We start from the raw sequence: 115343 nt of genomic DNA on the forward strand, positions 1-115343 counted from the left end.
AGGTCCAGGCCGGTGCCGTCGTCGTCGGGGGTCTGCCGGGCGAGCCGGTCGTAGAACAGGTCGCCGGTGACGCTGCCGGACACGTAGCGGTCCCAGTCGAACTCGCCGACGATCCGCTGGGTGCGGGGCCTGCCCCACAGCCGGGCCAGGGTGTCCAGGGCGCGGGTCGGGGAGAAGAAGCGGACGCCGCTGCGTTCGATCTCCTGGCTGAGGTGCTCCTCCAGCCGGGCGGACATGCCGACCCGGGCCCAGGCGCCCCAGTTGACCGAGAGGCCGGGCACCCCGCGCCGGCCGCGCCACTCGGCGAGGGCGTCGAGTCCGGCGCTGGCGGCGGCGTAGTGGCCCTGGGTGGCGCCGCCGAGGACGGAGGCGATGGAGGAGTAGGTGACGAAGAAGTCCAGCTCGGGGAAGCCCTCCTCGGCGGCCTCGTGCAGGAGCCAGCCGCCGTAGGCCTTCGCGGCGAGCTGGGCGTCCACGGACTCCCACGTCAGTTCGGAGATCAGTTTCTTGTCGTAGGAGCCGGCGGCGTGCACGATCCCGCCGACCGGGTACGGTCCGTCCGCGAGCTGCCGCACCAGGCGCCGGACGTCCTCCGCGCGGGAGACGTCGGCGCGTACGACGGCGATCTCGGCGTCGGCGGCGAGGTCGGCGAGGACCGGTGCGGCCTCCTCGGTGGGCCGGCCGCTGCGGCTGACCAGGGTGAGGTGGCGGGCGCCGAGGGCGACCAGCTTGCGGGCGGTGACCAGGCCGAGGCCGCCGAGGCCGCCGGTGACCAGGTAGGTGCGGTCGGCGCGCAGGCCCACCGGGCCGTCGTCCTCGGGGGTCCGTTCCTCGGCCGGGTCCTCGGGCAGGGTCACCCAGGCGCGTCCGGCGGGGTCGGAGAGGGCGGTGCGCAGCGCTTCGCCGGTCTCGTCGAGCCGGAAGTGCGGGGCCGTGTCGTCGGAACCGGTGGCGTGGACGACGGCGACGGCGGGCACGGTGAGCGTGGAGCGGAACGTGCCGTCGTGGCGGACGAGGACCTCGTCGCCGGGCGCGAATCCGGTGCCGTCGGCGGCGGCGAGGACGGTGCCGCGGGCGGACTGGCCGAGCAGCGGCGGCGGTTCCTCCTCGGCGCCGTCCTCCTCGGCGCGTTCGGCGCGGCCGGTGTCGAGGGCGGTGCGGGCGTCCTCGGCGGTGAGGCCGACGGTGTGCACGCGGACCTGGACCTCGTCCGTCCCCGGTGCGCGTCCAGCGGCCGGGGCGAGGGCGAGGTCGGAGAGGTCGCCGGAGTCGGCGGCACGCAGCTCGAAACCTCCGGTCCAGGTGAGGGGGGCGTCACCGGCGAGCAGCCGGCGCACGTAGCGGCGGCCGGGCCGGTGGGCGACCTGGTACTCGCCGGCCGGTTCGGTGCGCCATTCCTCGGCGAGGGGCGCGAGCCCGCTGCCGGGGGCGAGGTCGACGAGGGTGGCCCGCAGCTGCGGGTACTCGGTGAGCAGGACGCGGCCGAAGCCCCACAGGGTGGCGGCGGCGAGGTGGCCGCCGTCGCCGGCCGGGTCGCCGGGGAGCCACTGGGCGCCCTCGGTGACCAGCCAGAGCCGGGGCGGCCGGGCACTGTCCAGGGCGTCCAACGCGGCTGTCAGGGCGAGGAGTTCGCGGTAGTTGTCCTCGCACTCGGCGCGCAGCCGGTCGGCGGACATCGGTTCGGGATGCTGCCGCCAGACGCGGCACACGTCGGTGACGGTGGGGTCCTCCAGGGCGGACTTGAGGTCGGTGAGGTCGGGCAGCCAGGTGACCTTCAGGCCGGGTTCGCCGGCGAGTTCGGCGGCGCGGACGGCGGCCGGGTCGAGGAGGACGACGTGCCGGGCCGGCGCGGCGTCCTTCGCCGGGAGGGCGCGGCGCACCCATTCGGGGCGGTGCAGGAACTGGCGGCGGCCGGTGCGGCCCTCGGGCCGGGCCATGCGCACGCCGAGCAGCTCGGCGACGGGGTCGCCGTTCTCCAGCAGGAGCACGTCGGCGAGGCGGGCGTCCAGGTCGCCGCGGACCCGGGCGAGCACGCGGAGGTTCTCGCCGCGCGGCTTGCGGAAGTGCCGTACGGCGGCGATCTCGCGCGGTACGAACACCGGGCCCTCGGGGTCGAGGACGACCAGCGCCTGCACGGCGGCCTCCAGCAGCTCGGCCGGCACGTGCTCGACGGCGGTGGCGTCACGGCCGGAGAGTTCACCGGTGACCAGCGCCGCGGCAGGCAGCGTTTGCCCTTCAAGGAGCGGCGTCCGGTGCGTGCTCTCGGCGTGCCGGCCGGAAGCCCTCGTACTGGACGTACTTGGGGTTACGGCCGGTGCGGCGAGTGGGGGCACCCCCGGCCGAAGGCTGGGGGAGCGTGCCGGGCGTCGTGACGGGGCGGACGTTGCCTGCTGCGGCGCTGCGTCGGCGTGGCGGGCGGCGTGGAGCAGGAGGCGCATCCGGGGGCCGTGGGCGCGGCCGACGGAGGCGAGGTCGGTGTAGATGTCCTCGTCGTCGATCTGCTGTCCGGCCGGGGCGAGCGTGGCGTCCAGTTCGGCCAGCTCGCTGACGGGGACGAGGGGTTCGGGGTCGGCGGCGACGACGGCGGTGGCGTGCAGGTTCTCCTCCCCGCCGACGACGGTGAACACCTCGACGTCGGCGCCGCCCGCGCGGCGCGGCCGCCAGCGGGTGGTCAGCGCGGTCGTGGTCTCGGGAGCCAGGTCGAGAGGGGCGAGGAGCCTGAGGTCGCGGACGGCGTTGCGGGCGTGGCCCTGCACGGCGTCCTGCGCGGCGAGCAGCAGGTCGACGTAGGCGCCGGCCGGGAGGGTGGTGCGGCCGCCGTCGGTGAGGTCGGCGAGGGCGCCGAGTTCCTCGGTGGTGAACTCGGCGTTGAACTCCCGTACGCCGCTGGCGAACCGCTCCTCCACGCCGAGCAGCAGGTGCCGCGCGGTGCCGTTCGCGGTGGAGCGGCGGGGGGTGACGGCGGGCAGCCAGTAGCGCTTGCGCTGGAAGGCGTACGTCGGCAGGTCGACGCGGGCGGGCACCGGCTGTCCGGCGTGGTAGCCGTCCCAGGAGACGGGCAGTCCGGCCGCGTAGTAGTCGGCGAGCGCGGTGAGGGTGGTGGCCGTCGTGGTGTCGCGGCGGCGCAGGCTGGCCAGCCACACGTGGTCCTCGACGGTGACGCCCCGGCGGGCGAGGGCGGTGAGTCCGGCCTGGGGGCCGATCTCGATGAGGGCGTGCCGGCCGCGCTTGGCGACGGCTCGGATGCCGTCGAGGAAGCGGACGGGTTCACCGATGTGCCGCACCCAGTAGTCGGGGGTGCCGATCTCGCGGAACCGGGCGAGGCGCCCGGTGACGTTGGAGATCAGGCTGATCTTCGGCTCGTGGAAGGTGATGCCGTCCAGGGCGGCGCGGAAGTCGTCGTAGACCTCGGCCATCAGGGGCGAGTGGAAGGCGTGGGAGACCTTGAGCCGGTCGACGCGGACGCCCCGCCCGTCGAGGACGGCGAGGACCTCCTCCAGCGCGGCGGTGGCGCCGGAGATCACGGTCTGGTCGGGGGCGTTGATCCCGGCGAGGGCGAGGTCGTCGTGACCGGCGAGCAGGGGTTCGACGTCCTCGACGGGCGCGGCGACGGCGGCCATCCCGCCCTCGGTGCTGACGGCCTGCATCAGCCGGGCGCGGGCGGCGACGAGGGTGACCGCGTCGGGCAGGCTGAACAGGCCGGCCACGGCGGCGGCGACGACCTCGCCGATGCTGTGCCCGATGAGCACGTTGGGCTTGGCGCCCCAGGCCAGCCACTGCTGGGCGAGGGCGTACTCCAGGGTGAACAGGGCGGGCTGGGTGTACTCGGTGCGGTCGATCGCCTCGGGGGCGGCGGCAGTGCCGAGGAGCAGCTCGCGCACGGAGCGGCCGAGGTGGGGGGCGAACAGGCGGTCGCACGCGTCGACGTGCTCGCGGAAGACGGGGAGGGCCGCGTAGAGGGCGGCGCCCATGCCGGCGTACTGGGAGCCCTGGCCGGTGAACATGAAGGCGGTCTTGCGGATGCCGGTGGGGCCCTCGTGCTCGGCCTCGGCGGCGCGGTCGAGGAGCTTGGTGAGCGCGGCGCGGTCGGCGACGGGGGCGGCGATCCGGTAGGGGTGGTGGCCGCGGGTGGTGTTGGCACTGTGGCAGAGCGCGGGCACGGACACGTCGGGGCGCTCGTCCAGCAACGACCGGTAATCGTCGGCGAGTTCGCGCAGGGCGGCGGCGTTCTTGGCGGACAGGGTGAACAGGGGGGCGGCGCCCGACTCCTCCGGCTGCCGCGTCCCCTGGTCCCGGGTGGGCGCCTGCTCCAGCACCACCGCGCCGATGGTCCCGGCGAACCCGAAGCTGTTGACGACGGCACGGCGGACCTCGGCGTCCCACGGCTCGCAGGCGGTCGGCACCCGCACCGGGTACAGGTCCCAGGGGATGCGCCCGGAGGGGGTGTTGAGGTTGACGTGCGGGTAGATCGTGCCGGAGCGCAGCTGGAGCACGGTCTTGATGACGCCGACGATGCCGGAGGCGGGCTCCATGTGGCCGAGGTTCGTCTTCACCGAACCGACCAGCACCGGGCGGTCCTTGGTGTGGGAGTCGATGAACACGTCCCCGATGGCGCCGAATTCGATGGGGTCGCCGAGCGGGGTGCCGGTGCCGTGCGCCTCGACGTAGCTGATGTCCTCGGGCGCCAGGTGGGCGGCGGCGAGCGCGCTGCGGATGACCTTCTCCTGCGCGGGCCCGTTGGGCACCGTGAGGCCGGCGCTGTCGCCGTCCTGGCCGACGGCGGTGCCGCGCACGAGGGCGAGGATCCGGTCGCCGTCGCGTTCGGCGTCGGAGAGGCGCTTGAGAACGACGATGCCGCAGCCCTCGGCGCGCGCGTAGCCGTCGGCGGCCTCGTCGAACGTCTTGCAGTGGCCGTCGGGGGCGAGCATCTGGGCGTTGGAGAACATCACCGGGATGCGCGGGTGGTGCAGGGCGTTGACGCCGCCGCACAGCGCGATGTCGCTCTCGCCGGCGCGCAGGGCCTGCACGGCCAGGTGCAGGGCGACCAGCGAGGAGGAGCAGGCGGTGTCGACGCTCATGCTGGGCCCGCGCCAGCCGAGGAAGTAGGAGAGCCGGCCGGACAGCGGGAACATGGTGATGCCGGACGCCAGGTGGCCGTCGAGTTCCTCGTAGGGCAGCGCGTCCAGTTCGAGGGCGTAGTCGATGGAGCTGGCGCCGATGTAGACGCCGCCGTTGCCGCGGCGCAGCGGCGCCGGGTCGATGCCGGCGTGCTCCAGGGCCTGCCAGGCGGTCTCCAGCAGCAGCCGCTGCTGGGGGTCCATGTAGCGGGCTTCCTTCGGGGAGATGTTGAAGAAGCCGGCGTCGAACAGGTCGATGCGGTCGAGGAATCCGCCGGCGGAGGCGCGGATCTTGCCCTTGTCGTCGTCTCCGTCGGGGGTGAACGCCTCGACGTCCCAGCGGTCCGTGGGCAGCGGGCTGATGCCGCTGCGGCCCTCCTTGAGGAAGGTGTCGAACTCGTCGGGTGAGCCGCTGCCGCCGGGGAACCGCAGACCGATTCCGACGATCGCGACCGGCTCGGGCGCCTGCTCTGATTCCGTGCGCGGCATGGAGCGACTCCTTCTAGGCGTTCTGGCTCTGGTCGGTGATGGCCTGCGTCAGGTGGTCCACGAGGTGACCGATCGTCGGCTCGTTGAAGAGCACGCTGACGTTGATCGACAGGTCCAGGAGCTGCTCCAGGCTCTGCCGTATCTCGGTCAGCCGCAGCGAGGTGAGGCCGAGATCGAAATAGCTGACGTCGAGGGGGAGATCCTCGGACTCGTCCATGAGGAGCACGGCCCGGAATTTCTCCAGGGCGATTGTCTCGATCTCTTCGGCGAGTTCGGGGCGCGGCAGCTCGCGCAACCGCTGGATCGTGCTGTCGACAGGTGGCATGCGCCTCATGCAAGCAGCGCCGGCTGACGCCCCGCTGACGGCTCCTGACCGGCCCGTTGGCTGAATCAGTCCGGTGTCAGCGCGGGGTCAGATTCCGCTGTCAGGCTCGCATTGCTTCAAGAAATCCACTCGCCATATCGGAAAGGCTGAAGATGCTTCGCGAAGCAGCGCAGGAGGAGAGTGCCGAGGCACCTTCCGGATTCAAGAGCTACGACCTCTACATCGCGGGCAAGGACGTCGCCGGTGACGGGTGGGTGTACACCGTCAGCGGGCGTTCCCTGCTGGAAGACGTTTTCACGAGCGTCAGCCTGAAGCGCACCCTCGAACAGGACCCGGAGTCCGAGGCGGCCCGGCACCCGTACGTGGTCGGGCGCTGCGCGATCGCGGACGACTCCGCCATCGACCTGGCCTCGCAGGCGGCCGCAGCGGCGGCCCCGGACTGGGCGGCCGTACCGCTGGAGCGGCGGATGCGGCTGGGCACCCGGTTCCGCGAGGAACTGATCAAGCACCAGGACGAGTTCCTGCGGATGCTGGTCGCCGAGTCGCACCCGGTGAAGCTGGCCCGCTGGGAACTGAGCTGCCTGCTGCAGATCTACGCCCCCGGGTCGCTGCGCTGGTACCTGAAGCAGATGCGGGTGGAGAAGGAGTACAACGGCCGCAAGCTGATCCTGCACCGCCAGCCGGACGGGGTCGTCGCGTTCAACCCGCCGCAGAACGCCCCGCTGCCGTCGGCCGCGCTGTGCGTGCTGGCGCTGATGGCCGGCAACGCGGTGGTGGTGCGGGCGCCGCGCTCCATCGCGCTGTCCACGATGTGGCTGCTGCGGGAGATCGTCGCGCCGCTGCTGGAAGAGGCCGACGCGCCGGCCGGCGTGCTGAACGCGGTGTGCTCCAACCCGAAGCAGACGATGGACCGCTGGATCGCGGACCCGCTGATCAACGACATCTTCTACATCGGCGGCAGCCAGGAGGGCCTGCGCTTCGAGCAGAGTTGCGTCTCCCACGGCAAGAAGCCGATCCTCGAACTGGCCGGCAACGACGGCATCGTGGTGTGGAAGGACGCCGACGTGAAGTGGGCGGCCGAGGCCATCACGGAGGCGTTCTACGGCTCCGGGCAGATCTGCATGGTGCCCAACTACGTCCTCGTTCACCCCGAGATCGCCGAGGCGCTGATCGCGGAGGTCCGCGAGCAGGTCAAGGGCATCCGGCCGGGCCTGCCCGAGGAGGAGGACGTGCTGCTGTCGCCGGTCCGGCGCAGCGAGCGGTTCTTCCGGCTGCTGCGGCAGGCCCTGGACAACGGCGCCGAGCTGGTCACCGGCGGCAACCGCACCGAGCTGGACGGCACCGTGTCGGAGACGGGTGTGTTCCTGCAGCCGACGGTGGTCCGCGTCGACGGTCTCGACCGGGCGCGCACGTACGACGTGGTCCGCGAGGAGACGTTCTTCCCGCTGGTCCCGATCGTGGTCGCCGAACGCGACAACGACGACGCCCTGCTGGAGGCGTTCCTGCAGTTCGTCAACAGCAACGACTACGGGCTGCGCAACTCGCTGTGGTCGCGCTCCGACCACGTCATCGAGACCTTCGTGCGGCGCACGGTCAACGGCGGCCTGCTGAAGGTCAACGACTCCCACATCGGCTTCCTGCCGTACCTGCCGAGCCACGGCGGCACCGGCCGCACCGGCGGCGCCTTCGGCGAGGCCAACTACCCGATGCTCAAGACGTCCCACGTGCAGGGAGTCAGCATCGCCCGCGACGTGAGCCCGTACGACGCCGTGTTCGGCGCCTGAACCCCGCTCTCGAAGTCTTCCGGAGGTTTCCCGTGCGTTCCCTCGATGCTGCCCGGACCGTCTGCGAGCGGTTCCATCCCGGACTCCTCAAGGAGCTGGACCAGATCCCGTACGTCCAGCGGGAGCGGCCCGGCAGCCCGGTGATCGACCTGTTCCGCATCCACGGCGGGGTGGGCCTGCTGATACCCGAGGTCTACGGCGGCCACGGCGCCGCCCCGCTGGAGGCGCTGCACGTGCAGCTGGCGCTCGGCGCGGTGTCACCGTCGCTGGTCGCCGCCGTGTCCATGCACCACTTCACCGCCGCCATGCTGTACTCGCTGGCGGTCAAGTCGGGCCGGCTCACCGGCGGGCAGACCGCCCTGCTGCACCGGATCGTGCCGGAGCAGATGGTGATGGCGTCCGGCTGGGCGGAGGGCCGTACCGCGCAGAACGTGCTGAAGCCGGCCGTGACCGCGCGCCCGGTCGAGGGCGGGTTCCTGCTGTCCGGCGCGAAGAAGCCGTGCAGCCTGTCCCGTTCGATGAGCCTGCTGACCGCGTCCATCGCGATCCACGGCGAGGACGGCGGCGAGCCGGAACTGGCGCTCGCCCTGGTCCCCTCCGACGCGCCCGGCCTGACCGTGCACCCGTTCTGGGGCAACGACCTGCTGGCCGGCGCGGAGAGCGACGAGGTCCGCCTGGAGGACGTGTTCGTGCCGGCCGAGATGGTCGTGCGGGCCGGCGCGGACGACCCCACCCGCCTGGACGATCTGCAGTCGGCCGGGTTCGTCTGGTTCGAGATGCTGATCTCCGCCGGGTACGCCGGCGGGGCCGCCGCGCTCGTGGAGCACGTGCTGGAGCGCCAGCGGGGCAGCGCGGAGGAGCGGGCCGCGCTCGCCGTCGACATGGAGGCCGCGCTGGCCCTGCTGGAGGGCGTGGCCCGCGGGACGGGGCCGGAGCCGGGCGACGAGGCGTCGGTGGCGCGGGTGCTGGTCGCGCGTTATGCGGTGCAGAACGCGCTGCCGGACATCGTGGCCCGGTCGCTGGAGTTGCTGGGCGGGCTGGACTTCATTCAGAGCAGTGCGAGTACGCAGGTCGCTGCGGCTGTGCGTGCGCTGGCCTTTCATCCGCCTTCTCGGATTGCCGCGGCTGAGCCTTTGCTGACTTATTTCGGCGGGGGGCCGTTGGTTCTCGCCTAGCGCCGTGCCGACGGGGCTGTCGGGCGGCTGCGGGCCCGTTGTGGCTTGTCGCGCCCACGCGGCGGCAGCCGCAAATCGACACGGCCCCGCGCCCCTTTCGGGGCGCTGCACGCGCCGGAGTCTTCATCATCCACCTTCTTGGAGTGAGCTACACGTGACCGTCATTCAGGATGCCCCGGCGGCGCTTGGCGCCGATAGTGAGGCGGAGATTCTCGGGTTGTACCGGGCCCATCTGAGCAAGGGCCGGGCCACGCTCGCCGAGTTGTTCGGCAGTCATATGGAGACGGCGTCGGAGGGCGCCTGGCTCACCACGAGTGATGGTGAGCGGTTCCTGAACGCGGGTGGTTACGGGGTGTTCATCATGGGCGCCCGGCACCCGATCGTGATGGAGGAGGTGGAGCGCCAGCTGCGCACCCACCCCACGGCGACCCGGATCCTGCTGGAGCCGACGGTGGCGCGGGCGGCGGAGGCGCTGGTGTCGGTGCTGCCGGCCGGGCTCGACCGGGTGCACTTCGCACTGTCGGGTGCGGAGGCGGTGGAGACGGGACTGAAGCTGGCCCGCGCCAACGGGTACAAGCGGACGGTCTCGATGCGCGGCGGCTACCACGGCAAGACGCTGGGGGCGCTGTCGGCGACCGCGAAGGACGTGTACCAGGCGCCGTTCCGGCCGCTCGTCCCGGACTTCCTGCATCTGCCGTTCGGTGACGCGGATGCCCTGGAGGCCGAGCTGCGGGCCCACCCCGGCGAGGTCTGCGTGATCCTGGAGCCGGTGCAGGGCGAGGGCGGTGTGATCATCCCGCCCAAGGGCTATCTGAAGCGGGTCGAGGAACTGGTCCGCGAGTACGACGGGTTCCTGATCCTCGACGAGGTGCAGTCCGGGTTCGGCCGGCTCGGCGAGTGGTGGGGCGCCGACGTGGAAGGCGTCGTACCGGACGTCCTGCTCGCCGGGAAGGCGCTCGGCGGCGGGGTGATGCCGGTGTCGGCGGCCGTCGCCACCCGCAAGGCGTTCCGCCCCTTCGACAAGGACCCCTACGTCCACACCGCCACGTTCTCCGGGCAGCCGGTGCTGATGGCCGCGGTGCAGGGCGCGGTGCGGGCCGTCAAGGAGGAACGCCTGGTCACCCGGGCGATGGACCTCGGTGCGCGGCTGCTGCCGCGGATCGCGGAGGTCGCCCACCGCAACATCCCCGAGCTGGTCGTGGAGGTGCGCGGCCGGGGCCTGCTCATCGGGGTGGAGCTGGTCGAGGCGGGCCTCGCCGGCGAGCTGCTGATCGAGCTGTTCAACCACGGCGTGGTCGCCAACCACTCCATGAACGGCAGCTCGGTGGTGCGGTTCACGCCGCCCGCCGTGCTGACCGACACCGACGTGGACTTCCTCGTCAACTCCTTCGACCTGGCCACCCGCGACCTGATCAAGGGTGCGGCCACAATGCCGGAAGGCGGTAACTGATCGTGCGGCACGTCGAACTCGATGCCCTGATACCCGCGGAGCAGGCGGAAACGGTCCTGCACGCCGTACGGCGCTGGGAGCGCTACCCGGAGCTGGCGCCCCACGTCAACGCGACCACCGTGCACGCCTCCTACCCCGACCCGAAGGCCTCCTCCAGCTGGGAGCTGCACTTCCGCAGCGGTCTGCTGCGCTGGACCGAGGACGACACGGTGGACCCGGAGGCGGGCGAGATCCGCTTCGAGCAGTCCGACGGCGACTTCGACTCCTTCGAGGGGACCTGGTCGATCCGGCAGGACGGCGCCGACGTGGCCGTCCGCTTCGACGCCGACTTCGACTTCGGCATCCCGAGCCTGGAGGGCATCCTCGACCCGATCGCCGAGCGGGTCATCAAGGAGACCGTCGCCTGGGCGCTGACCGGCCTGTACCCGGCGGTGCGCGTCCACGGCGGCATCGAACTGGGCCGGCCCGCCGCGGTCGGCGCCTAGGACCGGGGCGAGGAGCTGACCCATGGACCAGGCGAACCCGTTCGAGACACCCCGCACCTACTCGCTGCACCGCGCCGAGTACCTGGTGGGCCTCGCCGTCACCACCGGACTGATCGTCTACCACTTCGGCGACATCCGCTGGCTGCCCGCGCTCGGACTGTTCCTGTACATCGACCTGATCGGCTACATCCCGGGCGCGATCGCGTTCCGCAGGAGCGGCGGCCGGCCGATCCCCAAGGCGTACTACGTCCTCTACAACGTCATGCACAGCCTGATCACGCAGGGCGCGGTCGCCGCGCTGTGGTGCTGGCTGGTCAGGCCGGAGTGGGCGCTGCTGGTGCTGCCGTTCCACCTGTTCGGCGACCGGGGCCTGTTCGGCAACTTCATGAAGTCGTTCGCGCTGCCCTTCGAGCCGGTGCGTCAGGAGGGCTACCTGCGGCTGCTGGACGACCTGGGCCTGCCGCACCCCAAGCCGGTCGGGCACGCGACGGAGCCGGTGCCGGTCGGGCACGTCCCGGCGCGTACGGCCGTACCGCAGCCGGTGCGGGAGACGGAGGCCGTGCGATGACCACGGCGACCGGCGTACGGCGTCCCGTGCGGCAGGACCCGGCCGAGCGGCGGCGGGCGCTGTACCACCTGGCGTCCCCGGTGTCGGTGCTGACCACGGGCCCCGAGGAGCGGATGCACGGCACCACCGCGAGCACCGTCACCCTGGTCTCGCGCGAGCCGCTGCTGGTCGGGGTGGTGCTGCGGGCCGGCTCGTCGTTCGCCCGGCTGGCCGCCGCCGAGGGCCGCTTCGCGATCAACGTGCTCGGCGCCGAACAGGCCGACGTGGCACGGCACTTCGCCGACAGCTCCCGGCCCGACGGGGACGCGGCGTTCGCGGGCCTCGCCTGGACGGCGGACCGGTACGCGCACGCCCCGCTCATCGCGGGCGCGCTCGCCCACTACGTCTGCCGCTTCCAGTCCGCGCAGGCGGCGGGCGACAGCGAACTGCTGCTCGGTCACGTCGTACGCGCCACGGCGGACCCGGGGCTGCCGCTGTTCAGTTACGCCGGCGGGCTGTACGCCGGCTCCCTGCGTCCGGCTAAGGAGGCCGTCGCATCATGACCGCACCCGTGGCACCCGAGGCGGACTGGGACAAGGCACCCGGTCTGCTGGACGGCGCGAAGGAACTCACCCTCGGCCCCGAGGAGTGCGACCTCGCCTACTGGATCACCTCGGTCGCCCAGGGCACCCTGCGCGACCGCGGGGTGACCGGCCACCACGAGAACGCGCTCACCCCGGACTTCCTGAAGGCCCCCGGCCCGCTGCGCGAGGCCCTGGTGCTGGAGTTCGGCTTCCGGGCGCTGGCGGAGGAGCTGGCCACCCGGCTGCTCGGCCACTACGTGTCGATCGCGCCCGGCATCCCCGAGATGGAGTTCTACGCCACCCAGCTGATCGACGAGGCCCGGCACGCCCGGGTCTTCCGGCAGCACCTGGTGGACCTGGGCATCCCCTCGGACACGCTGCTCAAGGGCATCGAGGAGATGGCCCGGGACTACCGCGAGCGGGTCCTGGACCCGGTGGTGGACTTCACCCTGGACATCGTCCGCGACCAGGCCGACTTCCCCGGCGGGGTAGCCGTGTTCGCCATCATCATCGAGGGCGTGCTCGCCCCGGCCGCCGAACTGAGCGAGCGCAAGTGGACCCCGCTCTCCGCGGCGACCGGTGAGATCTCCCGCGGCACCGCCATCGACGAGATCCGCCACCTCACCGTGGCCAGCACCATCCTGCGCGACCACGTGATCAAGCACCCTGAGTACAAGCCGCGGCTGCTTCAGATCCTGCGCTCCGGCGTGAAGCTGTGGGACGAGATCCCGGACCGGGAGTTCGTCATCCACCGCGAGGAGCTGTTCCAGCAGGGCATGGCCGAACACGCGGACAGGATCGGGGACTACGAGATCTGGCCGGGCGTGCGGATGCTCGACACCACCGCCGAGCAGCGCTACGACATGGCCGAGCGGTGGACCGACGAGATGGCCGAGGTCCGCATGGCCTACATGGGCCTCCCCGTGGAGGTCCTGGCCTCGGAGGCCGGCGCATGAGCGGCGGGCGGGCCGCGGTGGTCACCGGCGTCGGGTCGTACGTCCCGCCGAACGTGGTGACCAACGACGACCTGTCCCGGCGGCTCGACACCTCCGACGCCTGGATCCGGTCGCGGACCGGGATCGCCGAGCGGTGCTACATCACGCCCGGCACATCCACCGGCGACCTCGCCGTCGAGGCGGGCCTCAGGGCGCTGAAGTCGGCGGGCACCGAGCAGGTCGGCGCGGTGGTGCTCGCCACCACCACCCCGGACCAGCCCTGCCCTGCGACCGCACCGCAGGTCGCGGCCCGGCTGGGGCTCGGGCAGGTGCCCGCCTTCGACGTGGCGGCCGTCTGCTCAGGGTTCCTGTACGGCCTGGCCTCGGCCGCCGGACTGATCGCGGCGGGGATCGCGGACGACGTGCTGTTGATCGCCGCCGACGCCTTCACCACGATCATCAACCCGGAGGACCGCACCACCGCGGTGATCTTCGCGGACGGCGCGGGCGCGGTCGTGCTGCGCGCCGGCTCGGCCGGCGAGCCCGGCGCGATCGGCCCGCTGGTGCTCGGCAGCGACGGCGAACTGAGCCACCTCATCGAGGTGCCGGCGGGCGGCTCCCGGCAGCGGTCCGCGGATCGGCCCGTCGACCCGGAGGAGCGGTACTTCCAGATGGTCGGCCGGGAGACCTACCGGCACGCGGTGGAACGCATGACCGCCGCGTCCGCGGAGGCCGCCGAGCGGGCCGGCTGGCGTCTCGACGACGTCGACCGGTTCGCCGCCCACCAGGCCAACGCCCGCATCCTGGACGCCGTCTCGGACCGGCTCGGCATCCCCGCCGAGCGCCGCCTGAGCAACATCGACCGGGTCGGCAACACCGGCGCCGCCTCCATTCCGCTGCTGCTCGCCGAAGCCACCGGCGAAGGGCGGCTCGCCGCCGGCCACCGGGTGCTGCTCACCGCGTTCGGCGGAGGCCTGTCCTGGGGCGCCGCCACCCTCGTCTGGCCGGAGCTGCAGATCACCTGACCGGTCCCGATGCGCCATCAGCCACTCATATCGATTCAGCGGTACGCGGGGCGCGTACATCTTCGAAAGGAACCGACATGCTGGAGCAGCTCAAGGAAATCCTGTCCAACAAACTCAAGGTGTCGCCCGAGTCCATCACCCCGGACGCCACCCGCGAGGACATCGAGCTGGACTCGCTCGCCGTCGTGGAGCTGTCGCTGCTGCTGAAGTCCGAGCTGGACCTGGACATCAGCGACGACGACCTCCTGGAGGCCGAGACCGTGGCCGACATGGTCCGGCTCATGGAGGAGCGGAGCGCGAAGGTCTGATGGCCGGCATGGACATCGCCGTCACCGGGCTCGGTCTCGTCACCCCCGGCGGGATCGGGGTCGGACCGAGCTGGGCGGCGGTCTGCGACGGCAGGCCGGCCGCCGCCCTCGATCCGGTGCTGGCGGACAACACGGTACAGATCTCCTGCCGGGTTCCCGGCTTCGATCCCGAGTCGCTGCTGAGTGCGCGCAGGGCGCACCGCCTGGACCGGTTCGTGCAGTTCGCGCTGGTCGCCGCGCACGAGGCGGTGGCCGACGCGGGCCTCGACCCGCAGACCTGGGACGGTGCGCGGGTGGGTGTGGTGCTGGGCTGCGCCGACGGCGGGCCGGGCACGGTCGAGGAGCAGCACCATGTGCTCCGCGACCGGGGCGCCGGCCAGGTGTCGCCGCTGCTGCTGCCCATGCAACTGCCGAACATGCTGGCCGGACAGACGGCCATCGAGTTCGGGGCGACCGGACCCAACCTGGTGGTGGCCACCGCCTGCGCCTCGGGGGCGACCGCCATCGGCACCGCCCGGGACCTGCTGGCCCTCGGCCGCTGCGACGTCGTGCTCGCGGGCGGCAGCGAGGCCATGATCACCCCACTGGTCATGGCCGGCTTCGCCCAGATGGGCGCGCTGTCGAAACGGCACGACGATCCGGCGTCCGCGTCCCGCCCGTTCGACGCCGACCGGGACGGGTTCGTCGCCGGGGAAGGCGCCGGGATCCTCGTGATGGAGCGGGTCTCCGACGCGCGGGCCCGGGGTGCGCATGTGCACGGGCGCATCGTCGGGTACGGCGCGACGGCCGACGCGCACCACATGACGTCGCCGCATCCCGACGGGGCGGGCATCGAGGCGGCCGTGCGGGCGGCGCTCGCCGACGCGGGCGCCGATCCCGATGACGTCCAGCACGTCAACGCGCACGGTACGTCGACGCCGCTGAACGATCTGTCCGAGGCGCGGATGATTCAGCGGACGCTGCGGGGGGATCCGTTGGTGACGTCCACGAAGGGGGTCACCGGGCATCTGCTGGGCGCGGCGGGCGCGGTCGAGGCCGCGTTCGCTGTGCTGAGTGTGGAGCACGAGGTGGTGCCGCCTGTGGCCAACCTGGTCATTCCTGATCCTCGGATGGAGATCAAGTTGGCTCAAGGGGTTACTTCTATGCCGATTGATTTGGCGTTGAGCAACTCCCTGGGTTTTGGCGGTCAGAATACTGCGCTCGCCATCGCACCTGCGTAGTTCGGGTTGTTGCGCGGGTGCGGGTAGTTCGTGGTTGATCGCGCAGTTCCCCGCGCCCCTTTGGGGGCGCTCAAGCAGCCGTCCGCTGAGAAGTTCGGTGGGCGGCTGCTCCCCGTTCCCTCTCCCCTCTTCTGGAGTTCGTATGTCCACCAGTGGTTCTCCGCCCTCGGCTGGGCGGCTCGGTACCGGGCATATTCTGTTTCTTATCGTGGCCGCCGCCGCGCCGTTGTCGGCGATGGTGGGTACGGTGCCGCTCGCTTTCGCGTTCGGGGACGGGGCCGGGGTGCCGGCCGCGTTTCTGTTCGCCGGGGTGACTCTGCTGTGTTTCTCGGTGGGGTATGCCGTCAGTGCGCGGCGTACCGGGGGCTCGGGCGGGTTCTACGCGTCCGTGGCCGACGGGCTGGGGCGGCCGCCCGCCGTCGCCGCCGGGTACGTGGCGCTGCTGTCCTACAACTGCGCGACCGTCGGACTGGCCGGTGCCCTCGGGTATTTCACGCAACTGGTGCTCGCGGCCCATGGGCTGACGGTGTCCTGGGAGTGGTGCGCGGCCGTCGGGCTGGTGCTGACGGCCGTGCTCGGCTACCGGGAGATCGCGCTGAGCGCGCGGGTGCTGGCGCTTCTGATGCTCGGTGAGATCGGGGTGCTGGCCGCGCTGGACGTGGCGATCCTGGTCCGGCACGGGCTGCACGCGCTGCCCACCCAGTCCTTCTCGCCGCACACGGCGGCCGGGCACGGCGTCGGTGTCTCGCTGATGTTCGCGTTCGTGTCGTTCATCGGCTTCGAGTCGGCCGCCCTGTACGGCAAGGAGGCGCGGGACCCGAAGCGCAGTGTGCCCCGGGCCACGTACGCGGCGGTCGTGCTGATCGCCGGGTTCTACGCCCTCACCAGCTGGCTGGCGGTCGGCGCGATCGGCGGCGACCGGGTGCGCGAGGTGGCGGGCAAGCAGATGGGTGACCTGTTCTTCGTGCTCGGCGACGACTTCCTCGGCACGGTGGGCAGCACCGGGCTGCAGATCCTGCTGTGCACCAGCCTGTTCGCGGCGACGCTGGCCCTGCACAGCGCGGCCAACCGCTACGCCCAGGTCCTCGGCGAGGACGGGCTGCTGCCGGCCGGGCTGGCCGCCGAGCACCCCCGGTACCGCTCCCCGCACCGGGCGAGCCTCGCGCAGAGCGCGCTGACCGCGGTGGTGCTCGCCGGGTTCGCGCTCGCCGGGCTGGACCCGTACGCCGATCTCACCACCAGCATGCTCGGCCTCGGCACGCTGGGCATCGTCGGCCTCCAGGCGCTGGCCGCGCTGTCCGTGCTGGGGCTGCGGCTGCGCGGCGCCGGGAGCCATGGCCGCTGGTGGCGGGAGGTCGTCGCACCCCTGCTGGGCTTCCTGGGGCTGGCCGCGTCCGTGTGGCTGGTGGTCGGCAACTTCGACATGCTCACCGGCTCCCCGTCGAAGGTGATCGCCGAACTGCCCTGGCTGCTGCCGCTGGTCGCGCTCGGCGGACTGGCGTACGCGGCCCGGCTGCGCACGGCCGACCCGGCGCGCTACCGGCAGCTCGGCGCCCGCCACACCGCCACCGCCGTTCCCGAACCCCGCACCGCACCGGCCGCCCTGTCAGGAGACCGCCATGCATGACGCCAACGAGCTGATCGAGGCAGGCCCCGAGGCCGTACGGCGGCTCGCCCGCCGCCGCCACACCCTCGACCTGGACGCCCTGACCGCCGCCCTGCGCGCCCGCTCGGCCACGCAGGGGGAGGTCACCCGGCTGCGTACCGAGCTGAACCGGGTCTCCAAGGCGCGCCGCTCCGGGCCGCCCTCGGAGGCGGAGAAGGAGGCGGCGCGGGCGCTGCGCGCCGAGGTGCAGCAGGCGGAGGGCGCCGCCCGGACGGCGGCCGCCGAACTGACGAGTGCACTGCTCGGCATCCCCAACCTGCCGCTGGACTCGGTCCCCGACGGTGACTCGGAGAAGGAGGCGGTGGAGATACGGCGCGGGGGTCCCGCCCCGCGGCCGGCGGCCGGCGCCCGTCACCACGCGGAGATCGGCGAGGCCCTCGGCATCCTCGACTCCCCCGCCGCCGCCCGGCTGTCCGGCGCCCGGTTCAGCGTCGCGCACGGCGCGGGCGCCCGGCTGGAGCGGGCCCTCGGCGACTTCTTCCTCGACCTGCACACCCGCGAGCACGGCTACACCGAGCAGTCGGTGCCGTTCCTGGTCGGCCGGGACACGATGACCGGCACGGGGCAGCTCCCCAAGTTCGAGGAGGACCTGTTCCGCACGCAGGTCGGCGACCGGGAGCTGTTCCTGATCCCGACCGCGGAGGTGCCGCTGACCAACCTGGTGGCCGGACAGCTCCTGGACGCGCGCACACTGCCGTACGCCTTCACCGCCCGCACCCCCTGCTTCCGCGCGGAGGCCGGGGCGTACGGCCGCGACACCCGGGGTGTGCTCAGGCTGCACCAGTTCGAGAAGGTGGAGCTGGTGCGGATCTGCGCGCCGGACGAGGCGCAGGAGCAGCTGGAGCTGATGGTCTCGCACGCCGAGGAGTGCCTGACCAGGCTCGAACTCGCCTTCCGCACCGTGCTGCTGCCCGCGGGCGACATGGGGTTCTCGGCGCGGATGACGTACGACATCGAGGTGTGGCTGCCGGGCGGTGACGCCTACCGGGAGATCTCCTCGGTGTCCGACTGCGGCACCTTCCAGGCCCGCCGCGCGGACATCCGGGTGAAGGGCGCCGACGGGCGCAAGCGTCCCGCGGCCACCCTGAACGGCTCGGCGCTGCCCATCGGCCGGACCGTGGCGGCCCTGCTGGAGCAGGGCGTCCGGGACGACGGTTCGGTGGTGCTGCCCGAGGCACTGGTGCCGTACACCGGCTTCCGGCGGATCCTGCCGGGCGGCGCGACCGAGTGACGGACGCACGCGAAGGGGGCGGGAGTCCGACTCCCGCCCCCTTTCCGTGTGGGTGTCACGCGCCCGTCATGTGCACCCCGCCGTCCACGTGGACGATCTCGCCGGTGGTGCGCGGGAAGAAGTCCGACAGCAGGGCGACGACCGCGCGGGCCGCCGGGTCCGGGTCGGTGAGGTCCCAGCCGGCCGGTGCCCGGTGGGTGGTCCAGACGTCGGCCAGGTCGGCGAAGCCGGAGATGGACTTGGCCGCCATCGAGCGCAGCGGGCCGGCGGCGACCAGGTTGCAGCGGATACCGCGGTCGCCGAGGTCGCGGGCGAGGTAGCGGCTGGTGGACTCCAGGGCGGCCTTGGCGACGCCCATCCAGTCGTAGTGCGGCCAGGCGACGGCCGCGTCGAAGGTGAGGCCGACGACCGAGCCGCCGCGCCGCTCCAGGAACGGCAGGCAGGCCGTGGTGAGCGATTTCAGGGAGTACGCCGAGACGTGCACGGCGGTGGAGACGTCGTCCCAGGTGCCGTCGAGGAAGGAGAAGGCGCCCTGGGGGCCGTAGGCGATGGAGTGCACGACACCGTCGAGGGTGTCGGTGTGCTCGCCGATCCGGTCGGCGAGGGAGTCCAGGTGGTCCTGGTCGGTGACGTCCAGCTCGATCACCGGGGCCGGTTTCGGCAGCTTGCCCGCGAACCGCTCGATCAGGGAGAGCCGGCCGAAGCCGGTGAGGAGGACCTCGGCGCCCTCCTCCTGGGCGATGCGCGCGGTGTGGAAGGCGATGGAGGCGTCGGTGACCATGCCGGTCACCAGGATCCGCTTGCCGGCGAGGATGCCGCTCATCCGACCGACACCCCCTGCGGCACCGCGTTCACCAGCGGCGAGTCGTGGTCCTGGGGGCCCAGCGAGCTGCCCCCGCCGGGCGAGCCGAGGCCGGCGAAGAACGCGGCGTTGGAGGCCGCGTGGTCGCCGCCCCACTCCTCGGGCGTGTCGTCCTCGAAGTAGATCGCGTCGACCGGGCACACCGGTTCGCAGGCGCCGCAGTCCACGCATTCCTCGGGATGGATGTACAGGGCGCGGCGGCCCTCGTAGATGCAGTCCACGGGGCACTCGTCGATGCAGGAGCGGTCCTTGACGTCGACGCAGGGCAGGCCGATGACGTAGGCCATGCTCAACTCCTCTGAAGGTCTTGTGGGTTCACTTGACCGGCACGCCGGTGGTGCGCTCGCCCAGGGTCAGCACGGTGACCGCGAGCAGGCCCATGGCGGCGGCGATGACGGCGAACAGGGCGCCCGCGCCGTGCGCGTCCAGGACCGGGATCAGGGCGAACGGCAGGGCGGCGGCGCTGAGTTTGGACAGCGAGTAGGCGGCACCGGAGGCGGTGGCGCGGATCGCGGTGGGGTACTGCTCGGACAGGTAGACGTGGGAGACGCTGGAGAACACGTTGCTGAACAGGGTGTAGGCGAAGCCGCAGACGACGATCAGGGCGGCCGAGTCCGCGTAGCCGAAGCTGAGCCCGGCCAGCAGCATCGCGGTGGCCGACAGCGCGACCAGGGTGCGCCGTTCGACGCGGTCCACGACGGGCAGGGCGAGGGCGGAGCCGACCGGGTAGCCGAGGAAGGACAGCGCGGTGAAGCCGAGGCCCGCGACGATGCCGTAGCCCTTGGCGGCGACGATCTGCGGGGCGAGCGCGCCGAAGCCGTAGTAGCCGACGACCGACAGCACGCAGAACAGCCACAGCACGAGGGTCCGGCGCAGCATGCCCGGGCCGAAGACGTCCCGCAGCCGGGAGTCCGGGACCGGTTGCTCGGCGGCCGGCCGCTCCAGCGGCAGCCCGCGGCCGGCGGCCTCGGCCTCCATCCGCTCGACCAGCCGCTCCGCCTCCGCGGTCCGGCCTGCGGTGGCCAGCCAGCGCGGCGACTCGATCAGCTGCCGGCGCAGGATCCACACCACGGCCGAGCCGAGCGCGCCGAGCACGAACAGCCAGCGCCAGCCGGCCACGCCCAGCGGGCTGAGCGGCACCAGCCACAGCGCGGCGAAGCCGACCGCGGGCACCCCGCAGAAGGCGAGCGTGTACGCCCACGCGATGAACCGGCCGCGCTTCCTCGCCGGCAGCACGTCGGCCAGGTAGCAGTCGGACAGGGCCTGTTCGGCGCCGATCCCGACACCGGCGAGGAACCGGGCCACGATCAGCCAGGCGGCGCTCGGGGAGACGGCGCCGAGCAGCGAACACACCGAGTAGATACCGAGGTTGATCAGAAAGGCCCGCCGCCGGCCGAACCGGTCGGCGATCCGGCCGAGCGTCAGCGACCCGACGAACTGACCGACGAACGCGGACGCCAGCACCAGCTTGAGCGAGGTCGTCCCGAACGCGAAGTCGCTCTGCAGCACCTTGCCGATGGTGCCGGACAGGTTGTTCTCGAAGGTGTCGAAGAACAGCCCCACCCCGATGACCGCGGTCAGCCTGCGATGCAACGGCGTGATCGGCATCCGATCCAACCGGGCCCCAACAGACCCGGGAACGGTGACACCGCCCACGGAGGCGGTGATCTGAGACATGGGGAGCAGCTCCTTGAGGGCGACAAAGGGGAGTTGGGGATCTCTATGACCAACGGCACGACGGCGCGCCCCAAAGGGGCGCGGGGAACTGCGCGACCAGCCACGACGCACCGGCAGCCGACAGCCAACCCGCACCCCAACGGCGCGAAAACATCAGCCCACTTCCACGGCCCGTCGAGCGATCTGCTCCTCGACATCGCCCCGCCGCACAGGCGCACTCACCTCGTGCAAGAACGAGGCAACCTCGCGGTACGACGCCCAGAACCCCACCTCGTGGTAAGGAACCCCCCGCTCCGCGCAGTACCGCATCGTCAACTCCCGGGCCCGCGGCAGCGACTTCTGCGGCATGGCCGGGAACAGATGGTGCTCGACCTGGTAGTTGAGGCCGCCGTAGAGGAAGTCGACCAGCCGGTTCGGCCGGATGTTGCGGGAGGTGAGGACCTGCCGCTCCAGCCAGTCCAGCGTCTCCTCCTCCCCGTCGCGGATCTGCATCCCCTTGTGGTTGGGGGCGAAGATCATGCCGAAGTAGACGCCGAGGGCGGCGTGCTGGACGAGGACGAAGGCGACCGCGAGGGCCGGAGACAGGAACGTGAAGACGAGGCCGAGGTAGACGCCGGCGCGCAGCAGGATCAGGAACGTCTCCAGCGCGGGCCGCTTGGTCTTGCCCTGGGCGATGGACAGCACCGCCGTCTTCAGCATCTTGAAGCCCTCCAGCACCAGCAGCACGAAGAACAGCACGCTCTGGTAGCGGACGACGAACTTCTGGGTGCCCTTGCGGGTGGGGTACTGCTTGATGTCGAAGATGGCAGTGCGCCGGCCGATGTCCGGGTCCATGTCCAGGTGGTTGGGGTTGCTGTGGTGCCGGTTGTGGTGGTTGACCCACCAGCCGTAGCTGACCCCGTTGACCAGGTTGGCGTGGATGTAGCCGACCGCGGAGGCGGCCTTCTTGCTGCGGAACATCGCCTTGTGGCCGGCGTCGTGCCACATGAACGCCGACTGGCCGCCGCACAGGCCCATCCACAGGGCGGTCAGCAGCTGCCACCAGGAGTCGCCCAGCTCGAAGAACGCGGCGAACCCGACCAGCAGCAGGACGGTGTTCAGCGCGAGGCGGCCGACGTAGTAGCGGGGGTCGAGGTCGAGGAGGCCCTCGGCCTTGACGCGTTTGAGCAGTTCGGCGAAGGTCGCCGAGGCACCGGGGCGTGTTCCCGCGTCGGCGGCCACGGCACCGGCCTGTTGTATGTGCGGACGCTGCATGCGTTGCTCTCCTTGGGAGAAGTGCCCGGATCGGGCGGCGGCGCCGCTGCCCCGCAGACCTGCGGGCGCCGCGAGTCGACGTCGGCTCCCGTCCGCGGTCACCGTCACGGGCAGGGGACGCCCGGCGGTTCCGGGTCGGGAGCACAGTGCGGGGTCCGCCCGCCGGACCCGGGTGGGGGCGGAAGCACCGTGCGGTGCTCCCGAGCCCGGGCCGCCGGGCGGACGCGTCCAGCGTTCCCTGGGACGCTGATGTGCCACTGATGCCGGTCTGATCCAGCCAGGGGCGCGCTCAGGCCGCGGCCTCGGCGGTCATCCGCTCGTCCAGGGCGCGGACGACCGCGTCGGCGGCCTCGGCGACGGACTCGTCGTCGGGGGCGCCGATGACGGCCATGAGCTGCTCGACCATGGCGTGCTGGAGTTCTTCGGTGGACTGGCTCATCTCGGGTTCTCCTGTCGGGTGCGGTGTTGCCGATGGGGACTCAGAAGGCGTTGCAGGCACGGAAGATGTGCGCGAAGGCGGGCAGCGAGGCCTGCGGGCCGTCGAAGGCCACGTACTCGGGGATGAGCACGTCCGGGGCCCACTTCTGCTTGTACGACAGCTGCGTCTGCGCCGGGTACAGGGCGGCACCCTCGGCCCACAGGGCGTGCATCAGCCACTGGAACGCGGGGCTGTGGCCGTCGAGTTCATGGCTCGCGTCGAGGCCGGTGAACGGGGTGAAGCCGAAGTGCAGCCAGGCGACGCCCTCGGCGCGGAACACCTCGATGGCGTGCGCGTTGATGGCCTCCATCAGGCCAGGGGAGCCGTCGGGGATGCGCCGGCTGAGGTCGTGCATCCAGCCGGTCCGGCTGCCGTAGACCGGCGAGTACGAGATGTAGGCGACGGGGGCGCCGTCGATGGTGCCGAGGAAGAGCCGGCGGTGGGCCTGGACCGGGCCGCCGATCTGGCCGACGAGGAACTCCAGTTGGTGGGCGCCGCCCTTGGAGCCGAGCCACGCCTCGTCGATGGTGGCGATGGCGTCCTGCCACTCGGTGGCGTCGACCTCCTGGATCCGCAGGCCGTTGCGGTGGGCGCGGGAGATCTTGTTGCGCAGTTGCATGAACTTGGTGCCGCTCAGGGTGAAGTCGGCGAGGCTCACCGCCCAGGACGCGCCGACCTGGTTGACGGTGCAGCCGCGTGCGGCGTAGCGCTCGGCGTCGGCGCGCTGGAGCTGGACGCCGACGAGGCTCAGGCCCTCCTCGCGGACGTACCGGCGGAAGCCGTCGAGGAGGGTGTCGTAGTCCGCTTCGGCGGCGAACGGGCCGCCGAACTGCACGGCGTAGCGGCCGGTGCGGCGGTAGACGACGACACCGTCCGCGCCGGGGACGGTGAACGTACTGTTTCCGCTGTTGAGCGCCAGGAACGAACTCGGGTTCTCACTGGCCGTGTGGGTGCGTACGGCGTCGAGAACCGGGTTGCCCTGGACGGTTTCGGTGGTGGTCGCGGTCATTCCCGTTCCCCTTTCGGGAGCGTGTGCATTCGAGAGTTCCGTCGAGGCGAGTACAGCACCGTCAGGACGTCCGGGAAAAGGGCAGTTGGCAATTCATTACCGGCGTCAGAAGCGTGTCAGCATTCCGTCAGCGGGCGCTGCCAATGTGGTGGTTGTGAACGGCACGGAAATCCCGGAGCCGGGATCGGGGAGAGGTGCCCGGAGTGGCTTATCGGGGACCTTGAGCACGCCTCCAGGTCGGGCCCCTACGGGGCCCACGCAGGTTCGAATCCTGCCCTCTCCGCCTACTCGGTCGGGAATTTCGACCGGTCGCCCAGGAACCGCCGGCCGCCCCCCGTCCCGGCGGAGCAAACCGCCCCGGCGGGCCGTCCAGGAGTCGTGGCCCGCCGGGGCGCGGCACGTTCCGGGAAACGTTGTCTTTGTCTTTGTCTTTCCACGCGGCACCACCCAGACGAACCACCCGAAGAATCGCACCCCAGGAAGAATCACCTCGCCAAGAATTGTCATAAGGGGGAGACATGCTGAGGTTCTCCGTTCTCGGGGCCCTGCAGATACGTACCGCGTCCGGCCCGGCGGAGATTTCCGGCGATCTGCAGCGCACGCTGGTGCAGACGCTGCTGGTCAGTGAGGGTCAGCCGGTGTCCGGGGAGGCCCTGGTCGAGGAGATGTGGGGGGAGAGCGGGCCCGGTCACCAGGCCAACGCCCTGCAGGCCCATGTGAGCCGGTTACGCCGCCGGCTCCGCGAGCTGGAGCCGGACCGGCTGGCGTCCAGGGTGACGATCCACCCGTCCGGCTACCGGCTCGGGGTGGGCGAGGGCGAGCTGGACGCCGCGGAGTTCATCCGCGCGGTGCGGCAGGCGGAGTCGTCCGGTCCGCACGACGCGGCGGACACGGCCCGGCTGCTGGGTGGGGCGCTGGCTCTGTGGCGCGGTCCGGTCTTCGGCGGTTTCCCCGGCGGGACCCTGTGCCAGCTGGCGGGCGCCCGCTACGAGGAGTACCGGATGCGGGCGATGGAGCTGCGGTTCGACGCCGAGCTGCGGCTCGGCCACCATTCCTCCGTGCTCGCGGAGTTGAGCGACGCGCACACCAGTCATCCGCTGCGGGAGCGGTTCTGCGAGCAGCTGATGATCGCGCTGTACGGGTCGGGCCGGCAGGCGGACGCGCTGGACGTGTTCCGCCGGATGCGCCGCCATCTCGACGACGAGCTGGGCATCCAGCCCTCCCCCGCGCTGCGCAAGGTGGAGAACGCGATCCTCTCCCACGACCCGGCCCTGACCGGCGACACCCGTATCCCCTCGCTCCTCCAACCCGCCTGATGACCGGCGAGGTTGACGCGCGTAAGCGGTCCGTCAGCTCTCGGTCAGCCCCCGTTGCCACGATCGTCGGGTCCGACGGGCACCCGCCGGTGACAGCGGAACCAGTCCCCTCGCCCCAGGGAGAGACATGAGGCCCCACGTCGCGGAACTGGCCGGACTACGCGAACGCGTGCTCGCCGGCCCCAGTGAGAAGGCGACCGCCGCCCAGAAGGCCAAGGGCAAGCTCACCGTCCGCGAACGGATCGGTCTGCTGCTCGACGAGGGTTCCTTCCAGGAGGTCGAGCAGCTGCGCCGGCACCGGGCGACCGGGTTCGGTCTTGAGGCGAAGAAGCCGTACACCGACGGTGTCGTCACCGGCTGGGGCACGGTCGAGGGCCGTACCGTCTTCGTGTACGCGCACGACTTCCGGATCTTCGGCGGGGCGCTGGGCGAGGCCCACGCCACCAAGATCCACAAGATCATGGACATGGCCATCGCGGCGGGCGCGCCGCTGGTCTCCCTGAACGACGGCGCCGGCGCCCGCATCCAGGAGGGGGTGACCGCGCTCGCCGGGTACGGCGGCATCTTCCGGCGCAACACGGCCGCGTCCGGGGTGATCCCGCAGATCAGCGTGATGCTCGGCCCGTGCGCGGGCGGCGCGGCCTACAGCCCCGCCCTCACCGACTTCGTGTTCATGGTCCGCGAGACCTCGCAGATGTTCATCACCGGCCCGGACGTCGTCAAGGCGGTCACCGGCGAGGAGATCACGCAGAACGGGCTCGGCGGCGCCGACGTCCACGCGGAGACCTCGGGCGTCTGCCACTTCGCGTACGACGACGAGGAGACCTGCCTGGAGGAGGTGCGGTACCTGCTCTCGCTGCTCCCCCGCAACAACCGGGAGAACCCGCCCCAGGTGCCCTGCGACGACCCGGCCGACCGGCGCTGCGAGGCGCTGGCCGACCTGGTGCCGGCCGACGGCAACCGGCCGTACGACATGGCGAAGGTCGTCGAGGAGATCGTCGACGACGGCGAGTACCTGGAGGTGCACCAGCGCTGGGCGCGGAACGTCATCTGCGCGCTGGCCCGGCTCGACGGACAGGTCGTCGGCATCGTCGCCAACCAGCCGCAGACGCTGGCCGGAGTGCTGGACATCGAGGCCAGCGAGAAGGCCGCGCGGTTCGTGCAGATGTGCGACGCGTTCAGCATCCCGCTGGTCACGCTGCTCGACGTGCCCGGGTTCCTGCCGGGCGTCGGCCAGGAGCACGGCGGCATCATCCGGCACGGCGCGAAGCTGCTCTACGCCTACTGCGACGCGACCGTCCCGCGGATCTCGCTGATCCTGCGCAAGGCGTACGGCGGCGCGTACATCGTCATGGACTCCCAGTCGATCGGCGCCGACCTGACCTACGCGTGGCCGACCAACGAGATCGCCGTGATGGGCGCCGAGGGCGCCGCGAACGTCATCTTCCGGCGGCAGATCGCGGAGGCCGACGATCCCGAGGCCAGGCGGGCCGAGCTGGTCAAGGAGTACAAGGCCGAGCTGATGCATCCGTACTACGCGGCCGAGCGCGGTCTGGTCGACGACGTGATCGACCCGGCCGAGACGCGGTCCGTCCTCATCGGCGCGCTGGCGATGCTGCGCACGAAGCACGCCGAGCGCCCGGCCCGCAAGCACGGCAATCCCCCGCAGTGACCGATCGCGAGCACGGCGGTCCCCCCGCAGTGACCGAGCACGAGCACGGCAGTTCCGCAGTGATCCATGTGACGGAGGTCCCCATGTCGTCCCTGTCCCTCACCGCCCCGATCCGTGTCGAGAAGGGCGAGGTTACCGAGGAGGAGCTGGCCGCCCTGGCGGTGCTGCTCCTCAGCCGCAGCGCGATGGCCGGACCCGAGCCGTCCACCCCGGGCACCACGTCCTGGCGTCCGCACGGCTTCCACGCCCCGCACAGCTGGCAGCGGGCCTGACCGACGCGGCGCAGGACGCGGAGCGGCCCGGCACCCGTAGGGTGTGCCGGGCCGCGCGCGGGTTCACTTGCCGGCGAGGGTGACGTCCTGCTCCTCGACCGCGTGGAACACCGGCAGCGGCACGAGTCCCGCGGGGCGCATCTCCAGGATGGTGGCCTCCACGTGGGCGGCGCCCGCCTTGAGGTCGTCGGCGGAGACCACGCTGGAGTTCTGCCACGTGTGCTTCGCGCCGTCGCAGGTGGCGCTGGTGCCGCCGATGCCGTACCGGATGCGGGGGTCGCTCTGGCTGACCGCGGAGCTGATGTACACCGGGCCGCTGCTGTCGGTGCACCGGTAGGTGCCGGACAGGATGACGGTGCCGTCGGCGCCGATCCGGCCGGTGTGGTCGACGGTCACGCTCTCCTTCTCCTTCGGGGCCTTCGGGCCGGCGATCGCCGGTGCGGTGGCCGCGCCGCAGAGCAGCGCGGCGCCGAGGGCCGTGACGAGGGCGGGGCGTACGGGCATGGGGTGCCTCCCGGAATACTGACAGTGGGGGCCTCCACTGGTACCGGGTGGGCGGGCCGACGGGCGTGACCGTCACCCCATCGGTGGCGCGTCACGCGCGGCCGGCGCCCTGGCCTGCCCCGTCCGGCACGCCCTACGGCAGGACGGCGAAGCCGTCGAGTTCCACCAGCGCCGTGTCGTCCCAGAGCCGTACGACCTGCACGACGGCCATCGCCGGATAGTCGCGGCCAGCCAACGTGCGCCACAGACGGCCGAGTTCGGGCGCGTGGGCGCGGTAGTCGGCGATGTCGGTGGCGTAGACGGTGACGCGGGCGAGGTCGGCGGGGGTGCCGCCGGCCGCGCTCAGGGCGGTGAGGAGGTTGGTGAGCGCCTTCTCGAACTGCTCGGGGAGCGTGCCGCCGGTGATCTTGCCGTCGGTGTCGAGGGCGGTCTGTCCGGCGAGGAAGACCACGCGGGTGCCGGCCGCGACGACGGCGTGCGAGAAGCCGGTGGGCGGGGACAGGTCGGGCGGGTTGACGCGCTCGGTCGTCACCGGGCCGCTCCTTCGGAGGTGGTGGCGTGACGGGTGGGGGCGGAACGGGTGGCGGCGGGACGGGTGGTGGCGTACAACTCCTTGGCGATGATGCCGCGTTGGACCTCGCTCGCGCCCTCGTAGATCCGTGGGGCTCGCACCTCGCGGTAGAGGTGTTCGAGGAGGTGGCCGTGCTGGAGGGCGCGGGCGCCGTGCAGTTGGACGGCGGCATCGACGACGTACTGCGCGGTCTCGGTGGCGAGCAGCTTCGCCATCGCGGCCCGCTTGGGGACGTCGGCGGCGCCCTCGTCGTGGGCGGTGGCGGCCGCGTAGACCATGAGGCGGGCGGCCTCGGTGCGCAGGGCCATCTCGGCGACCTGGTGGGAGACCGTCTGGAGCCGGCTGAGGGGGCCGCCGAAGGCCTCGCGGGCGCGCGTGTGGGCGAGGGTGGCGTCGAGGGCGGCCTGGGCCATGCCTACCGCGAAGGCGCCGACGCTGGGCCGGAAGAGGTTGAGGGTGCCCATGGCGACGGCGAAGCCCCGGTCGGCCTCGCCGAGCAGGTCGTCCCGGGTGACGGGGACGCCGTCGAAGTCGAGGGCGCCGATCGGGTGCGGGGAGATCATCTCCAGCGCGCCGCCGGTGAGGCCGGGCCGGTCGGCGGGGACGAGGAAGGCGGTCACGCCCCGGGCCCCGGCGTCCGGGGTGGTGCGGGCGAACACGGTGTAGAAGTCGGCCTCGGGTGCGTTGGAGATCCACCGTTTGGCGCCGGTGAGCCGCCAGCCGCCGGTGCCGTCGGGCTCGGCGGCGAGGGCCAGGGCCGCCGCGTCCGATCCGGCGTCCGGCTCGCTCAGCGCGAACGCGGCCACCGCGCTGCCGTCGGCCACCCGGGGCAGCCAGTGCTCGCTCTGGGCGGGGCTGCCGTGGGCGTGCACCGGATGGGCGCCCAGGCCCTGCAGGGCGAGGGCGGTCTCGGCCTCGGTGCAGGCCTGGGCGAGGGACTCCCGCATCAGGCACAGCTCCAGCGCGCCGGAGCTGAACAGCCGGGCGAGCAGGCCGAGCCGGCCGAGTTCGGCGAGGAGCGGCCGGTTGACGCGGCCCGGTTCCCCCTTGTCGGCGAGCGGGGCCAGCCGGTCGGCGGCCAGTGCGCGCAGTTCGGCACACCAGGCGGCCTGCTCCGGTTCGAGTGAGAATGCGGGCACGGCCGGTCCTCCCTCCGAGGCGGACCCGGCGGTCCCCTCACCGCAACCTTATCGCGCACCGTTGACTGCCGTCACGAACACGATACGCTCGATGCGCGAGCCCGCCAGAGCCCGTCGTCAGGACGCCCGTTTCTACGCCGTAACGGCAAGGGGGCGAACCGCCATGCACGTCTCGGCCCACGTCGACACCTTCGCGCGGGACCATCTGCCCCCGCCGGAGGAATGGCCCCGGCTGCTCTTCGAGCTGCCGGAGCTGCACTACCCCGAGCGGCTGAACTGCGCCGCGGAACTCCTCGACGGCGGCGAGCCGGACCGCCCGGTGTTCCGCACCGCGTCCGGGCCCGCCTGGACGTACGGCGAGCTGCGCGCCCGGGTGGACCGCATCGCCCACGTCCTGACCGGCGATCTCGGCGTGGTCCCGGGGAACCGGGTCCTGCTGCGCGGCCCCACCAGCCCCTGGCTCGCGGCCTGCTGGCTGGCGGTGCTGAAGGCGGGCGCGGTCGCGGTCACCGTGCTGGACCGGCAGCGCCCGCACGAGCTGGCCACGATGTGCGAGATCGCCCGGGTCCGGCACGCGCTGTGCGACATCCGGGCCGTCGACGACCTGGTGAAGGCCGAGGTGCCGGGGCTCGTCCTGACGACGTACGGCGGTGACGCGCCGGACGACCTGCTGCGCCGCCCGGCACCCGCCGCCCCGTTCCCGGCCGTCTCCACCGCCGCCGACGACGTCGCCCTGATCGCGTTCACCTCCGGCACGACGGGCCGCCCGAAGGGGTGCATGCACTTCCACCGGGACGTCCTCGCCATCGCCGACACCTTCTCCCGGCACGTCCTGCGCCCGCGCGCGGACGACGTCTTCGCCGGCAGCCCCCCGCTCGGCTTCACCTTCGGCCTCGGCGGGCTGGTCGTCTTCCCGATGCGGGCCGGCGCGAGCGCCCTGCTGCTGGAGCAGTCCGGCCCGAAGCAACTGCTGCCGGCGATCGCCGAACACCGGGCGTCGGTGCTGTTCACCGCGCCGACCGCCTACCGCGCGATGCTCGACGAACTGGACGGGTACGACACCTCGTCCCTGCGGCGCTGCGTCTCGGCCGGCGAGAACCTGCCCGCGGCCACCTGGCACGCCTGGCGCGAGCGCACCGGACTGCGCGTCATCAACGGCATCGGCGCCACCGAACTGCTGCACATCTTCGTCTCCGCCGCCGACGACGACATCAGACCCGGCGCGACCGGCGTGCCCGTGCCGGGCTGGCAGGCCCGCGTCCAGGACGCGCACGGCGAGCCGGTACCCGACGGCGAGCCGGGCCTGCTGGCCGTCCGCGGCCCGGTCGGCTGCCGCTACCTCGCCGACCCCCGCCAGCGCGTGTACGTACGCGACGGCTGGAACATCACCGGCGACACCTACGTCCGCGACGCCGACGGCTACTTCCACTACGTGGCCCGCGCCGACGACATGATCATCTCCTCCGGGTACAACATCGCCGGACCGGAGGTCGAGGACGCGCTGCTGCGCCACCCGGACGTGGTCGAGACGGCCGTCGTCGGCCGCCCCGACGAGGCCCGCGGCCAGATCGTCGTCGCCTACACGGTCCTCCGGGACGGCGCGCCGCGGGACACCGAGGGCCTGCGCGCGTTCCTCAAGGCCGAGCTGGCCCCGTACAAGTGCCCGCGCGAGTTCGTCTTCCTGGACGCCCTGCCCCGCACGGCGACCGGCAAGCTGCAGCGGTTCCGGCTGCGGACCGCGGGTGATCAGCAGTGACGCCGACGACCTAAAATGATCAACGTGACCGACCAGCACGCCCCCAGGTCCCTCATCGTCACGCTCTACGGCGCGTACGGCCGCTTCATGCCCGGCCCGGTACCCGTCGCCGAGCTGATCCGGCTGCTGGCCGCGGTCGGTGTGGACGCGCCCTCCGTGCGCTCCTCGGTGTCCCGGCTCAAACGCCGCGGCCTGCTGCGGCCCGCCCGCACCGCCGAGGGCGCCGCCGGGTACGAACTCTCCACCGAGGCCCGCCAGTTGCTCCAGGACGGCGACCGCCGCATCTACGCCACCGCGCCCGTCGAGGACGAGGGCTGGGTGCTCGCGGTGTTCTCCGTCCCGGAGTCGGAGCGGCAGAAGCGGCACGTGCTGCGCTCCCGGCTGTCCGGTCTGGGCTTCGGCACGGCGGCCCCCGGCGTGTGGATCGCCCCGGCCCGCCTGTACGAGGAGACCCGGCACACGTTGCGCCGGCTGGGCCTGGACCCGTACGTCGACTTCTTCCGCGGCGACCACCTGGGCTTCGCGCCCACCCCCGAGGCGGTCACCCGCTGGTGGGACCTGGCCGCGATCGCCAAGGAGCACGAACGCTTCCTGGACGCGCACGCGCCGGTCCTGCACGCCTGGCGGCAGCGCCCGGACACCCCGCCCGAGGAGGCCTACCGGGACTATCTCCTGGCCCTCGACTCCTGGCGCCACCTGCCCTACACCGACCCCGGGCTCCCGGCCGGCCTCCTCCCGGCCGACTGGCCGGGCACCCGCTCGGCAGCGGTGTTCCACGAGCTGCACGAGCGGCTGCGGGCGGCCGGGGCGGAGTTCGTGGGACCGGCGGGAGCCTCACAGGTCCAGTGACAGCCGGGGCTTGGGGGCGTCGGTGCGGCCCGTCTGCGGGCGGCGGCTGCCCGCCCGGTAGGGCGCCGGCCAGACGACGCCGGGGCCGTCGTAGCCCTGTTCGGCGGCGGCGTGCAGGGTCCAGTTCGGGTCGTACAGGTGCGGCCGGGCCAGCGCGCACAGGTCGGTCCGCCCGGCCAGGATCAGGGAGTTGACGTCGTCCCAGGAGGAGATCGCGCCGACGGCGATCACCGGGACGCCCGCCTCCTGCCGGATCCGGTCGGCGAACGGCGTCTGGTACGACCGCCCGAACTCCGGGCGCTCCTCCGCCACCACCTGCCCGGTGGACACGTCGATCGCGTCGGCGCCGTGCGCGGCGAAGGCGCGGGCGATCTCCACGGCGTCCTCGGCGCCGGTGCCGCCCTCGGCCCAGTCAGTGGCGGAGATCCGTACCGTCATGGGCCGCTCGGCCGGCCACACCTCGCGTACGGCGTCGAAGACCTCCAGCGGGAACCGCAGCCGCTTCTCCAGGGAGCCGCCGTAGGCGTCGGTGCGCCGGTTGGTCAGCGGGGAGAGGAAGCCGGAGAGCAGGTAGCCGTGCGCGCAGTGCAGTTCGAGCAGGTCGAAGCCGGCCCGCGCGGCGCGCCCGGCGGCCGACGCGAACTGCTCCCGGAGGTCCGTCAGTTGGGCACGGGTCAGTTCGCGCGGGGTCTGACCGCCCGGCTTGTACGGCAGCGGGGAGGCGGCCACCAGCGGCCAGTTGCCCTCGGGCAGCGGTTCGTCCATGCCCTCCCACATGAGCCGCGTCGACCCCTTGCGGCCGGAGTGCCCGAGCTGCACCCCGATCGCCGTGCCCGGCGCCTGCGCGTGCACGAAGTCGGTGATCCGCCGCCAGGCCTCGCCCTGCCGGCCGGTGTAGAGGCCGGTGCAGCCGGGGGTGATCCGGCCCTCCTCGCTCACGCACACCATCTCGGTCATGACGAGACCGGCGCCGCCGAGGGCACGGGCGCCCAGGTGGACGAGGTGGAAGTCGCCGGGCATGCCGTCGGTCGCGGAGTACATGTCCATCGGGGAGACGACGACCCGGTTGCGCAGGGTCAGGCCGCGCAGCCGGAACGGGGTGAACATCGGGGGCGTGCCCGGCGGACAGCCGAACTCGCGCTCCACGCTCTCGGTGAAGCGGGCGTCACGCAGCCGGAGGTTGTCGTGCGTGACGCGGCGGCTGCGGGTGAGCAGGTTGAACGCGAACTGGCGGGGCGGCTGGCCGAGATACAGGCCGAGGTTCTCGAACCACTCCAGGCTCGCGCGGGCGGCCCGCTGCGTGGAGGCGACGACGGGTTTGCGCTCCGCCTCGTATGCCGTGAGCGCGTCCGCCGTGCTCGGCTGTTCCTCCAGGCAGGCGGCGAGCGCGAGGGCGTCCTCGACGGCGAGTTTGGTACCGGAGCCGATGGAGAAGTGCGCGGTGTGCGCCGCGTCGCCGAGGAGGACGACATTGCCGTGCGACCAGCGTTCGTTGACCACCGTACGGAACGTGGTCCAGGCGGAGTTGTTGGAACGCAGGGGGCGACCGCGGAGCGCCTCGGCGAAGATCTTGGCGCAGTGGTCGATGGACTGCTGGGTGCTCAGCTCGTCGAATCCCGCCGCCCGCCAGACCTCTTCGCGCATCTCGACGATGACGGTGGAGGCGTCGGGTGCGTAGGGGTAGGCGTGGAGCTGCATCACGCCGTGCTCGGTCTCGGCGATCTCGAAGCGGAAGGCGTCGAACGCGAAGTCGGTGGCCAGCCAGATGTAGCGGCAGCGGTGTTCGGTGACGTGGGGGCGGAAGACGTCGGCGTAGGCCTCCCGGGTGGCGCTGCGGACGCCGTCGGCCGCGACGACGAGGTCGTGGGTCGCCGCGAGGTCGCCGGGCGGCGGTGCCTCGGTGGAGAAGTTCAGCTGGACGCCGAGGTCTTGGCAGCGGGCGTGCAGGATCTTCAGGAGGCGACGGCGGCCGAGGGCGGCGAAGCCGTGTCCTCCGGAGGTTTGGCGGGTGTCTCCGTGGACGATGTCGATGTCGTCCCAGCGGGTGAAGTGATTTTGGAGGGCCGTGTAGACCTGTGGGTCGGCGTGTTCGATGCCGCCGAGGGTTTCGTCGGAGAGGACGACCCCGAAGCCGAAGGTTTTGTCGGGGGGGTTGCGTTCCCACACGGTGATGTCTCTGGCCGGGTTGAGGCGTTTCAGCAGCGCGGCGGTGTAGAGGCCGCCTGGGCCACCGCCGAGGACCGCTATGCGTGGGGGGTGGTTCTGATTCATCGGCGGGTGCGGGTGCGTTGTGGTTGCTCGCGCCCCGCGGCGGAGCCGCATATCGACACTGCCCCGCGCCCCTGAGGTGGGTCGAGCTGAGGTTGGCATCAGCTACCTCCCGCTCCACTTCGGCGTGCGCTTCTCTGTGAAGGAGACGTGGAATTCCTTGTAGTCCTCGCCTGTCATCAGGAGTGCCTGGGTGGAGGCGTCCAGTTCGATGGAGGCGGCCAGGGGCATGTCGAGTTCGGAGGTGAGGAGGGCCTTGGTCTGGGCGTGGGCCAGGGCGGGGCCGTCGGCGAGGCGGCGGGCCAGGGCCGAGGCGGCCTCGTCGGCGCGGCCCTCCTCGGTGAGTTCGCTGATCAGGCCGATGCGCTCGGCCTCGGGGGCGCGGACCTGGTCGCCGAGCATCAGGAGGCGCGTGGCGTGGCCGAGGCCGACGACTCGGGGCAGCAGGTAGGCGGCGCCCATGTCGCCGCCGGAGAGGCCGACGCGGGTGAAGAGGAACGCGAAGCGGGTGCTCGGGTCGGCCACCCGGAAGTCGGAGGCGAGGGCGAGGACGGCACCGGCGCCGGCCGCGACGCCGTGGAGGGCGGCGATCACCGGGAACGGGCACTCGCGGACCGCCCGGACGACCTGGCCGGTCATCCGGTTGAAGTCGAGCAGCTGCGCGGTGTCCATGGACAGGGTGGCGCCGATGATCTCGTCGACGTCGCCGCCCGAGCAGAAGCCGCGGCCCTCGCCGGCCAGCACCAGGGCGCGCACGGACCGCTCGCGGGACAATTCGGCGAGCAGGTCGCGCAGGTCGGCGTAGGCGCCGAAGGTGAGGGCGTTGAGCTTGTCGGGGCGGGCGAGGGTGACGGTGGCGACGCCGTCGTCGAGCTTGACCCGCAGGTGCTCCCAGTCGGGGGTGCGGGCGGCGGAGCCGGTGAAGGGACTCATGACGTGCGGCCTCCCGGGCGGCGGTGCGTCACGTGCAGGGGGGGTGGTGCCTCACGGTGCTCTACCCCACGAAGTTATCACTTGTTTGTGACTGTCGTCATGATGGCGCGACAAGCAGGCCTCGCGCGGAGTGTGCCGGTGCGGCCGGTTCCGGTCACGGGCGTCACTGATCGTCGACAGCGCCGTAACAGTGGGGCCGGGCGGGCGAGGCGGGGCGTTCACGCGGGTAAGCCGCCCGGTACCGGGGTCGGAGGGCCTCGGTACGGTGCCCGGGCGACGGACTGTGCGGGCGGGCCCGTACCATTTCCACAGTCGAAAGCAGGACAGCCTGCTCCATGAACGGACTCGCCTTGCACGAACGCCCCACCGAACCGGCCTCCTGGCGCATCGCGCTGCCGCACACCACAGCGGCCGTACCGACGGCGCGTGCCCTGGTGCGGACGGCCCTCTCGGAGGGTGAGCACGCGGCCGACAGCGACACGGCGGAGCTGCTGACGGCGGAACTCGTGGCCAACGCGGTGGAGCACACCGCCGGGCGCGGCCCGATAGAGCTGGTGGTCCAGCTGCGGTCGGGCGGCTGCCAGGTCGAGGTGCACGACCCGGACCCGGCGCCGCCCGGTCATCTCACCCGCCCGGTGATCGAGGAGCCGGACGTGTGGGCCGAAGGCGGGCGCGGTCTGCTGCTGATCCGCGCCCTCAGCTCGTCGTGCGGTCACCGCCCCACCCCGCGGGGCAAGGCGGTGTGGTTCACACTGCCTGCGGTTCCCGCTCAGCGGCGTCCGCTGTGACCTCGGGGTCCGGCGTCCGGGCCAGGGTGGAGTGCCGGCGCCCGTAGGCGGCGTAGACGAGCAGGCCGGCCGCGAGGAAGCCCGCGAACTGGATCCAGGTGCGCCAGCCGGTCTCGTACATCAGGTACAGGCAGAAGCCGACGCCGAGCAGCGGCACGACCGGGTACAGCGGTACCCGGAAGCTGCGGGCGAGGCCCGGCTCCCGGCGGCGCAGCGCGAGCACGGCGATGTTGACCACGGCCATGATGGCGAGCGTTCCGATGGTGCACAGGTTCATCACGGCGTCCAGCGAGGCGAAGGCCGCGGGGAGCGCGAAGACGACCGCGACGATCAGCGTGCCGGCCACCGGGGTGGAGGTCCTCGGGTTCACCTTCTCGAAGACCCGCGGGATCAGGCCGTCGCGGGACATCGACATCAGGATGCGCGTCTGGCCGTACATCACGGCGAGGACGACGGAGGCGATGGCGACGACCGCTCCGAAGGCGATGACACCGCCGCCGACCGCGGAGCCGGTGACCTCGTTCACGACGTAGGACAGGGCGGCGGGGCGGCCCGCGACCTGATCGCCGCCGACGGCGCCGATCGCGGCGAGCGCGACCGCGCAGTACAGCAGGGTCACGATGCCCATGCAGACCATGATCGCGACCGGGATGTCCCGGCGGGGGTTCTTGGCCTCCTCACCGGCGGTGGTGATGGCGTCGAAGCCGATGTAGGAGAAGAACGCGGCCGTGGTGCCCGCGCCGATGCCGCCGAGGCCGGCCGGGGAGAACGGGGTGAGGTTGCCGTCCTTGAAGGCGCTGTAGCCGATGGCGCAGAAGGCCAGCAGGATGACGAGCTTGACCGCGGCCATGGCGGCGGTCGCCCGGGCGCTCTCGCGCACGCCGCGCACCAGCAGGACGGCGCCCATGGCGATGACGATCACGGCGGGCAGGTTGAGGATCCCGCCGTCGCCGGGGCCGGCGGACAGGGCCGCCGGGAGCTGCCATCCAATCAGGCTGTGCAGGAGCTCGTTGACGTACTGGCTCCAGCCGACCGCGACGGCCGAGATGGAGACGCCGTATTCCAGCAGCAGGCACCAGCCGACCAGGAAGGCGGTGGACTCGCCGAGACCGGCGTACGCGAAGGAGTACGAGGACCCGGAGACCGGGATCGCGCCGCCCAGCTCGGCGAAGGAGAAGGCGGTGAACACGCAGGTGATCGCGGCGAGCACGAAGGAGACGACCACGGCGGGGCCGGCCTGGGCGACGGAGTCGGAGAGGCCGACGAAGATGCCGGTGCCGACGATGGCGCCGACGCCGAAGCAGATGAGCTGGAAGAGGCCCATCGTGCGCTTGAGGCCGTGGCCGTCGCGGTCGGCGCCGGACTCGGCGATGAGCGCGCCGGGGGACTTGATGCGGGGAGCGGGCATGCGGGTGGTGCTCGTTTCTGGTGGTGCGGGCGACCGTGGTGGGGTCGCGGGCGGCGGCCGGAAGGGGTGGTTCCGGGCCGCCGGTCAGGATACGTGCTGATGGGGCCATGACGGCCGGGCGAGGGGCTACGAGGGCCGGGCCAGGGTCGCGACCAGGACCGCCTTGATGGTGTGCAGCCGGTTCTCGGCCTCGTCGAAGACGACCGAGTGCGCCGACTCGAAGACCTCGTCGGTGACCTCCAGGGAGTCCAGGCCGTGACGGGCGTGGATCTCGCGGCCGACCTTGGTGCCGAGGTCGTGGAAGGCCGGCAGGCAGTGCAGGAACTTCACGTCCGGGTTGCCGGTGGCCCGCAGGACGTCCATGGTCACGGCGTACGGCGCGAGGGCGGTGATGCGCTCGTCCCAGACCTCCTTGGGCTCGCCCATGGAGACCCAGACGTCGGTGGCGACGAAGTCGGCGCCGCGGACGCCGTCGGTGACGTCCTCGGTGAGCGTGATCGTGGCGCCGCTGCCCTCGGCCAGCTCGCGGGCGCGGGTCACGATCTCCTGGGCGGGCCAGTACTCCTTGGGCGCGACGATCCGCACGTCCATGCCGAGCAAGGCACCGGTGACCAGGTAGGAGTTGCCCATGTTGAAGCGGGCGTCCCCGAGGTAGGCGAACGCGATGTCCGTCAGCGGCTTGGCGCTGTGCTCGGTCATGGTGAGCACGTCGGCCAGCATCTGGGTGGGGTGCCAGTCGTCGGTGAGCCCGTTGTAGACGGGCACGCCCGCGTACGCGGCCAGTTCCTCGACACCGGCCTGGCTGTCGCCCCGGTACTCGATGGCGTCGAACATCCGGCCGAGGACGCGGGCGGTGTCCTTCACGGACTCCTTGTGCCCGATCTGCGACCCTGAGGGGTCCAGGCAGGTCGTGGAGGCACCCTGGTCGGCGGCGGCGACCTCGAACGCGCAGCGGGTGCGCGTCGAGGTCTTCTCGAAGATCAGGGCGATGTTGCGGCCGCGCAGGTACTGCGTCTCGCTCCCGGCCTTCTTGGCGGCCTTCAGCTCGACGGCCAGCTCGACCAGGCCGCGGAACTCCTCCTCGGTGAAGTCCAGCTCCTTGAGGAAGTGGCGGCCGGCGAGGGCGGTCGGGACTGTCGCCATGGGGGCGCTCCAGAGGTACGGGTAGCACGGACTCTGGAATTCTATACGATGTTCAGCATTTATATACACACCCCTGTGCCGTGCGCCGGGGTCGGTCCGCTCACACCGCCTCGCGCTCGACGGGACAGCTCATGCAGCGCGGGCCGCCCCTCCCCCGGCCCAGCTCGCTGCCCGGGATCTCGATCACCTCGATGCCCTGCTTGCGCAGGTGCGTGTTGGTGGTGGAGTTGCGTTCGTAGGCGACGACGACGCCCGGCTCCACCGCGAGGACGTTGCAGCCGTCGTCCCACTGCTCCCGCTCGGCCGCGTGCACGTCCTGGGTGGCGGTCAGGACGCGGATCTCGCCGAGCCCGAGGGCGGCGGCGATCGCGCGGTGCATGTGCTCCGGGGGATGGTCGGTGACCTTCAGCTCCCGGTCGCCGACACCCGGCTCGATCGTGTACGAGCGGAGCATGCCGAGACCGGCGTACTGGGTGAAGGTGTCCCCGTCCACCATGGTCATCACGGTGTCGAGGTGCATGAACGCCCGCCGCTTGGGCATGTCGAGCGCCACGATCGTCTTCGCGGAGCCGGACGCGAACAGTTTGTACGCCAGCATCTCCACGGCCTGCGGGGTGGTGCGCTCGCTCATACCGATGAGGACGGCGCCGTTGCCGATCACCAGGACGTCGCCGCCCTCGATGGTCGACGGGTAGTCGGCCTGCCCCCGGGACCAGACGTGGAACGTCTCCTCACGGAAGAGCGGGTGGTGCCGGTAGATGGCCTCGAAGTGCACGGTCTCCCGCTGCCGGGCCGGCATGCGCATCGCGTTGATGGAGACGCCGTCGTAGATCCACGCCGAGGTGTCGCGGGTGAAGAGGTGGTTGGGCAGCGGGCGCAACAGGAAGTCGTCCAGGTCCATGACGTGAAAGCGGACGGAGGCCGGTTCGGCGTGCGCGTCCAGGTACTCCCGCTTGGTCATGCCGCCGACCAGGGCCTCGGCCAGTTCGCGCGGGTCGAACCCGTCGAAGGCGGCGCGCAGGTGGTCGGTGGCGAGCGGGCCGTACTCCTTCTCGTCGAAGACCCGGTCCAGGACGAGCGCGCGGGCCTCCGGGATCGCCAGGGTCTCGTGGAGCAGGTCGCCGAAGAGGTGGACGGCGACGCCCCGGTCCCGCAGGACGTCGGCGAACCCGTCGTGCTCGGCGCGCGCCCGGCGCACCCAGAGCACGTCGTCGAAGAGCAGCGCGTCCTTGTTGCTGGGGGTGAGCCTTTTGAGCTCCAGGTCGGGCCGGTGGAGTATCACCCGGCGCAACCGCCCGGCCTCGGAGTCGACGTGGTATGCCATGCCTCCATCCTGGCCGCCCGGACGCGTGTTCACTCTCTCCTCGCGCGTTTCCGCCGCCACCCGTTTTCGTCTTCTTGACGAGAAATGGGGCGAGCATTTATCGTCCTAGTGACGAAAAGCGAGGTTCCCATGGCCGACATCACCCGGCGCCTGGGCTGGCGCCACCTGCGCGGCGCGCCCACGGCACACATCCGCCACCACCGCTCCGGCACGCTGGTCCACGACGGCCCCGGGCTCAGCTTCTGGTTCCGCCCGCTGACCGCCGCCCTCTCCGAGGTGCCGGTCGACGACCGGGAACTGGCGATGACGTTCCACGCCCGCACAGCCGACTTCCAGGACGTGGCGGTGCAGGCCACGGTCACCTACCGGATCGCCGATCCGGCCGTCGCCGCCGCCCGCCTGGACTTCTCCGTCGACCCGGACACGGGCGGCTGGCGCGGCACCCCGCTGGAGCAGCTCGGCACCCTGCTCACCGAGACGGCCCAGCAGCACGCGCTGGACGTCCTGGCCCGTACGCCCCTGTCGGCGGCCCTGGCCGACGGCGTCACCGCGGTCCGCGAACGGGTCGCCGCGGGGCTGGGCACGGAACCGCGGCTGCCCGCCACGGGCATCGAGATCGTCGCCGTCCGGGTCATGGCGCTGCGGCCGGAACCCGAGGTGGAGCGGGCGCTGCGCACCCCGGCCCGCGAGCAGATCCAGCAGGAGGCCGACCGGGCGACCTACGAGCGGCGCGCGGTGGCCGTCGAGCGCGAGCGGACCATCGCCGAGAACGAACTGGCCAGCCGCATCGAACTCGCCCGCCGCGAGGAACACCTGGTCGAACAGCGGGGCACCAACGCCCGCCGCGAGGCCGAGGAACAGGCGGCGGCCGACGCGGTACGCGCGGAGGCGGAGGCGGCCCGGTCGGTGACGCTCGCGGAAGCGGAGGCGGCACGGTCCGTGAAGCTGGCCGATGCGGAGGCCGCGCGGTCCCGGAAGCTGGCCGAGGCGGAGGCCGAGCGCGCGGTACGGGTCGCGCGGGCCGAGGCCGAGGGGGCGCGGGAAGTGGGTGCGGCGCGGGCCGAGGCGCAGGCCGCCTGGTTGCGGGTGCACGCCGACGCCGGGATCGACGGCGCTACGACACTGCGCGCGTCCACCGCCACACGGCTGGCGGAGAACCTCCCCCGCATCGACAGCGTGACCGTCTCGCCGGACGTGCTGACGGGGCTGCTCACCCGGCTGGGTGCCTCGCCGGCGCCCGCGGGGACAGCGGAATGAGCCTCGCGCCGCGCGCCGTGCTGGTCCGGCGCACCACGGAGTACGAGGAGCTGGTGGCCCGGCACGGCACGCACGGGCAGGCCGCCTTCTTCCTCGCCTCCCGGGGCCGCGACATCGAGGAGGTCACCGACCGCCACCGCCGGACCCGCCGGGCCCTGGCCGAGGTGGCCTCCGCGGTGCCGACCGGCTGGCGGCAGGCCCAGGTGGAACGGGCCGACCTGGACCGCTTCCTGTTCGCCCCGGAGGACGTCGTCGTGGTCGTCGGCCAGGACGGGCTGGTCGCCAACACCGCCAAGTACCTCACCGGCCAGCCCGTGATCGGCATCGACACCGATCCCGGCCGCAACCCCGGCGTGCTGGTACGGCACCGCGCGCGGGACGCGGCGGCCCTGCTGGCCGCGCTGCCCGCCACCGCCGTGGACGAACTCACCATGGTCGAGGCCGTCGCCGACGACACCCAGCGGCTGGTCGCCCTCAACGAGATCTACCTGGGCATGCCCGGCCACCAGACCGCCCGCTACCGCCTGGGCCTCGACGAGTACGGGGGTGCCGTCGAGGCCCAGGCCTCCTCCGGGGTGCTGGTGGGAACCGGAACCGGTGCGACCGGGTGGCTGCGGTCGGTGTGGCAGGAGCGGGGCGGGGCGCTAGCGCTGCCTTCGCCGACGGAGGAGAGGTTGGTGTGGTTCGTCCGGGAGGCGTGGCCGTCGCCGGCTACGGGGACGTCACTGGTCTCCGGTGAGCTTTCCGCCGGCGCGGGGCTGACGGTGACGGTGGAGTCGGACCGCCTCATCGCCTTCGGCGACGGGATGGAGAGCGACTCGCTGCAACTGAGCTGGGGACAACGGGTTCGGGTAGGAGTATGTACGGAACGCCTACGACTCGCGGGATGAGCCGCGCCCCAAAGGGGCGCGGGGCCGTATCGATGTGCGGCTCCGCCGCGTGGGCGCGACCAGCCCCCACCGGCCGGCACCTCCACACAACACACGTCTTAGACCTCCGTGCACGGAACCGGCCAGCGGCGGGCTCTCGGGGGCAGGGCCACAGCCCACCCACCGCTCACCAGAACCAGTCGCTCTGCGGTCAGCAACTCCGTCGCCTGCCGTTCATCGGCGTCCAACTCGTCGAGAGACACCGGCTCCTGGAGGCGGCGGAATGTCGCCAGCAGGACCGGGTGGTCCAGGGTCAGGCGGGTTGCCGTGCCCGAGGTGCGGCGGTCCATGAGCGTGCAGAACTCCGGGCCGCGTCGGTAGTAGAGGAGGCCGTAGGAGTACGCCGACTGCCATGACGCCAACTGAGCTGGCAGGTCAGGGAATTCGAGGGGCGGCTGGAGGTGGTGCAGCAGCGCCGTGTCGTACGACGGGTGGCCCGCCGCCCGCCAGTTCACCTTCAGCGCTCGGCCCTGGCACTCGCGCAGGAAGCGGACCGCCTCGCAGGTCTCGCGGCCCGCGCCCGCCAGGTCCAGTGGGTCGGTGATCTCGACGCCGCGGCCGGTGAGGCGGTGGGCGGCGGTCGTGGGAAGCTCCATCATGCGAGCGTCTCCGTGCTCTCGGGCAGCCGTACCGGTTCGCCCCAGGTGGGGAGGGAGACGTAGGTGTGTCCGTCGCGGAACAGCAGGCCCAGGGTCAGGGCGTGGTGGAGCCAGGTGTCGAGGGTGCCGGACGGGACCTCGTGGCCGTCCGCTGTGAGCAGCCGGTGCAGGGCGGGGGCGGTGCGGCCGGCGTCCAGGTGGCGGAGGGCGTCGGCGTGCCAGCCGGTGAGGCGGTGGGTGGCCGGGGTGCGGCCGTGCCGGGTGTCGTGGACCAGCAGGTCGGTGCCGTCGTCCTCGTAGAGCAGGCGGGAGTGCGCGTGGCCGACCCGCCAGTCGGCCACGGCCTCGGTGAGCCGTTGCTCGGCCTCGCCGGAGATGCCCGCGTCCTCGGTGTCGAACAGGTAGACCAGGTCGGTGAGTTCGTGCTCGGGGAGGTCGTAGACGTGCTGGTACATCTCGGCGGGCCGGCGCTTGCCGAAACCCAGGCCGGGGTCGGTGAAGTGGGGGCTGAACCGCTCCAGTTGGATGCGGTGGGCGCCGCTCGGCGGCTGGAGGTGGACCAGGGCGGGGAGCTGGTCGATGACCGGGGCGTAGTCCTCGGCCCGTTCGCCGGGGAAGCCGTAGAGGAGGTTCCAGGAGCAGGTCAGCGCGTGGTTCTCGCACTCGCGCAGGGTGCGGACGTTGCGGGCGCCGGTGACGCCCTTGTCCATGAGGTCCAGGACCCTGCTGCCCAGGCTCTCGATGCCGGGCTGGATGTGCACGGTGCCCGAGTCGGAGAGGAGGCGGAGCTGGTCCGGGGTGAGGTTGGACTTGACCTCGTAGTGCAGCCGCAGGTCCCAGCCGCTGTCGACGACGCGGGGCAGGAAGTCGCGGAAGTAGGCCATGTCGATGATGTTGTCGACGGTGACGATGTCGAGGATGCGGTGGCGGCGGACGAGGCGGTCGATCTCCTGCCAGAGCCGCTCGCCGGGCTTGGCGCGGAACGCCATGGCGGAGCCGTTGAGCCCGCAGAACGTGCAGTGGTGCTTCTCTCCCCACCAGCAGCCGCGGGCGCCCTCGACGACCAGTTTGGGGTGGACGTACTCACGGACCGGGGAGGCGTCCAGGGCGGTCTGCCACTGGTCGTAGTCGGGTGCGGGGATGTCGGCGGGCGCCACGGTCCGGCGGGACTCGGGGTTCGCCCGGGACACCGGGCCGTCCCACCAGCACAGGCCGGGCACGTCCGCGGGCGCGGTGCCGGCGTCGAGGTGGCGCAGCAGTGCCGGTAAGGCGTACTCGCCCTCGCCGCGCACCACGTGGTCCACGAAGGGGTGGTTGCGGTGCAGGGCGTGGCCCATGGGACCGTCGCAGTTGGCGCCGCCGAACACCACCGTCAACTCCGGCCTTCTTCGCTTGAGTTCGCGGGCGAGGGCGAGGGAGGGGACGTTCTGCATGAACGTGGTGGTGAATCCGACGACGTCCGGTTCGGCGGCCAGCACCTCGGTGGCGCACTCCGCGACGAAGTCCTCGGCGTAGGGGCGCATGGCGACGGCGGTGTCGACGGGGACGCCGCGGTCGGCCGCGTAGGCGCGGAGCCGGGCGAGGCCCCAGCCGGGGTCGTCGTACAGGGCGCCGGAGAAGACCCAGTCGCCGAGGCCGTGGAAGATCGCGTCGCTGCCGACGGCCACGCAGTCGCCGGGCCGCAGCCGGCCGGCGGAGCGCTCCAGCAGGAACTCCGCCCAGCGCAGGGAGCCGTGGAACTCGGTGACCTCGTCCGCGGGGCGGGCCTCGCGCACGACGCGGTGCAGCAGGCCGAGTTGGAGGGAGGGGAGGTCGAGGGGATGCCAGGGCATCGTGACCAGGTGAACGCGCATGTTCAGCGGGTCGGCCGCTTCTCCAGGATCGCCGGGCGGCGGCTGGTGCTGCGGTCCTCCCGGACCACGACCTTCTTGATCTCCACGTCCCCTGCTCCCCTCAGCACGCGAACACCCTTGTGCCGCACGGCCGTCCACCATATGGACAGACGGTGTGCGGCACAAGGGCGTTCTGTGCCGACCTGCCGGCCGGGGGCTGGCCTAAAGACGCGGGTCGACGGGCTCCGACTCCAGGGCTAGCACCCCGAAGACGGCTTCGTGCACCCGCCACAGCGGCTCGCCGTCGGCCAGCCGGTCCAGGGCCTCCAGGCCGAGCGCGTACTCACGGATCGCCAGCGACCGCTTGTGGTTCAGGAACCGCTGCCGCAGCCGGGCGAGGTTGTCGGGGCGCGTGTACTCCGGGCCGTAGATGATGCGGAGGTACTCGCGGCCCCGGCACTTGATGCCGGGCTGCACGAGCCGCCCCTGCGGGCTGCGGACCAGCGCGCCGACCGGCTTGACGACCATGCCCTCGCCGCCGCGACCGGTCATCTCCAGCCACCAGTCGACGCCCGCCCGGACGGACTCCGGGTCGCCGGTGTCGACGTACAGGCGGCGGGTGGTCTGCAGCAGGCCGGTGCCGTCGTGCTCCACCAGCCGGTCGATCAGGGCCAGTTGCTCGTCGTGCGGGAGGCCGGCGAGGCTGCGGCCCTGGGCGGCCAGGATCTGGAAGGGGGCCAGCCGGACTCCGTCGAGGCCGTCGGTGGTCCAGCAGTAGCGGCGGTAGGCGTCGGTGAACGCGGCGGCGTCGGCGGCGCGTTCCCGCTGCCGGGTCAGCAGCGCGGCCACGTCGACACCCCGTGCGGTGGCGCCCTCCAGGGCGGTGAGCGCGTCCGGGAACACCGCGCCGGAGGCGGCGCCCACGGCCGCGTACTGGCTGCGGAGCAGACCGGACGCCTTCAGCGACCACGGCATCAGCTCGGCGTCCAGCAGCAGCCAGTCGGTGCCCAGTTCGTCCCACAGTCCGGCCTCGCCGATCGCCGCGCGCAGCCGGCCGAGGATCTCCTCGGTGACCCGCGCGTCGTCGAAGAACGGCCGCCCGGTACGGGTGTAGAGGGAGCCGGTGGGGCCCGCCTCGACGCCGAACCGCCCGCCCGCGGCCTCCGTGTCCCGGCACACCAGGGCCACCGCGCGCGAGCCCATGTGCTTCTCCTCGCACACGACCCGCTCGACGCCGTCCCCGGCGTACTGCGCGAACGCCTCCACCGGGTGCTCCAAGTAGCCCTCGATGTGCGAGGTAGCCGTGGGCGCCATGGTCGGCGGCAGGTAGGGCAGCAGGCGCGGGTCGGTGGCGAAGCGGCTCATGACCTCCAGGGCCGCCGCCGCGTTCTCCTCGCGGACCGCGACGCGGCCGGCGTGCCGGGTCTCCACGGCCCGGCGGCCGTACACGTCGGCCAGGTCCAGCGGCCGTCCGTCGTGGCCGCCGGGCGCCTCGGTGCGCAGCGGCCGGGCCGGCTCGTACCAGACCTTCTCGGCCGGTACGTCGACCAGTTCGCGCTCCGGCCAGCGCAGCGCGGTCAGCTTGCCGCCGAAGACGGCACCGGTGTCCAGGCAGATGGTGTTGTTCAGCCAGGTGGCCTCCGGCACCGGGGTGTGGCCGTAGACGACGGCCGCGCGGCCCCGGTAGTCCTCGGCCCACGGGTAGCGCACGGGGAGGCCGAACTCGTCGGTCTCGCCGGTGGTCTCGCCGTACAGGGCGTGGCTGCGGACGCGGCCGGAGGTGCGGCCGTGGTACTTCTCGGGCAGGCCTGCGTGGCAGACGACCAGTCTGCCGCCGTCGAGCACGTAGTGGCTGACCAGGCCCTCCAGGAAGCGGCGGACCTCGGTCTTGAACTCCTCGGTCTCGCCCTCCATCTGGGCGATGGTCTCGGCGAGCCCGTGGGTGTGCTGGACGCCTCGGCCCTTGAGGTAGCGGCCGTACTTGTTCTCGTGGTTGCCGGGCACGCACAGCGCGGTCCCGGCCTTCACCATGGCCATCACCCGGCGCAGCACGCCGGGGGTGTCCGGGCCGCGGTCGACGAGGTCGCCGACGAACACGGCGGTACGGCCCTCGGGGTGAACGCCGTCCACATAGCCCAGCTTGGCGAGCAGGGCCTCCAGTTCGGCGGCGCAGCCGTGGATGTCGCCGATGATGTCGAAGGGGCCGGTGAGGTGGGTCAGGTCGTTGAACCGCTTCTCGGTGACGAGGGTGGCCCGCTCGACCTCCTCGACGCCGCGCAGGACGTGCACCTTGCGGAAGCCCTCGCGCTCCAGGTGCCGTAGCGAGCGGCGGAGTTCGCGGGTGTGACGCTGGATGACCCGGCGGGGCATGTCGGCGCGGTCGGTGCGGGCCGCGTTGCGTTCGGCGCACACCTCCTCGGGCACGTCGAGCACGATGGCGATGGGCAGCACGTCGTGCTCGCGTGCCAGCTCGATGAGCCGGCGGCGGCTGTCCTGCTGCACGCTGGTGGCGTCGACGACGGTGCGGCGGCCGGCGGCGAGCCGCTTGCCGGCGATGTAGTGCAGGACGTCGAAGGCGTCCCGGGTGGCGCTCTGGTCGTTCTCGTCGTCGGAGACGAGGCCGCGGCAGAAATCGGAAGAGATCACCTCGGTGGGCTTGAAGTGCCGTCGGGCGAACGTGGACTTGCCGGAGCCGGAGGCGCCGACGAGGACGACGAGGGAGAGGTCGGTGACGGGCAGCACCCGGCCGGCCGCCGCCGCCTGGGTGGCCCCCTCGGTCCCGATGGTCGTCTCGGTGGTCGTCCTGGTGGTCTCGCGTGCCTCGGTCATGCTGCCTTCGCCTCCTTCTCCTTCTCGTGCTGTTCGGTCTCCAGGGTGAACACGGCCATCTGGGTGGGCGGCCCGACCTCGGGGTCGTCGGGGCCCACGGGCCGGAACGCGACGCCGTAGCCGTGCCGTCCGGCCACGGTCGCGGCCCAGGTGCGGAACTCCTCGCGGGTCCACTCGAAGCGGTGGTCGCCGTGCCGGACATGCCCGGCGGGGAGGGTCTCCCAGCGGACGTTGTACTCGACGTTCGGGGTGGTCACGACGACCGTGCGCGGACGCGCGGCGCCGAAGACGGCGTACTCCAGGGCGGGCAGCCGGGGCAGGTCGAGGTGCTCGATCACCTCGCTGAGCACGGCGGCGTCGTAGCCCTTCAGGCGCTTGTCGGTGTAGGCGAGCGAGCCCTGGAAGAGGGTGACGCGGGACGCCTGCCGCTCCCCCATGCGGTCCAGCTTCAGCCGGCGGGAGGCGATGGTGAGGGCGCGCACGGAGACGTCCACGCCGACGATCTCGGTGTACCGCACGTCCTTGAGCAGCGCCTGCACCAGCTGGCCCTGGCCGCAGCCGAGGTCCAGGACGCGGGCGGCGCTGGACTCGCGGAGGGCGTCGAGGATGGCCTCCCTGCGCTGTACGGCGAGCGGGGTGGGCCTCTCCTCGGCCTCGGTGTCCTCCTCGACGGCGTTGTCGATGGACTCGACCTCGCTGTCGTCGGCCTCGGCGAGCCGCACCAGTTCGAGGCGCTCCATGGCCTGCCGGGTCAGCGACCAGCGGCGGGACAGGTACCGGCTGGTGATCAGCTTCTGCTCCGGGTGGCCGGGCAGCCAGCCCTCGCCGGCGCGCAGCAGCTTGTCGACCTCGTCGGCGGAGACCCAGTAGTGCTTGGCGTCGTCGAGGACGGGCAGCAGCACGTACAGGTGGCGCAGGGCCTCGGCGAGGGTCAGCGTGCCGGCTTCCAGGACCAGCCGGACGTAGCGCGAGTCGCCCCACTCCGGGAACGCGGTGTCCAGCGGGACGGGTGTGACGTCCACCGTCCAGCCGAGCGGCTCGAACAGCCGGCGTACGAGGGCTGCGCCGCCGCGGGCGGGCAGCACGGGCACCTCGACGCGCAGCGGCAGCGGGGCCGCGGCCAGCTCGGGGCGGGCCTTGCAGACGCCCCGCATCGCGCTGGAGAAGACGTTGCTCACCGCGACGGCCAGCAGCGAGGAGGCGGCGTAGGGCCGGTCGTTGACGTACTGGGCGAGCGCCGCGTCGGGTGCCCCGCCGCGGCCCTTGCCCTTGCCCCGCCGGACCAGCGCCACCGTATCGACCTCCAGCAGCAGCGCGGCCGTGCACCGCTCGGGCCCCGCCTCGGGGTAGAAGACGTGCGCGGGGCCGTGCGAGGTGGAGAAGGTCTGCACCTTGTCGGGGTGCTTGTGCAGCAGGTACCCCAGGTCGGTGGCCGGGTTCACCGCCGTGCCTGTGGTGGAGATGGTCACGAACATGCGGCCGATTCTTCCCTGGCGGACACCCCGCCGACCACCCTGTTTTCCGCTGCGCCTGCCCGGGGCGGCCGGGCTCAGGACTGTTCGGCGATGATCCTGCGGGCGTTTCCGATCGCCTGCTGGTCCGCGGCTCGGCCGTCCTCCAGCGCTTTCTTGTGCCGGGCGATGGCCGCGTTCTGTGTGCGGACCTCGACGCGGTGGGCGGTCTGGATGTAGTCGGTGCCGAGTTTGCAGCGGGCGTCGGCGACGGCGGTCTTCTTCTCCTTGTCGGAGGCCTGGTGCGTGGTGAACCAGTGGTAGTCGACGGACGCCTTGTCCGGGTCGGGGTAGTGGAAGCCCTTGTCCTTCATGCAGCGCGACCAGGCCCGGTCGGCCTTCTTCCAGGCGGGATCCTTTCCGGCCTCCTTGTGCGCCTGGTACCAGAGCTCGGTGGCGAGCGAGTAGTAGCCGGAGAGCTTGATCCCGCCCACGTTCATCGGCCGGGGCTCGGAGCCGTAGATCTTCCGGGTGGCGGAGCCCAGGCAGCCGCCCTCGGGTATGGGCCTGCCGTGCGTGCGGTGGCTCTCGCCGGACTCGAAGCTGCCGGTGAGGGCGGTGTACTGGTCGGCGGGCCACTCCCGGGGCTCGGCGCCGGTGTTCACGCCGCCGTTGTGGTAGCCGTGCTCGGCGGCTACGGCGGGATCGTCGACGCCGTAGGGGCTGTCGTCACCGAGCCCGTCCTCGTTGACCAGGCTGCCCTGGCGGACGGGGTAGGTCGACTCGACGGACTTGACGTCGAACGCCCGGAAGCCGCTGAAGCCGAGCCGGATCATGCACTGCCTGGCGAGGATCCACTGCGCCTTGCCGACGTCCTGGCCGCCGGTCGACGCGGGGTCGGGCAGGTAGGCGTGCAGCGGCAGTGCCTTCATGTCGTTGAGGGCGTGGACACCGGTGCCGGCGTCGTCACCGTCCGAGGTGAACTGGCATGCGGACAGGGCCAGCAGGCCGGTGAGGGTGAGGGGCAGGATTTTGCGCACCCGGCCATCCGACCAGTCGTGGATCACGCACGCTGTGACGGAACCCACAATTCCGGCACAGCGGGTTCACAGTTGGATCACATTCCCGGCCCGGCCGGTCCCCTCGCCCGGGTCCCGTCGGCCCCTCGCCCGGGGCGGGGCCGATGGGCCCCCGCCCCGGACCGCGCTACGACAGCTGCGACTGGACCTGGGAGGAGATCAGGTCCAGGTGGTCGAGGTCGGATAGGTCGAGCATCTGGAGGTAGACGCGGCGGGAGCCGATCGCGGCGTAGCGGCCGAGCTTGTCGACCACCTCGGCCGGGGAGCCCGCCAGGCCGTTGGCCTTCAGTTCGTCCACCTCGCGGCCGATGGCGGCGGCCCGCCGGGCGACCTCGCGGTCGTCCCTGCCGACGCAGGCCACCAGGGCGTTGGAGTAGGTCAGCTCGTCCGCCGGGCGGCCGGCTTCCTCGGCGGCGGCCCGGACCCGGCCGAACTGCCGTGCCGAGTCCTCGACGCCGGCGAAGGGGATGTTGAACTCGTCGGCGTAGCGGGCCGCGAGACGCGGGGTGCGGGTCGCTCCGTGGCCGCCGATGAGCACGGGGACCCTCCGCTGGGCCGGCTTGGGCAGCGCGGGCGAGTCGGTGAGGTCGTAGTACGTGCCGTGGAAGTCGAACGTCTTGCCGAGCGGGGTGCTCCACAGTCCGGTGACGATGGCCAGCTGCTCCTCCAGCCGGGCGAACTTCTCCTTGGGGAACGGGATGCCGTACGCCGTGTGCTCCTCCTCGAACCAGCCGGCGCCGAGGCCCAGTTCGACCCGGCCGCCGGACATCTGGTCGACCTGCGCGACCTGGATGGCGAGCACGCCGGGCAGCCGGAAGGTGCCGGCCGTCATCAGCGTGCCGAGACGGATCCGCTTGGTCTCGCGGGCCAGGCCGGCCAGGGTGATCCAGGCGTCTGTGGGGCCGGGCAGGCCGTCCGAGCCGCCCATGCGCAGATAGTGGTCGGAGCGGAAGAACGCGTCGAAGCCCAGGTCCTCGGTGGCCTTCGCCACGGTGAGCAAGGTGTCGTAGGTGGCCCCCTGCTGGGGCTCGGTGAAGATTCGAAGGTCCATACATCCATCCTGCACGGCGTCGCCCCCGTCAACCGCGTCGGTCCGGCCCGCCACGGCCGTTCACGGTCGGGTGAACTTCGCCCGCTCCGGGCGCGGCGGGCGGTGCGGGCCAGTGACCGGGCCCGGCGGTGATCGTTTGGCCCGTCGGAGCCGGGCCGTCCGGCACCCGCGCCGGACGGTCGACCCCGCCGCGCGCCACCGTGCCGGCCCTCCCGGGCCCGGGGCCGAGGAGGCCGTCATGTCCGAAGAGCCAGTCCCCCGAGCGGACGCCCCCTCCAGCCGCCCGAAGGGGCTGCTGGAGCAGATGGAGGAACTGATGGCGGCGCTGAACGCGGACCTCTCCGACCTCCATCAGGAAGCGGAGTCCCGGGGGCGCCTGAGCGGCTCGGCGGGCGACTAGGAATCCGCGCTGCCGTCGCGGAGAGGCGATTCCGCGGGCCGGTTCCGGACTTCATAGTGCCAGTGAGCGGTCACACGGTGGTCGAGCTCGAAGGCGGGACCGAGCGGACCCACGCGTTCGTAGGCCGCGTCGGTGCGCGGGTCGTCGCGGACGGCGAGGGCGTAGGCGGCCTCCAGCCGCAGGTGCTGGTCCTCCTCGTCCGACAGGGAGAGGAGGGCGTCCATGACGGCGGCCGTCCGGTCGCGGGACCCGGACAGCAGCCGCCGGTCCCACTCCGGTCTCGGACCCGGTCAGCCTGCCTCGGGTTCCGGTTCCGGTAGGCGGTTTTCTCTGGCTTCCAGTTTGCGCAGCATCTCCAGGACGCGGTCGCGGGATTCGTCGGCCGCGTCGATGGCCTCCATGCACTGCCAGTACGTCGCCTCGTCCGCCGCGGCGCTGGCGAGGCCGACCAGGGCTATGCCGACCTCGGCGAGCAGGCTGCCGAGGGCGAGGAGGGTGTGGCGGGGGTCGGCCAGTTCGGTCAGGCGGGCGGCGCGCAGGTCGCCGGGGTCGAGGCGCGGGGGGTCGAGGACTCCGCAGCCGCGGCCCGCCAGTTCGGTCAGGCCCAGAGCTTCGCCGCGCAGTTCCGGCGGGCCGGACACGGCGAGGCGGCTGCCGATCGCCTGGGTCAGGGCCTGGGCCTGCCACACCTCCGTCATGGTCTCCGTGCCGTCGGCGCCCTGGGCCAGGGCGCTCCTGCTCGCCGCGATGAGCCGTACCGCGTCCATGCGTGCCCCCGTCCGCCCGCCGCGCTTCCCCGCGCGGTCACTGAACTCCACTGCTCCACTACCCAGAGTGAAGGCCAGTGGGGCGAAAGGCCAGAGGTAGGGGGAAATCTGTGGACAACAATTCGGATGCGGGAAGGAAGTCAACTCCGGAGAGTGATAGCGGAGGTCAGGATTCCGCGGTGGGGAACCGCCGCTCGTTGCGGTCGATCTTGGCGCTCAGCACGGCCAGCGGATCGACGCCGAGCACCTCGCAGAGCTGGAGGAGGTAGGCGAGGACGTCGGCGACCTCGTCCCGGACCCGGTGCGCCGTGTCCGGGTCGTCCATCACCCGGGCGGATTCCTCGGGCGTCAGCCACTGGAAGATCTCGACCAGTTCGGAGGCCTCCACACTGAGCGCGGCGACCAGGTTCTTGGGGGTGTGGTACGGCTGCCAGTTCCGCGCGGCGGCGAACCGGGCGAGCCGGCGCTGGAGTTCGGGCAGGTCGGGATGTTCGGTCACGGACCCAGGTGTACCACCGTGACTCCCTCCTCCCCCGCCGCCCAGGTGGCGTCGCTCACCGCGCCCACGCAGCGGATGTGCCCCCGCGCGGCCATCCGGACCGCGACGTTCAGCAGCGCGCGCCGCTGGCCGGGATCGAGGGCTCGGTCGAAGTTGTCCGTGAGGAGGGTGAGGGAGCGCAGCGCGTCGGGCACCTCGCCGGGCGTGTCCACGGCCAGCACACCGGGTCCGGTCAGCAGCACCAACGCCAGCGCCAGGTACCGGAGTTCGCCGTCGCCCAGCAGCCCGATCCCGGTACGGAAGCCGTCGCCCCGGTCGAGCAGCGCGCGGACCGTGCCGTCGGGCAGCGGCTCGGCGACCAGGTCGGTCACCCGCCCCGCGCAGCCCGCCCGCACCGCCTCCACCAGCAGGGCGTGGCGCCGTCCGCATTCCGCGCGGGTGCGCCACAGGACGTCGGCGAGGTTGTCGCAGCCGGTCAGCAGGCGCCCGGAGCCGGTGGGGACGGGGCGGCGCATGCACTCGGGGCGCGGGTCGCAGGGGAAGACCGAGCGCAGGGCGACGACCATCTGCTCGGCGGCGGCGAGGACACGCCGCTGCCCGTCGGTCTTGCCGGCGACGCGCAGCGGCAGCAGGGCGGTGCCGAGGCGGTCGTCGGGCAGCGGGGCGCGGGTCACCGGCGCGGAGCCGGCGGTGTGCCAGGCGGCCTGCACGGTCCGGCGTCCGGGGTCGCGCAGGGCGGTCTCCAGCAGGACGACGCCGTCGGCCGTCAACCGCTCGCCCACGATCCGCAGACGGGGTTCGGCCTGTACGGCGACATCGAGACGGACCGGCCCCTCGGCACCGTCGGCCGTACAGCCGATCCGGAATCCGCGCCGCCCCTCGCTATCGGGCCGGGCCCGCTCCGGCACGCACGCGAGCGGATCCGGGAACACCTCGCCGAGCGGGGTCCCGCCGCCGAGCCGGGCCAGCGCCTCGTACGCCGCGAGCGCGCTCGACTTGCCCGACCCGCTCAGCCCGGCGATCAACGTCACGGGCCCCAGTGGCAGTCCGGTCCGCCGGTGCCCGGCGAAGGCGGACAACCGCAGCTCGGTGAGCCGGGGCCGTACGTCGACGGGGGTGCGGGACAGCGGTCCTTGAGGCGCTGCGGAGTCGACCGGGGCGCGCGGCGACAGGTCTTGAGGCGCTGCGGAGTCGACGGAGGCGCGGGACAACGGTCCTTGGGGCGCTGCGGAGTCGACCGGGGCGCGCGGCGACAGGTCTTGAGGCGCTGCGGAGTCGACGGAGGCGCGGGACAACGGTCCTTGATGAGGCGCTGCGGAGTCGACCGGGGCGCGCGGCGACAGGTCTTGAGGCGCTGCGGAGTCGACGGAGGCGCGGGACAGCGGTCCTTGATGAGGCGCTGCGGAGTCGACCGGGGCGCGCGGCGACAGGTCTTGAGGCGCTGCGGAGTCGACGGAGGCGCGGGACAGCGGTCCTTGATGAGGCGCTGCGGAGTCGACCGGGGCGCGGGACGACAGTCCTTGGGGCGTTGTGGAGTCGGCGGGGGACGGGAGCGCGGAGGGCACGGCCATGTCCCGGACCGTAGGACTCCGCGCCCACGACGAACCGTTTTGCCTCCGGCACCTTCCTACGATCGGGGGACGAGCCGGAGTGACACGGTCCGAACTCGAACTCCCTCAACCGGAACTCTCCCCCGAAGAGACGCCCCCTCAGCCCTCCGAGACCCCGGCCCCCTCCATGAGTCCGCCGACCTCCGTGCCCGGCGGGGTGAGGAGGAACACGTTCCGGTCGACCCGGTGCATTCCGCTGGCCAGGCCGAAGACCACACCCGTGCTGAAGTCGAGGACACGCTTGGCGACCTCGGTCTCCGCTCCGGTGAGGTCGAGCAGGACCGGCGCGCCCGCCATGAGGGTCTCGGCGACCTCGCGGGCGTCGGCGAAGACGTTGACCCGCAGGACCACGAACCGGCGGCGCGTCTCGGTCTCGGCGTCCGGCAGCGAGCGGTGCCCGACCGCGGACGGCCATGCGTCCCGGCCCCGCAGCGGCACCACCTGGGCGAGCCCCTCCCACTGTTCATCGGTGACGTCGTAACGGCTCACCGGCTCCCCCCGACCTGACTCGCGTTCCATGCCTGCACCCGGCCAATTCTTACGCCAAGTCACCCGTTCGGCCGAACTGCGACACGCAGCGCGACAGCGCCGCCGGGGTCACTTGTGCGCATTGGTCTGCTTCTTACCTGTCTCACACCCAACTTTTCATGGCGGTCAGCGTGCCGTTCACCGGCCCGCACTAGGGTCCTGTGCTTGTGCACATGGCAGAGAAACAGCTGGTGGCACCCGGTCGGCGGACGCGGTCGGCGGTGTCCGCCGCACCCGGGCCGACCACGGAGGCACCGGCGGGGCCCGCGCAGTGGCACCGCGTCCTGACCCTCCTCGCCGACGTCAGCCTCTTCATCGGCACCCGCTCGGTGTGGACCCAGGCGGCCTCGCACCGGCTGGTCGTCGCCGGTGTCATCTCACTCTGCTACCTCTCCGTCCTCGGCGGCGGGATCCTCGCCCTGACGGTCCGCCGGGCGCGTTCCCTGGCCCGGGTGGACCTGCTCGTGCTGGTGACCGCGATCGTGCTGACCGCGTGCACCTGGGCGATGAACCACGCGGGCAACGACGAGGCGGCCCTCACCGCGCAGGCCGCACGGGAGCTGGTCGCCGGGCACCCGGTGTACGGGCAGGCCTGGCCCTGGCTGTTCCACCACGAACACGTCGCCCTCACCCCGCTGGCCGGCGGCGGCTACGACTTCACGTACGGCTATCCCCCGCTGGCCCCGCTGCTGACGGCCCCTCTGCTGTGGGTGGGGCCCGGCGGCGTCCCGGCGACGGCCACGGCGACCCTGGCGCTGCTCGCCGGCACGGTCGTGCTGTGGCGGATGCTGCCCGTGCCCTGGCGGTCGGCGGCGACCATGCTCTGCCTCGGCTTCGGCTTCCTGCCCATGTACGGCCGCCAGGGCTATCCGGCGATCCTCGGCCTCGCCCTGCTGATCCCGGTGGTGGTGCGCTGGCCGCGGCTGGGCGCCGGCGGCCGGCTCGGCACCCCGGGCATCGTCCGTGCCGCCTGTCTGGGCGCGGCCTGCGCCGCACAGCAACTGCCGTGGTTCGTGGCACCGTTCCTGCTGGCCGGCGTGTACGCGGTACGGCGGGGCGAACTGGGCGCTCGGCAGGCCGGGCTGGTGGTGCTGCGCGTCCTGGGCGTCGCCGTCACCGCGTGGCTGCTGCTGAACACCTATTTCATCGTGCACGAGACCGGGGCCTGGCTCGGCGGGATCGTGCTGCCCCTGACGCAGGGCGCGGTGCTGCACGGCCAGGGCCTGGTCGACGTCTCCCTGTACTTCACGCACGGCAGCGACCGGCTGGACTGGTACGGCCACGCGAGCATGCTCCTCGCGGCGGGGCTGCTGGCCCTGTTCACGCTGTTCGTCCGGCGGCTGGGCCCGGCGGCGACCGTGCTGCCGTGGTGCGCCTTCTACGTGGCGACCCGCTCCCAGGACGGCTACTACCTGATGATGACGCCGCTGTGGCTGGCGTCGGCCGTGACCGCGCCGCTCCCGGAGTTCGCGCGGGCCTGGCAGCCGCGGCCCCGCCTCCTGCGGGGCCCGCGCCGACGGCCCGCGCTGTGCGCCGCGGCGGGCCTGCTGGTGGCCCCGGCGCTGGCGAGCGCGGTCCTGGCCGTGACCGGCGGACCACCGCTGCGGATGGCGATCACGGCGGTACGGCGGTCCTCGCCGGACGCCCTGTCCGCGCTGACGCTGAAGGTGACCAACACGGGCGGCGATCCGCTGACCCCGCACTACATGCTCACCACCGGCCAGGGCACCCGCCGGTACTGGACGCGGGTGCGCGGCCCGGCCACCCTGCCCGCGCACAGCACGGCCACCGTCGAACTCCGGGCGCCCGCCGGACGGTTCGTCCTGCCCGGGCAGCGGACCCGGCTGCGCCTGCGCGCGTTCACGGCGTCCCCGCAGACCCTGTCCACCGAGGACGTGGAGCGGTCCGAACTGACCGGCTGAGGGGCATTCGCGGGGCTTGCGCAAGGTGCCTCCGAAGCGCGAGAGGCGCAGCTCACAGCCGTAAAGAGGGAAACGTCACAGCCCTCGTCCTGCTGTCACTAAAGCCCACTGGCCTAGCATCCGAGCCATGACGGTCCTGCCTGACGACGGGCTCTCACTGGCCGCCGAGTTCCCTGACGCGACACACGAGCAGTGGCACCGCCTGGTCGAGGGTGTGCTGCGCAAGTCGGGCAAGGAAGTCTCGGGGACGGCAGCTGAGGACGCCCTGTCCACGACGCTGGAGGACGGGCTGCGCACCAGCCCCCTCTACACCGCGCGCGACGACGCGCCCGACCCCGGTCTGCCCGGCTTCGCGCCGTTCGTCCGCGGCTCCCGCCCCGAGGGCAACACCGCGGGCGGCTGGGACGTACGGCAGCGGCACGCGGCGCTCACCGGCGACGCGGCCGGCGGGGTGCTGGCCGACCTGGAGAACGGCGTCACCTCGCTGTGGCTGGTGCTCGGCGAGGGTGGCCTCCCGGTGTCCTCGCTGGGCCGGGCCCTGGAGGGCGTCTACCTCGACCTGGCGCCGGTCGTCCTCGACGCCGGCCGCGACACCGCGGCCGCCGCCGAGGCGCTGCTCGGGCTGTACGAGGAGCGGGGCGTCGGCGCCGAGGCGGCCCGCGGCAACCTGGGCGGCGACCCGCTCGGGTACGAGGCCCGCACCGGCACCGCCCTGGACTTCGCGCCGTACGCCGTACTGGCCGCCCGCTGCGCCGAGGCGTGGCCGGGCCTGCGGGCGCTGACCGTGGACGCGCTGCCGTACCACGAGGCGGGCGGCTCGGCCGCGCAGGAGCTGGGCGCCTCCCTCGCCACCGGTGTGGCCTATCTGCGGGAGCTGACCGAGGCGGGCCTGAGCGTCGAGGCGGCCTGCGCGCAGCTGGAGTTCCGGTACGCGGCCACCGCCGACGAGTTCCTGACCATCACCAAGCTGCGCGCCGCGCGCCGGCTGTGGGCGCGGGTCGCCGAGGTGTGCGGTGCGCCGGAGGCGGGCGCCCAGGTGCAGCACGCGGTGACCTCGCCGGTGATGATGAGCCGCCGCGACCCGTGGGTGAACATGCTGCGCACGACGGTGGCGACGCTGGCCGCCGGGGTCGGCGGCGCCGACGCGGTGACCGTGCTGCCGTTCGACCACGCGCTCGGCCTGCCGGACGCGTTCGCGCGCCGGATCGCCCGCAACACGTCCACGATCCTCGTCGAGGAGTCCCACCTGGCCCGGGTGATCGACCCGGCGGGCGGCTCCTGGTACGTGGAGAGTCTGACCGACGAACTCGCCGAGGCCGCCTGGCGGTTCTTCCGGACGATCGAGCGGGACGGCGGGCAGGCCGCGGTCCTGCGCTCCGGCCGGCTGCGCACGGACCTCGCGACGACGTGGGCGGAGCGCTCCAAGCGGCTCGCCAAGCGCCGCGAACCCATCACCGGGGTCAGCGAGTTCCCGCTGCTGGCGGAGAAGCCGGTGGAGCGGGAGGCGGCGCCCGAGCCGCCGTCGGGCGGGCTGCCCCGGGTGCGCCGCGACGAGGCGTTCGAGGAGCTGCGCGCCCGCTCGGACGCCCACCTCGCGGCGACCGGCGCCCGGCCCCGGATCTTCCTGGCCGCGCTCGGTACGGCCGCCGACCACACCGCGCGTGCCACGTTCGCGGCGAACCTGTTCCAGGCGGGCGGCGTCGAGCCGGTCACCGAGGGGCGGTTCGAGGACAGCGGGGCCACCGAGGCGGTGCTGTGCTCCAGCGACGCGGTCTACGCCGAGCAGGCCGGGAAGGCCGCCGAGTCGCTGCGCGCGGCCGGCGCCCGGCACGTGGTCCTCGCCGGCCGCCCCGCCGACCACCCGGGTGTCGACAGTCACGTCTTCGCGGGCTGCGACGCCGTGGCCGTGCTGTCCGCGACCCTCGACCGCATGGGAGTGTCCTGATGGGAATCCCCGACTTCTCCGGCATCGAGCTGGGGACCCCCGTCGCGGACGGCGGCGCCGACGAGTGGCGTACGGCCGTGGCGAAGGCGACCGGGAGCGAGGAGCCGCTGTGGGAGACCCCGGAGGGCATCGGGGTCAAGCCGCTCTACACCGGCCGTGACCTGGAGGGCCTGGACTTCCTCGGCACGTATCCGGGCATGGCGCCGTACCTGCGCGGCCCGTACCCGACGATGTACGTCAACCAGCCCTGGACGATCCGCCAGTACGCGGGCTTCTCCACCGCCGAGGAGTCCAACGCGTTCTACCGGCGCAACCTCGCGGCCGGCCAGAAGGGCCTGTCGGTCGCCTTCGACCTGCCCACGCACCGGGGCTACGACAGCGACCACCCCCGGGTGACCGGTGACGTCGGCATGGCGGGCGTGGCCATCGACTCGATCCTCGACATGCGGCAGCTGTTCGACGGGATTCCGCTGGACCGGATGACCGTGTCGATGACGATGAACGGCGCCGTGCTGCCGATCCTCGCGCTGTACATCGTGGCGGCGGAGGAGCAGGGCGTACCGCCCGAGAAGCTGGCCGGAACCATTCAGAACGACATTCTGAAGGAGTTCATGGTCCGCAACACCTACATCTATCCGCCGAAGCCGTCGATGCGGATCATCTCCGACATCTTCGCGTACACCTCGCGGCGGATGCCCCGCTACAACTCCATCTCCATCTCCGGCTACCACATCCAGGAGGCCGGTGCGACGGCCGACCTGGAGCTGGCGTACACGCTCGCGGACGGCGTCGAGTACATCCGCGCGGGCCGTGAAGCGGGCCTGGACGTGGACGCGTTCGCGCCCCGGCTGTCGTTCTTCTGGGCGATCGGCATGAACTTCTTCATGGAGGTCGCCAAGCTGCGCGCGGCCCGGCTGCTGTGGGCCAAGCTGGTCGCGCAGTTCGAGCCGAAGAACACCAAGTCGCTGTCGCTGCGCACCCATTCGCAGACCTCGGGCTGGTCGCTGACCGCGCAGGACGTGTTCAACAACGTCACGCGGACGTGCGTGGAGGCGATGGCGGCGACCCAGGGCCACACCCAGTCGCTGCACACCAACGCCCTCGACGAGGCGCTGGCCCTGCCGACGGACTTCTCGGCGCGGATCGCCCGCAACACCCAGCTGCTCATCCAGCAGGAGTCGGGCACCACCCGGGTCATCGACCCGTGGGGCGGCAGCGCCTACGTGGAGAGGCTGACGTACGACCTGGCGCGCAAGGCGTGGGCGCACATCCAGGAGGTCGAGCAGGCGGGCGGCATGGCGCAGGCCATCGACGCCGGCATCCCGAAGCTGCGCGTGGAGGAAGCGGCCGCGCGGACGCAGGCCCGTATCGACTCCGGTCGGCAGCCGGTGATCGGCGTCAACAAGTACCGGGTGGACAGCGACGAGCAGATCGAGGTCCTGAAAGTCGACAACTCCTCGGTGCGGGCGCAGCAGATCGAGAAGCTGCGCCGGCTGCGCGCGGAGCGCGACGAGCAGGCCTGCCGGGACGCCCTGGACGCGCTCACGCGGGCCGCCGAGGGCACGGAGAACCTGCTGGAGCTGGCGGTGCGCGCGGCCCGCGCCAAGGCGACCGTCGGTGAGATCTCGGACGCACTGGAGAAGGTGTACGGCCGGCACGCGAGCCAGATCCGTACGATCTCCGGCGTGTACCGCAACGAAGCAGGCCAGTCGCCGTCCGTGGACCGCACCCGTGCCCTGGTGGACGCGTTCGAGGAGGCGGAGGGCCGCCGGCCGCGCATCCTCGTCGCCAAGATGGGGCAGGACGGTCACGACCGGGGCCAGAAGGTGATCGCGACCGCGTTCGCCGACCTCGGTTTCGACGTCGACGTCGGCCCGCTGTTCCAGACGCCGGAGGAGGTCGCCCGGCAGGCGGTCGAGGCGGACGTGCACGTGGTCGGGGTGTCCTCGCTGGCCGCCGGTCACCTCACGCTCGTCCCGGCGCTGAAGGAGCAGCTCGCCGAGGAGGGCCGCGAGGACATCATGATCGTGGTGGGCGGGGTGATCCCGCCGCAGGACGTGCCGACGCTGCTGGAGATGGGAGCCGCGGCCGTGTTCCCGCCCGGCACGGTGATCCCGGACGCGGCCTACGACCTGGTCCAGCGGCTGTCGGCCGGCCTCGGCCACGAGCAGTAGCCGCCCCATGGCAGCGATCGATCTCGACACGTATGTGAAGGGTGTGCTCGACGGGAAGCGGGCCCTGGTGGCCCGCGCCATCACGCTCGTCGAGTCCACCCGGCCGCAGCACCGGGCGCTGGCGCAGGAGCTGCTGACGCGGCTGCTGCCGCACAGCGGCCGGGCGCGGCGGATCGGCGTGAGCGGGGTGCCGGGCGTCGGCAAGTCGACGTTCATCGACGCGTTCGGCACGATGCTGACCTCGCTGGGCCACCGGGTCGCCGTCCTCGCGGTGGACCCGTCCTCCACGCGCACCGGCGGCTCCATCCTCGGCGACAAGACCCGGATGGAGCGCCTGGCCGTGGATCCGGCGGCGTTCGTACGGCCCTCCCCCAGCGCCGGCACGCTGGGCGGTGTCGCGAAGGCCACCCGGGAGTCGATGGTCGTGATGGAGGCGGCCGGCTACGACGTGATCCTGGTGGAGACCGTCGGCGTCGGCCAGTCGGAGACCGCGGTCGCCGACATGGTCGACTCCTTCCTGCTGCTCACCCTGGCCCGGACCGGTGACCAGCTGCAGGGCATCAAGAAGGGCGTCCTGGAGCTGGCCGACGTCATCGCCGTCAACAAGGCGGACGGGCCGCACGAGCGGGACGCGCGGGCGGCCGCCCGGGAGCTGGCGGGCGCGCTGCGGCTGATGCACGGCAAGGACGCCTTCTGGACTCCGCCGGTGCTGCACTGCAGCGCCCGGGAGTCGGCCGGCCTGGACACGGTCTGGGAGCGGCTGGAGCGGCACCGGGCGCTGCTGGACTCCACCGGCCGGCTCGGGGCCAAGCGGCGCGAGCAGCAGGTGGACTGGACGTGGGCGATGGTCCGCGACGAGCTGCTGGGCCGGCTGCACGCCGACCCGGCGGTGCGGGAGGCGGCGCCGGTGCTGGAACAGCGGGTCCGGGAGGGCTCGTTGACGGCGACGCTGGCCGCGGAACGCATCCTGGCGGCGTTCGAGGGCCGTACCGCTCCGGGCGGGGACTGACCGGGGGCTAGGGCGGGGCGGGTCAGTTCAGGCCGCCCCGCTCGGTGACCCGGCGGGCCACCTCGCGCAGCTTGGTGTTGTTCTCCTGCGAGTAGCGGCGCAGCACGTTGAAGGCCTGTTCCTCGGTGATGCGGTGGCTGCCCATCAGGATGCCCATGGCCTCGCCGATGGCGTGCCGGGTGGCGACGGCCTGCTCCAGCTGGGCGTGCGTGCGGGCGCTGGAGAAGGCGACGGCGGCGTGCGAGGCCAGCAGCCAGCCGGCCGTCTCGCTGGCGTCGGTGAAGGCGCCCGGTTCGCGGGAGTAGACGTTGAGCGCCCCGAGTTCCTCCTCCTCGGTGAAGAGCAGGAAGCCCATCATGCTGCCGACGCCCAGCTTGCGGGCCTCGGGGACGTAGGTGGGCCACTTCTCGCTGGGCTCGTTGAAGTCGTGGATGCGGAACACCCGCTCGTCGTTCTTGGTCTGCGCGACGTCGTAGCAGGGGCCCTCGTGCAGGCGTTCCTGGAGGTTGTCGCTGTCGATGACGAGCTGGTCCGTGGGGGCGAGGGTCTGGGCGCCCTTGGAGTGCAGCAGGAGGATGCCGGCCGCGTCGCAGCCCTCGACGAGTTCGGTGGCGCAGCCGGTGATCCGGTCCAGCGTGGCGGTCAGCGAGTCCTGTGCCAGCAGCTCGCGCGCCATGTCCGCCATCTGTCGCGCGAAAGCGCACCAGTCCTCCATCGCCGGCCCTCCGTCCCGTCCGTGGTCATGGAACCGACTACTGCCCACTCCCCACCATCCCACCCCCGGAGCTCGGACGGTGCGACCACACGGCCGTTGGACACGGAGAGTAGCCGTATGGTCGCGGTGCTACGTCACGGGGGCCGCCTCAGTCGATTCCCCGGACGATGTGGGACTCGGCCGGGTCTTCGTCCACCCCGGCCAGGTGCAGCACGGGGAATTGGGCTTCTTCCTGGTGGTCGGGGCTCATGTCTGACTCCTCGCGGTGATGTGAACGGCGTGATGTGATCAGTAGCGGTAGTGGTCCGGTTTGTAGGGGCCGTCGGCGTCGACGCCGATGTAGGACGCCTGCTCAGGGCGGAGCCGGGTCAGCTTGACGCCGAGCGCGTCCAGGTGGAGCCGGGCGACCTTCTCGTCCAGGTGCTTGGGCAGCACGTACACACCGATCGGGTACTCGTCGGGCTTGGTGAACAGCTCGATCTGCGCCAGCGTCTGGTCCGCGAACGAGTTCGACATCACGAACGACGGATGACCGGTCGCGTTGCCCAGGTTCAGCAGACGCCCCTCCGACAGCACGATGAGCACCTTGCCGTCCGGGAACGTCCACGTGTGGACCTGCGGCTTGACCTCGTCCTTCACGATCCCGTCGATCTTCGCCAGGCCGGCCATGTCGATCTCGTTGTCGAAGTGACCGATGTTGCCCACGATCGCCTGGTGCTTCATCCGCGCCATGTCCGACGCCAGGATAATGTCCTTGTTGCCCGTCGTGGTCACGAAGATGTCGGCCGTCTCCACGACCTCGTCCAGCGTCGTCACCTGGTAGCCGTCCATCGCCGCCTGCAGCGCGCAGATCGGATCGATCTCCGTGATGATCACCCGGGCGCCCTGACCCCGCAGCGACTCCGCACAGCCCTTGCCGACATCGCCGTACCCGCACACCACGGCCGTCTTCCCGCCGATCAGGACGTCCGTCGCACGGTTGATGCCGTCCACCAGGGAGTGCCGGCAGCCGTACTTGTTGTCGAACTTCGACTTCGTCACCGAGTCGTTGACATTGATCGCCGGGAACAGCAGGACGCCGTCACGCTGCATCTCGTACAGGCGGTGCACACCCGTCGTCGTCTCCTCCGTCACCCCACGGATCTCGGAGGCGACGGCCGTCCAGTCGAGGGTGCCGCGCTCCAGGAGGGCGCGGATGACGGCGAGTTCGTCGTTGTCGGGGGCGGGCAGCTCGCCCGTCTTGGCGTACTCGACGCCCTGGTGGACGAGGAGGGTGGCGTCACCGCCGTCGTCCAGGATCATGTTCGGGCCGCCGGTGGCGCTGTCGGGCCAGGTCAGCGCCTGCTCCGTGCACCACCAGTACTCCTCCAGGGTTTCGCCCTTCCAGGCGAAGACCGGGATGCCCTGCGGGTTGTCCGGGGTGCCGTTCGGGCCGGCGGCGATCGCGGCGGCCGCGTGGTCCTGCGTGGAGTAGATGTTGCAGGAGGCCCAGCGGACCTCGGCGCCCAGCGCGACCAGGGTCTCGATGAGCACGGCGGTCTGCACGGTCATGTGCAGGGAGCCGGTGATGCGGGCGCCGGCCAGGGGCTGCGCCGCCGCGTACTCCTTCCGGATCGCCATCAGGCCCGGCATCTCGTGTTCGGCGAGGGTGATCTCCTTGCGGCCGAACTCGGCCAGGGTCAGGTCGGCGACCTTGAAGTCATCGGTCGTGGCGGGCATGCGCGGGCCTCTCGGTGAGATTGCGGTGGATGTCGAGGGTCGCTGTGGAGCGATTGAGGGTGATGTAGTGCAGGCCCGGCGCGCCCTCGGCGAGCAGCCGGGCGGCGAGCGCCGTGGCGTGTTCGACGCCGATGCGGTGGGCGGTCTCGCGGTCGTCGCGTGCGGCTTCCAGGCGGGCGGCGAGGCCGGCCGGGAAGCGGGCGTCGCTGAGTTCGGCGAACCGGGCGATCTGGCGTACGTCGGTGGCCGGCATGATCTCCGGGATGATCGGGGTGTCGCAGCCGGCGGCGGCGACGCGGTCGCGCAGCCGCAGGTAGTCCTCGGCGTCGAAGAACATCTGGGTGATGGCGTAGTCGGCGCCGGCCCGGCACTTGGCGACGAAGTGCCGGATGTCGCTCTCCCAGTCCGGGGAGCGCGGGTGGCGTTCGGGGAACGCGGCCACGCCGATGCTGAAGTCCCCCGCCGCGCGGACGAGTTCGACGAGCTGGTCGGCGTGGCGCAGGCCGTCCGGGTGCGCCGTCCAGGGGCCGCGCGGGTCCCCGGGCGGGTCGCCGCGCAGGGCGAGGACGTCACGGATGCCGGCGTCGGCGTACTGGCCGATGATGTGCCGCAGTTCGGCGACGGAGTGGCCGACGGCGGTGAGGTGGGCGACGGGGCGCAGGGTCGTCTCAGCTGCGATGCGCCGGGTGACGGCGACGGTGCGGTCCCGGGAGGTGCCGCCCGCGCCGTACGTCACGGACACGAAGGTCGGCTGGACGGCCTCGATGCGGCGGACGGCGTCCCACAGGGTGCGTTCCCCGGCGGCCGTCTTCGGCGGGAAGAACTCGAAGGAGTACGTCGTCACGCCCGCGGCGAGCAGGTCGCGCAGGGAGGCCGTGGCGGAGGTCGCGGGGGCCGTTCCCGTGGAGGTGGTCATGCGGTCGCCTCCCCGGCCGGGCCGCCGGTCGTCTTGAAGTAGACGGCCTCGGGGTGGTGCAGGATCAGGGCGTCGGTGGACTGCTCCGGGTGGAGCTGGAACTCCTCGGAGAGGGTGACGCCGATCCGTTCGGGGCGCAGCAGTCCGGCGATCTTGGCGCGGTCCTCCAGGTCGGGGCAGGCCGGGTAGCCGAGGGAGTAGCGGCAGCCCTGGTAGTCGGTGCGGAGCATCCCGGCGAGGTCGGCCGGGTCGTGGCCGGCGATGCCGAGTTCGGTGCGGACGCGGGCGTGCCAGAACTCGGCGAGTGCCTCCGTCAACTGCACGGACAGGCCGTGGAGTTCCAGGTAGTCGCGGTAGGCGTCGGCGGCGAACAGCTCGTTCGCGGCGGCCGAGACCCTGTTGCCCATGGTGACCGTGGTGAAGGCGATCACGTCGGTCTCGCCGGACTCCTCCGGGCGGAAGAAGTCGGCGAGGCACAGGTGGCGGTCGCGGTGCTGGCGCGGGAAGGTGAAGCGGGTGCGTTCGGCGCCGTTCTCGTCGAGGACGATCAGGTCGTCGCCCTTGGAGACGCAGCGGAAGTAGCCGTGGACGACGGCCGCTTCGAGGAGGTTCTCGGTGTGCAGCCGGTCCAGCCAGGCGCGCAGCCGGGGCCGGCCCTCGCTCTCCACGAGTTCCTCGTAGCCGGGTCCGTCGCCGCCGCGCGCGGACTTCAGGCCCCACTGGCCCATGAAGGTGGCGCGTTCGTCCAGCCAGGAGGCGTAGTCGGCGAGCGGGATGCCCTTGGTGACGCGGGTGCCCCAGAACGGGGGTTCGGGGACGGGGTTGCCGGTGGCCACGTCGGAGCGGGCCGGCAGCTCCGCCGGCCGTTCGGCGGGGCGTGCGGCGGCCGTCGTACGGACCCTGCGGCGCTTCAACTCGGGCAGTGCGGCTCCCGGTTCGCCGCGTTTGAGGGCGGTGAGGGTGTCCATGAGGCGCAGGCCCTCGAAGGCGTCGCGGGCGTAGCGGACCTCGCCGTCGTACAGCTCGTGCAGGTCCTGTTCGACGTACGCCCGGGTGAGCGCGGCGCCGCCGAGGATGACGGGGTAGGTCTCGGCGAGGCCGCGGGTGTTGAGTTCCTGAAGGTTCTCCTTCATCACCAGGGTGGACTTCACCAGCAGGCCGGACATGCCGATGGCGTCGGCGCCGTGCTGCTGGGCGGCTTCGAGGATCGCGGAGACCGGCTGTTTGATGCCGAGGTTGACGACGTTGTAGCCGTTGTTGGTGAGGATGATGTCGACGAGGTTCTTGCCGATGTCGTGGACGTCGCCCTTGACGGTGGCGAGGACGAGGGTGCCCTTGCCGGAGGCGTCGGCGCGTTCCATGTGGGGTTCGAGGTGGCCGACGGCGGCCTTCATCACCTCGGCGGACTGCAGGACGAACGGCAGCTGCATCTGGCCGGAGCCGAAGAGTTCGCCGACGGTCTTCATGCCGTCGAGGAGGATGTCGTTGACGATCTCCAGGGCGGAGTGCTCGGTCAGGGCCTCGTCGAGGTCGGCGGTCAGGCCCTGGCGTTCGCCGTCGACGATGCGGCGGCGCAGCCGTTCGGGCACGGGCAGTGCGGCGAGCTCGGCGGCGCGGGAGGCCTTCACCGAGCGGGTGTCGACGCCGTCGAAGAGTTCCAGGTAGCGCTGGAGGGGGTCGTAGCCCTCGCGGCGCCGGTCGTGGACCAGGTCGAGCGCGCACTCCAGCTGCTCCTGCGGGATGCGGGAGATGGGCAGGATCTTGGAGGCGTGCACGATGGCCGAGTCCAGTCCGGCGGCGACGCACTCGTGCAGGAACACGGAGTTGAGGACGGTGCGGGCGGCCGGGTTGAGGCCGAAGCTGATGTTGGACAGGCCGAGCGTGGTCTGCACGGCGGGGTGGCGGCGTTTGAGTTCGCGGATGGCCTCGATGGTCTCGACGCCGTCGCGGCGGGTCTCCTCCTGGCCGGTGGCGATGGGGAAGGTGAGGCAGTCGACGAGGATGTCGCCCTCCGACATGCCCCAGTTGCCGGTGAGGTCGGCGATGAGGCGTTCGGCGACGCGCAGTTTCCACTCGGCGGTGCGGGCCTGGCCCTCCTCGTCGATGGTGAGCGCGATGACGGCGGCGCCGTGCTCGGTGACGAGCGGCATGATCCGGGCGAACCGGGAGGTGGGGCCGTCGCCGTCCTCGTAGTTGACGGAGTTGACGACCCCGCGGCCGCCGAGCCGTTCGAGGCCGGCCTGGAGGACGGGGGGCTCGGTGGAGTCGAGGACGACGGGCAGGGTGGAGGCGGTGGCGAGGCGGCCGGCGAGTTCCCTCATGTCGGCGACGCCGTCGCGGCCCACGTAGTCGACGCACAGGTCGAGCAGGTGGGCGCCGTCGCGGATCTGGTCGCGGGCGATCTCGACGCAGGTCTCCCAGTCCTCGCGGACGAGGGCCTCGCGGAACTTCTTGGAGCCGTTGGCGTTGGTGCGCTCGCCGATGGCCAGATAGGAGGTGTCCTGCCGGAACGGCACGGAGGTGTAGAGGGAGGCGGCGGCCGGTTCGGGGCGCGGGTCGCGGCGGGCGGGTTCGAGGTCGCGTACGGCGTCGGCGACCTGCCGCAGATGCTCGGGGGTGGTGCCGCAGCAGCCGCCGACCAGGCTCAGCCCGTGCTCGATGACGAACTGGCGATGTGCGGCGGCCAGTTCGGCGGGGCCGAGCGGGTAGTGGGCGCCGTCGGAGGTGAGGACGGGCAGGCCGGCGTTGGGCATCGCGGACAGGCCGGTGCGGGCGTGCCGGGACAGGTGGCGCAGGTGCTCGTTCATCTCGGCCGGGCCGGTGGCACAGTTGAGGCCGATCAGGTCGATGCCGAGGGGTTCGAGCGCGGTGAGGGCCGCGCCGGTCTCGGTGCCGAGCAGCATGGTGCCGGTGGTCTCGACGGTGATCTGCGCGAACAGGGGCAGGTCGGCGCCGGCTTTGCGCAGGGCGCGGCGGGCGCCGATCAGGGCGGCCTTGGTCTGCAGCAGATCCTGCGTGGTCTCCACGAGCACGGCGTGCACGCCGCCCGCGACGAGGCCCTCGGTCTGCTCCTGGTAGGCGTCGCGCAGATCAGCGTACGGGGCGTGCCCGAGCGTGGGCAGTTTGGTACCCGGGCCGACAGAGCCCAGGACCCAGCGGGGCCGGTCGGCGGTGCTGTGGCCGTCGGCGACCTCGCGGGCGATGCGGGCACCGGCCTCGGCGAGTTCGCGGATGCGGGAGGCGATGCCGTACTCGCCGAGGTTGGCGAGGTTGGCGCCGAAGGTGTTGGTCTCCACGCAGTCGACGCCCGCGGCGAAGTAGGCGTCGTGGACGTCGGCCACGAGGTCGGGGCGGGAGACGTTGAGGATCTCGTTGCAGCCCTCGTGCCCCTGGAAGTCGTCGAGGGTGGGGTCGCGGTCCTGGAGCATGGTGCCCATGGCGCCGTCGGCGACGACGACGCGGGTGGCCAGGGCGTGCCTCAACTGCTGTGCGGTGGCCGCTCGTTGGCTGCTCACAGGGCGGCCTCCAGGAAGGGTGCGAGTGCGGTGGCGGCCTCGTGGCCGTAGCCCTCGGTGAGCCGGGCCGTCACCGTCTCCCGGTCCAGGGTGTACTCCTGGGGGCCGGGGGCTTCGAGGACGAGGGCGGCGAGGACGCAGCCGAGGCGGGCCGCGGCCGGTTCGGGCAGGCCGGCGGCGAGCGCGGCGAGGAATCCGGCGCGGAAGGCGTCGCCGACGCCGGTGGGGTCTACGGCGCGGCGGACGGGGGCGGCCGGGACGGTGACGGCGCCCTGGCCGGCCCGTTCGATGCGGACGCCGTCGGCGCCGAGGGTGGTGACCCAGGAGCCGACCCGGTCGAGGATCTGCCGGGTGGTCCAGCCGGTGCGTTCCCGGACGAGGGCGGCCTCGTAGGCGTTGGTGAACAGGCGGTCGGCGCCGTCGACGAGGCCGCGCACCTGCTCCGGGGTGAGCCGCGCGAGCTGCTGGGAGGGGTCGGCGGCGAACGGGACGCCGAGCGCCCGGCACTCCTCGGTGTGCCGGACCATCGCCTCGGGGTCGTCCGGGGAGATCAGGACGAGGTCCAGGCCGCCGGTGCGGTCGGCGACGGGGGCGAGGCTCAGGGTGCGGGCCTCGGCCATGGCGCCGGCGTAGAAGGTGGCGATCTGGTTCTGCTCCTGGTCGGTGGTGCACACGAAGCGGGCGGTCTGCTCGGTGGCGGAGACGTGCACGGAGTCGGTGTCGACGCCGTGCTCCTTCAGGTGCACCTGGTAGTCGGCGAAGTCCGGTCCGACGGCGCCGACCAGCACCGGGGACAGACCCAACTGGCCGAGGCCGTAGGAGATGTTGGCGGCGGCGCCGCCGCGCCGGACCTCCAGGGAGTCGGCGAGGAAGGACAGAGAGACGTGGGACAGTTCACCGGGCACCAGATGGTCGGTGAAGCGTCCGGGGAACGTCATCAGATGGTCGGTGGCGATGGAACCGGTGACGGCTATCCGCATGGCCCGGCCCCGCTCAACCCGTCGCGGCCTGGCGGAGCTTGTCCGCCCGGTCGGTGGCCTCCCACGTGAAGTCGGCGCCCTCGCGCCCGAAGTGGCCGTACGCGGCGGTCTGCCGGTAGCGGGCCCGCAGCAGGTCCAGGTCGCGGACGATCGCGGCCGGGCGCAGGTCGAAGACGTCGGTGACGGCCTGCTGGATCCGGTCCACGGGCACGGTCTCGGTGCCGAACGTCTCGATGAACAGGCCGACCGGGGCGGCCTTGCCGATGGCGTAGGCGACCTGGGCCTCGCAGCGGCGGGCGAGTCCGGCGGCTACGACGTTCTTGGCGACCCAGCGCATCGCGTACGCGGCACTGCGGTCCACCTTGGAGGGGTCCTTGCCGGAGAAGGCACCCCCGCCGTGCCGGGCCATGCCGCCGTAGGTGTCGACGATGATCTTGCGGCCGGTCAGGCCGGCGTCGCCCATCGGACCGCCGATCTCGAACCGGCCGGTGGGGTTCACCAGCAGCCGGTGCCCGGTGGTGTCCAGGTCGAGGCCGGCCAGCGCGGGCTCGATGACGTGCTCGCGCAGGTCGGGCACGAGCAGCGACTCCAGGCTGATGTCGGGGGCGTGCTGGGAGGAGACGACAACGGTGTCCAGGCGGACCGGGCGGTCGCCGTCGTACTCGATGGTGACCTGCGTCTTGCCGTCCGGGCGCAGATACGGCAGCGGGCCCGTCTTGCGAACCTCGGCGAGGCGGCGGGCCAGCCTGTGCGCGAGGGCGATCGGCAGCGGCATCAGCTCGGGCGTCTCGTCGCAGGCGTAGCCGAACATCAGGCCCTGGTCGCCGGCGCCCTGCCGGTCCAGCTCGTCTGATTCCGCTCCTGAGGCGTCGCCCTCCACCCGGGTCTCGTAGGCGGTGTCGACGCCCTGGGCGATGTCGGGCGACTGGGCGCCGATGGAGACGGAGACGCCGCAGGAGGCGCCGTCGAACCCCTTCGCGGAGGAGTCGTAGCCGATGCCGAGAATCGTCTCGCGGACCAGGGTGGGGATATCTGCGTAGGCGGTGGTGGTGACTTCGCCCGCGATATGCACCTGGCCGGTGGTGATCAGGGTTTCCACCGCGACACGGGCCGCCGGGTCCTGGCCGATCAGGGCGTCGAGAATGGTGTCGCTGATTTGGTCGGCGATTTTGTCGGGATGGCCCTCGGTCACCGACTCCGAGGTGAACAGTCGACGGGACACGTTTCCTCCAGCCGTTCCTGCAGCCGTTCCTCCAGCCGGAACGGGCCTGGGTCCGGTAATTGTTGTCGGAGAAGCGTGCGCCGGAATGCTTGGGGACGGCTAAAGTAGTCCGTTCTGCGACGATGAATTCCGCTTTAGCGCGCTGCAAGGTGGGGCTGGCTGAATGGCGGGTAGAAAGGAGCTTTCCATGACCCGCTACCTCATCAGCTTCCTACCTTGGATCGCCTATGCCGCGATCGCCACGAGCGACGAGTGGCGCAGCGGCGCGGAGTGGGGACTGGGGATCGCCGCGTTCGTGATCTTCCAGGGGCGGCGGTCGGGCAAGCACTTGGACGAGATGGTGATCGAGGTGAGTGCGCTGGTGTTCTTCGCCGGCATCACCTGGCTCTCGTACAAGCAGCCCGACTCCGGCCTCATCCCCTACGGCCCTGCCCTGGTCGACGCGTGGCTCGCGGTCACGGCGTTCGGTTCGCTGCTCATCGGGCGGCCGTTCACGCTGGGGCTGGCGCGCAAGATCGCGCCGGAGCATGTGTGGAAGACGAAGGCGTTCTTCCGCACCAACGCGACGATCACCTCGGTGTGGGGGGTGTCCTTCATCGTCGCCGCGGGTGCGCTGGCGCTGCTGATCAAGGCTGATCCGCATGCCACGACCGCGGCCATCGTGATCAAGGTGGTCACGTTCGTGGTGCCGGTGCTGTTCACGATGCGGTATCCGGCGATCGCCGCGCAGCGAGCTCGCCAGACCGCCATGCAGTGAGATGTGCGCGCGTGCTGACTAGCGCCGTGACCTGGTCGCCCCGGGTCACGGCGCTCGTCGGCGTGCGACGCGCCGTCCCCCAGGGGGCTCCGCCCCCCCTGGACCCCCGGCCTCCGCCCACCCACCACCCGACTCGGTAAGTCGAGAGGTGAACGGCCGGGGGCCGGCTCGGTGAGTGGGGAAGGCGCCGGGGCTGCGGCTGGCTCGGGGGGCGAGAGGGGGTGGGCCGGGGCAGGTCGCGGCGGGAGGCTCGGGGCGGGCGGCTCGGTGGGCGAGCGCTTCGGGGCGGGAGACCGCCGGCGGCTCGGTGGGGCGAGGGGTGGGCCGGCAGATGGCGACTCGGTAAGGCGGTATGCCGGCTGGCGGCAGGCCGGTCGGGGCGGCAGAGGGCGGTCGGCCCGGTGGGACGAGGGGTGGGCCGGCAGATGGCGACCCGGTCAGGCGGTATGCCGGCTGGCGGCAGGCCGGTCGGGGCGGCAGAGGGCGGTCGGCCCGGTGGGACGAGGGGTGGGCCGGCAGATGGCGACCCGGTCAGGCGGTATGCCGGCTGGCGGCAGGCCACTGGTGGCGTGATGTGCCGGGTGGCGGGTGGCTCGGTGGGCGGGATGTCGGGGTCGGCGAGTTCACGGTGGGACGGGGCCGGCTTGGCGGGGTCGGCGAGTTCACGGTGGGTGGGGCCGGCTTCGCGGGGTCGGCGGATGGGGAAGGCGCCGGACTGCGGCTGGCTCCGGAGGGAGGCGTGGGCCGGGGACTGCTTGAGGGTGGGCGTTCGGAAGCGCCGCTGCCTTTGGGGGTAGCGGCGCTTTTGGGGAGGGGGGTCAGGGGGTGGCCCAGGCTCCTGGGAGGCGGTGGGGGGTTGGGGTCCAGGCCGCGGGGGGTGGGGTGGGGGGCTCGGGGGGTTCCGTGCCTCTGAGGATGGCGAGGAGGACGACCGTGACCGCGGCGAGCTGTTCGGGGTCGGGGTTGCCGCGGAGAACCTGGATGGCTGTGCCGTCGGCGGGGCTCATACCGGCTGGTTCCCGTGCTTGCGGGAGGGCATCGCGGCCTGTTTGGCGCGGAGCATGTCCAGGGAGCGGATGAGGACGGAGCGGGTCTCGGCGGGGTCGATGACGTCGTCGAGGAGGCCGCGCTCGGCGGCGTAGTAGGGGTGCATCAGCTCCTCCTGGTACTGCCGGATGCGTTCCGCGCGCGCCTCCTCGGGGTCGTCGGCGGCGGCGATCTCGCGGCGGAAGACGACGTTCGCCGCACCCTCGGCGCCCATCACCGCTATCTCGTTGGTCGGCCAGGCGAACGTCAGGTCGGCGCCGATGGACTGGCTGTCCATGACGATGTACGCGCCGCCGTACGCCTTGCGGAGGATGAGGGAGATGCGGGGCACGGTCGCGTTGCAGTAGGCGTACAGCAGTTTCGCGCCGTGGCGGATGATGCCGCCGTGCTCCTGTTCGCGGCCGGGCAGGAAGCCGGGGACGTCGACGAGCGTGACCAGCGGGATGCTGAACGCGTCGCAGGACTGCACGAACCGCGCCGCCTTCTCGCTGGCGTGGATGTCGAGGACGCCCGCGAACGAGGCCGGCTGGTTGGCGACGATGCCGACGACCTGGCCGTCGAGGCGGGCCAGCGCGCAGATGATGTTGGTGGCCCAGCCCGCGTGCACTTCGAAGATCTCGCCGTCGTCGACGATCTCCTCGATGACGGGCCGCATGTCGTAGGACTGGCCGGGGTCGCCCGGCACCAGGTCGAGCAGGGCCTCGCAGCGCCGCTGCGGGGAGTCCTCGGGCCGTACGGCGGGCGGCAGTTCGCGGTTGTTCTGCGGCAGCATCGACAGCAGGTAGCGCACCTCGGCGAGGCACTCGGCCTCGTCCTCGTAGGCGAAGTGCGCGGCGCCGGACACGGTGGCGTGCACGTCGGCGCCGCCGAGCCCGTCGTGGGTGATCTTCTCGCCGGTGACGGCCTGGACGACGTCGGGGCCGGTGATGTACATCTGCGAGGTGCCGCGCACCATGAAGACGTAGTCGGTGAGGGCGGGGCTGTAGGCGGCGCCGCCCGCGCACGGGCCGAGCATGACGCTGATCTGCGGGATGACCCCGGAGGCGGCCACGTTGCGGCGGAAGATGCCCCCGTACCCGGCGAGCGCGGTGACGCCCTCCTGGATGCGCGCGCCGGCGCCGTCGCTGAGGGCGACCAGCGGCGCGCCCGCCGCCAGCGCCAGGTCCATCACCTTGTGGATCTTCGCGGCGTGCGCCTCGCCGAGGGAGCCGCCGAAGATCCGGAAGTCATGGGCGTAGACGAAGACCGTACGGCCCTCGACCGTGCCCCAGCCGGTGATCACGCCGTCGGTGTACGGCCGCTTGTTCTCCAGTCCGAACCCGGTGGCGCGGTGCCGGCGCAGCGGCTCGATCTCCTGGAAGCTCTCCTTGTCGAAGAGGAGTTCGAGGCGTTCGTGGACGGTCAGCTTGCCCTTGGCCCACTGCGCCTCGGTGGCGCGCGGCCCGGGGCCCTCCCGCACGGTCTGCTTCACCAGGTCCAGCAGCGCCACCCGCGACCGGGGGTCGGGTCGCGGGGGCGGCTGGGTCATGGGGGCGAGTGAGGTGGTGTCCTCGGTCACGGTCATTGGGGCACCCATCCATGTGGCTGACGGATATGCGGACCGTCCATTCAAAGCGCGCTTTCCCGCCAGGGGCCACAGCGGGCACCCCCTATGGTCGGGTCCGCTCCCCCTATTAAGGGTGGTGGGCGGGGTGGGATAGGGGTTGGTGTGCTCCGGTGCGGCATCTAGAACTGTCCGAACGAGGCCAGTTCGCGACAAGACGGGTGCTGCGATGACAACGGCGATGGTATTCCCTGGAATGGGGCCTACCCGCTTCCGGGAACTCGGACGCTTCCTGCTTCTCGATTCCCGTGCCAAGAAGCTGCTTTCGGTCGCGGACGACGTCCTCGGCCATTCTCTTTTCGACGCGTTCCGGCAGAGCGAGGACGCCTACGACCCGGCGGCGCAGGTCGCCTTCATGGTCGCGTGCACGGCGCTCGCCGAGCGCGCCCGCGAGGAGCTGGGCGAGCCGGTGGTGTGCACGGGCGCCAGCTTCGGTGAGAAGCCGGTGGTCGGCTTCAGCGGGGCGCTGGACTTCCCGGACACGGTGCGGATGACGGCCGGACTGGCCCGCTGCACCGCCGAGTACTTCGCGCACGAGCACCGTGACGTGGTGACGCAGTCCTTCGTCCGGGCCCCGGCCGGGCCGCTCGCCGAGCTGTTCGCGGACATGGACGCCCGGGGCGCCTGGCACGAGGTGGCCTGCCGGCTGGACGAGGGCTTGCAGATGGTGTCCGTGCACGAGGACGGACTGGAGCGGTTCCAGAAGGAGTTGCGGGCCATCGGCGCGCTCCCCCTGTACGTGATGCGGCCGCCGATGCACTCCTCGCGGTTCACCGGGCTGCGTGAGCTGGCCGCCCGCGAGGTCCTCGACGCCCTTCCGCTGCGCGACCCCAAACTGCCCGTGCTCGCCGACCAGGACGGCGCCGAGCTGACCACGGCCGCCGGGCTGCGGCAGATGCTGCTGGACCATTTCGTGCGGCCCGTCGACTGGCCCGCGACGCTGGACGCGCTGCACGCGCGCGGTGTCGAGCGCCTGGTGGTCGCCGGCCCGGACGCCCTGTTCGGCCGCGTGGAGTCGGCGACCTCCCGCTTCGAGGTGGTCCCGGTGACCCCGGACCACCGGCCGGGGCCCCGTCCGGCCGCGGCCGGACCGGCGGCGGCCCGCCCCGTGACGGACCAGGCGGCGGCCCGTCCCGCGTCGGCTGCGGCGGGGGTGTGAGATGACCGCCCAGATCTCCGAGACGTCGTACGCCGACCCCCGGCTCGACGGCAGCCTGCACGGCCTGTTCCTGCGCGGTCTCGCCCTCTCCGCCGACCGCGAGTGCTTCCGCGTCGACGGGCACGGCACCACCTACGCCGAGGCCCACCGGGCCGCGCTGGCGCTCGCCGGCGCCGTGGCCGACGCGTGCGGCGGGGCACCCCGCACGGTCGCCGTGCTCGGCAGCAAGAGCGGCGGGGCGTACACCGGCCTGCTGGCCGCCCTTTACCTGGGCGCACGGGCCGTACCGCTGCACCCGGACTTTCCCGCCGCCCGCAACCGGGCCGTCCTGGAGGCCTCCCGGACGGACGCCGTCATCGCGGACGAGCGGGGCGTGGCGGCCTACGAGGCGATCGGCCGGCCGGACCTCCCGCTCGTCGCGGCCGAACAGCCGCTTTCCGGCGAGCCGTTGAAGGAGCCGCGCGCGGTCCGCCCGGAGGACACCGCCTACATCCTGTTCACGTCCGGCTCGACCGGACGCCCCAAGGGCGTGCCCACGACCCACCGCGCCGCCGACAGCTACTTCCGTACGCTGCGCGGCCGTTACGACTTCGGGCTCGGCGACGCCTTCACGCAGACCTTCGACCTGACCTTCGACTGCGCGATGTTCGACCTGTTCTGCGCGTGGGGCGCGGGCGCCCGGGTGGTGCCGCTGCCGATGCGGGCGTACCGGGCGCTGCCGGAGTTCCTCGCCGAGGAGCGGATCACGGTGTGGTTCTCCACGCCGGCGGCCATCGCGCTCGCCCGGCGTTCCGGGGCGCTCGCGCCGGGCGCGCTGGACGGCCTGCGCTGGTCGCTGTTCGCCGGCGAGCCGCTCCACCGGCACGACGCCGAGGACTGGCGGGCGGCGGCCCCGCACAGCACCGTGGAGAACCTGTACGGGCCCACCGAGCTGACCGTCACCGTCACCGCGCACCGCCTCTCCCAGGCCACGCCCGACGAGCGGTACCTGGGCGGTGTCGTCCCGATCGGCCCGGTGCACGCCTCCCTGGACCACGTGCTGCTCGCCCCCGACGGCTCCACGGACGGCGACGAGGGCGAACTGTGCATCACGGGGCCGCAGATGTTCGACGGCTACCTCGACCCGGCCGAGAACGAGGGCCGCTTCCTCGACCACGACGGGCGCCGCTGGTACCGCACGGGTGACCGGGTGCGCCGCTGGCCGGACGGCGAGATCGGCTATCTGGGCCGGGCCGACGACCAGGTGCAGGTGCAGGGCTGGCGGGTGGAGCTGTCCGAGGTCGGGCACGCCGTGCGCGCCCTGGACGGGGTGGAGGACGCCGTCGCGGTCGCCGTGCCGCGCGCCGGCAGCCACGAACTGGTCGCCTTCTACACCGGCCGCCCCACCGAGAGCCCCCTGCTGGCCCGCGAGCTGATCGCGGAGCTGCCCAGGGCGATGGTGCCGCGGCTGCTGGTCCACCTGGCCGAGTTCCCGATGAACGCCAACCGCAAGATCGACCGCTCCGCCCTCCGGTCCCGCGCGCTGACTCTCCTGGACAGCGGCCGGGCCCGGAGCTGACCGGACGCCGAGAAGCCCGGGGACGCACAACGGCCCCCGGGCGACGCCGAGTAGCCACGGACGACAAGGAGAGCCCCCGTGGACGTGAACACCAAGGACGCCCGCCTGCTGCACCACCTCCTCGACGCGCAGGCCGCCGCCCGGCCGCAGGACGTCGCGGTGCGTGACGCCCGGGACTCCTGGACGTGGCAGCAGCTGGGCGCGCAGACGCGGGCCGCCGCCGACTGGCTGCGCCGGGCCGGGGTGGTGCCGGGCGACCGGATCGTCGTACGCCTGCCGAACGTGCGCGAGACGACGGCGCTGCTGTACGCGGCGTCCCGGGTCGGGGCCGCGCTGGTGCCGATCAGCGCCGAGATGAAGGAGTTCCACCTGCGCGCGGTCATCGCCGACTGCGCGCCGAGGCTCGTGGTCGTCACGGACGGCGCCGGCGAGTGGGTGTCCGGCCTCACCGACGTGCCGGTGCACGAAGTGGGCGCCCTGTGGGCCGAGCTGGCGGCCGACGGGGAGGACGGCGAGGCCGGGCAGGCGTCCGACACGCCGGCCGTGCTGATCTACACCTCCGGCTCGACGTCGACGCCGAAGGGCATCATCTGCCCGCACGCGCAGATGCTGTTCGCGGCGCACTCCATCAACGAGGTCCTCGGCTACCGCGCCGACGACACCGTGTTCGTCCGGGTGCCGCTGTCCTTCGACTACGGCCTGTTCCAGGTGCTGCTGTGCGCGGTGGCGGGCGCGACGCTGGTCCTCGCCGACTCCGAGGCGGACTCCAAGCTGCACATCCTGATCCGGGAGAGCGGCGCGACCGTCCTGCCGCTGGTGCCCTCGCTCGGCGGCCCGCTGATCCGGCTCGCCCAGCGCGACCCGCGCCCGACCCGGCTGCGCATGTTCACCAGCACCGGCGCGGCGCTGGAGCAGCGGATCATCGACGGGCTGTGGAAGTGCTTCCCCGACGCCAAGGTCGTGCGGATGTACGGCATTTCGGAGTGCAAGCGGATCACGATCATGCCGCCGGACCAGGACCACGAGCGGCCCGGCTCCTCCGGTCTGCCGATCCCGGGCACCAAGGTGGCGATCCTGGACCCGGACGGCAACGAGGTCCCGGCCGGGGAGAGCGGCGAGATCACGGTGACCGGCCCGCACGTCATGGCCGGCTACTGGAACCTGCCGGAGATCACCGCGCGCACCTACCGGCCCGACGCGGAGACCGGCGGCACCCGCCTGTTCACCGGTGACTACGGGCGCGTCGACGAGGACGGCTACCTGTACTTCGAGGGACGCCGCGACGACATGTTCAAGCGCAAGGGGATGCGGGTGTCCACGATCGAGATCGAGGGCGCCGCGATGGACATCCCGGGCGTGCGCAACGCGGCCGCGCTGAAGCCGACCGCCGACCGCGACCTGATGATCTTCGTCGAGTCCGACGAGCTGGCCCCGCAGGCGGTGCTGCGCGAGCTGGCGACCCGGCTGGAGGCCGTGAAGGTACCCGCGCTGTGCAAGGTGCTGACCGCGTTCCCGCTGACCTCCAACGGCAAGAACGCCAAGCAGCAGCTGCAGGCGATGCTCGACGCGGAGACCGCCAAGTGACGGCGCCGGAGCGGGATCGGGCGGAGCCGGACGCGCGGGAGGCGGAGCTTGACCGGGAGTTGGACCGTGAGCTGGTGGCCCGGTACGGCTCACCGCTGTACGTGTACGACCTGGACCGGGTGGCACGCGCCCGCGCCGGTCTGCGCGCGTCGCTGCCCGAGGGGTTCACGCTCTACTACTCGCTGAAGGCCAACCCGCACCCCGGTCTGGTGCGGGCGCTGCGGGAGGGGCCGGGCGGCTGCCGCGCCGAGGTGTGCTCCACCGGGGAGCTGGCCTCGGCGCTGGAGGCCGGACACCCGGCCGGGTCGGTCCTCTACTCCGGGCCGGGCAAGACGGCCGGGGAGCTGGCCGTGGCGCTCGCCGAGGGGGTGCGGACGTTCTCCGTGGAGTCGGCGGGCGACCTGCGCCGGCTCGGCGAGGTCGCCGTACGGCACGGGGCGGTGGCGAAGGTGCTGCTGCGCGTGAACAGCGCGGTCGCCGCCGCGACCACCAGCATCCGTATGACGGGCACCCCCTCCCAGTTCGGCATCGACTCCGAGAGTCTCCCCGCCCTGCTGCCCGCCCTGCTCGACGTGCCCGGCACCGAGGTGGTGGGCGCGCACTTCTTCCCGCTGTCCAACTCCAAGGACGAGGAGAGCCTGATCGCCGAGTTCACGGCGACGATCGAGCAGGCGGCCCGGCTGGAGGGCGAACTCGGGCTGCCGCTGGCGGTGCTGGACATCGGCGGCGGGTTCGCGGCGCCGTACTCGGTGCCGGGCGAGCGGCCCGTGTACCCGAATCTGCGGGCCGCCCTGGAGAAGGCCCTGGACACCCGGCTGCCCCGCTGGCGCGAGGGCGGCCTGGAGATCGCCTGCGAGTCGGGCCGGCACCTGGTCGGTGACAGCGGGCGGCTGCTGACGTCCGTGACCAACGTCAAGGAGAGCCGGGGCCGTACGTTCGCGATCCTCGACGCGGGCATCAACACGCTCGGCGGCATGGCCGGTCTCGGCCGGCTGCTGCCGCTGTCGGTGGACCCGGCCTGCCACCGCACGGGCGAGCCGGTGCCGGTGAGCCTGGCCGGCCCGCTGTGCACACCCGGCGACCTGCTGTCCCGCTCGGTGCGGATGCCGCCGCCCGAGCCGGGCGACGTGCTCGCCGTGCCGAACGTCGGCGCCTACGGCCCCACCGCGAGCCTGCTGCTGTTCCTGGGCCGGCCGGCCCCGGCGGAAGTGCTGCTCCGCGACGGCGAGGTGGTCTCGGCCTCCCGCCTCGCCGTGTCCCGCGCCCCCGTCGCCTAGCGCGGCCGGCCGCACAGCACGGCCCGTCGCACAGCACAGCGGTCGCCCAGCACAACAGTCGCATCGCATCACACGCCCACCCGCCCGCCGCACAACCCAGCCAGTGGCATCACCCAGCCTGGAGTCCAGTGACCATGACCGAGTCCGCCGCTCAGCCCGACCACGACACAACCGCACCGTCCCTGTCGGCCGCCGTGCTCGCCGGGCTGCCCGGGTCCGCCCGGGAGCGGCGGCTGCTCCGGCTCGTCGTCGAGCAGGCCGGGGCCGCGCTGCGCAAGGCGGGCCGGGAACCGGACGGGGACCTCGACCCGGGGCGCCCGTTCCGGCAGTCGGGACTCGACTCGCTGGCCATCGTCGACCTGCAGCGGAGGCTGTCCGCCGCGACCGGAGTCGACCTGCCGGTCTCGATCGCCTTCGACCACCCGACCCCGCGCGCGCTCGCCGCACAGCTGGCGCGCGAGCTGCTGGGCGAGTCGCCGGCCGACACCCCCGACGAGTCCGGGTACGGCGTCCTCGATCCGGGTGAGCCGATCGCGATCGTCGGCATGGCCTGCCGCTACCCGGGCGGCATCGCCTCCCCCGGCGAGCTGTGGGACCTGGTCGCGGCGGGCGCCGACGCGATCGGCCCGCTGCCCGAGGACCGCGGCTGGGACGTGACCGGCCTGTACGACCCCGACCCGGACGCGCCCGGCAAGACGTACGCGCGCGAGGGCGGGTTCCTGTACGGCGCCGCCGACTTCGACGCGGACTTCTTCGGGATCAGCCCGCGCGAGGCCGCCGCCATGGAGCCGCAGCAGCGCCTCGCGCTGGAGACGTCCTGGGAGGCCCTGGAGCACGCGGGTGTGGACCCGGTGGCGCTGCGCGGCACCAGCACCGGCGTGTTCGTGGGCGCCGAGCCCCAGGAGTACGGCCCGCGCCTGCACCAGGCCCCCGAGGGCTTCGAGGGGCACCTGCTGACCGGCGCCGCGACCAGCGTCATCTCCGGCCGCGTCGCCTACACGCTGGGCCTTGAGGGTCCGACCCTGACCGTGGACACGGCGTGCTCGGCGTCCCTCGTCGCGCTGCACCTGGCGGCGAACGCGCTGCGCTCCGGCGAGTGCTCCCTGGCCCTCGCGGGCGGGGTCGCCGTGATGTCGAGCCCCGGCACCTTCACCGCGTTCAGCCGCCAGCGCGGCCTGGCCCCGGACGGCCGCTGCAAGCCGTTCGCGGAGGCCGCCGACGGCACCGGCTGGGCGGAGGGCGCCGGCTTCCTCGTACTGGAGCGGCTGTCGGACGCGCGGAGGAACGGCCACCGCGTCCTCGCCGTGGTCCGGGGCTCGGCCGTCAACCAGGACGGCGCCAGCAACGGCCTTACCGCCCCCAACGGCACCGCGCAGCGCCGCCTCATCCAGCGCGCCCTGGCCTCCGCGGGCCTCACCGCCGCCGACGTCGACGCGGTCGAGGCGCACGGCACCGGCACCCGCCTCGGCGACCCCATCGAGGCGGGCGCGCTGCTCGCGACCTACGGCCGGGACCGCGACCCGGAGGCACCCCTCTGGCTGGGCTCCGTCAAGTCCAACCTGGGACACGCGCAGGCCGCCGCGGGCGTCGCCGGGATCATCAAGATGGTGCAGGCGCTGCGCCACGAACTGCTGCCGCGCACCCTGCACGTGGACGAGCCGTCGACCCGGATCGACTGGTCGGCCGGCGCGGTGGAGCTGCTGACCGAGGCCCGGCCGTGGCCGGCCGGTGAGCGGGTGCGCCGCGCGGGCGTGTCGTCGTTCGGGATCAGCGGCACCAACGCGCACGTGATCGTGGAGGAGGCCCCGGCCGAGGAGCGGGCGGAGGAGTCGGCCGACGGGGTGGCCGTCGAACCCCCGGTCGTGCCGTGGCTGGTGTCCGGTACCACCGAGGAGGCGCTGCGCGCCCAGGCCGGGCGGCTCGCCGAGCGCCTGCGGGCCCGGCCAGACCTGACCGCCGGGTCCGTGGCGGCGGCACTCGCGGGCCGTACGGCGTTCCAGCACCGCGCCGCCGTGGTCGGCGCCGACCGGGACGCGCTGCTCGCCGGGGTGGAGGCCGTCGCCCGGGGCGAGGCCCCGCTGCGCGGCGAGCCGGCCGGCGGTCTGCTGGCGTTCCTGTTCACCGGGCAGGGCAGCCAGCGCCTCGGCATGGGACGCGGCCTGTATGTGACGTACCCGGTGTTCGCGCGCGCCCTGGACGAGGTGTGCGAGGCGCTCGACGTCTACCTCGATCGCCCGCTGCGGGACGTGATGTTCGGCGAGGACGGCCTGTACGGCGAGGCCGGCACCGAACTCGACGCGACCCACTACACGCAGCCCGCGCTGTTCGCCCTGGAAGTCGCCCTGTTCCGGCTGCTTCAGGCGTGGGGTGTACGGCCGGACGTGCTGGCCGGGCATTCGATCGGTGAGCTGGCTGCCGCGCACGTGGCGGGGCTGTGGTCGCTGGAGGACGCGGCGCTGATCGTGTCGGCGCGCGGGCGGCTGATGCAGCAGCTCCCTTCAGGGGGCGCGATGGCCGCCGTACAGGCGACCGAGGACGAGGTGCGAGCCGTATTGCCGGACGGCACGGGCATCGCGGCTGTGAACGGACCGATGTCGATCGTCGTGTCCGGCCCGGAAACAGGTGTGAACACGGTTGTCAGCCACTTCACGGGTGAAGGCCGTAAGGCGAAGAAGCTCACCGTGAGCCACGCTTTCCACTCACCTCTCATGGAGCCGATGCTCGCCGAGTTCCGTCAGTTCGCCCAGGTGCTGAACCCGATGCGGCCAAGCATCCCGATCGTCTCTACGCTGACCGGCCGCGAGGTGTCGTACGAGGAGCTGGCCGACCCGGAGTACTGGGTGCGGCACGTCCGTGAGGCCGTACGGTTCGCCGACGCGGTCCGCGCCCTGGAGGACCAGGGCGTCACCACCTTCCTGGAGCTGGGCCCGGACGCCGTGCTGACGGCGATGGGCGCCGAGTCCGTCACCGACGGCCGGCTGCTGCCCGTTCTGCGCCGCAACCACGACGAACCGGGCGCCCTGGCCGGCGCCGTCACCGAACTGCACCTGCGCGGGGCGGAGGTCGACTGGGCGGCCTACCTGGGCCCGGCCGCCTGTGCCGAGACCCCCGAACTGCCCACTTACGCCTTCCAGCGCAGGCGCTACTGGCTGGACGCCGTCGCCGACGGGCCCGCCGACCCGGCCGCACTCGGTGTGACGGACGCCGAACACCCGCTGCTCGGCGCCGCGTTGACGGTGGCGGGCTCGGAGCGGCTGGTCCTCACGGGCAGGCTGTCGGTGCGCAGCCACCCGTGGCTGGCCGACCACGCCGTCGGCGGCACCGTCCTGCTTCCCGGCACCGGATTCGTGGAACTCGCCGTCCGGGCGGCCGACTTGGCGGGCTGCTCGGCGGTGGAGGAACTCACCCTCCAGGCACCCCTGACCCTGGACGGCGGGCCCGAGGCGTGTGCCGACGTCCAGCTCGTGGTGGAGGAGCCGGACGCGGACGGCCGACGCGCGCTGACCGTGCACTCGCGCACCGCCGGCACGGACTGGGCCGACGCCGACTGGACGGTGCACGCGCAGGGCGTACTGGCACCGGCCGCCCCCGCGCCCGGATGGGAAGCCGAGGCCGAAGCGGAGGTCGAAGCCAAAGCCCAGGCCGGGATCTGGCCGCCGCAGGGCGCCCGGCCCATCGACGTGACGGACGCCTACGCCCGCATGGACGCCCAGGGATACGGCTACGGCCCCGCCTTCCAGGGCCTGCGGGCCGCCTGGCGGCGCGGTGAGGAACTGTTCGCCGAGGTGGCCCTGCCGGACGGCGTGGACCCGGCCGGCTACACCCTGCACCCGGCCCTGCTGGACGCGGCGTTGCACGTCATCGGCCTCGACGAGGACACAGAGAGCGCCGAACTGCCCTTCGCCTGGACCGACGTGACCGTACGGGCCGCGGGCGCCACCGCACTCCGCGTGCGCGTCACCCCGGCCGCCTCCGGCGTCCGGCTGCACCTGACGGACCCGGCCGGCGCGAGCGTGGCCTCGGTCGGCTCGCTGGTCCTGCGGCCCGCTGCCGTGGACGCGGGCCGGACGGTCCCGCTGCACCGGGTCGCGTGGACCCCGGCCCAGGCCGACGCGTCGGTGCGTACGGCCGACTTCCAGGTGGTGTCCGGCGCGACGGTGGCCGAGGTCCTCACCGCCCTGCAGACCGCGCTCACGGGCGAGGCCAGGCCGCTGGTGGTGACCCGGGGTGCGATGCCCGTGCACGGCGAGGCGGATGTCCGCGACCCCGAGCAGGCGGCGGTGTGGGGCCTGGTGCGGGCCGCGCAGGCGGAGCACCCCGGGCGCATCGTGCTCGTCGACACGGACGGCGACGCGGAGCTTCCGGGTGTACTGCCGGACGGCGAGGCGGAGTTGGCGGTTCGAGCCGGCCGCTGGCACGTGCCGCGGCTGGTGCGGGAGACCGTGCCGGCAGTCGCCGGCTCCTGGTCGACGGCGGGCACGGTACTGATCACCGGCGGCACCGGAGGCCTCGGCGCGCTCACGGCCCGGCACCTGGTGGCCGAGTACGGCGTACGGTCCGTGCTGCTGGTGGGCCGCAGGGGCGCCGACGCGCCGGGGGCCGCGCAACTAGCGGACGAATTGGGCACGTTGGGCGCGGCCGTCGCGATGGAGGCGTGCGACGTCTCCGACCGCGAGTCGCTGGCTGGCCTCTTCGACGCCCACCCCGGCATCACCGCGGTCGTGCACGCCGCCGGTGTCCTCGACGACGCCACCTTCGGCACGCTCACCCCGGAACGTCTGGAGGCGGTGTGGGCGCCGAAGGCCCGCGCAGCCCGGCACCTGCACGAGCTGACCGCCGACCGTGACCTCGACGCGTTCGTCCTCTACTCCTCGGCAGCGGCCACCTTCGACGCCCTCGGCCAGGCCAACTATGCCGCCGCCAACGCCTACTTGGACGCCCTGGCCACCCAGCGGCGCGCCCAGGGCCTCCCGGCGCTCTCGCTCGCCTGGGGCCTGTGGGACCCGGAGGCGGGCGGCATGGCGGCCGGCCTCGCCCCGGCCGACGTCTCCCGCGCGGCCCGGGCCGGCACGCCCGCGCACGGCGTCGCGGCCGGACTGGCGATGCTGGACGCGGCGGGCGGCGGCCTGCCGGACGCGGCGCATGTCCTGGCCCTGCGCCTGGACCAGGAGGCCCTGACCCGCCGGGCCCGCTCGGAGGAGCTGCCGCCGGTGCTGCGGGGCCTGGTCCGGGCCCCGGTGCGCCGCACCGCCGGCTCGGCCGCGGCCGGCAGCGGCTCCCTGGCGGACGAGCTGGTCCGCCTGGACCCGGCCGACCGCGAGCGCCGGCTGCTGACGCTCGTCCGCACACACGTCGCCGCCGCTCTCGGCCACGACGGCCCGCAGGCCGTGGACCCCGAGCGCGGCTTCGGCACCCTCGGCTTCGACTCCCTCGCGGCGGTCGAACTGCGCAACAAGCTGGGCGCGGCGACCGGTCTGCGTCTGCCCGCCACCCTGACCTTCGACTATCCGAACACGGCGGCCGTGGCCCGCTACCTCGACGAGCAACTCGTGGGCACGGCCGAGGAGTCGGTGGCCGCGCCGACGCCGACCGGGCTGCCGGGCGGCGACGACCCGGTCGTGATAGTCGGCATGGCCTGCCGCTACCCCGGCGGAGTGACCTCCCCCGAGGACCTGTGGAGGCTCCTCGCGGCGGGCGGCGACGCGGTCTCCGAGTTCCCGGACGACCGTGGACCGCTGTGGCAGGAGTCGTACGACCCCGATCCGGAGGCGGTCGGCACGACGTACGTCAACCAGGGCGCGTTCCTGGACCGTGCGGCCGGCTTCGACGCCGACTTCTTCGGCATCAGCCCGCGTGAGGCGCTGGCGACGGACCCGCAGCAGCGGGTGCTGCTGGAGACCTCGTGGGAGGCGTTCGAGCGGGCGGGCATCGACCCGGCGGCCCTGCGCGGCAGCGCGACCGGCGTCTTCGCCGGCGTCATGTACCACGACTTCGCCCCGCGTCTGCACGATGTGCCGGAGGAGCTGGCCGGCTATCTCGGCAACGGGGGTCTCGGCAGTGTGGTGTCGGGCCGGGTGTCGTACGCGCTGGGTCTTGAGGGTCCGGCGGTGACGGTGGACACGGCGTGTTCGTCGTCGCTGGTCGCGGTGCACCTGGCGGCGCAGGCGCTGCGGGGCGGCGAGTGCACGCTCGCTCTGGCCGGTGGTGTGACGGTGATGTCGACGCCGGACACGTTTGTCGACTTCTCCCGGCAGCGGGGGCTTGCGTCGGACGGCCGGTGCAAGCCGTTCGCGGAGGCCGCCGACGGCACCGGCTGGGGCGAGGGCGTGGGTGTCCTCGTCCTGGAGCGGCTGTCCGATGCGCGCCGCAACGGCCACCGCGTGCTGGCGGTGGTCCGGGGTTCGGCGGTCAACCAGGACGGTGCGAGCAGCCAGCTGACCGCGCCGAACGGGCCGTCCCAGCAGCGTGTCATCCGGCAGGCCCTCGCCTCCGCCCGGCTTGCCACGACCGACGTCGACGCCGTGGAAGGTCATGGCACCGGCACCCGCCTCGGCGACCCGATCGAGGCGCAGGCGCTGCTCGCCACCTACGGGCAGGACCGAGCCGAAGGAGCCCCGCTCTGGCTGGGGTCCATCAAATCCAACCTCGGCCACACGCAGGCTGCGGCCGGTGTCGCCGGGATCATCAAGATGGTCCTCTCCCTGCGCAACGAGCAGCTGCCGCAGACCCTGCACGTCGACGCTCCGTCCTCCCACGTCGACTGGTCGGCGGGGGCAGTGGAGCTGCTGACCGAGGCCCAGCCGTGGAAGGCGGATGAGCAGCGGGTACGGCGGGCGGGTGTCTCCTCGTTCGGGATCAGCGGGACGAACGCCCACGTGATCGTCGAGGAACCCCCGGCCGAGCAGCCCGCGGAGGCCGTGGAGCCGGTCGCGCTTCCGGTCGTCCCGTGGATCGTGTCCGGCAAGACGGCGGAGGCGGTACGGGCCCAGGCGGCACGGCTGCTGGAGTACGTCACGGAACGCCCGGGACTGGAGCCGGCGGATGTCGGCTGCTCACTCGTCACGCAGCGGTCGGCGTTCGCCTACCGGGCGGGTGTGGTGGCGGGGGACCGGGAGGGGCTGCTGGCCGGGCTGGCGGCGGTGGCCGAGCGGGAGATTCCGGCGGCTGCGTCCGGTTCCGTGGCGTTCCTGTTCACGGGGCAGGGGAGTCAGCGAGCGGGGATGGGACGGGAGCTGTATGAGGCCTTCCCGGTGTTCGCCGCTGCGTTGGACGAGGTGTGCGATGCGCTGGATGCGCATCTCGAACGGCCCCTCAAGGAGGTCATGTTCGGCGGGGAGGGGCTGGACGAGACGGGGTACACGCAGCCCGCCCTGTTCGCCCTGGAAGTGGCCCTGTTCCGGCTCTTGGAGGCGTGGGGTGTACGGCCCGACGTGCTGGCCGGGCATTCGATCGGTGAGCTGGCTGCCGCGCATGTGGCGGGGTTGTGGTCGCTGGAGGACGCGGCGACGCTGGTCGCTGCTCGTGGCCGGCTGATGCAGGAGTTGCCTGCGGGCGGTGCGATGGCGGCTGTGCAGGCGACCGAGGACGAGGTGCGGGCCGTGTTGCCGGACGGCACGGGCATCGCGGCTGTGAACGGGCCGAACGCGATCGTCGTGTCCGGCCCGGAAGCGGGTGTGAACTCGGTTGTCAGCCACTTCACGGGTGAAGGCCGGAAGGCGAAGAAGCTCACCGTGAGCCATGCTTTCCACTCGCCGCTGATGGAGCCGATGCTCGCCGAGTTCGAGCAGATCGCCGCCCAGCTCACGTACCAGGACCTCACGGTCCCGATCGTCTCGACGCTGACCGGTCAGACGGTCTCCTACGACGACCTCTCCCAGCCCTCCTACTGGGTCCGCCACGTCCGCGAAGCCGTCCGCTTCGCCGACGCGATCGCCACCCTCGACGGCGAGGGCATCGCCACCTTCCTCGAACTCGGCCCCGACGCGGTCCTGACCGCCATGGCAGCCGACCCCCGAGCCGTCCCCACCCTCCGCCGAGACCGCACCGAACCCCAAGCCCTGACAGAAGCCCTCACCCGACTCCCCTCCGTCGACTGGACGGCACTCTTCGGCCCCGACCGCAACCCCGTCGACCTCCCCACCTACGCCTTCCAGCACGAGACGTACTGGCTGGCAGCCACGGCGGCCCGGGCGGGCAACGCCTCGGAGTTCGGGCAGTCGGATGCGGGCCATCCGCTGCTCGGGGCGGCGGTGGAGTTGCCGGACGGCGAAGGCGTGCTGTTCACCGGCCGGCTGTCCCTCTCCACCCACCCCTGGCTGGCCGAGCACGCCGTCAACGGCACCGTCATCGTGCCCGGCGCCGCCCTCGTCGAGATCGCCGTACGCGCCGGAGACCAGATCGGCCGCGGCACCGTACGCGACCTCACCCTGCACGCCCCCCTCGTCGTACCCGAGACCGGCGCCGTCGCCCTGCGCGTCCGCGTCGGGGAGGGCGACGAGCCGGCAGTCACCGTGCACTCGCGTCCCGACGGGGAGACATCCTGGACCCTGCACGCCGAAGGCGCTCTCTCTGCAGAGGCCGTCGAACCCGTTGATCTCGGGTCCTGGCCACCGGCCGGTGCCGAGCCGATCGACGCCTCGACGCTCTACGACGATCTGTCCGCCATGGGCCTCGGCTACGGTCCCCTCTTCCAGGGGCTGACCACCGCCTGGCGGGTTGCTGACGGTACGGTCTGCGCCGAGGTGTCACTGCCCGAGGGGACCGACCCCGACTCGTTCGCGCTGCATCCGGCACTGCTGGACTCGGCGCTGCACGTCCTCACCTACGCGGGTGCGGCCGATCGTGCCGAACTGCCCTTCTCCTGGAGCGACGTGGCCGTCCACGCCTCGGGAGCGACGGCGCTGCGCGTGCGGGTCACCGGTGAGGGGTCGGGATATCGGCTCGACCTCGCGGACGCGGCGGGGGCTCCGGTGGCCACGGTCGGCTCGCTGGCGCTGCGGCCGCTGGCCGTGGAGTCCGGCACAGTGCGCGACCTGTACCGGATCGACTGGACACCGGTCTCCTCGCAGCAGACCGACCCCACCACGTCGTACACGATCCTCCAGGCCGCCACGGCCACCGAACTGCTCCCCCTCCTCCAGGCCCGCCTGGAGGACGAACAGCCCCTGCTCGTCCACACCCGCCAGGCCGGCACCGACCCCGACCAGGCCGCGATCCGCGGACTCGTACGAGCCGCCCAGGCCGAACACCCCGACCGGATCGTCCTCATCGACACGACCGGCGACCTGCCCGACCACATCCCGACCGGCGAACCCGAACTCGCGCAGAACGACAGCCAGTTCACGGCACCGCGACTGACCCGGGAGACCGTCGTGGCGGAAGGCTCCTGGTCCACCTCCGGGACGGTGCTCATCACCGGCGGTACCGGTGGGCTCGGCGCGCTCACGGCACGGCATCTCGTCGGCGCCCACGGGGTGCGCGGTCTCCTGCTCACCAGCAGGCGTGGACCGGACGCGCCGGGTGCCGCCGAACTGAGCGCCGAGCTGGAGGCAGCCGGTGCGAAGGTCGAGGTCGTCGCCTGCGACGTCTCCGAGCGGGAGGCGGTCGCGGCGCTGCTGGAGGCCCATCCGGACATCACCGCCGTCATCCACACGGCAGGCGTCCTGGACGACTCGACCGTGGACCGGATGACCACGGACAGCCTGGCCAAAGTCTGGGGACCGAAGGCCGCCGCGGCCCGGCATCTGCACGAGCTGACCGCCGGCCGGAACCTGGACGCGTTCGTGCTCTACTCCTCCACCGCCGCCACCTTCGACGGGACCGGACAGGCGAACTACGCTGCGGCGAACGCCTACTTGGACGCACTGGCGGCCGAGCGGCGGGCCCAAGGGCTGCACGGTGTGGCGCTCGCCTGGGGTCTGTGGGACCCGGAGGTCGGCGGCATGGGGGCCGGGCTCAGCACGGCCGACGTGGAGCGGGTGGCCCGGACCGGGCCGAAGGCGCTGGGGCGCGTGGCCGGTCTGGCGCTGCTGGACGCTTCGCTGCTGAGCGCGCGGGCGCATCTGCTGCCGGTACCGTTCGACACGGGCGCGCTGGAGCGGCGGGCCCGGGACGGAGGGCTGCCCGCGATGCTGCGGGGGCTCGTCCGGGTGCCGGTGGCCCGGCGGCGCGGTGCGGCGGCCGAGGCCGCCCAGGGCCCGGAGGCGCTGAAGGAGACGCTGCTGCGCCTCCCGGCCGCCGAACGAACGCCGTACGTACTGGAGTTGGTCCGCGGCAAGGTGGCCGCCGTGCTCGGGCACGCCTCCGGTGACGCGGTGGACCCGGAGCGCGGGTTCGGCGGGCTCGGGTTCGACTCGTTGGCCGCCGTGGAGCTGCGCAACCAGCTGGCGCCGCTGACCGGGCTGCGACTGCCGGCCACGCTGACGTTCGACTACCCGACGTCCGAGGCGCTCGCCGAGTACGTGCGCGAGCAGCTCGTGCCCGACGAGACCGGACCTGCCGCGCTGCGCGCCATGGAGAGTGAACTGGCGGCGCTCGAAGCGAAGTTGTTGGGCGTCGGCGAGTCGGACGGGCTGGACGCCGACGACCACGCCCGAGTGGCTCAGACGCTGCGTACGCTCGCCGCGCGCTGGTCCGAGCTGCACTCCCCCGGCGGCGGCGCCGACGCGGCCGCCGAGTCGCTGGCGGAGGCCGACGCCGAGCAGATCTTCGACATTCTCGACAGTGAGTTCGAGGGCATTGACATCGACTGAGCGATCGACTGACCAGCCCCACCGGGCTGTTACCGCGATGAGGAGCACCGTCATGGCCACGCGCAAGGAGACCGACCTGTGGCTGCTGGAGCGGCTCGTACCAGGGGCCGGGGTCAACAATCTGTCCGTCACGTTCGATGTCGACGGCCGTCTTGAACCGGCCGCGCTGTCCCGGGCGTTGACACTCGTCGTACGCCGGCAGGAGATCCTGCGGACCGTGTTCCGGGCCGGGGACGGCGAGCTGGACAAGAGCGTCCTCGCGCCGGAGGCGGTGGAGATCTCCGTGTCCGGCGTCCCGGTGGGGGCGGGCGAGGCGGGGACGGCCGTACAGGAGTTCGTGGCGGCACCGTTCACGCTGGACGGGTCCCTGCTGGTCCGGGGGGTCGTGTTCCTGCCCGAGGACGGCGGCTGCACGGTGAGCGTGGCCCTGCACCACCTGGTGTTCGACGCGATGTCGACGGTGTCCTTCCTGGGTGAGCTGCTGAGCGCGCTGGCCGATCCCGACGGCTACGACACGACGCCGGTCGCGGCGGCCGTGGAGCCCGAACCGGCCGCCGAGAGCGTGGAGTTCTGGCGTGAGCAGCTGCGCGGGTTCAAGGGCGGCGCGGAGGGGGGCGGGCTGTGGTTCGGCAACCCGCCGTCCGACACTCCGGATCTGGCCGGCGAGAGCACCTGGTACACGCTGTCCCGGCCGGCCCGCGACGTCGTACGGCGGCTGTGCCGCGAGCTGCGCGCCCCGGAGGCCGTGATCCTGCTGTCCGCGTACTGTCTGCTGCTGTCGCGGCACGGCGCGGGCAAGGACCTGGTCGTGGGGTCGCCGGTGAGCGTGCGGCCGGCCGGGCACGAGGCGGCGATCGGCTACCACGTGAACGTGCTGCCGCTGCGCGTGCGGATCGACTCGACGAAGCCGTTCAAGCGGCTGGTGAACCGCGTGCGGTCGGTGTTCCTGGAGGGGATCGGGCACAGCGGGGTGCCGGCCGAGCGGGTGCTGGACGAGGTGCGGGAGGCGGAGGCCGGCGCGAGCTGGCGGAACTCGCTGTGCACGCACCTGTTCAACTACGTGCCCGGCGGTACCTCCGGCGACTTCCAGGTGGCTGGCTTCCCGGCGCGGATGCGGGAGGTGGAGAACGGGTTCAGCAAGTTCGACCTGGAGTTCTTCTTCATGCCGGGTCCGGCGGCCGAGCCGGGCGGTGAGGAGGAGCTGCGCATCCGGGCCGTGTTCCGCACGCAGGTGTTCTCGCCGACCGAGGTGGGACTGCTGCTCGCCCGCTACGACGCCCTACTGGTCCGGCTGGGTGAGGAACTCGCCTCTCCAGTGGGCGAGTTGTCCGTGTGGAGCGACGCGGACCGGGCCGCGGTGGCCGGCGGTCACCGGCACGGCCTGCCCTCGGCGCTGCCCTGCTCCCCCGCCGTCGCCCAGTTCTCCTCGTACGACCCCGGCGAGTGGTCGGCCGTACGGGCCCTGGTGTCGGCCCCGGACGGCGGTGAGCTGCCGGTGCGGGTGCGCGGGGAGCTGTGCCTGGCGGAGGCGGACGGCACCGTACGGCACACCGGGGAGCTGGCGCGCTGGCTGCCGGACGGCCGGCTGGAGCTGCTGGGCCGGCTGGACCGGCAGGTCACGGTGCAGGGTCTGACGTTCGGACTGGACGAGGTCGACGCGGTGCTGCTGGCGCACGCCGAGGTGGCCGGAGCGGCGAGCGTGGCGGTCGGCGGACGCGTCGTGTCGTTCGTGGCGCCCGCGGGAGGGGCGGCACCGGCCGAGGGGCTGGCGGAGCGGCTGCTGAAGCAGATCCGCGTGTCGCTGCCGGGCCCGGCCGAGCCGGACCGGGTGGTCGTCGTGGACGCCCTGCCGTCGGTCGGCGGGCGGCCCGACCTGGAGGGGCTGCGGCTGCGCGCCGAGGCGCAGGTGCGGGGGGCCGTGCCGGCCGAGGAGGCGCCCGTCGACACCGAGGAGCTGACCGATCAACTCCTCGCGCTGTGGCGCGAGTTCCTGAAACGGGAGGATCTGAAGGCCGGGTCCGGGTTCTTCGCCAGCGGGGGGCATTCGCTGCTGGGGGTGCAGTTGCTGCAGCGGATCAAGCGGACGACGGATGTGAAGGTGCGGATACGTCTGGCCGACTTGTTCGCGCATCCTACGCCGCGGGCGCTGGCGGGGTTCATCGCGGAGAGGTCGGAGTAAGCGGGGCGGGGGCGCGTCTGCCGGGTGCTTCGTCGTTGCCGGGTGCGGGTGCGTTGTGGCTTGTCGCGCCCACGCGGCGGAGCCGCACATCGGCAGGGTCCCGCGCCCCTGGGGGGCGGGCTTCGCCCGGCCCCCCAGCCTCACCCCGCCCAACGGTGAAGGGCCGGACCTCTTTCAGGTCCGGCCCTTCACCGTTGGGCTGCTGCCTCAGTCCAGGTCGGCTAGCCAGGTTCGCATGACCTCGTTGAAGCGGTCGGGTTCCTCGACGTGGGGCATGTGGCTGGACTCCTCGAAGAGTTCCCAGCGGGAGTTCGGGATGTGGTCGAGGAAGGGGCGGATCGTGGCCTCGGTGGCCTCGTCGTGGGCGCCGGTGATGATGAGGGTGGGGACCTCGATCGCGGGAAGGCGGTCGATGACGGTCCAGTCCTTCAGGGTGCCGATGACGTGGAAGTCGGCGGGGCCGTTCATGGTGCCGTAGACCGTGGGGTCGCTCTGCAGGGCGAGGAGGGTCGTGCCGACCTCCGGGGGCAGCGGGCGGGCCCGGCACAGGTGGCGTTCGTAGAAGGCGAGGACGGCACGCTGGTAGTCGGCGTGGGCGTAGTCGCCGGTGGCCTCGTGGCGGCGCAGGGTGTCGCGGACGTCAGCCGGCAGGGCGTCCTTGAGGCGCTCGCACTCGGCACGCCACAGGGGCATCGACGCCGGGGAGTTGGCGATGACGAGGCCGCGCAGGCCGGCCGGGCGGCGTACCGCGTGTTCCGCGCCGAGCATGCCGCCCCAGGACTGGCCGAAGAGGAGATAGTCGTCGGCGATGTCCAAGTGCGCCAGGAGCGCGTCGAGTTCGTCGAGGAAGAGGCCGACGGTCCAGAAGTCGGCGCCCTTGTCGGGGAGATGCGTGGACTGGCCGTTGCCGAGCTGGTCGTAGTGGATGACCGGGCGGCCGTCGGAGGCGAGCGCGGTGAGGCTGAGAAGGTAGTCGTGGACGGAGCCGGGGCCGCCGTGGGCGACGACGAGGGGCGTGCGGCCGCTGTGCAGGTCTCCGGTGACGCGGTACCAGGTGTGGTGGCCGCGGAACGGGACGACGCCCTTGCGGCTGGGGGCCAGGAACATGAGGGTCCTTCTCGGTCGGATGCAGAAGAGGGGGAGCCGGAAGACGGGGACATGGACGACGGGGACATGCGCGTGGGCGCCGGCCTCCACGGCCGGCGCCCACCTCCTCGTACGACTGCTGTGACGTGCGGTCCGCTCAGGCCCGGGCGGCCTCGCGCCGGTAGCTGAGGACCACCGCGCCGGAGAACACCAGCGTCCACGCGGCCAGCACGCCCGCGCCGATGATCGCGCGGGTGTCGTGCAGCAGGGCGCCGTGGCCGATGTCGGCGAGCCAGTAGCTCGGCATGATCTTGACGATGGCGACCAGCCAGTCCGGGAAGCCGGTGGTCGGCAGGAGCAGACCGCCGAGGAAGCCGAACAGGATGATCAGGCCCTGGAGGTACATCTGCTGCTGCTCGGGCGCCACGTACAGGCCGATGACCAGGCCGAGGACCGCGCACGGCAGGGCGGCGATCCAGATGCCGAGGGTGATCTGCAGCCAGCCGGACGCGGACAGGTGCACGTCCTGCACCAGCCAGCCGAACAGCGCGACGAACGCCGGGCCGGGCAGCGCCACGACCATCGCCACGAACACCTTCGTCAGCAGGTAGGTGCGCGGCAGCAGCGGGGTCAGGCGCAGCTGCCGGTGCCAGCCGATCTGCCGCTCGTGCGCGACCCGCGCGGTGGTGTGCATGGAGGACGTGAACGCGCTGTAGGCGGCGAGGCTGCACATCAGCCAGGCGCTGTAGGTGATGCCGCCGGAGTGCGGGATGGTCTGGTTCTTGTAGAGCATGCACTCCAGCAGGTACATCACGACGGGCACGACGAACGCGAAGACGATGAAGCGCGGCCCGCGCAGCATCCGCTTGATCTCGATGGCCAGGTAGCCGGTCATGCGGCGTCGTCCTCCGTGTTCTGGGTGCCGTCCTGGTCGGCGTCGTCCGCGGTCAGCGTGAGGAACGCCTCCTCCAGGCCGGTGGCGCTGATCTCGATGTCGTGGGCGTCCGGATACCGTGTCACCAGGGCGCGCACGGCCGCGTCGGAGTCCTCGCAGTGCAGCTCGGCCTGGTCCAGGCGGATGGCCGCGCCGGTGACGCCGGGCAGCTTCTTCAGCTCGTCGGCGCTCGCGCCGGGGACCGCGGCGCGCAGCATGCGGCCGGCGGTGAGGGCGCGGATCTCGGCGACAGTGCCGTCGGCGGCGATCTGGCCGGACCGCATCAGCACGACCCGGTCGGCGAACTCCTCGGCCTCGTCCAGGTAGTGGGTGGCGAAGACGACCGTGCGGCCGGTGTCGGTGAACTTGCGCATCGACTCCCAGAACTTGCGCCGGCTGCCGACGTCCATCGCGGAGGTCGGCTCGTCCAGGATGAGCAGCTGCGGGTTGCCGACGAGGGCGCAGGCGAAGCGGGCGCGCTGGCGCTGCCCGCCGGACAGCTTGGTGCCGCGCCGGTCGGCGATGTCCTCGATGTTGGCGCGGCGCAGCACCTCGTCCATCGGCAGCGGGTTCTTGTAGAGGGAGGAGATCATCCCGAGGGTCTCGCGGACGCTCAGGTCGTCGATGAGCGAGCCCTCCTGCAGCACGGCGCTCGCCATGCCGTCCCGTACGGCCAGGTAGGGCGCCTTGCCGAAGATGGTGATGCTGCCCGCGGTGGGCCGGGACAGGCCGAGGATCATGTCGACGGTAGTGGACTTGCCGGCGCCGTTGGGGCCGAGCAGGGCGACCACTTCGCCGGGCGCGATGGACAGGTCGATCCCGCGTACGGCCTTGACGTCGCCGTAGTCCTTGCGCAGCCCCGTGACGCGCAGGGCGGGCTCGGGGGCGGCGTGCCGGGGGCCGGCGGTCTCCGCGGTGGTCTGCGTGGGAGTCGTCGCCGCGGTCTTCGGGGACGGGGCCGTGATGGTGGTGCCTCCCTCGTCCCGTGCGGTGCTGGTCTCTGGGGTCGTCGTCATGTCACATCCGGATCTGTCGGGAGAGGTCCTGCGGGGACAGCAGCGCGTCCAGCGCCTTCGCGGCGGCCTCGTCGCGCAGCAGGTTCATGTGCTCGCTCCCGAACTGGATCTCCCTGGCCACGACGCGGGCCGCGGTCTCCGGGTCGGTGGAGCGGAGCCGGTTGAGTCCGCTGAGCGGGCTCGACGAGCTGAAGGCGACCGCCCTGTGCCAGTTCTCCATGGAGCCGAAATCGCCCGCGGCGACGACATACGCGACGAACGCGGTGAACGACTCGGTGAATTCGGCGCGGCTCTCCTCGTCGAGGTCGAGAGCGTCGAACGCGGGTTCGCTCACGCTCCGGAAAAGCCGGACGAGTTCGGTGCCGAGCACGCGGATGTCGTCGGTGCTTTCCAGGATGTGGTGCCCCTCGGTGTTCGCCACGGAGATCGGTTCGGGTCCCACGATGGATTCGAAGAGGCTCAGGGAGGTGTGGAACTGCCAGTAGAGCCCGAGCGGGTTGGCGAGTTCCGGGTCGAACAGAATGAGCTGGGGGGCGCTTTCCTGCCACTGGGTGAGGCGTTCGGCGAGCGCCGCCGCGTACACCGAGCCGGCGCAGAAGCCGAGCACGGCACCGACCGGCCGGCCGGTCTCGCGCACCGAGTCGAACCAGCGGTCCAGGTACTCCTGGCCGCCCGGCCCCACGTCGGTTGCGATGGCCTGCGGCATCGTCTCCCACACGTGGTGGCGGCCCGCCGCGGTGAGCGAGAAGAGATCGGAGAAGCGGGCGTCGGGACGGCCGGTGGCGGTGAAGTCGACGGCGAGCACCAGCTCGTTCCGGCTGCTGTTGCCGCCTATTCTCAGCCACACGTCGTTGTTTTCCACCGGCTGCCCCTTCCTGACTTGTCTGTCGAGTTCTCGACTTGGCATGGCGCCGTTTTGCCGGGTCCTGAAGATGCTAGAAGTGGCCCAAGGGACTGAGAGCCCCTATGGCCACCCCTAGCGCCCCCTACCGGGACCCGACCGCCGGTTCAATCCGCCAGCGTGTCCTCAAGTTCTTCCGCGAGGTACTCGACGAGTTCTTCGGGAGTCCCGTATTCGTAGATCACGGCGGCCGGCAACTTCAGGCCGCCGAGCGCGGCGGTGAGCCGGTCACGGAATTCGACGGCCAGCAGCGAGGTGAATCCAAGATCCATGAAATCGCTGTCCGGCTCGATGGCCTCGTCCGCACCCGTGTGCCCGAGCACGCCGGCCGTGGCGTCCCGCACCAGCCTGCCCAGCAACTCCGCCCGGCCCGCCTCGTCCGCGGCACGCAGGGCCGTCAACAGGTCCTCGGCTTCCTCCGGTTCGGGCTCCGGCGCCGTCACCTGTGGTGCGCCCGCCGCGCCGCCCGCGGCACGTCCGGCCGAGGCCAGCCAGTAGTGCTGGTGCTGGAAGGCGTAGGTGGGCAGGTCTACGGGGTTGCGGCCGGGGCCGAAGTAGGCGGTCCAGTCGACGGAGGGGAGGCGGGTGAGGGCCTCGACCAGGGCTTGGGGTTCGGTGCGGTCTCGGCGAAGGGTGGGGACGGCTCGGGGGTCGGCGACCATCGGGGTGAGGGCGGCGTCGGGGCCCAACTCCAGGTAGGTGCCTACCCCCTGGCCGTCGAGGGTGGTGATCGCGTCGGCGAAGCGGACGGCTTCGCGGACGTGGCGGACCCAGTAGGAGGGCCGGGAGAGGTCGTCGTAGGAGACCGTCGTGCCCGTGAGGGTGGAGACGATCGGGTACTTGGGCTGGGTGTAGGTGAGCTGGGTGGCGATCTGCTCGAACTCGTCGAGCATCGGCTCCATCAGCGGTGAGTGGAACGCGTGGCTCACGGTGAGCTTCTTCGCCTTCCGGCCTTCACCGGTGAAGTGGCTGACAACCGAGTTCACACCCGCTTCGGGGCCGGACACGACGATCGCGTTCGGTCCGTTCACAGCCGCGATACCGGTGCCCTCAGGCAGCACGGCAAGGACTTCGTCCTCGGCCGCCTGCACAGCCGCCATCGCACCGCCCGCAGGCAACTCCTGCATCAGCCGGCCACGAGCCGCCACCAGCGTCGCCGCGTCCTCCAGCGACCACAGCCCCGCCACATGCGCGGCAGCCAGCTCACCGATCGAATGCCCGGCCAGCACGTCAGGCCGTACACCCCACGCCTCCAGCAACCGGAACAACGCCACCTCGAAGGCGAACAGCGCGGGCTGTGTGTACCCCGTCTCGTCCAGCCCCTCCCCGCCGAACATCACACCCTTCAGCGGACGTTCCAGGTGGGCGTCCAGGACAGCGCACACCTCATCCAGCGCAGCGGCGAACACAGGGAAGGCCTCATACAGCTCACGCCCCATCCCCGCCCGCTGACTCCCCTGCCCCGTGAACAGGAACGCCACCGGACCCGACGGCACAGCCTTGCCACCCTCGACCGCCTCCAGCCCGGCCAGCAGTCCCTCACGGTCCCCCGCCACCACACCCGCCCGGTACCCGAACGCCGACCGCCGGGTCACCAGCGAGAAGCCGAGGTCCGCCGGATCCAGTTCCGGTCGTCGCGTGACGAAGTCCCGCAGGCGTGCGGCCTGGGCCCGTACCGCGGCGGCCGTTCTGCCGGACACGATCCACGGGACGACCGGAAGCGCGGCCGGCTCGGCGACCGCGCCCGGTGCCTCCTCCTCCGGTGCCTCCTCCACGATCACGTGGACGTTGGTGCCGCTGATGCCGAACGCGGACACGGCGGCGCGCCGGGGGCGGTCACCGGCCGGCCAGGGGCGGTTCTCGGTGAGGAGTTCCACCGCGCCCGCCGACCAGTCCACGTGGGAGGTGGGGGCGTCGATGTGCAGGGAGCGGGGCAGGACGCCCGCGCGCAGGGCCTGCACCATCTTGATGACACCGGCCGCGCCCGCCGCCGCCTGCGTGTGACCGAGGTTGGACTTGATGGAGCCCAGCCACAGCGGGGAGCCGGCGGCGCGTCCCTGGCCGTAGGTGGCGAGCAGGGCCTGTGCCTCGATGGGGTCGCCGAGGACGGTGCCGGTGCCGTGGGCCTCGACGGCGTCGATGTCGTCGGTGGACAGCCCGGCGCTCGCGAGGGCGTCGAGGACGACCTGCTGCTGGGAGGGGCCGCTGGGCGCGGTGAGGCCGTTGCTGGCGCCGTCCTGGTTGATGGCCGAGCCGCGGACCACGGCCAGGACCCGGTGGCCGTTGCGGCGGGCGTCGGAGAGGCGTTCCAGGAGCAGCACGCCGACGCCCTCGGACCAGCCGGTCCCGTCGGCTGCCTCCGCGAATGGCTTGCAGCGGCCGTCGGGGGCCAGCCCGCGCTGCCGGCTGAAGTCGATGAAGGTGTCGGGGGTGGCCATGACGGTGACGCCGCCGGCCAGGGCGAGGGAGCACTCCCCCGCCCGCAGGGCCTGTGCGGCGAGGTGCAGGGTGACCAGGGAGGACGAGCAGGCGGTGTCGACGGTGACGGCGGGGCCGGTCAGGCCGAGGGCGTAGGAGATCCGGCCGGACAGGACACTGCCCGCGGTGCCGGTGCCGAGGAAGCCCTCGACGCCGTCGGGCAGGGCCGCGCGGTCGGAGCCGTAGTCGTGGTACATGATCCCCGCGTACACGCCGGTGCGGGCACCGCGGGCGGCGGCCGGGTCGATCCCGGCGTGCTCGAACGCCTCCCAGGACGCCTCCAGCAGCAGCCGCTGCTGCGGGTCCATGGCGAGGGCCTCGCGCGGGCTGATCCCGAAGAACGCGGCGTCGAACTCGCCTGCCGCGTCGAGGAATCCGCCTTCCTTGGCGTAGCTCTTGCCGAGGGCGTTCGGGTCGGGGTCGTAGAGGTTGTCGGTGTCCCAGCCGCGGTCGGCGGGGAAGCCGCGCATGCCGTCGCCGCCGTCGGCGACGAGCCGCCAGAGGTCGTCGGGGGAGGCGATGCCGCCGGGGTAGCGGCAGGCCATGCCGACGATGGCGACGGGCTCGCGGGTGCGGGACTCCAGGTCCTCGATGCGCCGGCGGGCCTGCATCAGGTCGGCGGTGGCCTTCTTCAGGTAGTCGCGCAGTTTCTGTTCGCGGTCGGTGGAGCCGGTGGCTGTGGTGGCTCCGGTGGGTCCAGTGGTGGCTGCCATGGTCGTTCAGCTCCCGGTCTCGCCGTCGAGGAGGGCGAAGAGTTCGTCGTCGGAGGCGGCTGCCAGGTCGTCGGTGACCTCGGTCCCGGCCGGCTGCGGGTGGTCCGTGTCCTGCCAGCGGGCCAGCAGGGCCTGGAGGCGCACGGTGATCCGGGAGCGGGTCAGCTGGTCCAGCTCCTGGGTGCCGATGAGGGGTTCGAGGTGGTCGAGGCCGCGCAGCAGGGCGGTGGCGGGGTCGTCGTCGGCGGGCGCGAGTTCCTTGTGCAGGTGGGCGACGAGTTCGTGCGGTGTGGGGTAGTCGAAGACGAGGGTGGCGGGCAGTCGTACGCCGGTCTCGGCGGCGAGCCCGTTGCGGAACTCGACGGCGGTGAGGGAGTCGAAGCCGAAGTCCTTGAACGGCTTGTCGGCCTCGACGGCCTGCTGGTCCGGGAAGCCGAGGACGGTGCGGACGTGCCGTCGTACGAGGTCCAGGAGGAGCCCGGTCCGTTCGTCCCGGTCGGCGATCGCGGCCAGCCGGTCGCGCAGCGCCGTGCCGCCGGCCGCCGTGCCGCCGCCCGCGGCGGTGCGCCGGGCGGGGACGCGGACCAGGGAGCGCAGCAGCCCCGGGACCGCTCCGCTGAGGGAGCGGGCGAGCGCGGGCACGTCGAGCCGGACGGGCACGGTGAGCGGGCGGGTGCCGGCGACGGCCGCGTCGAGGAGGGCGAGCCCCTGTTCGGCGCCGAGGGGGCGCAGGCCGGTGCGGGCCATGCGGTCCAGGTCGGTGTCGGTCAGGCCGGCGCCCATGCCTCCGGTGGCCGGGTCCCACAGGCCCCAGGCGAGGGACACGGCGTGCTGTCCGTGGGCCCGGCGGTGTGCGGCGAGGGCGTCCAGGGAGGCGTTCGCGGCGGCGTAGTTGGCCTGTCCGGCGCCGCCGAGGACACCGGCGGCGGAGGAGAACAGCACGAACGCGTCCAGTTCGCCGGTGAGTTCGTGCAGGTGGCGGGCCGCGTCGGCCTTGGGAGCGAGGACGCGGCGCAGCTGGGCCGGGGTGAGCCGGGCGACGGTCGCATCGTCGACGACGCCCGCGGTGTGGACGACGGCCTTGATGCCGGGGTGGCCGTCGAGCAGCGCGGCGAGCGCTTCGCGGTCGGCGACGTCGCAGGCGGCGAGGGTCACCTCCGCACCCGACTCCCGCAGTGCGTCGGCGAGTTCGGACGCACCGGGGGCGTCGGAGCCGCGCCGGCTGGTCAGCAGCAGGCTGCGCACTCCGTGCTCGGAGACCAGGTGCCGGGCGACGAGCGCGCCCAGGCCGCCGGTGCCGCCGGTGATCAGCACGGTGCCGGTGACCGGCCAGACGGGTACGCGGTCGGCGTCGGGGGTGTCGCGCACGAGGCGCGGGGCGCGCAGATCGCCCTGCCGTACGGCGAGTTCGTCCTCTTCGGTGCCGAGTACGGCGGCGGGCAGGTCGCCGTCCCCCGGTCCGGTATCGAGGTCGAGGTCGACGAGGAGCAGGCGTCCCGGGTACTCGGTGCGGGCCGCCCTGACAAGTCCGGTGACCGCGGCCTGGCCCAGATCGCCGACGTCCTCGCCGGGCGCGGTGGACACGGCACCCCGGGTGACGACCAGCAGCCGCTCCTCTGGGACGGCGTGCTCCAGCCACTCCTGGAGCGCCTCCAGCACGACCGTCGCGGTCTCGGCGGCCGAGTCTCCCACGGGTGCGGCCAGCGCGGACCAGCCCGCCACGGGCAGGGGCTCCACGCGGCCCGGTTCGGGCAGCGGCAGCGGCTCCGCGGCTGCCGCGCCCGGCACCTCTACGGCGGTCCAGTCGACGCCGTACGCCGCGTCGCCGACACCCGCCGTACCGGCGCCCGCACCCGGGCCGACGGGCACGGGTCGGAGGGCGAGTGAACCGACGGACAGCACGGGCCGCCCCTCGGCGTCGTCCGCGTCGAGCGTGACCGTGCCGGGCGTGGTGGCGGCGACCCGGACGCGCAGGGTGCGGGCGCCGGTGGCGTGCAGGGTGACGTCGGACCAGGAGAACGGCAGCCAGGCGGACCCGGGGTCGGGTTCCGGCAGCAACTCCCCGGCGGCCACGGCGTGCAGGGCGGCATCGAGCAGGGCGGGGTGGATGCCGTACCCGTCGGTCTCCGCGTCCTCGGGCAGACCGACCTCGGCGTACACGACCCCGTCGGCATCGCGCCAGGCAGCGGTCAGCCCCTGGAAGAGGGGGCCGTACTCCAGGCCCAGCGCGGCGAGGCCGACATAGAGGTGCTCGGTGTCGACCGGCTCGGCGGTGGGCGGCCAGGCGACGGTCCCCGCTGCGGGCTCGCTTCCGCCCGCCGCCACGATGCCCTCCGCGTGCAGGGTCCAGGTGTCCTGGCCGTCGAGGCGCGCGTGCACGGTGAGCGCCGGCTCGTCGCCCTCCCCGACGCGGACGCGCAGGGCGACGGCGCCGGTCTCGGGTATGACAAGGGGGGCGTGCAGGGCCAGGTCGCGTACGGTGCCGCGGCCGATCTGGTCTCCGGCGCGCACGGCGATCTCGACGAGGGCGGCGCCGGGGACGATGACGGTGCCGTTCACTGCGTGCTCGGCCAGCCATGGGTGGGTCGCGAGTGAGAGACGGCCGGTGAACAACGCGCCTTCCGTGTCCGGCAGTTCGACGGCCGCGCCCAGCAGCGGGTGTCCACCTGGCTCCAGCCCGAAGTCGGCGGGCTCGCCCGAGGCCACGGAACTGTTCCGGAACCAGTAGGGGCGGTGCTGGAAGGCGTAGGTGGGGAGGTCGACGGGCTCGCGGCCGGGGCCGAAGAACGCTGTCCAGTCGACGGAGGGGAGTCGGGTGAGGGCTTCTGTCAGGGCTTGGGGTTCGGTGCGGTCTCGGCGGAGGGTGGGGACGGCTCGGGGGTCGGCTGCCATGGCGGTCAGGACCGCGTCGGGGCCGAGTTCGAGGAAGGTGCCGATGCCCTCGCCGTCGAGGGTGGCGATCGCGTCGGCGAAGCGGACGGCTTCGCGGACGTGGCGGACCCAGTAGGAAGGCTGGGAAAGGTCGTCGTAGGAGACCGTCGTGCCCGTGAGGGTGGAGACGATCGGGTACTTGGGCTGGGTGTAGGTGAGCTGGGTGGCGATCTGCTCGAACTCGTCGAGCATCGGCTCCATCAGCGGTGAGTGGAACGCGTGGCTCACGGTGAGCTTCTTCGCCTTCCGGCCTTCACCGGTGAAGTGGCTGACAACCGAGTTCACACCCGCTTCGGGGCCGGACACGACGATCGCGTTCGGTCCGTTCACAGCCGCGATACCGGTGCCCTCAGGCAGCACGGCAAGGACTTCGTCCTCGGCCGCCTGCACAGCCGCCATCGCACCGCCCGCAGGCAACTCCTGCATCAGCCGGCCACGAGCCGCCACCAGCGTCGCCGCGTCCTCCAGCGACCACAGCCCCGCCACATGCGCGGCAGCCAGCTCACCGATCGAATGCCCGGCCAGCACGTCAGGCCGTACACCCCACGCCTCCAGCAACCGGAACAACGCCACCTCGAAGGCGAACAGCGCGGGCTGTGTGTACCCCGTCTCGTCCAGCCCCTCCCCGCCGAACATCACACCCTTCAGCGGACGTTCCAGGTGGGCGTCCAGGACAGCGCACACCTCATCCAGCGCAGCGGCGAACACAGGGAAGGCCTCATACAGCTCACGCCCCATCCCCGCCCGCTGACTCCCCTGCCCCGTGAACAGGAACGCCACCGGACCCGACGGCACAGCCTTGCCACCCTCGACCGCCTCCAGCCCGGCCAGCAGTCCCTCACGGTCCCCCGCCACCACACCCGCCCGGTACCCGAACGCCGACCGCCGGGTCACCAGCGAGCACCCCACATCGGCGAGGTCCAACTCAGCTCGACCGGCGACGAATTCACGCAGCCGCGCCGCCTGCCCCCGCACCGCCTCCTCGCTCGCACCGGACACGATCCACGGCACCACCGGAAACGCGGCCGGCTCAGCAACCGAAGCAGGTGCCTCCTCCTCCGGTGCCTCCTCCACGATCACGTGGGCGTTGGTGCCGCTGATCCCGAAGGAGGAGACGCCGGCCCGCCGTACCCGCTGCTCCGCCGCCTTCCACGGCTTGGCCTCGGTGAGGAGTTCCACCGCCCCCGCCGACCAGTCGACGTGGGTGGACGGCTGGTCGACGCAGAGCGTGGCGGGCAGCCGCTCGTGGCGGAGGGCGAGCACCATCTTGATGACGCCGGCCATACCGGCGGCGCCCTGGGTGTGGCCGAGGTTGGACTTGATCGAGCCCAGCCACAGCGGAGCGCCCTCGGCGCGGTCCTGACCGTAGGTCGCCAGCAGCGCCTGCGCCTCGATCGGGTCGCCCAGCTTGGTGCCCGTACCGTGCGCCTCGACCGCGTCGACCTGCTGCGGAGTGAGCCGGGCGGCGGCCAGCGCCTGCTTGATGACACGCTGCTGGGACGGACCGTTCGGGGCCGTCAGCCCGTTGCTCGCACCGTCCTGGTTGATGGCCGAACCGCGGACCACCGCGAGGACGTTGTGGCCGTTGCGGCGGGCCTCGGACAGGCGCTCCAGGACCAGGACGCCCACGCCCTCGGAGAGGCCCGTGCCGTCGGCGGCCTCGGCGAAGGCCTTGCAGCGGCCGTCGCGGGAGAGGCCGTCGGCGCGGCTGAACTCCAGGAACGTACCGGCGGAGCCCATGACGGTGACGCCGCCGGCGAGGGCCAGGGCGCATTCGCCGCCGCGCAGCGCCTGGGCGGCGAGGTGGACGGCGACGAGGGAGGAGGAGCAGGCGGTGTCGATGGTGACGGAGGGGCCTTCGAGGCCGAGGGCGTAGGAGACGCGGCCGGACAGGACGCTGGCGGCGACGCCGGTCATCATGTGGCCGGCGATGGAGTCGGGCATGCGGGTCAGGCCGCGCAGGTAGTCGTTGCTGCTGACGCCAGCGTAGACGGCGGTGCGGGTGCCGGCCAGGGTGCGGGGGTCGACGCCCGCCCGTTCCAGGGCCTCCCAGGAGGTCTCCAGCAGGACCCGCTGCTGGGGGTCCATGGCGAGGGCCTCGCGGGGGCTGATGCCGAAGAACTCTGCGTCGAAGCCGGCGGCGTCCTGGAGGAAGCCGGCGCGGCGGCCGGTGTCGTCGTGGCCGTCGCTGGCGGCGAGCTGGTCCAGGGTCCAGCCTCGGTCGCGGGGGAAGGGGGACATGCCGTCGCGGCCGGCGTCGAGCATGGCCCAGAGGTCCTCGGGCGAGCCGACGCCGCCGGGGAAGCGGCAGGCCATGCCGACGATCGCGATGGGCTCGTGTTCCCTGTCCTCGGCCTCGCGCAGCCGCCGACGGGTGTCGTGCAGGTCGGCCGCGACCCGCTTGAGCGTGTCGACCAGCTGTTTCTCGTCAGCCATGTGTTTCCCTACTTCCCCTCTGATCGCCACCGCGTCGCACGAGGGGACCGGTGCTTCCGGTGCATCCGATGTGTCCGGTGCATCCGGTGCGTCCGGTGTGCTCCCCTCGTGCGACGGCGGCGGGACCCCGTGTCAGATGCCGAGTTCGTCCGTGATGAAGGCCAGCACCTCGTCGGACGAGGCGTCCTGCAGCCGGGCGCCCACGTCGTCGGAGCCGTCGGACTGTGCGGTGCGCATGCTCTTGAAGCGGGCCAGCAGGTCCTCCAGCCTGGCCGTGACCGCCCGGTGTGCCTCGTCGTCCAGCGAGGCGTCCGGCAGGTGGCTCTCCAGCCGGTCGAGTTCGGCGAGGACGCCCTCGGCCGGGTCGGTCTGCTCGGGTGCCAGTTCGGTGTGGAGCAGGCGGGCCAGGGCGAGCGGCGTCGGGTGGTCGAAGACGGCGGTGGCGGAGAGCCGGATGCCGGTGGCGGCGGTGAGCCGGTTGCGGAACTCGACGGCGGTGAGCGAGTCGAAGCCGAGTTCCTTGAAGGAGCGGGTGGCGGCGACGGCCGACGGTCCGGCGAAGCCGAGGACGGCCGCCGCGTACGACTGGACGAGGTCGAGCAGCGCGGTCTCCCAGCCGTCGGCGGGCAGCGTGGCGAGGCGGGCGCGCAGTGCCTCGCCGGGGCCGCCCGCGCCCTCGGCCGCCGCGGTGGCGGTGGGGGCAGCGTGCGCGGCGGGCCGGGCCTGGGTGCGGACCAGGCCGCGGTACAGGTGCGGTACGGCCGTGCCGTCGCTCGCGCCGCGCAGTCCGGCGGTGTTGAGGCCGATGGGCACGAGCTGCGGGTGGTGCGCGCCGTGGGCGCCGAGAGCGGCGTCCAGGAGGGCGAGGCCCTGCTCGGGGTCGAGCGGGCGGATTCCGGACCGGGCGAGCCGGGCGAGGTCAGCGGCGTCGAGGTGGCCGGTCATGCCGCTGCCGCTGCCCTGGTTCCACAGGCCCCAGGCGAGGGAGACGGCGGGCAGGCCGTTCGCGCGCCGGTGGGCGGCGAGGGCGTCCAGGTAGGCGTTCGCGGCCGCGTAGTTGGCCTGGCCGGCGTTGCCGAAGGTGCCGGCGGAGGAGGAGAACAGGACGAAGGCGTCCAGGTCGCGGCCGGCGGTCAGCTCGTGCAGGTGCTGGGCCGCTACGGCCTTGGGGGCGAGGACGGTCTCCAGTTTCTCCGGGGTGAGCCGGCCGAGGGTGGCGTCGTCGAGGACTCCGGCCGCGTGGACGACGGCGCGCGGCGCGTGCCGGTCCAGGAGGGCGGCGAGGGCGTCCCGGTCGGTGATGTCGACGGCCTCGACGGCGACCGTTGCACCGGACTCGGCGAGTTCCTCGGCGAGTTCGGTGACGCCGGGGGCGTCGGGGCCCCGGCGGCCGGCCAGGACCAGGCTGCGCACGCCGTGCTCGGTGACGAGGTGGCGGGCGACGAGGGCGCCGAGGCCGCCGGTGCCGCCGGTGACGAGGACGGTGCCGTCGGGCGCCCAGGTGTGCGCCGTGGCGTCGTCGGCCGGTTCGGTGCGGGCCAGGCGCGGGACGCGGATCTCGCCGTCGCGGAGCGCGAACTCGGGTTCGCCGGTGGCGAGCGCGGCGGCGAGCAGGGCCCGGGAGGGGACCTCGGTGCCGATGTCGGCGAGGACGATCCGGTCCGGGCTCTCGGTCTGCGCGGTGCGGACGAGTCCGTGGACGGCGGCCTGCGCGAGGTCGGCGATGTCCTCGCCGGGTTCGGTGGAGACGGCTCCGCGGGTGACGACGACCAGGCGGGCGGTGTCGGTGCGCGGGTCGGACAGCCACACCTGGAGGTCGCCGAGGGTCTGCATCACGGCGTCGTCGATCGTGCTCTGCCAGTGCACGGGGGCGAGGACGGTGCCGATGCCGCCGTCGAGTTCCTCGGTGGAGAAGATCTCGGGCAGGCCGGGGAAGAGCGGGTCGTCGCCGAACACCGCCCAGTCGTCGGGGACTTCGGACGTGTCCGGGGTGGGCAGAGCCGTCCAGTCGACGTGGAACAGGGTGTCGCGGAACGGGTTCCCGGCCGCCTGCGACAGCCGGGCCAGGGCATCGGCGGGCAGTTGGCGCAGGCCCAGTGACTCCACGGTGGCGACGGGCGCCCCGGCGGTGTCGGTGACGGTGACGGACACCGCGCCCTCCCCGGCGGCGGCGATCCGCACGCGCAGCGCGGCGGCGCCGGTGCTGTGCAGGGTGACGCCGGACCAGGAGAACGGCAGCCAGGGTCCGCCGTCGCCCGCGTCGAGGAAGCCGCCGAGCGCGATGGCGTGCAGGGCGGAGTCGAGGAGGGCCGGGTGGAGGCCGAACTCGGCTGCCTGGGCGGCGGTTTCGAGGGGCAGGGCAACCTCGGCGTACAGGGCGTCGTCGGTGCGCCAGGCGGAGCGCAGGCCCCGGAAGGCGGGCCCGTAGTCCAGGCCGAGGGCGCCGAGGTCGGCGTAGAGGCGGGAGGTGTCGACGCTGTCGGCGCCGGCGGGCGGCCAGGCGGCGAGGTGGTCGCCGGCCGGGGCAGGCTCCCGGGTGAGCAGGCCGGTGGCGTGCCGGGTCCACTCGTCGTCGGGCAGGGCGTCGGCGGGCCGCGCGTACACGGTCACCGTGCGGCCGTCCTCCCCCGTTCCGGCGACGACGACCCGGAGGTGGGTCTCCGTGCGCTCGGGCAGGACGAGCGGCGCCTCCAGGGTGAGGTCGGCCAGGTGCGGGTGGGCCGCCTCGTCGCCGGCGCGGACGGCCATCTCCAGCAGGGCGGTGCCGGGGACGACGACGGTGGAGCCGACGGCGTGGTCGGCGAGCCAGGGCTGCGCGGCGAGGGACAGGCGTCCGGTGAGGACGAGTCCGCCGTCGCCGGGCAGGGTGACGGCCGCGCCGAGCAGCGGGTGCGCCGCGTCGCTCTGGCCGACGGCGGCCGGGTCGGCCGGTGCGGCGGTGGTGGGCTCCAGCCAGTACCGCTCGCCCTGGAAGGGGTAGGTGGGCAGCGGCGCCCGGCCGGTGGCGCGGCCCGCGAACACGGCGTCCCAGTCGGGGCGGACGCCGTGGACGACGAGCCGGCCCAGCGAGGTGAGGACGCGGCCGGTGCCGCCGTCGTCGCGGCGCAGGGTGCCGGTGACGACGGCGGTGTCGGCGCCGGCGTCCGCGAGGGTGTCGGTGAGGCCGACGGTCAGCACCGGGTGCGGGGAGCACTCGACGAACACGGTGTGGCCGGTGCCGGCGAGGGAGCGCACGGCGGGCTCGAAGCGGACGGTGTGCCGCAGGTTGCGGTGCCAGTAGGAGGCGTTCATCTCGTGCCCGTCGATGAGCCGGTCCTCCAGCGTGGAGTGCAGCGGGATCCGGCCGGCGCGGGGGCGTACGGGGGCGAGGAGTTCTTCCAGCTCCTCGCGCAGGGATTCCACGTGCGCGGAGTGGGAGGCGTAGTCGACGGGGATGCGGCGGGCGCGCACGCCGTCGCTCTCGCAGTGTTCCAGCAGCGCGTCGAGGGCGTCCGGGTCGCCGGAGACGACCGTGGAGGCGGGCCCGTTGACGGCGGCGACCGAGATCTGGTCCGGCCACCGCTGGAGGAGTTCCTCGACGCGGGCGGCGGGCAGCGGTACGGACACCATGCCGCCGGTGCCGGCGAGCCGTATCAGGGCCCGGCTGCGCAGGGTGACGACGCGGGCGGCGTCCTCGACGCTGAGCGCGCCGGCCACGCAGGCGGCGGCGATCTCGCCCTGCGAGTGTCCGACGACGGCCGAGGGGACGATGCCGTACGACTCCCAGAGCGCGGCCAGGGACACCATCACGGCCCACAGGGCGGGCTGGACGACGTCGACGCGTTCCAGGGCGGCGGCGCCGTCGGCTCCGCGCAGGACGTCGACGAGGGACCAGTCGGTGTGGGCGTCGACGGCGGCGGCGCACTCCTCGATCCGGGCCCGGAACACCTCGGAGGCGTCCATGAGTTCGCGGGCCATGCCCACCCACTGCGAGCCCTGGCCGGGGAAGACGAACACGGTCTTGCCGGCGGGGGCGGCGAGTCCTTCCTCGATCCCGGCGGCCGGGTTGCCGTCGGCGAGGTCGGCGAGGCCCCTCAGCAGCTGCTCGCCGTCGTCGCCGACGAGGACGGCCCGGTACTCGAACGGGGTGCGGGTGGTGGCCAGGGAGTGGCCCACGCGGTCGAGGTCGGCGGCGCCGAGTTCGCGTCCGGCGAGCTGCTCGCCGAGCCGGCGGGCCTGCTCGCGCAGCGCCTCGGGGGTGCGGGCGGTCAGCAGCCACGGCACGGGCCCGGCCGCCTGCTCCTCCTTCTCGGGTACGGCGGCGGGTGCGGGCGCCTCCTCCAGGATGACGTGGGCGTTGGTGCCGCTGAACCCGAACGCGGACACTCCGGCCCGGCGGGCCGAGTCCTCGCGGCGCGGCCAGGGCCGGGCCTCGGTGAGCAGGCGTACGGCGCCGGCCTCCCAGTCGATGTGCGAGCTGGGCTCGTCGACGTGCAGGGTGGCGGGCAGTTCCTCGTGGCCGAGGGCCTCGACCATCTTGATGACACCGGCGATGCCGGCGGCGGCCTGGGTGTGCCCCAGGTTGGACTTCACCGAGCCGAGCCAGAGCGGGGCATCCTCGGGCCGGTCCTGGCCGTAGGTGGCGAGGAGGGCCTGTGCCTCGATGGGGTCGCCCAGCCTGGTGCCGGTGCCGTGCGCCTCGACGGCGTCGACGTCGGCGGGCGCGAGGCCGGCGGTGGCGAGGGCCTGCCGGATGACGCGCTGCTGGGAGGGGCCGTTGGGGGCGGTCAGGCCGTTGCTGGCGCCGTCCTGGTTGAGGGCGCTGGCGCGGACGACGGCGAGGATGTCGTGGCCGTGGCGCCGCGCGTCGGAGAGCCGCTCGACGAGGACCATGCCGACGCCCTCGGCCCAGCCGGTGCCGTCGGCGGTGTCGGCGAACGCCTTGCAGCGGCCGTCGGCGGCGAGCCCGCGCTGCCGGGAGAAGTCGACGAAGGTGTCCGGGGTGGCCATCACGGTGACACCGCCGGCCAGGGCCAGATCGCACTCGCCGCGCTGCAGCGCCTGGACGGCCATGTGCAGGGCGACCAGGGAGGACGAGCAGGCGGTGTCGACGGTGACGGCGGGGCCTTCGAGGCCGAGGACGTAGGAGATGCGGCCGGAGGCCACACCGCCGGAGGTGCCGGTGCCGAGGAAGCCCTCGACGCCGTCGGGCAGGTGGCCGTATCCGGCGCCGTTGCCGTAGTCGTGGTAGATCAGTCCGGCGAAGACGCCGGTGCTGCTGCCGCGCAGGGTGTGCGGGTCGAGTCCGGCGCGCTCCAGGGCCTCCCAGGAGGTCTCCAGCAGGATCCGCTGCTGCGGGTCCATGGCGAGGGCCTCGCGGGGGCTGATGCCGAAGAAGGGGGCGTCGAAGAGGGGCGCGTCGGGCAGGAAGCCGCCCTGGTCGGTGTAGCTGGTGCCGGGGCGTTCGCCGGTCGGGTCGACGACGGCGTCGATGTCCCAGCCACGGTCGCCGGGCATGGCGCCCATGGCGTCGCCGCCGGTCGCGAGCAGCCGCCACAGGTCCTCGGGCGAGCGGACCCCGCCGGGGAACCGGCAGGCCATGGACACGATGGCGATGGGCTCGTCCGTGCCAAGGGCCGTGCCCGCGGCCTGCGTTGTGGCGGGCAGCGAGCCGACGAGTTCCTCGCGGAGGTAGCCGGCGAGGGCCTCGGGCGCCGGGTAGTCGAAGACCAGCGTCGCCGGGAGCCTGAGGCCGCAGGCGGCGGCGAGCCGGTTGCGGAACTCGACGCCGGTGAGGGAGTCGAAGCCCAGGTCCTTGAACGCCTGGGTGACGTCGACGGCCTCGGGGTTGCTGTGTCCGAGGACGGCGGCGGCGTGGGTGCGGACGACGTCCAGCAGCAGCGCGTGCTGCTCGCCGGCGCCGAGCGGGGCCAGCCGTGCGGCCAGTTCTCCTCCCCCGGCCGCCTTGCCGGCGGCGCGGGCGGTGCGCCGGGCCGGGGTGCGCACCAGGGCGCGCAGCAGCGCGGGCACCTCCTCGGGCGCGGCCGAGGCGGGCAGGTCCAGGTGGATGGGGACGAGCGCGGCGTGCGGCAGGGCGAGCGCGGTGTCGTACAGCGCCAGGCCCTCCTCGCCGGTGAACGCGGCGGAGCCGGAGCGGGCCATGCGGGCCCGCTCGGCCTCGTCGAGGCTGTCCGCCATGCCGCCGCCCTCGGCGGCCCACAGTCCCCAGCCGAGCGAGAGCCCGGGCAGGCCCTGGGCGCGGCGGTGCGCGGCGAGGGAGTCCAGGTAGGCGTTGGCGGCTGCGTAGTTGGCCTGTCCGGCGTTGCCGAAGGTGCCGGCGGCGGAGGAGAACAGCACGAACGCGGACAGGTCGGCGAGCCGGGTCAGCTCGTGCAGGTGCCGGGCGGCGTCCGCCTTCGGCGCGAGGACCTTGTCCAGCCGTTCCGGGGTCATCGAGTCGAGGACCCCGTCGTCGAGGACACCGGCGACGTGCACGACGGCGGTCAGCGGATGCGCCTCCGGTACGGCGGCCAGGGCTGCGGAGACGGCGTCCCGGTCGGCGGTGTCGCAGGCGATCAGCTCCGCCGTGGCGCCCAACTGATTGATCGCGCTGATGAGTTCACCGGCTCCGGGGGCGCGGTCGCCGCGCCGGCTGGCCAGCAGCAGGTGCCGCGCGCCGTGCTCGGTGACCAGGTGCCGGGCGAGGAGCCCGCCGAGGGCGCCGGTCGCGCCGGTGACGAGGACGGTGCCCTCGGGGTTCAGCGGCGCGGGCACGGTCAGCACCAGCTTGCCGGTGTGCCGGGCCTGTCCCATGACCCGCAGCGCCTCCGGCGCCTCGCGCACGTCCCACGCGGTGACGGGCAGCGGACGCAGGGCGCCGCTCTCGAACAGGTCGAGGAGCGCGCCGTACATGTCCATGATGCGGTCGGGCCCGGCGTCCATGACGTCGAACGCCTTGTACGTGACGCCGGGATGGGCCGCGGCGACCTCGTCCGCGTCGCGGATGTCGGTCTTGCCCATCTCGACGAACCGGCCGCCGCGCGGCAGCAGGCGCAGCGAGGCGTCGACGAACTCCCGGGCGAGGGAGTCGAGTACGACGTCCATGCCCTGCCCGTCGGTGGCCTCCAGGAAGTGCTGCTCGAACTCCAGGGTGCGGGAGTTGGCGATGCGGTCCTCGTCGACGCCGAGGGCGCGCACGGCGGCCCACTTCGCGGGGCTGGCGGTGCCGTACACCTCGGCGCCCAGGTGACGGGCGAGCTGCACGGCGGCGGTGCCGACACCGCCGGCGGCGGCGTGCACCAGGATGGACTCGCCGGCGGAGAGGCCGGCCAGGTCGACGAGGGCGTAGTAGGCGGTGAGGTAGACGACGGGGGCGGCGGCCGCCTCGGCGAACGTCCAGGTGGACGGCATCGCGGAGACCAGCCGGTGGTCGACGACCGAGAGCGGTCCGAACGCCCCGGAGAACAGGCCCATGACCCGGTCCCCGACGGTGAACCGGTCCACGCCCGGCCCGACCTCCACGACGACACCGGCGGCTTCGAGGCCGAGCCGCCCGGCGTCGCCCGGGTACATGCCGAGGACGTTCATCACGTCGCGGAAGTTGACGCCGGCCGCGCGGATCGCGACCCGGATCTGTCCCTCGGCGAGGGGCTCGGCGGCCTCGGGGAAGTCGGCGACGTAGAGGCTGTCCAGGGTGCCGGTCGGGGTGAAGTCGAGCCGCCAGGGCGCGTCGCCCCCGGGCAGGCTCAGCTCGGAGCCCACGTTCCGGACGAGCCGGGGTGCCAGCAACTGCCCGGAGCGCAGGGCGAACTGGGGTTCGTCGCTGCCGGTGAGCGTGGGCAGCAGGGCGTCGGCGGACTCGGCGGAGGTGTCGAGGTCGACCAGGACGATCCGCCCGGGGTGCTCGGACTGGGCGGACCGGGCGAGGCCGACCACGGCGGCGGCCGCCGGGTCGGGGACCCGGTCGCCGGGCGCGGCGGCCACGGCACCCGAGGTGACGAGCACGAGCCGGGCCCCCTCGGGCCGGTCGCCCGCCAGCCACTCCTGGACGACGTCCAGCGCCCGGTGCACGGCGTCGCGCGGCTCGAAGCCGGCGGTGACGAAGGTGGCGAAGGTCAGTTCGGCGTCGTCGGTGCCCTGCGTGTGCCGGCCGCCGGTCTCCGTGATCAGGTCCACGAGCTGGAGCGGGTCCGGTCCGATGACCCGGCAGGACACGGACGTCGTACCGGGCTGCGCCGGGGCGGTCTTCTGCCAGTCCAGGCGGTACAGCGAGTCGTGCCCGCGCGCGGCGCCCGTCGGCGCGGTGGGCAGGGCGCGCAGCGCGAGCGCCCCGACGGTGGCGACGGGCGCGCCGGACGGGTCGGCGAGGTCGATCCGGTAGCCCGAACCCTCGCCCGCGACGCGCACCCGCAGCGCCGAGGCGCCGGCGGCGTACAGCGCGAAGTCGCTCCAGGAGAAGGGGAGGCGGGCGCCCCCGGTGTCGCTCTCGCCGCTGACGAGCAGGCCGATGGTGTGCAGGGAGGCGTCGAGGAGGGCGGGGTGGATGCCGTAGCCGTGGGTGTCCGTGCCCTCGGGGAGGGCGACCTCGGCGTGGACGGCGCCGTCGGCGGTCCGCCAGGCCGCGGTGACGCCCTGGAAGAGCGGACCGTACTGGAGCCCGATGCCGGCCAGGTCGTCGTAGAGGCCCGTGGTGTCGACCGGCTCGGCGCCGGCCGGGGGCCAGGCGGTACCGAGGTCGGCGGGCGTGACGGCCTCGGCGGACAGGGAGCCCTCGGCGTGCAGCGTCCAGTCGTCCTCCCCTTCCGGGCGGGAGTGCACGGTGACGGCGGGCTCTGCGCCCTCGCCGAGCCGGACGGCGACGCGCAGGGCGACTCCGCCTCGCTCGTCGAGGACGAGGGGGGCGTGCAGGGTCAGGTCGCGTACGGTGCCGCGGCCGATCTGGTCTCCGGCGCGTACGGCGATCTCGACGAGGGCGGCGCCGGGCACGATGACGGTGCCGTTCACGGCGTGCTCGGCCAGCCAGGGGTGGGTCGCGAGTGAGAGACGGCCGGTGAACAGGATGCCTTCGCTGTCCGGCAGTTCCATGGCACCGGCGAGGATGCGGTGCCCGGCGGCGGTCAGCCCGAGCCCGGCCGCGTCCGAGGCGGCGTAGGGGGCCGTGGTCGGCCAGTACGTCTCGTGCTGGAAGGCGTAGGTCGGCAGGTCGATGTGGCGGGCCGGGGTGTCGGCGTAGAACGCCTGCCAGCTGACCTCGCCACCGGCGCAGTGCAGCCGGGTCAGCGCCTCGACCAGGGCTTGGGGTTCGGCGCGGTCTCGGCGGAGGGTGGGGACGGCACGCGCGTCGGCGACCATCGGGGTGAGGGCGGCGTCGGGACCGAGCTCCAGGAAGGCGGCGATGCCCTGGCCGTCGAGGGTGGTGATCGCGTCCGCGAAGCGGACGGCTTCGCGGACGTGGCGGACCCAGTAGGAGGGCTGTGCGAGGTCGCCGTAGGAGACCGTCGTGCCGGTGAGGGTGGAGACGATCGGGAGGGCGGGCTCGGTGTAGGTGAGCTGGGCGGCGATCTGCTCGAACTCGTCGAGCATCGGCTCCATCAGGGGCGAGTGGAAAGCGTGGCTCACGGTGAGCTTCTTCGCTTTACGGCCTTCACCGGTGAAGTGGCTGACAACCGAGTTCACACCCGCTTCGGGGCCGGACACGACGATCGCGTTCGGTCCGTTCACAGCGGCGATGCCGGTGCCGTCCGGCAACACGGCCCGCACCTCATCCTCGGTCGCCTGCACGGCAGCCATCGCACCGCCCGCCGGAAGCTGCTGCATCAGCCGGCCGCGAGCAGCCACCAGCTTCGCCGCGTCCTCCAGCGACCACAAACCGGCCACGTGCGCGGCGGCCAGCTCACCGATGGAGTGCCCGGCCAGCACCTCGGGCCGTATGCCCCATGCCTCCAGGAGCCGGAACAGGGCGACTTCGAGGGCGAACAGGGCGGGCTGGGTGTACGCCGTCTCGTCCAGCCCTTCCCCGGCGAACATGACGTCCTTCAGCGGACGTTCGAGATGGGTGTCCAGCGCACCGCACACCTTGTCCAACGCAGCAGCGAACACAGGGAAGGCCTCATACAGCTCACGCCCCATCCCCGCCCGCTGGCTCCCCTGCCCCGTGAACAGGAACGCCGTCGGGCCGGCCTTGGCGGCGGTCGCGTCCCCGTGGGTGAGTGTCTCCAGGCCGGTCAGCAGGTCCTCGCGGTCGGCGGCGACGATGCCCGCGCGGTACGGCAGCGCCGAGCGGCCGGTGGCGAGCGCGCGGCCGACGGCGGCCGGGGCGAGGTCGGGGTGAGCGGTGGCGAAGTCGAGGAGGCGGGCGGCCTGGGCCCGGACGGCCTCGGCCGACTTGCCGGAGACGATCCACGGCACGACCGGCAGCGGGGCACCCTCGTCCGCCTGGACGG

The 115343-nt window shown here is 72.8% G+C and carries 73 protein-coding genes and 1 pseudogene (2 of these 74 only partly in view); 33 read left to right on the plus strand and 41 right to left on the minus strand.

Features of this window, described 5'->3' with window-relative positions; translation table 11 throughout:
- Together DBP14_RS06065 and DBP14_RS06070 are read right to left on the minus strand one after the other, a co-directional pair.
- Positions 1-5606, minus strand: partial view of a type I polyketide synthase gene (locus DBP14_RS06065; protein WP_129306005.1) — the 5' portion only. The gene continues 286 nt to the left of window position 1, outside the view; only the first 5606 of its 5892 coding nucleotides appear in the window; the start codon lies at positions 5604-5606; the stop codon falls past the left edge of the window.
- A 13-nt stretch (positions 5607-5619) separates the two neighbouring features.
- Positions 5620-5931, minus strand: coding sequence for an acyl carrier protein (locus DBP14_RS06070; protein ID WP_129306006.1), 312 nt, complete (start codon positions 5929-5931; stop codon positions 5620-5622).
- A gap of 152 nt (positions 5932-6083) precedes the next feature.
- On the opposite strand from DBP14_RS06070, the gene DBP14_RS06075 reads away from it, so the two are divergent.
- The 12 genes from DBP14_RS06075 to serS all read left to right on the plus strand — a co-directional run bounded on the left by DBP14_RS06075 (position 6084) and on the right by serS (position 18341).
- Complete coding sequence (locus DBP14_RS06075; RefSeq protein ID WP_129306007.1) at positions 6084-7715, plus strand: aldehyde dehydrogenase family protein; 1632 nt, start codon at positions 6084-6086, stop codon at positions 7713-7715.
- A 32-nt stretch (positions 7716-7747) separates the two neighbouring features.
- On the plus strand, positions 7748-8890 hold the full coding sequence (locus DBP14_RS06080) for an acyl-CoA dehydrogenase family protein (RefSeq protein ID WP_129306008.1): 1143 nt from the start codon (positions 7748-7750) through the stop codon (positions 8888-8890).
- A gap of 154 nt (positions 8891-9044) precedes the next feature.
- Positions 9045-10340 (plus strand): aminotransferase class III-fold pyridoxal phosphate-dependent enzyme, encoded by a 1296-nt coding sequence (locus tag DBP14_RS06085; RefSeq protein WP_129306009.1) that lies wholly within the window; start codon positions 9045-9047, stop codon positions 10338-10340.
- A gap of 2 nt (positions 10341-10342) precedes the next feature.
- Entirely contained in the window at positions 10343-10825 is a 483-nt protein-coding gene (locus tag DBP14_RS06090; RefSeq protein WP_129306010.1) for an SRPBCC family protein, read from the plus strand.
- Positions 10826-10847: 22 nt separating this feature from the next.
- The gene (locus tag DBP14_RS06095) at positions 10848-11393 is read left to right on the plus strand and encodes a hypothetical protein (RefSeq protein ID WP_129306011.1); all 546 of its coding nucleotides are present in this window, start codon (positions 10848-10850) and stop codon (positions 11391-11393) included.
- Entirely contained in the window at positions 11390-11935 is a 546-nt protein-coding gene (locus DBP14_RS06100; RefSeq protein ID WP_129306012.1) for a flavin reductase family protein, read from the plus strand. The genes DBP14_RS06095 and DBP14_RS06100 overlap by 4 nt, the downstream gene beginning before the upstream one ends.
- Positions 11932-12912, plus strand: coding sequence for a VlmB-like protein (locus tag DBP14_RS06105; protein WP_129306013.1), 981 nt, complete (start codon positions 11932-11934; stop codon positions 12910-12912). Before DBP14_RS06100 ends, DBP14_RS06105 begins: the two co-directional genes overlap by 4 nt.
- Positions 12909-13916 carry a beta-ketoacyl-ACP synthase III gene (locus DBP14_RS06110; RefSeq protein ID WP_129306014.1) on the plus strand — a complete coding sequence of 336 codons (1008 nt, stop codon included), beginning with the start codon at positions 12909-12911 and terminating at the stop codon, positions 13914-13916. The genes DBP14_RS06105 and DBP14_RS06110 overlap by 4 nt, the downstream gene beginning before the upstream one ends.
- Positions 13917-13993: 77 nt before the next feature.
- The gene (locus DBP14_RS06115) at positions 13994-14224 is read left to right on the plus strand and encodes a phosphopantetheine-binding protein (protein WP_129306015.1); all 231 of its coding nucleotides are present in this window, start codon (positions 13994-13996) and stop codon (positions 14222-14224) included.
- Positions 14224-15444, plus strand: a complete 1221-nt coding sequence (locus DBP14_RS06120) for a beta-ketoacyl-[acyl-carrier-protein] synthase family protein (protein WP_129306016.1) — start codon at positions 14224-14226, stop codon at positions 15442-15444. The genes DBP14_RS06115 and DBP14_RS06120 overlap by 1 nt, the downstream gene beginning before the upstream one ends.
- 142 nt (positions 15445-15586) lie before the next feature.
- Positions 15587-17071, plus strand: a complete 1485-nt coding sequence (locus tag DBP14_RS06125; protein WP_129306017.1) for an APC family permease — start codon at positions 15587-15589, stop codon at positions 17069-17071.
- A complete protein-coding gene (serS, locus tag DBP14_RS06130; protein WP_129306018.1) occupies positions 17064-18341 on the plus strand; it encodes a serine--tRNA ligase in 1278 nt (425 codons plus the stop codon). Before DBP14_RS06125 ends, serS begins: the two co-directional genes overlap by 8 nt.
- Before the next feature lie 55 nt (positions 18342-18396).
- Here the strand turns inward: serS and fabI are convergent, their stop codons facing one another.
- From fabI to DBP14_RS06155, 6 genes are all read right to left on the minus strand, one after another.
- Positions 18397-19164, minus strand: a complete 768-nt coding sequence (fabI, locus tag DBP14_RS06135; protein WP_129306019.1) for an enoyl-ACP reductase FabI — start codon at positions 19162-19164, stop codon at positions 18397-18399.
- Complete coding sequence (fdxA, locus tag DBP14_RS06140; RefSeq protein ID WP_129306020.1) at positions 19161-19490, minus strand: ferredoxin; 330 nt, start codon at positions 19488-19490, stop codon at positions 19161-19163. The genes fabI and fdxA overlap by 4 nt, the downstream gene beginning before the upstream one ends.
- Positions 19491-19518: 28 nt before the next feature.
- A complete protein-coding gene (locus DBP14_RS06145) occupies positions 19519-20880 on the minus strand; it encodes an MFS transporter (protein WP_129306021.1) in 1362 nt (453 codons plus the stop codon).
- 153 nt (positions 20881-21033) lie between these two features.
- Positions 21034-22134: an acyl-CoA desaturase gene (locus DBP14_RS06150; RefSeq protein WP_129306022.1), complete on the minus strand. Its 1101-nt coding sequence runs from the start codon at positions 22132-22134 to the stop codon at positions 21034-21036.
- A gap of 289 nt (positions 22135-22423) precedes the next feature.
- Complete coding sequence (locus tag DBP14_RS35935; RefSeq protein WP_164992259.1) at positions 22424-22573, minus strand: hypothetical protein; 150 nt, start codon at positions 22571-22573, stop codon at positions 22424-22426.
- Positions 22574-22613: 40 nt separating this feature from the next.
- Positions 22614-23621 (minus strand): DUF2156 domain-containing protein, encoded by a 1008-nt coding sequence (locus DBP14_RS06155; protein WP_129306023.1) that lies wholly within the window; start codon positions 23619-23621, stop codon positions 22614-22616.
- A gap of 188 nt (positions 23622-23809) precedes the next feature.
- Here DBP14_RS06155 and DBP14_RS35940 point away from each other — a divergent pair.
- From DBP14_RS35940 to DBP14_RS06170, 4 genes and pseudogenes are all read left to right on the plus strand, one after another.
- Positions 23810-23904: pseudogene (locus DBP14_RS35940) on the plus strand.
- A 235-nt stretch (positions 23905-24139) separates the two neighbouring features.
- On the plus strand, positions 24140-24937 hold the full coding sequence (locus DBP14_RS06160; RefSeq protein WP_129306024.1) for a BTAD domain-containing putative transcriptional regulator: 798 nt from the start codon (positions 24140-24142) through the stop codon (positions 24935-24937).
- A gap of 127 nt (positions 24938-25064) precedes the next feature.
- Positions 25065-26609 (plus strand): acyl-CoA carboxylase subunit beta, encoded by a 1545-nt coding sequence (locus tag DBP14_RS06165; protein ID WP_129306025.1) that lies wholly within the window; start codon positions 25065-25067, stop codon positions 26607-26609.
- Between the two features lie 83 nt (positions 26610-26692).
- Complete coding sequence (locus DBP14_RS06170) at positions 26693-26881, plus strand: acyl-CoA carboxylase epsilon subunit (protein ID WP_129306026.1); 189 nt, start codon at positions 26693-26695, stop codon at positions 26879-26881.
- A gap of 63 nt (positions 26882-26944) precedes the next feature.
- On the opposite strand, the gene DBP14_RS06175 is transcribed toward DBP14_RS06170, so the two are convergent.
- The 3 genes from DBP14_RS06175 to DBP14_RS06185 form a co-directional block, all read right to left on the minus strand.
- Positions 26945-27385, minus strand: coding sequence for a DUF6299 family protein (locus tag DBP14_RS06175; RefSeq protein ID WP_129306027.1), 441 nt, complete (start codon positions 27383-27385; stop codon positions 26945-26947).
- Between the two features lie 133 nt (positions 27386-27518).
- Entirely contained in the window at positions 27519-27917 is a 399-nt protein-coding gene (locus tag DBP14_RS06180) for a RidA family protein (protein ID WP_129306028.1), read from the minus strand.
- On the minus strand, positions 27914-29095 hold the full coding sequence (locus DBP14_RS06185; protein WP_129306029.1) for an acyl-CoA dehydrogenase family protein: 1182 nt from the start codon (positions 29093-29095) through the stop codon (positions 27914-27916). Before DBP14_RS06185 ends, DBP14_RS06180 begins: the two co-directional genes overlap by 4 nt.
- A 163-nt stretch (positions 29096-29258) precedes the next feature.
- Here DBP14_RS06185 and DBP14_RS06190 point away from each other — a divergent pair, with 163 nt between their 5' ends.
- Both DBP14_RS06190 and DBP14_RS06195 read left to right on the plus strand, forming a co-directional pair.
- The gene (locus DBP14_RS06190; RefSeq protein ID WP_129306030.1) at positions 29259-30851 is read left to right on the plus strand and encodes an AMP-binding protein; all 1593 of its coding nucleotides are present in this window, start codon (positions 29259-29261) and stop codon (positions 30849-30851) included.
- A gap of 15 nt (positions 30852-30866) precedes the next feature.
- Complete coding sequence (locus tag DBP14_RS06195) at positions 30867-31700, plus strand: PaaX family transcriptional regulator C-terminal domain-containing protein (RefSeq protein ID WP_129306031.1); 834 nt, start codon at positions 30867-30869, stop codon at positions 31698-31700.
- Here the strand turns inward: DBP14_RS06195 and DBP14_RS06200 are convergent.
- A complete protein-coding gene (locus DBP14_RS06200; RefSeq protein ID WP_241740821.1) occupies positions 31686-34022 on the minus strand; it encodes a bifunctional salicylyl-CoA 5-hydroxylase/oxidoreductase in 2337 nt (778 codons plus the stop codon). The genes DBP14_RS06195 and DBP14_RS06200 overlap by 15 nt on opposite strands.
- A gap of 51 nt (positions 34023-34073) precedes the next feature.
- A complete protein-coding gene (locus tag DBP14_RS06205; protein ID WP_129306033.1) occupies positions 34074-34901 on the minus strand; it encodes an enoyl-CoA hydratase family protein in 828 nt (275 codons plus the stop codon).
- Positions 34902-35236: 335 nt separating this feature from the next.
- Between DBP14_RS06205 and DBP14_RS06210 the strand changes: the two genes are divergently transcribed.
- Entirely contained in the window at positions 35237-35689 is a 453-nt protein-coding gene (locus DBP14_RS06210; RefSeq protein WP_129306034.1) for an ATP-binding protein, read from the plus strand.
- Here the strand turns inward: DBP14_RS06210 and DBP14_RS06215 are convergent.
- The 3 genes from DBP14_RS06215 to DBP14_RS06225 form a co-directional block, all read right to left on the minus strand.
- Positions 35649-37097, minus strand: coding sequence for an amino acid permease (locus DBP14_RS06215; RefSeq protein WP_129306035.1), 1449 nt, complete (start codon positions 37095-37097; stop codon positions 35649-35651). The two genes, DBP14_RS06210 and DBP14_RS06215, sit on opposite strands and share 41 nt — an antisense overlap.
- A gap of 126 nt (positions 37098-37223) precedes the next feature.
- Complete coding sequence (argF, locus tag DBP14_RS06220) at positions 37224-38240, minus strand: ornithine carbamoyltransferase (RefSeq protein WP_129306036.1); 1017 nt, start codon at positions 38238-38240, stop codon at positions 37224-37226.
- Between the two features lie 100 nt (positions 38241-38340).
- The gene (locus DBP14_RS06225) at positions 38341-39564 is read right to left on the minus strand and encodes an arginine deiminase (protein WP_129306037.1); all 1224 of its coding nucleotides are present in this window, start codon (positions 39562-39564) and stop codon (positions 38341-38343) included.
- Positions 39565-39693: 129 nt separating this feature from the next.
- Between DBP14_RS06225 and DBP14_RS06230 the strand changes: the two genes are divergently transcribed.
- The gene (locus tag DBP14_RS06230; RefSeq protein WP_129306038.1) at positions 39694-40821 is read left to right on the plus strand and encodes an SPFH domain-containing protein; all 1128 of its coding nucleotides are present in this window, start codon (positions 39694-39696) and stop codon (positions 40819-40821) included.
- Complete coding sequence (locus DBP14_RS06235; RefSeq protein WP_129306039.1) at positions 40818-41711, plus strand: NAD(+)/NADH kinase; 894 nt, start codon at positions 40818-40820, stop codon at positions 41709-41711. Before DBP14_RS06230 ends, DBP14_RS06235 begins: the two co-directional genes overlap by 4 nt.
- A 98-nt stretch (positions 41712-41809) precedes the next feature.
- On the opposite strand, the gene DBP14_RS06240 is transcribed toward DBP14_RS06235, so the two are convergent.
- From DBP14_RS06240 to DBP14_RS06265, 6 genes are all read right to left on the minus strand, one after another.
- Positions 41810-42349, minus strand: a complete 540-nt coding sequence (locus DBP14_RS06240) for a DUF5825 family protein (RefSeq protein ID WP_129306040.1) — start codon at positions 42347-42349, stop codon at positions 41810-41812.
- Positions 42346-44202: a RiPP maturation radical SAM C-methyltransferase gene (locus DBP14_RS06245; protein WP_129306041.1), complete on the minus strand. Its 1857-nt coding sequence runs from the start codon at positions 44200-44202 to the stop codon at positions 42346-42348. The genes DBP14_RS06240 and DBP14_RS06245 overlap by 4 nt, the downstream gene beginning before the upstream one ends.
- Before the next feature lie 201 nt (positions 44203-44403).
- Positions 44404-47010 carry a polynucleotide kinase-phosphatase gene (locus DBP14_RS06250; protein WP_241740823.1) on the minus strand — a complete coding sequence of 869 codons (2607 nt, stop codon included), beginning with the start codon at positions 47008-47010 and terminating at the stop codon, positions 44404-44406.
- Complete coding sequence (locus DBP14_RS06255) at positions 47007-48485, minus strand: 3' terminal RNA ribose 2'-O-methyltransferase Hen1 (RefSeq protein ID WP_129306042.1); 1479 nt, start codon at positions 48483-48485, stop codon at positions 47007-47009. Before DBP14_RS06255 ends, DBP14_RS06250 begins: the two co-directional genes overlap by 4 nt.
- 74 nt (positions 48486-48559) lie before the next feature.
- Complete coding sequence (locus DBP14_RS06260) at positions 48560-49501, minus strand: hypothetical protein (RefSeq protein WP_129306043.1); 942 nt, start codon at positions 49499-49501, stop codon at positions 48560-48562.
- 166 nt (positions 49502-49667) lie between these two features.
- On the minus strand, positions 49668-50591 hold the full coding sequence (locus DBP14_RS06265) for an LLM class F420-dependent oxidoreductase (RefSeq protein ID WP_129306044.1): 924 nt from the start codon (positions 50589-50591) through the stop codon (positions 49668-49670).
- A 238-nt stretch (positions 50592-50829) separates the two neighbouring features.
- On the opposite strand from DBP14_RS06265, the gene DBP14_RS35945 reads away from it, so the two are divergent.
- Complete coding sequence (locus tag DBP14_RS35945) at positions 50830-50991, plus strand: hypothetical protein (RefSeq protein ID WP_164992260.1); 162 nt, start codon at positions 50830-50832, stop codon at positions 50989-50991.
- Here DBP14_RS35945 and DBP14_RS06270 read toward each other — a convergent pair.
- The 5 genes from DBP14_RS06270 to DBP14_RS06290 all read right to left on the minus strand — a co-directional run bounded on the left by DBP14_RS06270 (position 50988) and on the right by DBP14_RS06290 (position 54386).
- The gene (locus tag DBP14_RS06270; RefSeq protein WP_129306045.1) at positions 50988-51215 is read right to left on the minus strand and encodes a hypothetical protein; all 228 of its coding nucleotides are present in this window, start codon (positions 51213-51215) and stop codon (positions 50988-50990) included. The genes DBP14_RS35945 and DBP14_RS06270 overlap by 4 nt on opposite strands.
- A 66-nt stretch (positions 51216-51281) precedes the next feature.
- A complete protein-coding gene (locus DBP14_RS06275) occupies positions 51282-51758 on the minus strand; it encodes a DUF6099 family protein (RefSeq protein WP_206739213.1) in 477 nt (158 codons plus the stop codon).
- A 166-nt stretch (positions 51759-51924) separates the two neighbouring features.
- A complete protein-coding gene (locus tag DBP14_RS06280) occupies positions 51925-52257 on the minus strand; it encodes a nucleotide pyrophosphohydrolase (RefSeq protein WP_129306046.1) in 333 nt (110 codons plus the stop codon).
- Positions 52254-53384: an ATP-binding protein gene (locus tag DBP14_RS06285; protein WP_129311712.1), complete on the minus strand. Its 1131-nt coding sequence runs from the start codon at positions 53382-53384 to the stop codon at positions 52254-52256. Before DBP14_RS06285 ends, DBP14_RS06280 begins: the two co-directional genes overlap by 4 nt.
- A gap of 582 nt (positions 53385-53966) precedes the next feature.
- Positions 53967-54386 carry a cell division protein SepF gene (locus tag DBP14_RS06290; RefSeq protein WP_129306047.1) on the minus strand — a complete coding sequence of 140 codons (420 nt, stop codon included), beginning with the start codon at positions 54384-54386 and terminating at the stop codon, positions 53967-53969.
- 182 nt (positions 54387-54568) lie between these two features.
- Between DBP14_RS06290 and DBP14_RS06295 the strand changes: the two genes are divergently transcribed.
- The 4 genes from DBP14_RS06295 to meaB all read left to right on the plus strand — a co-directional run bounded on the left by DBP14_RS06295 (position 54569) and on the right by meaB (position 61445).
- Positions 54569-56317, plus strand: coding sequence for a hypothetical protein (locus DBP14_RS06295; protein ID WP_241740824.1), 1749 nt, complete (start codon positions 54569-54571; stop codon positions 56315-56317).
- Positions 56318-56444: 127 nt separating this feature from the next.
- A complete protein-coding gene (locus DBP14_RS06300; RefSeq protein ID WP_129306048.1) occupies positions 56445-58262 on the plus strand; it encodes a methylmalonyl-CoA mutase family protein in 1818 nt (605 codons plus the stop codon).
- Entirely contained in the window at positions 58262-60436 is a 2175-nt protein-coding gene (gene scpA / locus DBP14_RS06305) for a methylmalonyl-CoA mutase (protein ID WP_129306049.1), read from the plus strand. Before DBP14_RS06300 ends, scpA begins: the two co-directional genes overlap by 1 nt.
- A 7-nt stretch (positions 60437-60443) precedes the next feature.
- Positions 60444-61445 carry a methylmalonyl Co-A mutase-associated GTPase MeaB gene (meaB, locus tag DBP14_RS06310; protein WP_129306050.1) on the plus strand — a complete coding sequence of 334 codons (1002 nt, stop codon included), beginning with the start codon at positions 60444-60446 and terminating at the stop codon, positions 61443-61445.
- Positions 61446-61467: 22 nt separating this feature from the next.
- On the opposite strand, the gene DBP14_RS06315 is transcribed toward meaB, so the two are convergent.
- The 6 genes from DBP14_RS06315 to metK all read right to left on the minus strand — a co-directional run bounded on the left by DBP14_RS06315 (position 61468) and on the right by metK (position 70512).
- The gene (locus DBP14_RS06315; protein ID WP_129306051.1) at positions 61468-62160 is read right to left on the minus strand and encodes a GAF and ANTAR domain-containing protein; all 693 of its coding nucleotides are present in this window, start codon (positions 62158-62160) and stop codon (positions 61468-61470) included.
- Between the two features lie 288 nt (positions 62161-62448).
- Positions 62449-63879 carry an adenosylhomocysteinase gene (ahcY, locus tag DBP14_RS06320; RefSeq protein ID WP_129306052.1) on the minus strand — a complete coding sequence of 477 codons (1431 nt, stop codon included), beginning with the start codon at positions 63877-63879 and terminating at the stop codon, positions 62449-62451.
- Positions 63860-64795, minus strand: coding sequence for a methylenetetrahydrofolate reductase [NAD(P)H] (gene metF / locus DBP14_RS06325; RefSeq protein ID WP_129306053.1), 936 nt, complete (start codon positions 64793-64795; stop codon positions 63860-63862). The genes ahcY and metF overlap by 20 nt, the downstream gene beginning before the upstream one ends.
- On the minus strand, positions 64792-68310 hold the full coding sequence (gene metH, locus DBP14_RS06330; protein ID WP_241740825.1) for a methionine synthase: 3519 nt from the start codon (positions 68308-68310) through the stop codon (positions 64792-64794). Before metH ends, metF begins: the two co-directional genes overlap by 4 nt.
- Positions 68307-69290: a carbohydrate kinase family protein gene (locus tag DBP14_RS06335; protein ID WP_241740826.1), complete on the minus strand. Its 984-nt coding sequence runs from the start codon at positions 69288-69290 to the stop codon at positions 68307-68309. The genes metH and DBP14_RS06335 overlap by 4 nt, the downstream gene beginning before the upstream one ends.
- 13 nt (positions 69291-69303) lie before the next feature.
- Positions 69304-70512 (minus strand): methionine adenosyltransferase, encoded by a 1209-nt coding sequence (gene metK / locus DBP14_RS06340; RefSeq protein WP_129306054.1) that lies wholly within the window; start codon positions 70510-70512, stop codon positions 69304-69306.
- Positions 70513-70699: 187 nt separating this feature from the next.
- On the opposite strand from metK, the gene DBP14_RS06345 reads away from it, so the two are divergent.
- The gene (locus tag DBP14_RS06345) at positions 70700-71269 is read left to right on the plus strand and encodes a hypothetical protein (protein WP_129306055.1); all 570 of its coding nucleotides are present in this window, start codon (positions 70700-70702) and stop codon (positions 71267-71269) included.
- A gap of 1003 nt (positions 71270-72272) precedes the next feature.
- Here DBP14_RS06345 and DBP14_RS06355 read toward each other — a convergent pair.
- The gene (locus DBP14_RS06355; RefSeq protein WP_129311715.1) at positions 72273-73844 is read right to left on the minus strand and encodes an acyl-CoA carboxylase subunit beta; all 1572 of its coding nucleotides are present in this window, start codon (positions 73842-73844) and stop codon (positions 72273-72275) included.
- 271 nt (positions 73845-74115) lie between these two features.
- Here DBP14_RS06355 and DBP14_RS06360 point away from each other — a divergent pair, with 271 nt between their 5' ends.
- The 6 genes from DBP14_RS06360 (at position 74116) to DBP14_RS06385 (ending at position 92427) form a co-directional block, all read left to right on the plus strand.
- Entirely contained in the window at positions 74116-75078 is a 963-nt protein-coding gene (locus tag DBP14_RS06360; RefSeq protein WP_241740827.1) for an ACP S-malonyltransferase, read from the plus strand.
- Position 75079: 1 nt separating this feature from the next.
- Positions 75080-76636, plus strand: coding sequence for an AMP-binding protein (locus DBP14_RS06365; RefSeq protein ID WP_129306057.1), 1557 nt, complete (start codon positions 75080-75082; stop codon positions 76634-76636).
- A 78-nt stretch (positions 76637-76714) separates the two neighbouring features.
- On the plus strand, positions 76715-78220 hold the full coding sequence (locus tag DBP14_RS06370) for an AMP-binding protein (protein WP_206739215.1): 1506 nt from the start codon (positions 76715-76717) through the stop codon (positions 78218-78220).
- 59 nt (positions 78221-78279) lie between these two features.
- Positions 78280-79497: a type III PLP-dependent enzyme gene (locus DBP14_RS06375; protein WP_129311717.1), complete on the plus strand. Its 1218-nt coding sequence runs from the start codon at positions 78280-78282 to the stop codon at positions 79495-79497.
- Between the two features lie 134 nt (positions 79498-79631).
- On the plus strand, positions 79632-90248 hold the full coding sequence (locus tag DBP14_RS06380) for a type I polyketide synthase (protein ID WP_129306058.1): 10617 nt from the start codon (positions 79632-79634) through the stop codon (positions 90246-90248).
- Between the two features lie 52 nt (positions 90249-90300).
- On the plus strand, positions 90301-92427 hold the full coding sequence (locus DBP14_RS06385; RefSeq protein WP_164992261.1) for a condensation domain-containing protein: 2127 nt from the start codon (positions 90301-90303) through the stop codon (positions 92425-92427).
- Between the two features lie 207 nt (positions 92428-92634).
- Here the strand turns inward: DBP14_RS06385 and DBP14_RS06390 are convergent, their stop codons facing one another.
- The 7 genes from DBP14_RS06390 to DBP14_RS06420 form a co-directional block, all read right to left on the minus strand.
- Complete coding sequence (locus DBP14_RS06390) at positions 92635-93534, minus strand: proline iminopeptidase-family hydrolase (RefSeq protein WP_129306060.1); 900 nt, start codon at positions 93532-93534, stop codon at positions 92635-92637.
- Positions 93535-93670: 136 nt separating this feature from the next.
- Complete coding sequence (locus tag DBP14_RS06395) at positions 93671-94408, minus strand: ABC transporter permease (RefSeq protein WP_129306061.1); 738 nt, start codon at positions 94406-94408, stop codon at positions 93671-93673.
- On the minus strand, positions 94405-95463 hold the full coding sequence (locus DBP14_RS06400) for an ABC transporter ATP-binding protein (RefSeq protein ID WP_129306062.1): 1059 nt from the start codon (positions 95461-95463) through the stop codon (positions 94405-94407). The genes DBP14_RS06395 and DBP14_RS06400 overlap by 4 nt, the downstream gene beginning before the upstream one ends.
- Position 95464: 1 nt before the next feature.
- A complete protein-coding gene (locus DBP14_RS06405) occupies positions 95465-96325 on the minus strand; it encodes a hypothetical protein (protein ID WP_129306063.1) in 861 nt (286 codons plus the stop codon).
- Positions 96326-96471: 146 nt separating this feature from the next.
- Positions 96472-99555, minus strand: a complete 3084-nt coding sequence (locus DBP14_RS06410) for a type I polyketide synthase (RefSeq protein WP_129306064.1) — start codon at positions 99553-99555, stop codon at positions 96472-96474.
- A 6-nt stretch (positions 99556-99561) separates the two neighbouring features.
- Entirely contained in the window at positions 99562-104922 is a 5361-nt protein-coding gene (locus DBP14_RS06415; RefSeq protein WP_129306065.1) for a type I polyketide synthase, read from the minus strand.
- A gap of 132 nt (positions 104923-105054) precedes the next feature.
- Positions 105055-115343, minus strand: the 3' portion of a protein-coding gene (locus DBP14_RS06420) for a type I polyketide synthase (RefSeq protein WP_129306066.1). It continues 1390 nt past the right edge of the window; the window shows 10289 of its 11679 coding nt (coding positions 1391-11679); its start codon lies beyond the right edge, outside the window — the gene reads right to left on this strand; its stop codon occupies positions 105055-105057.

This window comes from Streptomyces sp. L2, from assembly GCF_004124325.1.
Lineage (GTDB): Bacteria > Actinomycetota > Actinomycetes > Streptomycetales > Streptomycetaceae > Streptomyces.

Coding starts and splice junctions, on each gene's coding strand:
- DBP14_RS06070 (WP_129306006.1), bottom strand. CDS start 5,931: ATGCCACCTGTCGACAGCACGATCCAGCGGTTGCGCGAGCTGCCGCGC.
- DBP14_RS06075 (WP_129306007.1), top strand. CDS start 6,084: ATGCTTCGCGAAGCAGCGCAGGAGGAGAGTGCCGAGGCACCTTCCGGA.
- DBP14_RS06095 (WP_129306011.1), top strand. CDS start 10,848: ATGGACCAGGCGAACCCGTTCGAGACACCCCGCACCTACTCGCTGCAC.
- DBP14_RS06100 (WP_129306012.1), top strand. CDS start 11,390: ATGACCACGGCGACCGGCGTACGGCGTCCCGTGCGGCAGGACCCGGCC.
- DBP14_RS06105 (WP_129306013.1), top strand. CDS start 11,932: ATGACCGCACCCGTGGCACCCGAGGCGGACTGGGACAAGGCACCCGGT.
- DBP14_RS06110 (WP_129306014.1), top strand. CDS start 12,909: ATGAGCGGCGGGCGGGCCGCGGTGGTCACCGGCGTCGGGTCGTACGTC.
- DBP14_RS06115 (WP_129306015.1), top strand. CDS start 13,994: ATGCTGGAGCAGCTCAAGGAAATCCTGTCCAACAAACTCAAGGTGTCG.
- DBP14_RS06120 (WP_129306016.1), top strand. CDS start 14,224: ATGGCCGGCATGGACATCGCCGTCACCGGGCTCGGTCTCGTCACCCCC.
- DBP14_RS06125 (WP_129306017.1), top strand. CDS start 15,587: ATGTCCACCAGTGGTTCTCCGCCCTCGGCTGGGCGGCTCGGTACCGGG.
- serS (WP_129306018.1), top strand. CDS start 17,064: ATGCATGACGCCAACGAGCTGATCGAGGCAGGCCCCGAGGCCGTACGG.
- fabI (WP_129306019.1), bottom strand. CDS start 19,164: ATGAGCGGCATCCTCGCCGGCAAGCGGATCCTGGTGACCGGCATGGTC.
- fdxA (WP_129306020.1), bottom strand. CDS start 19,490: ATGGCCTACGTCATCGGCCTGCCCTGCGTCGACGTCAAGGACCGCTCC.
- DBP14_RS06145 (WP_129306021.1), bottom strand. CDS start 20,880: ATGTCTCAGATCACCGCCTCCGTGGGCGGTGTCACCGTTCCCGGGTCT.
- DBP14_RS06150 (WP_129306022.1), bottom strand. CDS start 22,134: ATGCAGCGTCCGCACATACAACAGGCCGGTGCCGTGGCCGCCGACGCG.
- DBP14_RS35935 (WP_164992259.1), bottom strand. CDS start 22,573: ATGAGCCAGTCCACCGAAGAACTCCAGCACGCCATGGTCGAGCAGCTC.
- DBP14_RS06155 (WP_129306023.1), bottom strand. CDS start 23,621: ATGACCGCGACCACCACCGAAACCGTCCAGGGCAACCCGGTTCTCGAC.
- DBP14_RS06160 (WP_129306024.1), top strand. CDS start 24,140: ATGCTGAGGTTCTCCGTTCTCGGGGCCCTGCAGATACGTACCGCGTCC.
- DBP14_RS06165 (WP_129306025.1), top strand. CDS start 25,065: ATGAGGCCCCACGTCGCGGAACTGGCCGGACTACGCGAACGCGTGCTC.
- DBP14_RS06170 (WP_129306026.1), top strand. CDS start 26,693: ATGTCGTCCCTGTCCCTCACCGCCCCGATCCGTGTCGAGAAGGGCGAG.
- DBP14_RS06175 (WP_129306027.1), bottom strand. CDS start 27,385: ATGCCCGTACGCCCCGCCCTCGTCACGGCCCTCGGCGCCGCGCTGCTC.
- DBP14_RS06190 (WP_129306030.1), top strand. CDS start 29,259: ATGCACGTCTCGGCCCACGTCGACACCTTCGCGCGGGACCATCTGCCC.
- DBP14_RS06195 (WP_129306031.1), top strand. CDS start 30,867: ATGATCAACGTGACCGACCAGCACGCCCCCAGGTCCCTCATCGTCACG.
- DBP14_RS06200 (WP_241740821.1), bottom strand. CDS start 34,022: ATGCGGCTCCGCCGCGGGGCGCGAGCAACCACAACGCACCCGCACCCG.
- DBP14_RS06205 (WP_129306033.1), bottom strand. CDS start 34,901: ATGAGTCCCTTCACCGGCTCCGCCGCCCGCACCCCCGACTGGGAGCAC.
- DBP14_RS06210 (WP_129306034.1), top strand. CDS start 35,237: ATGAACGGACTCGCCTTGCACGAACGCCCCACCGAACCGGCCTCCTGG.
- DBP14_RS06215 (WP_129306035.1), bottom strand. CDS start 37,097: ATGCCCGCTCCCCGCATCAAGTCCCCCGGCGCGCTCATCGCCGAGTCC.
- argF (WP_129306036.1), bottom strand. CDS start 38,240: ATGGCGACAGTCCCGACCGCCCTCGCCGGCCGCCACTTCCTCAAGGAG.
- DBP14_RS06225 (WP_129306037.1), bottom strand. CDS start 39,564: ATGGCATACCACGTCGACTCCGAGGCCGGGCGGTTGCGCCGGGTGATA.
- DBP14_RS06230 (WP_129306038.1), top strand. CDS start 39,694: ATGGCCGACATCACCCGGCGCCTGGGCTGGCGCCACCTGCGCGGCGCG.
- DBP14_RS06235 (WP_129306039.1), top strand. CDS start 40,818: ATGAGCCTCGCGCCGCGCGCCGTGCTGGTCCGGCGCACCACGGAGTAC.
- DBP14_RS06240 (WP_129306040.1), bottom strand. CDS start 42,349: ATGATGGAGCTTCCCACGACCGCCGCCCACCGCCTCACCGGCCGCGGC.
- DBP14_RS06245 (WP_129306041.1), bottom strand. CDS start 44,202: ATGCGCGTTCACCTGGTCACGATGCCCTGGCATCCCCTCGACCTCCCC.
- DBP14_RS06250 (WP_241740823.1), bottom strand. CDS start 47,010: ATGACCGAGGCACGCGAGACCACCAGGACGACCACCGAGACGACCATC.
- DBP14_RS06255 (WP_129306042.1), bottom strand. CDS start 48,485: ATGTTCGTGACCATCTCCACCACAGGCACGGCGGTGAACCCGGCCACC.
- DBP14_RS06265 (WP_129306044.1), bottom strand. CDS start 50,591: ATGGACCTTCGAATCTTCACCGAGCCCCAGCAGGGGGCCACCTACGAC.
- DBP14_RS35945 (WP_164992260.1), top strand. CDS start 50,830: ATGTCCGAAGAGCCAGTCCCCCGAGCGGACGCCCCCTCCAGCCGCCCG.
- DBP14_RS06270 (WP_129306045.1), bottom strand. CDS start 51,215: ATGGACGCCCTCCTCTCCCTGTCGGACGAGGAGGACCAGCACCTGCGG.
- DBP14_RS06275 (WP_206739213.1), bottom strand. CDS start 51,758: ATGGACGCGGTACGGCTCATCGCGGCGAGCAGGAGCGCCCTGGCCCAG.
- DBP14_RS06290 (WP_129306047.1), bottom strand. CDS start 54,386: ATGGAACGCGAGTCAGGTCGGGGGGAGCCGGTGAGCCGTTACGACGTC.
- DBP14_RS06295 (WP_241740824.1), top strand. CDS start 54,569: ATGGCAGAGAAACAGCTGGTGGCACCCGGTCGGCGGACGCGGTCGGCG.
- DBP14_RS06300 (WP_129306048.1), top strand. CDS start 56,445: ATGACGGTCCTGCCTGACGACGGGCTCTCACTGGCCGCCGAGTTCCCT.
- scpA (WP_129306049.1), top strand. CDS start 58,262: ATGGGAATCCCCGACTTCTCCGGCATCGAGCTGGGGACCCCCGTCGCG.
- meaB (WP_129306050.1), top strand. CDS start 60,444: ATGGCAGCGATCGATCTCGACACGTATGTGAAGGGTGTGCTCGACGGG.
- DBP14_RS06315 (WP_129306051.1), bottom strand. CDS start 62,160: ATGGAGGACTGGTGCGCTTTCGCGCGACAGATGGCGGACATGGCGCGC.
- ahcY (WP_129306052.1), bottom strand. CDS start 63,879: ATGCCCGCCACGACCGATGACTTCAAGGTCGCCGACCTGACCCTGGCC.
- metF (WP_129306053.1), bottom strand. CDS start 64,795: ATGACCACCTCCACGGGAACGGCCCCCGCGACCTCCGCCACGGCCTCC.
- DBP14_RS06335 (WP_241740826.1), bottom strand. CDS start 69,290: ATGCGGATAGCCGTCACCGGTTCCATCGCCACCGACCATCTGATGACG.
- DBP14_RS06345 (WP_129306055.1), top strand. CDS start 70,700: ATGACCCGCTACCTCATCAGCTTCCTACCTTGGATCGCCTATGCCGCG.
- DBP14_RS06355 (WP_129311715.1), bottom strand. CDS start 73,844: ATGACCCAGCCGCCCCCGCGACCCGACCCCCGGTCGCGGGTGGCGCTG.
- DBP14_RS06360 (WP_241740827.1), top strand. CDS start 74,116: ATGGGGCCTACCCGCTTCCGGGAACTCGGACGCTTCCTGCTTCTCGAT.
- DBP14_RS06365 (WP_129306057.1), top strand. CDS start 75,080: ATGACCGCCCAGATCTCCGAGACGTCGTACGCCGACCCCCGGCTCGAC.
- DBP14_RS06380 (WP_129306058.1), top strand. CDS start 79,632: ATGACCGAGTCCGCCGCTCAGCCCGACCACGACACAACCGCACCGTCC.
- DBP14_RS06385 (WP_164992261.1), top strand. CDS start 90,301: ATGGCCACGCGCAAGGAGACCGACCTGTGGCTGCTGGAGCGGCTCGTA.
- DBP14_RS06390 (WP_129306060.1), bottom strand. CDS start 93,534: ATGTTCCTGGCCCCCAGCCGCAAGGGCGTCGTCCCGTTCCGCGGCCAC.
- DBP14_RS06395 (WP_129306061.1), bottom strand. CDS start 94,408: ATGACCGGCTACCTGGCCATCGAGATCAAGCGGATGCTGCGCGGGCCG.
- DBP14_RS06400 (WP_129306062.1), bottom strand. CDS start 95,463: ATGACGACGACCCCAGAGACCAGCACCGCACGGGACGAGGGAGGCACC.
- DBP14_RS06410 (WP_129306064.1), bottom strand. CDS start 99,555: ATGGCAGCCACCACTGGACCCACCGGAGCCACCACAGCCACCGGCTCC.
- DBP14_RS06415 (WP_129306065.1), bottom strand. CDS start 104,922: ATGGCTGACGAGAAACAGCTGGTCGACACGCTCAAGCGGGTCGCGGCC.